The sequence below is a fragment of the Mucilaginibacter sp. P4_A11 genome (genome assembly GCF_056402535.1).
Map to the genome: position 1 here is coordinate 115,343 of NZ_JBFUHE010000007.1, position 115,343 is coordinate 230,685.

General features: G+C 43.5%; 103 protein-coding genes, 2 tRNA genes and 1 pseudogene (2 of these 106 running past the window's edge). 42 read left to right on the plus strand and 64 right to left on the minus strand.

The window, feature by feature from the left end:
- The 6 genes and pseudogenes from AC1DUD_RS15430 to AC1DUD_RS15455 all read right to left on the minus strand — a co-directional run.
- Positions 1 to 570 (minus strand): annotated as a pseudogene (locus AC1DUD_RS15430) (nitrilase family protein) (it extends 393 nt beyond the left edge of the window).
- A 55-nt stretch (positions 571 to 625) separates the two neighbouring features.
- On the minus strand, positions 626 to 1,435 hold the full coding sequence (locus AC1DUD_RS15435; protein WP_477375820.1) for a helix-turn-helix domain-containing protein: 810 nt from the start codon (positions 1,433 to 1,435) through the stop codon (positions 626 to 628).
- Positions 1,436 to 1,818: 383 nt separating this feature from the next.
- Positions 1,819 to 2,649, minus strand: a complete 831-nt coding sequence (locus tag AC1DUD_RS15440) for an N-acetylmuramoyl-L-alanine amidase (protein WP_477375822.1) — start codon at positions 2,647 to 2,649, stop codon at positions 1,819 to 1,821.
- A 202-nt stretch (positions 2,650 to 2,851) separates the two neighbouring features.
- On the minus strand, positions 2,852 to 3,907 hold the full coding sequence (locus AC1DUD_RS15445) for an alpha/beta hydrolase (RefSeq protein WP_477375824.1): 1,056 nt from the start codon (positions 3,905 to 3,907) through the stop codon (positions 2,852 to 2,854).
- Positions 3,908 to 4,076: 169 nt separating this feature from the next.
- A complete protein-coding gene (locus AC1DUD_RS15450) occupies positions 4,077 to 4,925 on the minus strand; it encodes an AraC family transcriptional regulator (RefSeq protein ID WP_477375826.1) in 849 nt (282 codons plus the stop codon).
- A 96-nt stretch (positions 4,926 to 5,021) separates the two neighbouring features.
- Entirely contained in the window at positions 5,022 to 5,177 is a 156-nt protein-coding gene (locus AC1DUD_RS15455) for a lmo0937 family membrane protein (RefSeq protein WP_477375828.1), read from the minus strand.
- Positions 5,178 to 5,344: 167 nt separating this feature from the next.
- Between AC1DUD_RS15455 and AC1DUD_RS15460 the strand changes: the two genes are divergently transcribed.
- Complete coding sequence (locus tag AC1DUD_RS15460; protein ID WP_477375830.1) at positions 5,345 to 6,526, plus strand: hypothetical protein; 1,182 nt, start codon at positions 5,345 to 5,347, stop codon at positions 6,524 to 6,526.
- Between the two features lie 55 nt (positions 6,527 to 6,581).
- On the opposite strand, the gene AC1DUD_RS15465 is transcribed toward AC1DUD_RS15460, so the two are convergent.
- Positions 6,582 to 7,127, minus strand: coding sequence for a YciE/YciF ferroxidase family protein (locus AC1DUD_RS15465; RefSeq protein ID WP_477375832.1), 546 nt, complete (start codon positions 7,125 to 7,127; stop codon positions 6,582 to 6,584).
- Positions 7,128 to 7,495: 368 nt separating this feature from the next.
- Here AC1DUD_RS15465 and AC1DUD_RS15470 point away from each other — a divergent pair, with 368 nt between their 5' ends.
- On the plus strand, positions 7,496 to 8,191 hold the full coding sequence (locus tag AC1DUD_RS15470; protein ID WP_477375834.1) for an SIMPL domain-containing protein: 696 nt from the start codon (positions 7,496 to 7,498) through the stop codon (positions 8,189 to 8,191).
- 116 nt (positions 8,192 to 8,307) lie between these two features.
- Positions 8,308 to 9,156, plus strand: a complete 849-nt coding sequence (ypfJ, locus tag AC1DUD_RS15475; RefSeq protein WP_477375837.1) for a KPN_02809 family neutral zinc metallopeptidase — start codon at positions 8,308 to 8,310, stop codon at positions 9,154 to 9,156.
- 578 nt (positions 9,157 to 9,734) lie between these two features.
- Here ypfJ and AC1DUD_RS15480 read toward each other — a convergent pair.
- The 7 genes from AC1DUD_RS15480 to AC1DUD_RS15510 form a co-directional block, all read right to left on the minus strand.
- Entirely contained in the window at positions 9,735 to 11,486 is a 1,752-nt protein-coding gene (locus AC1DUD_RS15480) for a carboxypeptidase-like regulatory domain-containing protein (protein ID WP_477375839.1), read from the minus strand.
- 163 nt (positions 11,487 to 11,649) lie between these two features.
- On the minus strand, positions 11,650 to 12,642 hold the full coding sequence (locus AC1DUD_RS15485) for a FecR domain-containing protein (RefSeq protein ID WP_477375841.1): 993 nt from the start codon (positions 12,640 to 12,642) through the stop codon (positions 11,650 to 11,652).
- The gene (locus AC1DUD_RS15490) at positions 12,639 to 13,277 is read right to left on the minus strand and encodes an RNA polymerase sigma-70 factor (RefSeq protein WP_477375843.1); all 639 of its coding nucleotides are present in this window, start codon (positions 13,275 to 13,277) and stop codon (positions 12,639 to 12,641) included. Before AC1DUD_RS15490 ends, AC1DUD_RS15485 begins: the two co-directional genes overlap by 4 nt.
- Before the next feature lie 24 nt (positions 13,278 to 13,301).
- Positions 13,302 to 13,985: a DUF6134 family protein gene (locus tag AC1DUD_RS15495; RefSeq protein WP_477375845.1), complete on the minus strand. Its 684-nt coding sequence runs from the start codon at positions 13,983 to 13,985 to the stop codon at positions 13,302 to 13,304.
- Positions 13,986 to 14,567: 582 nt separating this feature from the next.
- The gene (locus tag AC1DUD_RS15500; protein WP_477375847.1) at positions 14,568 to 15,344 is read right to left on the minus strand and encodes an HNH endonuclease; all 777 of its coding nucleotides are present in this window, start codon (positions 15,342 to 15,344) and stop codon (positions 14,568 to 14,570) included.
- Between the two features lie 24 nt (positions 15,345 to 15,368).
- Complete coding sequence (locus tag AC1DUD_RS15505; RefSeq protein ID WP_477375849.1) at positions 15,369 to 16,946, minus strand: hypothetical protein; 1,578 nt, start codon at positions 16,944 to 16,946, stop codon at positions 15,369 to 15,371.
- Between the two features lie 102 nt (positions 16,947 to 17,048).
- On the minus strand, positions 17,049 to 17,432 hold the full coding sequence (locus AC1DUD_RS15510) for a (deoxy)nucleoside triphosphate pyrophosphohydrolase (protein ID WP_477375851.1): 384 nt from the start codon (positions 17,430 to 17,432) through the stop codon (positions 17,049 to 17,051).
- A 105-nt stretch (positions 17,433 to 17,537) separates the two neighbouring features.
- On the opposite strand from AC1DUD_RS15510, the gene AC1DUD_RS15515 reads away from it, so the two are divergent.
- Positions 17,538 to 18,479 carry an NADP-dependent oxidoreductase gene (locus AC1DUD_RS15515; RefSeq protein WP_477375853.1) on the plus strand — a complete coding sequence of 314 codons (942 nt, stop codon included), beginning with the start codon at positions 17,538 to 17,540 and terminating at the stop codon, positions 18,477 to 18,479.
- Between the two features lie 949 nt (positions 18,480 to 19,428).
- Here the strand turns inward: AC1DUD_RS15515 and AC1DUD_RS15520 are convergent.
- A complete protein-coding gene (locus AC1DUD_RS15520) occupies positions 19,429 to 20,967 on the minus strand; it encodes a Do family serine endopeptidase (RefSeq protein WP_477375855.1) in 1,539 nt (512 codons plus the stop codon).
- Between the two features lie 181 nt (positions 20,968 to 21,148).
- On the opposite strand from AC1DUD_RS15520, the gene dapF reads away from it, so the two are divergent.
- On the plus strand, positions 21,149 to 21,934 hold the full coding sequence (dapF, locus tag AC1DUD_RS15525; RefSeq protein WP_477375857.1) for a diaminopimelate epimerase: 786 nt from the start codon (positions 21,149 to 21,151) through the stop codon (positions 21,932 to 21,934).
- A gap of 365 nt (positions 21,935 to 22,299) precedes the next feature.
- Here the strand turns inward: dapF and AC1DUD_RS15530 are convergent, their stop codons facing one another.
- The 3 genes from AC1DUD_RS15530 to AC1DUD_RS15540 form a co-directional block, all read right to left on the minus strand.
- Positions 22,300 to 22,713 carry a hypothetical protein gene (locus tag AC1DUD_RS15530; RefSeq protein WP_477375859.1) on the minus strand — a complete coding sequence of 138 codons (414 nt, stop codon included), beginning with the start codon at positions 22,711 to 22,713 and terminating at the stop codon, positions 22,300 to 22,302.
- A 170-nt stretch (positions 22,714 to 22,883) separates the two neighbouring features.
- A complete protein-coding gene (locus AC1DUD_RS15535; RefSeq protein ID WP_477375861.1) occupies positions 22,884 to 23,768 on the minus strand; it encodes a DUF4349 domain-containing protein in 885 nt (294 codons plus the stop codon).
- 116 nt (positions 23,769 to 23,884) lie between these two features.
- A complete protein-coding gene (locus tag AC1DUD_RS15540; protein WP_477375863.1) occupies positions 23,885 to 24,211 on the minus strand; it encodes a nucleotide pyrophosphohydrolase in 327 nt (108 codons plus the stop codon).
- A 287-nt stretch (positions 24,212 to 24,498) separates the two neighbouring features.
- On the opposite strand from AC1DUD_RS15540, the gene AC1DUD_RS15545 reads away from it, so the two are divergent.
- Positions 24,499 to 24,807 carry a hypothetical protein gene (locus AC1DUD_RS15545; RefSeq protein WP_477375865.1) on the plus strand — a complete coding sequence of 103 codons (309 nt, stop codon included), beginning with the start codon at positions 24,499 to 24,501 and terminating at the stop codon, positions 24,805 to 24,807.
- Positions 24,808 to 24,863: 56 nt separating this feature from the next.
- Here the strand turns inward: AC1DUD_RS15545 and AC1DUD_RS15550 are convergent, their stop codons facing one another.
- Together AC1DUD_RS15550 and AC1DUD_RS15555 are read right to left on the minus strand one after the other, a co-directional pair.
- Positions 24,864 to 27,287 carry a TonB-dependent receptor domain-containing protein gene (locus tag AC1DUD_RS15550; protein ID WP_477375867.1) on the minus strand — a complete coding sequence of 808 codons (2,424 nt, stop codon included), beginning with the start codon at positions 27,285 to 27,287 and terminating at the stop codon, positions 24,864 to 24,866.
- A gap of 114 nt (positions 27,288 to 27,401) precedes the next feature.
- Complete coding sequence (locus AC1DUD_RS15555) at positions 27,402 to 27,575, minus strand: hypothetical protein (protein ID WP_477375869.1); 174 nt, start codon at positions 27,573 to 27,575, stop codon at positions 27,402 to 27,404.
- A 169-nt stretch (positions 27,576 to 27,744) separates the two neighbouring features.
- On the opposite strand from AC1DUD_RS15555, the gene AC1DUD_RS15560 reads away from it, so the two are divergent.
- Entirely contained in the window at positions 27,745 to 28,341 is a 597-nt protein-coding gene (locus tag AC1DUD_RS15560) for a Crp/Fnr family transcriptional regulator (RefSeq protein WP_330862077.1), read from the plus strand.
- 114 nt (positions 28,342 to 28,455) lie between these two features.
- Complete coding sequence (locus tag AC1DUD_RS15565; RefSeq protein WP_477375872.1) at positions 28,456 to 29,043, plus strand: DUF308 domain-containing protein; 588 nt, start codon at positions 28,456 to 28,458, stop codon at positions 29,041 to 29,043.
- A gap of 235 nt (positions 29,044 to 29,278) precedes the next feature.
- Here AC1DUD_RS15565 and AC1DUD_RS15570 read toward each other — a convergent pair whose 3' ends face one another.
- From AC1DUD_RS15570 to flxA, 19 genes are all read right to left on the minus strand, one after another.
- Entirely contained in the window at positions 29,279 to 29,638 is a 360-nt protein-coding gene (locus AC1DUD_RS15570) for an ApeI family dehydratase (RefSeq protein WP_477375874.1), read from the minus strand.
- Positions 29,638 to 30,273: a flexirubin biosynthesis protein LolB2 gene (gene lolB2, locus AC1DUD_RS15575; protein WP_477375876.1), complete on the minus strand. Its 636-nt coding sequence runs from the start codon at positions 30,271 to 30,273 to the stop codon at positions 29,638 to 29,640. Before lolB2 ends, AC1DUD_RS15570 begins: the two co-directional genes overlap by 1 nt.
- Positions 30,236 to 30,859 carry a flexirubin biosynthesis/transport protein LolA2 gene (lolA2, locus tag AC1DUD_RS15580; RefSeq protein WP_477375878.1) on the minus strand — a complete coding sequence of 208 codons (624 nt, stop codon included), beginning with the start codon at positions 30,857 to 30,859 and terminating at the stop codon, positions 30,236 to 30,238. The genes lolB2 and lolA2 overlap by 38 nt, the downstream gene beginning before the upstream one ends.
- A 172-nt stretch (positions 30,860 to 31,031) precedes the next feature.
- A complete protein-coding gene (locus AC1DUD_RS15585; protein WP_477375880.1) occupies positions 31,032 to 31,805 on the minus strand; it encodes a polysaccharide deacetylase family protein in 774 nt (257 codons plus the stop codon).
- On the minus strand, positions 31,799 to 32,848 hold the full coding sequence (locus AC1DUD_RS15590; protein WP_477375882.1) for a beta-ketoacyl synthase chain length factor: 1,050 nt from the start codon (positions 32,846 to 32,848) through the stop codon (positions 31,799 to 31,801). Before AC1DUD_RS15590 ends, AC1DUD_RS15585 begins: the two co-directional genes overlap by 7 nt.
- A gap of 3 nt (positions 32,849 to 32,851) precedes the next feature.
- The gene (locus tag AC1DUD_RS15595; RefSeq protein WP_477375884.1) at positions 32,852 to 34,051 is read right to left on the minus strand and encodes a beta-ketoacyl-[acyl-carrier-protein] synthase family protein; all 1,200 of its coding nucleotides are present in this window, start codon (positions 34,049 to 34,051) and stop codon (positions 32,852 to 32,854) included.
- A gap of 2 nt (positions 34,052 to 34,053) precedes the next feature.
- Positions 34,054 to 34,317 (minus strand): phosphopantetheine-binding protein, encoded by a 264-nt coding sequence (locus tag AC1DUD_RS15600; RefSeq protein WP_477375886.1) that lies wholly within the window; start codon positions 34,315 to 34,317, stop codon positions 34,054 to 34,056.
- Positions 34,310 to 34,933 (minus strand): hypothetical protein, encoded by a 624-nt coding sequence (locus tag AC1DUD_RS15605; protein ID WP_477375888.1) that lies wholly within the window; start codon positions 34,931 to 34,933, stop codon positions 34,310 to 34,312. Before AC1DUD_RS15605 ends, AC1DUD_RS15600 begins: the two co-directional genes overlap by 8 nt.
- A gap of 22 nt (positions 34,934 to 34,955) precedes the next feature.
- Entirely contained in the window at positions 34,956 to 36,206 is a 1,251-nt protein-coding gene (locus AC1DUD_RS15610) for an NAD(P)/FAD-dependent oxidoreductase (protein ID WP_477375890.1), read from the minus strand.
- A gap of 27 nt (positions 36,207 to 36,233) precedes the next feature.
- On the minus strand, positions 36,234 to 36,785 hold the full coding sequence (locus AC1DUD_RS15615) for a hypothetical protein (RefSeq protein ID WP_477375892.1): 552 nt from the start codon (positions 36,783 to 36,785) through the stop codon (positions 36,234 to 36,236).
- A complete protein-coding gene (locus tag AC1DUD_RS15620) occupies positions 36,782 to 37,912 on the minus strand; it encodes a beta-ketoacyl synthase N-terminal-like domain-containing protein (protein WP_477375894.1) in 1,131 nt (376 codons plus the stop codon). The genes AC1DUD_RS15615 and AC1DUD_RS15620 overlap by 4 nt, the downstream gene beginning before the upstream one ends.
- A gap of 12 nt (positions 37,913 to 37,924) precedes the next feature.
- Positions 37,925 to 38,350: an acyl-CoA thioesterase gene (locus tag AC1DUD_RS15625; protein WP_477375896.1), complete on the minus strand. Its 426-nt coding sequence runs from the start codon at positions 38,348 to 38,350 to the stop codon at positions 37,925 to 37,927.
- 12 nt (positions 38,351 to 38,362) lie between these two features.
- Positions 38,363 to 39,007 (minus strand): hypothetical protein, encoded by a 645-nt coding sequence (locus AC1DUD_RS15630; protein ID WP_477375898.1) that lies wholly within the window; start codon positions 39,005 to 39,007, stop codon positions 38,363 to 38,365.
- An 8-nt stretch (positions 39,008 to 39,015) separates the two neighbouring features.
- Positions 39,016 to 39,441, minus strand: a complete 426-nt coding sequence (locus AC1DUD_RS15635; RefSeq protein ID WP_477375900.1) for a hotdog family protein — start codon at positions 39,439 to 39,441, stop codon at positions 39,016 to 39,018.
- Positions 39,442 to 39,444: 3 nt separating this feature from the next.
- Positions 39,445 to 40,323: an LpxL/LpxP family acyltransferase gene (locus tag AC1DUD_RS15640; RefSeq protein ID WP_477375902.1), complete on the minus strand. Its 879-nt coding sequence runs from the start codon at positions 40,321 to 40,323 to the stop codon at positions 39,445 to 39,447.
- Entirely contained in the window at positions 40,323 to 40,580 is a 258-nt protein-coding gene (locus AC1DUD_RS15645) for a phosphopantetheine-binding protein (protein ID WP_121232894.1), read from the minus strand. Before AC1DUD_RS15645 ends, AC1DUD_RS15640 begins: the two co-directional genes overlap by 1 nt.
- Before the next feature lie 10 nt (positions 40,581 to 40,590).
- Positions 40,591 to 41,811: a beta-ketoacyl-[acyl-carrier-protein] synthase family protein gene (locus tag AC1DUD_RS15650; RefSeq protein ID WP_477375905.1), complete on the minus strand. Its 1,221-nt coding sequence runs from the start codon at positions 41,809 to 41,811 to the stop codon at positions 40,591 to 40,593.
- A 375-nt stretch (positions 41,812 to 42,186) separates the two neighbouring features.
- Entirely contained in the window at positions 42,187 to 42,915 is a 729-nt protein-coding gene (gene flxB, locus AC1DUD_RS15655) for a flexirubin biosynthesis SDR family reductase FlxB (protein ID WP_477375907.1), read from the minus strand.
- A gap of 32 nt (positions 42,916 to 42,947) precedes the next feature.
- Entirely contained in the window at positions 42,948 to 44,621 is a 1,674-nt protein-coding gene (gene flxA, locus AC1DUD_RS15660) for a flexirubin biosynthesis tyrosine ammonia-lyase FlxA (RefSeq protein ID WP_477375909.1), read from the minus strand.
- Positions 44,622 to 45,025: 404 nt separating this feature from the next.
- Between flxA and AC1DUD_RS15665 the strand changes: the two genes are divergently transcribed.
- The 8 genes from AC1DUD_RS15665 to AC1DUD_RS15700 are packed head-to-tail and all read left to right on the plus strand — an operon-like array spanning position 45,026 to position 56,812.
- Positions 45,026 to 46,222, plus strand: coding sequence for a DUF2062 domain-containing protein (locus tag AC1DUD_RS15665; RefSeq protein WP_477375911.1), 1,197 nt, complete (start codon positions 45,026 to 45,028; stop codon positions 46,220 to 46,222).
- Between the two features lie 3 nt (positions 46,223 to 46,225).
- Positions 46,226 to 50,080, plus strand: a complete 3,855-nt coding sequence (locus AC1DUD_RS15670) for a 1-acyl-sn-glycerol-3-phosphate acyltransferase (RefSeq protein ID WP_477375913.1) — start codon at positions 46,226 to 46,228, stop codon at positions 50,078 to 50,080.
- On the plus strand, positions 50,081 to 51,595 hold the full coding sequence (locus AC1DUD_RS15675; RefSeq protein WP_477375915.1) for a phytoene desaturase family protein: 1,515 nt from the start codon (positions 50,081 to 50,083) through the stop codon (positions 51,593 to 51,595).
- Complete coding sequence (locus AC1DUD_RS15680; protein ID WP_477375917.1) at positions 51,588 to 53,270, plus strand: C45 family autoproteolytic acyltransferase/hydolase; 1,683 nt, start codon at positions 51,588 to 51,590, stop codon at positions 53,268 to 53,270. Before AC1DUD_RS15675 ends, AC1DUD_RS15680 begins: the two co-directional genes overlap by 8 nt.
- Positions 53,267 to 53,644 (plus strand): holo-ACP synthase, encoded by a 378-nt coding sequence (gene acpS / locus AC1DUD_RS15685; protein WP_477375919.1) that lies wholly within the window; start codon positions 53,267 to 53,269, stop codon positions 53,642 to 53,644. Before AC1DUD_RS15680 ends, acpS begins: the two co-directional genes overlap by 4 nt.
- Complete coding sequence (gene flxY, locus AC1DUD_RS15690; RefSeq protein ID WP_477375921.1) at positions 53,641 to 54,942, plus strand: flexirubin biosynthesis putative acyl-CoA ligase FlxY; 1,302 nt, start codon at positions 53,641 to 53,643, stop codon at positions 54,940 to 54,942. Before acpS ends, flxY begins: the two co-directional genes overlap by 4 nt.
- Positions 54,943 to 54,966: 24 nt before the next feature.
- Positions 54,967 to 56,217, plus strand: coding sequence for a cation:proton antiporter (locus AC1DUD_RS15695; protein WP_477375923.1), 1,251 nt, complete (start codon positions 54,967 to 54,969; stop codon positions 56,215 to 56,217).
- A gap of 13 nt (positions 56,218 to 56,230) precedes the next feature.
- Complete coding sequence (locus AC1DUD_RS15700) at positions 56,231 to 56,812, plus strand: HPP family protein (RefSeq protein WP_477375925.1); 582 nt, start codon at positions 56,231 to 56,233, stop codon at positions 56,810 to 56,812.
- Between the two features lie 301 nt (positions 56,813 to 57,113).
- Here AC1DUD_RS15700 and AC1DUD_RS15705 read toward each other — a convergent pair whose 3' ends face one another.
- Together AC1DUD_RS15705 and AC1DUD_RS15710 are read right to left on the minus strand one after the other, a co-directional pair.
- Positions 57,114 to 57,806, minus strand: a complete 693-nt coding sequence (locus AC1DUD_RS15705) for a Crp/Fnr family transcriptional regulator (protein ID WP_477375927.1) — start codon at positions 57,804 to 57,806, stop codon at positions 57,114 to 57,116.
- 49 nt (positions 57,807 to 57,855) lie between these two features.
- Positions 57,856 to 58,089, minus strand: coding sequence for a hypothetical protein (locus AC1DUD_RS15710; RefSeq protein WP_477375929.1), 234 nt, complete (start codon positions 58,087 to 58,089; stop codon positions 57,856 to 57,858).
- 167 nt (positions 58,090 to 58,256) lie between these two features.
- Between AC1DUD_RS15710 and AC1DUD_RS15715 the strand changes: the two genes are divergently transcribed.
- Complete coding sequence (locus tag AC1DUD_RS15715; RefSeq protein WP_477375931.1) at positions 58,257 to 60,113, plus strand: chloride channel protein; 1,857 nt, start codon at positions 58,257 to 58,259, stop codon at positions 60,111 to 60,113.
- A 247-nt stretch (positions 60,114 to 60,360) separates the two neighbouring features.
- Positions 60,361 to 60,642 carry a DUF4242 domain-containing protein gene (locus tag AC1DUD_RS15720; RefSeq protein ID WP_477375933.1) on the plus strand — a complete coding sequence of 94 codons (282 nt, stop codon included), beginning with the start codon at positions 60,361 to 60,363 and terminating at the stop codon, positions 60,640 to 60,642.
- Positions 60,643 to 60,701: 59 nt separating this feature from the next.
- On the opposite strand, the gene AC1DUD_RS15725 is transcribed toward AC1DUD_RS15720, so the two are convergent.
- The 4 genes from AC1DUD_RS15725 to AC1DUD_RS15740 all read right to left on the minus strand — a co-directional run bounded on the left by AC1DUD_RS15725 (position 60,702) and on the right by AC1DUD_RS15740 (position 67,483).
- Complete coding sequence (locus AC1DUD_RS15725) at positions 60,702 to 61,796, minus strand: phosphatidylinositol-specific phospholipase C1-like protein (protein ID WP_477375935.1); 1,095 nt, start codon at positions 61,794 to 61,796, stop codon at positions 60,702 to 60,704.
- A gap of 75 nt (positions 61,797 to 61,871) precedes the next feature.
- Positions 61,872 to 63,500 carry a RagB/SusD family nutrient uptake outer membrane protein gene (locus tag AC1DUD_RS15730; protein WP_477375937.1) on the minus strand — a complete coding sequence of 543 codons (1,629 nt, stop codon included), beginning with the start codon at positions 63,498 to 63,500 and terminating at the stop codon, positions 61,872 to 61,874.
- A 20-nt stretch (positions 63,501 to 63,520) separates the two neighbouring features.
- The gene (locus tag AC1DUD_RS15735; RefSeq protein WP_477375939.1) at positions 63,521 to 66,514 is read right to left on the minus strand and encodes a SusC/RagA family TonB-linked outer membrane protein; all 2,994 of its coding nucleotides are present in this window, start codon (positions 66,512 to 66,514) and stop codon (positions 63,521 to 63,523) included.
- Between the two features lie 354 nt (positions 66,515 to 66,868).
- On the minus strand, positions 66,869 to 67,483 hold the full coding sequence (locus tag AC1DUD_RS15740; RefSeq protein WP_477375941.1) for a hypothetical protein: 615 nt from the start codon (positions 67,481 to 67,483) through the stop codon (positions 66,869 to 66,871).
- Positions 67,484 to 67,741: 258 nt separating this feature from the next.
- On the opposite strand from AC1DUD_RS15740, the gene AC1DUD_RS15745 reads away from it, so the two are divergent.
- Positions 67,742 to 68,911 (plus strand): MFS transporter, encoded by a 1,170-nt coding sequence (locus AC1DUD_RS15745; RefSeq protein WP_477375943.1) that lies wholly within the window; start codon positions 67,742 to 67,744, stop codon positions 68,909 to 68,911.
- A gap of 56 nt (positions 68,912 to 68,967) precedes the next feature.
- On the opposite strand, the gene AC1DUD_RS15750 is transcribed toward AC1DUD_RS15745, so the two are convergent.
- Together AC1DUD_RS15750 and AC1DUD_RS15755 are read right to left on the minus strand one after the other, a co-directional pair.
- Positions 68,968 to 70,008 carry a DUF4097 family beta strand repeat-containing protein gene (locus AC1DUD_RS15750; protein WP_477375945.1) on the minus strand — a complete coding sequence of 347 codons (1,041 nt, stop codon included), beginning with the start codon at positions 70,006 to 70,008 and terminating at the stop codon, positions 68,968 to 68,970.
- A gap of 154 nt (positions 70,009 to 70,162) precedes the next feature.
- The gene (locus AC1DUD_RS15755; RefSeq protein WP_477375947.1) at positions 70,163 to 70,648 is read right to left on the minus strand and encodes a peptide deformylase; all 486 of its coding nucleotides are present in this window, start codon (positions 70,646 to 70,648) and stop codon (positions 70,163 to 70,165) included.
- 193 nt (positions 70,649 to 70,841) lie between these two features.
- Here AC1DUD_RS15755 and AC1DUD_RS15760 point away from each other — a divergent pair, with 193 nt between their 5' ends.
- The 7 genes from AC1DUD_RS15760 to AC1DUD_RS15790 all read left to right on the plus strand — a co-directional run bounded on the left by AC1DUD_RS15760 (position 70,842) and on the right by AC1DUD_RS15790 (position 75,336).
- Positions 70,842 to 71,414: a Crp/Fnr family transcriptional regulator gene (locus tag AC1DUD_RS15760; RefSeq protein ID WP_477375950.1), complete on the plus strand. Its 573-nt coding sequence runs from the start codon at positions 70,842 to 70,844 to the stop codon at positions 71,412 to 71,414.
- A gap of 109 nt (positions 71,415 to 71,523) precedes the next feature.
- Positions 71,524 to 72,057, plus strand: a complete 534-nt coding sequence (locus tag AC1DUD_RS15765) for a YceI family protein (protein WP_477375952.1) — start codon at positions 71,524 to 71,526, stop codon at positions 72,055 to 72,057.
- Between the two features lie 29 nt (positions 72,058 to 72,086).
- The gene (locus AC1DUD_RS15770) at positions 72,087 to 72,305 is read left to right on the plus strand and encodes a tautomerase family protein (protein WP_121232918.1); all 219 of its coding nucleotides are present in this window, start codon (positions 72,087 to 72,089) and stop codon (positions 72,303 to 72,305) included.
- Between the two features lie 4 nt (positions 72,306 to 72,309).
- A complete protein-coding gene (locus tag AC1DUD_RS15775) occupies positions 72,310 to 73,041 on the plus strand; it encodes an SDR family NAD(P)-dependent oxidoreductase (RefSeq protein WP_477375954.1) in 732 nt (243 codons plus the stop codon).
- Between the two features lie 81 nt (positions 73,042 to 73,122).
- Positions 73,123 to 73,503, plus strand: coding sequence for a nuclear transport factor 2 family protein (locus AC1DUD_RS15780; protein ID WP_477375956.1), 381 nt, complete (start codon positions 73,123 to 73,125; stop codon positions 73,501 to 73,503).
- Between the two features lie 10 nt (positions 73,504 to 73,513).
- Positions 73,514 to 74,590, plus strand: coding sequence for an NAD(P)H-dependent flavin oxidoreductase (locus tag AC1DUD_RS15785; RefSeq protein ID WP_477375958.1), 1,077 nt, complete (start codon positions 73,514 to 73,516; stop codon positions 74,588 to 74,590).
- Entirely contained in the window at positions 74,587 to 75,336 is a 750-nt protein-coding gene (locus AC1DUD_RS15790; RefSeq protein WP_477375960.1) for an MBL fold metallo-hydrolase, read from the plus strand. The genes AC1DUD_RS15785 and AC1DUD_RS15790 overlap by 4 nt, the downstream gene beginning before the upstream one ends.
- A gap of 7 nt (positions 75,337 to 75,343) precedes the next feature.
- Here the strand turns inward: AC1DUD_RS15790 and AC1DUD_RS15795 are convergent, their stop codons facing one another.
- A complete protein-coding gene (locus AC1DUD_RS15795) occupies positions 75,344 to 75,700 on the minus strand; it encodes a cupin domain-containing protein (protein ID WP_477375962.1) in 357 nt (118 codons plus the stop codon).
- A 284-nt stretch (positions 75,701 to 75,984) separates the two neighbouring features.
- Between AC1DUD_RS15795 and AC1DUD_RS15800 the strand changes: the two genes are divergently transcribed.
- Entirely contained in the window at positions 75,985 to 76,569 is a 585-nt protein-coding gene (locus tag AC1DUD_RS15800) for a Crp/Fnr family transcriptional regulator (RefSeq protein WP_477375964.1), read from the plus strand.
- Between the two features lie 89 nt (positions 76,570 to 76,658).
- Entirely contained in the window at positions 76,659 to 77,627 is a 969-nt protein-coding gene (locus tag AC1DUD_RS15805; protein ID WP_477375966.1) for a zinc-binding alcohol dehydrogenase family protein, read from the plus strand.
- 142 nt (positions 77,628 to 77,769) lie between these two features.
- Here the strand turns inward: AC1DUD_RS15805 and ppsA are convergent, their stop codons facing one another.
- From ppsA to AC1DUD_RS15820, 3 genes are all read right to left on the minus strand, one after another.
- Positions 77,770 to 80,415: a phosphoenolpyruvate synthase gene (gene ppsA, locus AC1DUD_RS15810; protein WP_477375968.1), complete on the minus strand. Its 2,646-nt coding sequence runs from the start codon at positions 80,413 to 80,415 to the stop codon at positions 77,770 to 77,772.
- A gap of 434 nt (positions 80,416 to 80,849) precedes the next feature.
- A complete protein-coding gene (locus AC1DUD_RS15815) occupies positions 80,850 to 83,525 on the minus strand; it encodes a carboxypeptidase regulatory-like domain-containing protein (protein ID WP_477375970.1) in 2,676 nt (891 codons plus the stop codon).
- A complete protein-coding gene (locus AC1DUD_RS15820; protein WP_477375972.1) occupies positions 83,522 to 84,448 on the minus strand; it encodes a GLPGLI family protein in 927 nt (308 codons plus the stop codon). The genes AC1DUD_RS15815 and AC1DUD_RS15820 overlap by 4 nt, the downstream gene beginning before the upstream one ends.
- A gap of 233 nt (positions 84,449 to 84,681) precedes the next feature.
- Between AC1DUD_RS15820 and AC1DUD_RS15825 the strand changes: the two genes are divergently transcribed.
- From AC1DUD_RS15825 to AC1DUD_RS15835, 3 genes are all read left to right on the plus strand, one after another.
- Positions 84,682 to 85,830, plus strand: a complete 1,149-nt coding sequence (locus AC1DUD_RS15825) for a sensor histidine kinase (protein ID WP_477375974.1) — start codon at positions 84,682 to 84,684, stop codon at positions 85,828 to 85,830.
- Positions 85,827 to 86,519, plus strand: a complete 693-nt coding sequence (locus tag AC1DUD_RS15830; RefSeq protein ID WP_330862833.1) for a LytR/AlgR family response regulator transcription factor — start codon at positions 85,827 to 85,829, stop codon at positions 86,517 to 86,519. Before AC1DUD_RS15825 ends, AC1DUD_RS15830 begins: the two co-directional genes overlap by 4 nt.
- 152 nt (positions 86,520 to 86,671) lie before the next feature.
- Positions 86,672 to 90,325, plus strand: a complete 3,654-nt coding sequence (locus tag AC1DUD_RS15835) for an ABC transporter permease (RefSeq protein ID WP_477375977.1) — start codon at positions 86,672 to 86,674, stop codon at positions 90,323 to 90,325.
- A gap of 254 nt (positions 90,326 to 90,579) precedes the next feature.
- Here AC1DUD_RS15835 and AC1DUD_RS15840 read toward each other — a convergent pair whose 3' ends face one another.
- Positions 90,580 to 91,845: an alkaline phosphatase family protein gene (locus AC1DUD_RS15840; RefSeq protein ID WP_477375979.1), complete on the minus strand. Its 1,266-nt coding sequence runs from the start codon at positions 91,843 to 91,845 to the stop codon at positions 90,580 to 90,582.
- Positions 91,846 to 92,073: 228 nt separating this feature from the next.
- Between AC1DUD_RS15840 and AC1DUD_RS15845 the strand changes: the two genes are divergently transcribed.
- From AC1DUD_RS15845 to AC1DUD_RS15855, 3 genes are all read left to right on the plus strand, one after another.
- Entirely contained in the window at positions 92,074 to 92,667 is a 594-nt protein-coding gene (locus tag AC1DUD_RS15845; RefSeq protein WP_477375981.1) for a hypothetical protein, read from the plus strand.
- A gap of 159 nt (positions 92,668 to 92,826) precedes the next feature.
- On the plus strand, positions 92,827 to 93,702 hold the full coding sequence (locus AC1DUD_RS15850) for an alpha/beta fold hydrolase (protein WP_477375983.1): 876 nt from the start codon (positions 92,827 to 92,829) through the stop codon (positions 93,700 to 93,702).
- A 196-nt stretch (positions 93,703 to 93,898) separates the two neighbouring features.
- Positions 93,899 to 94,147, plus strand: coding sequence for a hypothetical protein (locus tag AC1DUD_RS15855; protein ID WP_477375985.1), 249 nt, complete (start codon positions 93,899 to 93,901; stop codon positions 94,145 to 94,147).
- 170 nt (positions 94,148 to 94,317) lie between these two features.
- Here the strand turns inward: AC1DUD_RS15855 and AC1DUD_RS15860 are convergent, their stop codons facing one another.
- The 4 genes from AC1DUD_RS15860 to AC1DUD_RS15875 form a co-directional block, all read right to left on the minus strand.
- Positions 94,318 to 95,424 (minus strand): acyltransferase family protein, encoded by a 1,107-nt coding sequence (locus tag AC1DUD_RS15860; RefSeq protein WP_477375987.1) that lies wholly within the window; start codon positions 95,422 to 95,424, stop codon positions 94,318 to 94,320.
- A gap of 99 nt (positions 95,425 to 95,523) precedes the next feature.
- Positions 95,524 to 97,989 (minus strand): glutaminase family protein, encoded by a 2,466-nt coding sequence (locus AC1DUD_RS15865; RefSeq protein WP_477375990.1) that lies wholly within the window; start codon positions 97,987 to 97,989, stop codon positions 95,524 to 95,526.
- 760 nt (positions 97,990 to 98,749) lie between these two features.
- Positions 98,750 to 98,824: transfer RNA gene (locus AC1DUD_RS15870), tRNA-Glu, on the minus strand.
- A gap of 120 nt (positions 98,825 to 98,944) precedes the next feature.
- Positions 98,945 to 99,019, minus strand: a tRNA-Glu gene (locus tag AC1DUD_RS15875).
- 197 nt (positions 99,020 to 99,216) lie between these two features.
- On the opposite strand from AC1DUD_RS15875, the gene AC1DUD_RS15880 reads away from it, so the two are divergent.
- The 6 genes from AC1DUD_RS15880 to AC1DUD_RS15905 are packed head-to-tail and all read left to right on the plus strand — an operon-like array spanning position 99,217 to position 105,598.
- The gene (locus AC1DUD_RS15880; RefSeq protein WP_110584115.1) at positions 99,217 to 99,498 is read left to right on the plus strand and encodes a DUF427 domain-containing protein; all 282 of its coding nucleotides are present in this window, start codon (positions 99,217 to 99,219) and stop codon (positions 99,496 to 99,498) included.
- A gap of 3 nt (positions 99,499 to 99,501) precedes the next feature.
- Positions 99,502 to 100,887 (plus strand): mercuric reductase, encoded by a 1,386-nt coding sequence (locus AC1DUD_RS15885; RefSeq protein ID WP_477375992.1) that lies wholly within the window; start codon positions 99,502 to 99,504, stop codon positions 100,885 to 100,887.
- 11 nt (positions 100,888 to 100,898) lie between these two features.
- Positions 100,899 to 101,861 carry an ABC transporter ATP-binding protein gene (locus tag AC1DUD_RS15890; protein WP_477375994.1) on the plus strand — a complete coding sequence of 321 codons (963 nt, stop codon included), beginning with the start codon at positions 100,899 to 100,901 and terminating at the stop codon, positions 101,859 to 101,861.
- Positions 101,854 to 103,425 carry an ABC transporter permease/substrate-binding protein gene (locus AC1DUD_RS15895; RefSeq protein ID WP_477375996.1) on the plus strand — a complete coding sequence of 524 codons (1,572 nt, stop codon included), beginning with the start codon at positions 101,854 to 101,856 and terminating at the stop codon, positions 103,423 to 103,425. The genes AC1DUD_RS15890 and AC1DUD_RS15895 overlap by 8 nt, the downstream gene beginning before the upstream one ends.
- A gap of 5 nt (positions 103,426 to 103,430) precedes the next feature.
- Complete coding sequence (egtB, locus tag AC1DUD_RS15900) at positions 103,431 to 104,582, plus strand: ergothioneine biosynthesis protein EgtB (RefSeq protein ID WP_477375999.1); 1,152 nt, start codon at positions 103,431 to 103,433, stop codon at positions 104,580 to 104,582.
- Between the two features lie 26 nt (positions 104,583 to 104,608).
- Positions 104,609 to 105,598, plus strand: a complete 990-nt coding sequence (locus tag AC1DUD_RS15905; protein WP_477376001.1) for an L-histidine N(alpha)-methyltransferase — start codon at positions 104,609 to 104,611, stop codon at positions 105,596 to 105,598.
- Between the two features lie 129 nt (positions 105,599 to 105,727).
- On the opposite strand, the gene AC1DUD_RS15910 is transcribed toward AC1DUD_RS15905, so the two are convergent.
- Positions 105,728 to 106,549, minus strand: coding sequence for a phytanoyl-CoA dioxygenase family protein (locus AC1DUD_RS15910; RefSeq protein ID WP_477376003.1), 822 nt, complete (start codon positions 106,547 to 106,549; stop codon positions 105,728 to 105,730).
- Between the two features lie 124 nt (positions 106,550 to 106,673).
- Between AC1DUD_RS15910 and AC1DUD_RS15915 the strand changes: the two genes are divergently transcribed.
- Positions 106,674 to 107,567 (plus strand): AraC family transcriptional regulator, encoded by an 894-nt coding sequence (locus tag AC1DUD_RS15915; RefSeq protein WP_477376005.1) that lies wholly within the window; start codon positions 106,674 to 106,676, stop codon positions 107,565 to 107,567.
- A 70-nt stretch (positions 107,568 to 107,637) separates the two neighbouring features.
- Here the strand turns inward: AC1DUD_RS15915 and AC1DUD_RS15920 are convergent, their stop codons facing one another.
- The 4 genes from AC1DUD_RS15920 to AC1DUD_RS15935 are packed head-to-tail and all read right to left on the minus strand — an operon-like array spanning position 107,638 to position 110,323.
- On the minus strand, positions 107,638 to 108,294 hold the full coding sequence (locus AC1DUD_RS15920; RefSeq protein ID WP_477376007.1) for a response regulator transcription factor: 657 nt from the start codon (positions 108,292 to 108,294) through the stop codon (positions 107,638 to 107,640).
- A gap of 51 nt (positions 108,295 to 108,345) precedes the next feature.
- Positions 108,346 to 109,146, minus strand: coding sequence for a sensor histidine kinase (locus AC1DUD_RS15925; RefSeq protein ID WP_477376009.1), 801 nt, complete (start codon positions 109,144 to 109,146; stop codon positions 108,346 to 108,348).
- Between the two features lie 20 nt (positions 109,147 to 109,166).
- Positions 109,167 to 109,814, minus strand: coding sequence for a hypothetical protein (locus tag AC1DUD_RS15930; protein WP_477376011.1), 648 nt, complete (start codon positions 109,812 to 109,814; stop codon positions 109,167 to 109,169).
- 20 nt (positions 109,815 to 109,834) lie between these two features.
- Positions 109,835 to 110,323 (minus strand): hypothetical protein, encoded by a 489-nt coding sequence (locus AC1DUD_RS15935; RefSeq protein ID WP_477376013.1) that lies wholly within the window; start codon positions 110,321 to 110,323, stop codon positions 109,835 to 109,837.
- A 690-nt stretch (positions 110,324 to 111,013) separates the two neighbouring features.
- Here AC1DUD_RS15935 and AC1DUD_RS15940 point away from each other — a divergent pair.
- The gene (locus AC1DUD_RS15940; protein ID WP_477376015.1) at positions 111,014 to 112,852 is read left to right on the plus strand and encodes a hypothetical protein; all 1,839 of its coding nucleotides are present in this window, start codon (positions 111,014 to 111,016) and stop codon (positions 112,850 to 112,852) included.
- Between the two features lie 60 nt (positions 112,853 to 112,912).
- On the opposite strand, the gene AC1DUD_RS15945 is transcribed toward AC1DUD_RS15940, so the two are convergent.
- The 3 genes from AC1DUD_RS15945 to metH all read right to left on the minus strand — a co-directional run.
- A complete protein-coding gene (locus AC1DUD_RS15945) occupies positions 112,913 to 113,470 on the minus strand; it encodes a hypothetical protein (RefSeq protein WP_477376017.1) in 558 nt (185 codons plus the stop codon).
- A 211-nt stretch (positions 113,471 to 113,681) separates the two neighbouring features.
- A complete protein-coding gene (metF, locus tag AC1DUD_RS15950) occupies positions 113,682 to 114,638 on the minus strand; it encodes a methylenetetrahydrofolate reductase [NAD(P)H] (protein WP_477376019.1) in 957 nt (318 codons plus the stop codon).
- A gap of 190 nt (positions 114,639 to 114,828) precedes the next feature.
- Positions 114,829 to 115,343: the end of a methionine synthase gene (metH, locus tag AC1DUD_RS15955; protein WP_477376021.1), read on the minus strand. It continues 3,190 nt past the right edge of the window; the window shows 515 of its 3,705 coding nt (coding positions 3,191-3,705); the start codon falls outside the window, past its right edge; its stop codon occupies positions 114,829 to 114,831.

Here is a 115,343-nt window from a genome sequence, read left to right on the forward strand (position 1 = left end):
CGGTCGGGTTGATGGTGTACACATGGTAACGTGCGGCATAAAAATTACCTATGCACCAAGTAAGGTAGTTGCGCGCACATTTTCAATTACATTGTTATCATAACAAATAAGGATCCCGCATTTCCATCCGTACAAATCAAATACGGTATAGGCCGTGCCCGGTAAAAGATGCGGATTAATAAAAGGGTGCAATTTCCGGTGTTTGGCTATCAGCCCGGTTTTATCAACGCATACATAAGCTTTAAATAAATTATCGTCTTTGTCCTTTTCAAACAGACCAGCCAGTATGGCAATATCATATCGCCGGGCGTATTCGGTTAATGCGGCGATGCTCGGCCCGGACGGGATCTCTTCGGCCAGGTCAAGCATCTGTGCTTTGTTTAGCGTTCGGGCAAAGGTATAGCCTGTTATGGAACATTCGTGAAATGCTATTGCTTTTGCTCCTTTTGTGGCGGCATCTGCTGCCATTTGTTCAATAACCGATAAATTATAGGCTTTGTCACCGCTTTTATTTTCAAACTGTGCTGTGGCGATTGTTAGGTTTTCCATATGCTGATCATCGTTTTTCATTTCAAAATTATCCCAAGCGTATGGGAAGCTATTGTAAAAAACCGACAATTTTGATTTATGCGAGGGGCATAAAGTTTATAGCCAGCAGCCTATGATTGGCCTTGTATTGCAAGGGGGTAACACCAGTGTGCTTTCGGAAAAAGTTATTAAGATGGGCCTGATCATAATATCCGCATGAATAGCTAAGTATGCCTACATCTTTTACCGAATGCAGCTTTTGAAGTTGTTTAAGATAGTTTTGAAATTTGACCGTATCTATAAACTTTTTAGGGGAGGTGCCTACCTGCTCATTGAACTTGCGCTCCAGTTGCCGTTCTGTTACAGGCAGCACATCCAAAAGGCTTTTGATATTAATGATGCCTTTGCATTTATGAACAATACCTATCGCCTCGTCAACTATGTCGTGCCTGTTGCATGCGGCGGATGCTTTTTTCAATAAAAATTGTTCGGCGATGCCTGCCGCTTCGGAAAGGCTGGCAGCGTTTGCAAGCTGGTCTTCCAAATCACAGGCTTCCTGCCCGAAAAGATCTTTTAGTTGTATGATGGTGTCAATCAGTTCATATGCGGCTATTCCAAACAAGGGCAAAAGTACATTGGGCTGCAAAACAACAACCAACATTGCCAGGTCATCAACAGAACGGATATCATTATAGTGAGTGATCTGCCCGTAAACAAAACTTTTTGGTTGGGAGTAGGCGGCGGTATGGCGCTGGTCATATTGCAGCAATGGTGCTTTTAAGTGAAAAACTATCCCCGGATTGCCATCGGAAAACAGACGGTAATTTAAGGCGATATCGTTTTTATGCTCTATAATTAAATAGTGCTTAACAATAGCCGAGAGCAAAGGGTTGGGTGTTATTTGCATTATAATGCCGGATTTTAGCCTTGGCCTTAAAAATAAATAAAAATCGTGTCATTGAGTAACCACCAGGGAAAGCCCGGAAAAAGCGCGATGACGTGTAAAATATATTTTAGCGGCGTTGTGCGGGGGGGCGTTAGGGATTGCAGTGTAAAGCCCGGAGCGCGTGTAGGGATTGTGGGCAGGAAAGGCGAGGACTTGCAACGGAAAGCCCGGCCGCAGGCAACGCCCATGTTATAAATCGATCAACACATACACTTAATAACCCAAAGCTTACTACCACGTCATTATAAGGGCCGCATGAAAATCGTAGACTATGCACTGCGGCTCTACTTCCGTGCGATTGCCCCACTGCGCGCGCAATGACATTTTATTAAAGAACTCAGCATCTAATACTTCCTATAAACATTGTAAAGTATATTCAGATCCAGCTGCGTCATCACCGGCGTTTCGTCCGTTTGTACAAAGTGACGTTTAAAGGCAACAATAGCTACAGGCAGGTTGCTGATATCATAGCCGATGAGCTTAAGCGCGGTAGCATAATCGAAATTATCGGGCGGAAGCTCAAGCAATTCTTCTCGCCAAAACCCGAAGCCTTTCTGGGCTAACAATTTCCATGGAAACAGCGGTCCCGGATCGGGCTTACGCAATGGTGCTATATCCTGATGCCCAATAAAATTAGCCTGCGGAATGTTATATGTTTTCTTTAATTGTGCCAATAAAGCAAGCAGACTTTTAACCTGTACATCGTTAAATGGCTCGTGGCCGTTATTGTCAATCTCAATACCGATAGAACAGCTGTTCATATCAGTGATGCTGCCCCATTTGCTGATCCCGGCATGCCAGGCCCGGAGGTAATCATTAAGCATATGGTACACCTTGCCATCTTTACTTACAACATAATGCGCGCTCACCTGCGGTTTTACCAGCGTAAATGTAGTTAGGGTTTGCTTAACCGAATCCTGCGCAGTATAGTGAATGATCACATAGTTGGGTTTGCGCAGGTTGAAGTTAACCGTACCCACCCATTCTGAAGGGATAGCCCCGCCGGCGCTGTCAACCAGCATAGCAGGCTGTTCGCGTGTAATTACATCAACTAACGAGTCGGTTTGGGTATGATATACTTTATTGGTTGCAGCGTATGGCGGTTGTATTTTGGGCGAGCATGCGTCCAGCAGGATTGCCGAAGCGGCGAGTAATAAAGTGTATATATTTTTCATGCTGATTTGAACCTTGATTTACGCGATTAAAGGATTTCCTGATAAGTTAAGATAATAAGCCTTGATTTGTTTGATTTAAAAAGACCACCTGCTGATGAAACCAAGTATACAAAAAACCTCGATATACCCTAAACAAAAAATTGCCCGATGCTTTGCAACATCAGGCAATCCCCTAATCAAGAATATCAAGGTTCCGATCCTTTTATTTGCTCAACGCCTTTTTAATTTCGGCAGCGGCGTGTAATAATGCTGATTGGGTTGCCGGTACATCAGCTATTGGGTTAAGTAAACCCCAGTCGTGGATCATGCCGTTGTAGCGGGTAGCGGTTACTTTAACACCGGCTTCGTCCAATTTGCGGGCATAAGCCTCGCCTTCGTCACGTAATACGTCGTTTTCGGCGGTTTCAACTACGGCTGTTGGCAATCCTTTTAACTGATCGGTTGTGGCCTGCAATGGCGAAGCGTAGATCTGCTTACGTTCGTCAGGATTAGTTGTATAGTTATCCCAGAACCATTTCATTGCGTTTTTAGTTAGGAACCTGCCGGTAGCAAACTGGTTGTATGATTCAGTTTCGAAGTTTGCATCGGTTACAGGCCATAACAATACCTGTAATTTAATTTCGGGGCCTTTTTTGTCTTTAGCCATCAGGGAAACTACAGCAGCCATGTTACCACCAACGCTGTTGCCAACTACGGCCAAACGTTTGCCATCTACATTAATTTCGGCACCATGAGCGGCAACCCATTTGGTAGCGCTGTAAGCCTGGTTAATAGCTACTGGGTAATGCGCTTCGGGTGATGGGGTGTAGTTTACAAATACAGCAGCAGCACCCGAGTTAACCACTAAATCGCGAACCAAACGTTTGTGGGTAGGGAAATCACCCAATACCCAACCACCACCATGGAAGAACATGAACACCGGCAATACACCTTTTGCATTGGCCGGTTTAACGATATCCAGTTTTATTTGCTGGCCATCTTCGGTAATGGTTTTCTCAGTAACAGTGATATCGCTGTAATCAAATTTTACTGACTCCTGAGCACCGGTCAGTACCGCACGGGCATCTTTTGGCGAAAGCTGTTCAAGCGGTTTGCCGGTACCTGAATTAAGTACGTTTAAAAATGCTTTTACATGGCTTTCAATATGTGGGTCCTGTGCGGGATCAACAGGTTGTACGGTTTGGGCCGACGCACATGCACCTAAAATTAAGGCTAATATTACTGTTCCGATTTGGGTAGTTATAGATTGAGTTTTCATTTTGTTATGTATTTGATTTACTATCTCTTTTTGTACACAACAAAGGTAGGACGCCAATTAAAGCCACTCAATGCACAGAAGTAGACATGGACAGGACAATTTTCCCCTGAAGAGGAGTAGGCAGTAGGCCGCTTTCAGTTGGCAGTTTAGCGGGGTTGCATTTTACCCTTTATGATACCGGAGGTGCGAGGTATTGTTGCCTGAAGTTTTGTGGTGAAGTTTCGGCCTGTTTACTAAACAGGCGGATAAAGTATGATGGATCTTCATAGCCCAGTTTATACGCTATCTCTTTTACGCTTAATGAAGTGTGAACCAGCAGGCGTTTGGCCTCCAGTATAATGCGGTTTTTAATGATATCGTTGGGTGTGGTGTTGCTATAGCGGGTAATGCGTTTATTGAGTGCTTTGGGGGTAATGTTAAGCATATCGGCATAGTCGGCCACGGTATGCAGTTTGGTATAGTTCCACTCCACCATCTGGCTAAAGCTTCGCGAAAACTCAACCTCCTGGCGGGCTTCTTCGGTAGTAACATGATGCTCTTGCTTCCAGATGCGGGTTGAACGGATAATGATCTGTTTCAATAAAATCCTCAGCATTTCTTCTACACTGCTGTCACTGGCATCTATCTCTGCTTTTATCTCATTAAATGAAACTTTCATTATTGCTGATGCCTGCTCGTCCATCATCACCACCGGGATATCGTAAACATTATGAAAAAGGATCCCATCGCAGGCCACTTCTTTATCATGCATTTCAACGCAATAAAAATCGCGGTTGTAATACAACATGGTGCCGGTGCAATTATCATTGAGTTTATGAAACTGACCGGGATTAATAAAGAAAAGGGCATCCTGCTGCAGCTTGTACTCTTTAAAATCGATAACAGCCCCGCCGCCGGCTTTTACAAATAAGATCTGGATAAATTCGGCATAATCCTTTTTTTGCAATTGGGCGGTGTAGTCATGTTCAAAATCTAAATACCCGAATTTTTTAAAGGAGAATTGCTTGAAGCCAGCCATCGATGAAATATTTTTATATGCAGATAAGGTGCAAAGATATCAACAAAAAATGCCCGGCTTAACAGGGCCGGGCATCAATTTATATTTTCAGCAGTGTTATATAGCCGTAGATCGCCGTATTATGCCCAGCAAGAACGCGATAATGGCTATTACCAGCAAAATGTGGATCAGGCTGCCTACTGATGTGAAAAATACGCCTATTGCCCATCCTATTATAAGGATGACTGCAATCATATACAGGAGTGAGTTCATGATAATTTGTTTTAATTAATGATTTTCATAGATATTAGTATAATAAGAGCAGCGCCGAAAAAGTTTTAAAATTTGTTCCTTTTTAAGGATCATTGCCCTCATTTACAGCTGTATTTTGTAATGATTTATTCCCGGTGTATCTTTAAGCATCTTACCTCATGAAAACAATGAAATATCTTTTACTGCTTATTTGCCTGTTACCGGACAAGCTTGTTATTGGTCAGTCAAAACTGCCTGTGATTAAGGCGACATCGAAAAAAGTAGCCATAAACGATGGTGGATTTTTAGATAAAAATGCCTGGTCGCTCTCACCCAAAACGCGACCGGATGTTTATACAGCCGACAGGACACGGGCAACAAAATGGGTTACTTTTTATACCGATATCGATTCGATAAGGGTAAAGGTTAAACCCGGTACCCGATATAATTTCATTATCCTGCTTAACGGCAAGGATTCGTGCTATACGCAGATAGCAAGTGCTATCCCCCCGATGGGTAAACAGGATGCTGCTAAAAACGATACTATCCCGTTTAACCTTACAGGATACAGCGCTATCGCGGTAAAGGCTGTTATGAACGATACTGATACCTTAAACCTACATTTTGATGTAAGTTCATTCGATTTTCATTTAACGAGGGATGCCATTTTAAAAAGAACAAAGCTGCTGCCTAACCAAGCCGAGGTTTTGGCCGGTACCGCAAAACCTAATTTTAATGAGCTGAACAAGGTTATAAAACTGCAAATGGGCACGGCTGTTTGGCGTAACCAGGAGATACTGCCTACGGGCTTGACCTCGCGCGGGATGGACGGCCGTTTTGGCTGGAACCTGTTTGAAGGCAAGCAGGTAGAGGTTGATTATGATAACAACCGTATTATCATCTACTCCAAAATGCCCAAAGGTTTAAAAGGGTACGAACGGTCGAAGATCGGGTTTATTCATTCTTATGGTTATGCTACCGAGACATTTGAAATAGGCGGTAAAAAATATACCGGAAAATTTTCGATGGACACAGGATCTGATCAGTCCATTATTTTGGATAGCAACTGGGTAGCCAGAAATAATTTCCCGACTGATTTAAAGCTGATCAAATCCTCAACGATAAGTGACCCTACCGGCAAAAAATACCAGATGAAAATAGTAGAGGTCCCCTTGATCAGGCTCAACGGGTTTCCTGTTGCCAACGTGCCAACAATTATTTTAGGCAGCAAAAACCCGGTAGGCTTTGAAATGAACTACTTTGGAAATGGTCTTTTAAAGCGCTTTAACATAATCCTTGATTTCAAGAATGATTACCTTTACCTAAAGCCCAATAAGTTATCGGAAGTTAAATATAAGGCCGATTCATAAAAAACGGCCGCAAGGAGTAAATCCCTACGACCGCTCTTAAAAAACTAATAAACGGTTAGGCTTTTTCTGCTTTAGAAGCCTGGTTGATCCCCGCTTCGGCGATTTGGGTGAGCAGGCTGTCGCATGTTTTTTCTTCCTGTAAGGTTGAATCAAGCAGTTCGGCGGCGTGATCATATCCCAATACGCTGGCCAAAGTGCGAAGCGTACCATAAGATGCAATTTCATAGTGCTCAATTTTTTGAGCTGCCGAAATAATACCGGCATCGCGGGTGATGCTGCCTTTTTCGGTTTCGGATACAATTTCTTCGCCTTCTTTGATCAATCCGGCCATTGCTTCGCATTTTACAGCTACAGCTTTTTGACCTATTGAAGCGAAAGCATCCTCTAAACGGACGATCTGGCGTTCGGTCTCGGCCAGGTGGTTTTCGATGGCCGAACGTAACTCATCGGATGTTGCCGCTTTGGCCATTTTGGGCAATGCTTTCGAAAGATGTTTCTCGGCCCAATAAATGTCCTTTAATTCATCAATAAATAATTCATTCAGGGCCGATTCCTGCACATTGGCAGTTTGTTCGGGTGATTTTACTTTAGTAGTTGCCATTGGTAGATGATTTAATGTTTTTGTGAGATAAATACTGCAAACACAGCGCCAAAATTTACATCTTTTGAAAATTAAATTAATTATTAGGATAATTTGCCGGAGTTTGAACTCCTGTTTATATCTCAGCAGAAAGCGGGGATGCTAATCGCCTACAACTTTGAGTGCTAAAAAGCACACAGCGTGACTCATTTTATGGAATCCAGTTGTCAAATCAAATTTACGGTTCCGACCCGGGACTATTCGCCCCAAACCAACGAGCCCTTTTTTATTTGCAAGCATACCAGTAGCTTAGTAATTAATTGTAGCCTTGCTGTTACATATTAAACTAAACACACGTTACCTTAGTCATACCATCAAATAAAATACATATGAAAAAGCTATTTATCCTTGCCGCACTATTAGCAACTACCATTGGCGCTTTTGCCCAAAACGTTGACCTTAGGCGTAAAATTGAAGTTACCGGCATTGCCGAACAGGAAGTTACTCCTGATATTATAAACGTGACCATATCACTGCAGGAATACATGGACGGCAAGAAACATATCGCCATCAATGACCTGGAAGATCAACTGGAAAAAGCCGTTAAAGATGCCGGCATTCCATCTGTAGATTTTACAGTGAACAATGTATCGGCCTGGAACAATACTTATCAAAAGAAAAAAGCACCTGATTTTTTGGCCAGCAAACAATATGGTCTGCGTGTGCGCGATCTGAACAAGTTTAACCAGATCATGTCGAAAATTGATCCTAAAGGAATTCAATCAACCAATATTGAAAGCTATGACTATTCAAAAATGGCTGATCTGAAACGTGACCTTAAAATAAAAGCTCTGCTTGCTGCCCGCGATAAAGCAACTTACCTGTTAGCTGCCCTTGGTGAAAAATTAGGTGGTGCCATCAACATTACCGAAAGCGATAACAGCAGCTTCCCTCAGCCACGTGTTTACGCAAACACTATGATGTTCAAAGCATCTGCTGATAGCAATGTCGGCGATTCGGATATCAGTTTCAAAACCATTAAGCTGAACTTCCAGATTCAGGCTGTGTTTGAGATAGTGAAGTAATTGTCCCCCGGCCCCCTAAAGGGGGAGCAAAAAAATTTGAAGCCTCTGTTAAAACAAACAGGGGCTTTTTTTATTGTTTTGCTTAGAGGCTCCCCCTTTAGGGGGCCGGGGAGCATATGCAATGGTTTGGCAGGCGCGAAAGCGATAATGTTGATGATGAGCGCGGCGGTGGCGGCGGCAGATTAGCCATAGGTGGCGGTGTGCTGGGACTGATAGCGGCTGCTATTTATTTTTTTACAGGGATTGATCCGTCGGCTGTGCTTAACCAGGTTGCAACCAATCAGCCCCGGCAGGAGCAAACCGCTAATAATGGCCCCGAAGACGCAGGCAAGCATTTTGTACGTGTAGTGTTGGCTGATACGGAAGATATCTGGACAAAGCTTTTTAATGATATGGGCAAAACGTATGAAAAGCCAAGGTTGAGTTTATTTAGGAATTATGTTCAATCGGCTTGTGGAACGGCCAGCTCGGCCAGCGGTCCGTTTTATTGCCCGGGTGATTCGAAGGTTTATATCGATCTTTCATTTTATGATGAACTGAAGAACCGTTTCGGCGCTTCCGGAGATTTTGCCCAGGCTTATGTAATAGCACATGAAGTTGGTCACCATGTGCAAAAGCTATTAGGCGTCTCACAAAAAATGGATCAGGCACGCTCCCGGCTTAGTGAAAGTGAGTACAACAAACTATCGGTAAAGCTGGAACTTCAGGCCGATTTTTATGCCGGTGTTTGGGCACACTATGAACAAAGTATGAAAAAAGTACTCGACAAGGGTGATATTGAAGAAGCCCTGAACGCCGCCAATGCCATCGGCGATGATCGCCTGCAAAAACAAGCCCAGGGCCATGTTGAACCCGATAGTTTCACCCATGGTACCAGCGCGCAGCGGATGTACTGGTTTAAAAAAGGCTACGAAACCGGGGATATTAATCAGGGAGATACTTTTGGTAATGGGGATTTGGATTGATTAGTAGATTGAATCGATGGTTTATTAGTGGGGTTGAGGGAAACGAAAAGCTTTTGCTTAAGACAACTCACATCGTCGCCCTCTTGGCCGGGCGGGGCCAGTTACTTTTGTCTTGACACAAAAGTAACCAAAAAGTCAAGTCAGCAGGGAGGCTTCTTTGCCGCACAGGCCTTGCCCTGCAAAGCGGGCAGAACCACGGGCTGCAATTATTTTGCCCTGCCTTCACTGGCTCCCGCTTCTGCAAAAACTTGCTATGCCCCTGCAGCCGCACATGGCCTCCATTGTTCTGCCCGCTTTCGCCCGAAGCTTACCTGCTGACAAAAAAAGAAACAAGATAAAATTGAGAGGACAAAAAATGGGAGGATTTAATGAAATCAGATCATCTTATAATTCCCAAAACAGAAGCGCGTCGGCCCGACAAAAAAGCGGGCCTGGGAGTATGGCCTGCGGGGGGAAGCATTTTTTTGTCTTGATATTTGGTTACTTTGCATCTAAGGTAAAGTAACTGGCCCCCGCCCGGCCAAGAGGGCGACGATGTGAGTTATAAAACCCAAAGCCTTTTAAAACCGAAAGACGCCTTAAAACAAATTAACCCCAAAACTCCATCCAACCCAACCACTCCAGTTCCTGTTATCATTTATAAAAGAATGGTGCAAATCCCGAACATAAGCATAGCCATCAACAGGTGTACGCTGATCTGAATACAGGAAATTTAAAGATGGCCCTGCGAAAATGGAAAACTTGCGGCTTACTTTATAAGTCAAATCAAGGTTGAACTTATTAAGCTGATTGGTTTTTAACCAGGTACCCTGGTATAGATAGCTTGAACCGATTTCGGTATTAATAGCTAAATATCGGCCTAAACCAAATTCCCGCCCAAAGCCCAATCCAAAAGAATAGAGCTTACTGTTACCATCAACCCGTATACCGCCCTGCCAAACGGTGTACAGTTTACTGTTGCCGTTTTTAAAGGCGAGGTTGATGTTTTGTGTTTCGTTGGTGGAGATGGCCAGTTTATGATAACCGCTGTTAATAATATTCAACAACCCGATGCTGAAGCCTGAAGAAGTATCGGCAATGTTTACCAGTGCCAGTTGTACACCGGTAAGGTGTTTGGCATAATTGAACAATCCTGCAACCTGTAGCCCGCCAAACTTTTGCTGCGCGATGTTCCCGATTCCGCCAAGTTGTAAAGCGTCGGAATTTTTACCGGCGATATTGCCTATCGCACCCAATTGAATCCCCCGGACCGATCCGCGGGTGTGGTTATATAATGCAGATAATTGTAGGCCATTCATGTTTTGCTTTACGCTATTGTGCAGTAGGGCCAGCTGAATGCCCCGCACGTTGCCCAACACGTTATTATACAAACCGCCGAGCTGAATGCCGTTTACCGAACCGCCTACTACGTTAAAGATGCCGGCTATTTGCACGGCGCCTACGTCACCTTTATCTAAATTGAATATAATGCCCATTTCAAATCCGTCGACTCCGGCGTTGTAGCCGCCTACTGCGTTGAGTGAAACCACGTTAACTACCTGTCCGCTGAAATTTCCGTGGGTACTTACGCCCGGTATGGCAGAGGCCTGGAAGGGAGCTTGCGCTATCAAGCCGCCGAGATTGGCTGCCTGGATCTGTTGTTTGGTAGAGAGGAATAACTTGCCGAGCGAAGTATTTTCAACGCCCGAATAATCGTCACTAAGTATATAACCAAGCAGGCTCTTTTTTTTCAGTGTGGTGTCGGTGCTCCTCACAGTAACATCGGCCAGGAAAGTAACGGTGGTATCCTTATAAAACTCTCTGCTGATAGTGAGTGTGATGGGCTGACCCTCGTTACGGAGGGTGATATCAAAATGGCCTTCCTTATCGGTCAGTACCGATTGCAATTGCTCGTGCGAGTATACGCTGGCGTTGGGCAGTTTATGGCCGGTTTGCTCATCGGTTATGGTGCCGCTGATGCTATAGTTGTCGCCTTCGGTTGCGGCCTTATCGGTAACTATGGTAAGCTGAAGGGGAGCATATCTCAGGATAATAAAATTCTTCGATTCGCGGTATTCAAAGCGGTAGCTGAGCATATGGTCGAGCACCTCTTTTATAGTCCAGTTATCGGCATTGATGGTAACCAGGCTGTCGGTTTTTACAATGTTGCTGTTGTATGAAAAGTAGAAGTTGCCTTTTTGCTCGATGGTTTTAAGCACAGTGCCGAGGCGCATTTCGGTAACATGTACCGATATGTTTTTGGAAAGGATGGAATCGGCGCGGGCTGTTAGGGCTGTGAGCAGCAGCAGGCAGATGGTATAGTTTAGGTAACGATGTAGTTTATACAACATAAAATATTCTTCAATATTAATAAACTATGTCATTGCGAGGAGGAACGACGAAGCAACCGCATGCTATACAGGGCGGCTGTGCTTCCGTGCGGTTGCCACGCTATCGCTCGCAATGACATGGTTTTATAGTAATGTCCCGCTTTTTTTTAGTAAGATAGCGTCTCTACTTCAACACAATCCCCTTTTTCCCGCGCTCCACTTTGATTTTAAACGTTTCGGAGATCACCAGCAATACCTGCTCTAACGACTGATCTTTAAACACCGTAGTAATAGGCAGGTTAGCAATAGCTTTATTGCCAATAACAATGTGCGCCCCGTAAACTTCGTTCAGGGAAGTCACCAATTCATATAACGGTGTTTCATCGCAAACCAGTTCATGGGTTATATAATAGTTATATAAGCGTCCTTTGTTGCTTTCCTTGGCAAGCAGTCCGTCTTTTCCGGTGACCAATACTTTTTCGCCGGGGTTAAGGTTTACGTTTTTTGTTTTCTCGCTTACATTAACAATTCCCGTTTCCACAATTACCTGCGTTTTCCCGTCGCGGCTCTTCACATTGAATGACGTGCCAACCACCCTAACCGTTACACCGTTCACCTTAATTATGAAAGGTTTTGTTTTATCGGGCGTAACTTTAAAGAAAGCCTCGCCCAACATGGTAACCGGGCGGATGTTGCCGATAAACTTTTCGGGGTAAATCAGGGTGCTATGACTGTTCAATGTTACTACCGAACCGTCTGGCAGGGTTTGCGCGCGGGTTTGTGCATCACTTTCTATCTTAACAAAAGCAATAGCCTTATTGTCATAATAGTGGCTTATGGTTAACCAGGCCACGGTACAAACTAACAATAGCGATGCCGCGATACCTATCCACCAGCTCGTTTTCATTTTGCGGACCTGCGCTGATGGAGCTACGGCCGGAGCAGTATTGTTTAGCCTTTTTTGCAGACGGAGATAGGCTGCATCCTCATCCACATTTTTAGTAGAAGCTATATGCTGGCTCTCATCCCAGATCAGTTTAAAATTATCATATTCCTGCCTGTTAGCAGGCGAAGCGGCAATCCAGTTTTGTATAGCTTCAGCCTCAGCAGGCGTAGCTTCGCCAACCAGGTATTTCACCAGCAAATCATCATCTATGGGCATACCGGTATAGCTCATACAAACCAATTAATAAATAACAATAAAATTATGGGTAAAAACTCGGCCAGTTTCTGGCGCATTACCCGCAGCGCTTTGCCCATCTGGTTTTCGATAGTTTTGATCGATAGACCCATATGATCGGCAATTTGCTGGTATTTAAGCTGCTCAAACCTGCTTAGCTGAAAAATGATGCGGCACTGCTCGGGCAGTTCGCTCAGGGCTTTTTCAATATGCTTTTGCAGTTCGGCAGTGAGCAGTTTTTTGGAGGCCAGTTCGCTGCTGCTGTTCTGTTCCATTTCATCAGCATAATAAACGCCGAAATTAGCGCGTACCTTCTGGTGCTTTAAATAGTTCAGGCTTTCGTTATGTACGGAGCGGTACAGGTAGGCCTTGATACTGCCATCGGTTTTAAGCTGATCGCGTTTTTCCCAAATGCGGCAAAATACGTTTTGTACTACCTCTTCGGCCATTTCATCATCCTTTAAAAAAGTGTAGGCATAGGCGTGCAGACTTTTAAAGTGATCTTTAAAAAGTCGTTCAAAAGCCTTCTGGCTTCCCTGTTTAATTAAACCAATGGCCGTGCTATCGCTATATTCCACTTTTAGGAGGTAGATGTTAGCGCTAAAGATAGCTTGTTTGGCCGTTAAATTCATAGAGCCCAAATGTTAAAAAATCAATCAGGCCAGCTGGATCTGGATGGTGTACAACGAATGGTGAATATCAACCTTGCTGCACACGCCGTTGGTGTAACTGTAAAAGTTGTAGTTACCATCGGGCAGATCGATACGGTACACATGAGGGCTCACCTGCTTAACCTGTAAAAACTGCTGGAAATTATCAGAGTACACCTGCGCCTGGTCGTCGGGTTCGTGGCAGTACAGCAGCATAAGGTTGGCAGCAATTTGCTTTTGCTCAACTGTTTTACCGCATTTGCCCTCGGCAATAGTTTGATAACCCGAGGCAACGGCTTTAGTTTGGCGGTTACATTTCTCGGAGCCATTAACATTACGGCACACCAGCGAATTTATAAGCTTACCATTGTTAAAAGTGCTCTCCTCCTGGATATCAACCTTAACACTGAAAATGAAGCGCATTTTAACTTCCGAAATCATTTTGAGGTACAGTTCATCGCCCTGGCGTTTTTGGTACAGGTTCATGTGACCAACCACCTTGCCGCTGTGCAACACATTGTATTTAACCGTTTGCTCCTGTGCCAAAGCACCGGCAGCAAAGCACAACAAAGCCAGCACCACGACCACCTTTTTCAGCGGACCGAATATTTTTAATACCGGGAAGGTTTTGTTGCGGAAGTAAGGGAGGATATATTTTTTAAATAACCAAATTATTAATGCGGGTATCATGGGTAATTATTTTAAAGTGATTGAATAAAGCTTTTAACGCGTTTACTTTATTACAACACTCTAAACTTTTACCCCTATGCCTTTGCATTATTTTGTTCGATTAATTAAATACTACTATGTCTATCTGTTATATAGATAACAAACATAGTAAAAAAAATCGGGTGTCCCAATTTTTTGATTCCCCACAAAAAACTGAAAATAGTTGTTGAGGTTTTTTGAATAAAAACAGCAATGTTCCAAAAATTGAGAGTGAAACGCGAAACGGGTTGGAATACCATTTGTGTTGATTGTCAGTGTTTTAACAAATAGACCGAAACGCTATTAAGCTACTGAAAATCAGCTATTAAAACTTTTTGGAGTGGAATTTTACCGTTCCGTTTAATGCTTTTGAAGCGGGTTGAATTTTTGATGTTTTTTGAAGGAAATGATTTTGGGTGAGATTGGAGGATTGGGGAGCTGACAGAATAGCGCCACCATTATTGTGGGATTTAAAAGCTATTTTTTATTAATCAATTTCGTGATAACACGAAATTGATTGGGGCTACGAATCGCTTATATATAAAGTCAAAACCCTCTCGCTATTTATAAGCTCGCGAATATTTCATTATGCAATTTCAAAAACTCCGCTTTGGGATAAAATTTCTTTGGCTCAAGCAGCGGCTGGCCGTCGATATCGATAAAGTTTTGCTTGATGGCAGGGACATCCTGTTGATTATAAAACTTAGGCGAAACTTTGATCTTGAAATCTTCGGTAACGGTTATCATGTGTTTATCAAAGGCTTTATCATGCAGCGCGTTTAGGGCGAAGCCATTTTGAGGGTTTAAGCGATTGCCCTCGTCCTTACTCCATGGTGCTATGTGGCTTGCAACCAATAAGCTTGGAATAGCGATGCCGGTAATACAACATTGATTGTTATAATTTGAAAGTACGGCTCCCCTGAAAATAGACTGATTCAAACGAACCTTAACCGATCTTATAACTTCCCGGCCTTCGCGCTCCTGGTATTCATCAAGGTTAATCGCATATAGCTTCTCTACCGTAGTTTGTTTCTTCTGAGCCAGTAAAACTTCGCCCTCCATGTACTTTTCATCCCAGCGGTGCATGTACTCGTCCCAAACTTCTTTGTCCAGTTTACTGGCATTGCTCATGCCTTTAATACTTCGCTGTTTTAAAACAGGATCTAAACTTGCAAAGTTCACCAACTTCAAAGCTACCGAACCCGGTGTTCTGCCTATTAAACCGGCCAGCTCCTTAATTAACGGGTTGCCTTGATGGATTTGGCCAAACAGCAATTTGGTGTACAGGTTGATGGCTAATGTTAGCTCATCTTTTGTCCAAAGTGTTTGGCCTTGTTTCATGGGGCAAATGTATTTTCAGTTGAATTAATCAATAAGAGTAAACGTTTCACTTTTGACAAGGGCATCAAATAGGAATTCGAAGATATTGGGATTATAAGTCTTATCTTCCTTAGCCGAATTGATGAAATTTAGGCTTGCACCTCTAATTTCGCGGCTACTGTTATAAACTAAACGATAATGTAACAATTTGCCATTTAATTCTATAACTCCATTTTCATTGCCCGATTCTACTCTATCATAGTTGAATATTTTGTCAGGCTCAATAATAAAATGTAGTGATGAGCCAATCAAGTAATTTTCGATGCGTTCTTGAGAAGAATCTGTAATCACAAAATTGGGGTTGTGATTAAATCTTTCCGTTAAGTTTAATAAGTTATGCTTTAGGGATTCCATATTGATAAGCTTTTTCAATAAATGAATAAGTATTAAGAAAGGAAAATCTGAGGCAAAATATTGATGGCTTTGTTTTCCAGCAATTATTTTGTAAGTGGGCAAATCATAGGACTCGAATTGCTCAAGATTCCTTAATGTTATCGCCCCGACTTCAAATAATGCATTTATGAGGTATTCAAAGGCCGAATAGAATACGCTTCGCCCCGGTTGTAATTCATCGCTCCTCTTAGGTGGAAGGATAATTGGCTTGTTTTTAAATATGGTGAGTAATAAGCTTCTTACGTAGATTTTATTATCATAATAAAAAGGTTTCGTTGAATAGAATTTGTCTATATATCCGCTAAAATCAACGCCTTTACCATATCTATGCTCATACATCAATCTTATGTTATTGTAGTCACAAACGAAAACTACTTTGTCGAAGCCAAATTTATTTTCATCATAAATGCTATCATAATGAGCACTAAATATATTAAATAGCCTAAAGACATGTTCGGGATCTAACCTATCAAGGTCATCGATTATCAATACAGTTTGAAGTGTCTTTTCGTCGCCACCCTCGCCAACTTTCACATCAACTTCACTCTCATTGTCCACACCTTTATCTGCTTCTACTTTAGCGATATTTTCAAGCATCGTCGTTATTAATTCCGATATATCGTCATATTCATGAGGAGATCCTTTATGATGTCTTAATTGCTTTATGTACTGCATCAGCATTCTACTATTATCTTTTACCACTTCATCTTTATATGCTGAATATTGTTTAAAAATCTCCAATAATTTGTCTGTTATTTCGCTATACAGTTCTGATTCTGGATTAGTGATTTTTAAGACAGACTTAATTAGAGGATCAATTTTAAAGCCATGTAAAAGAAACATCTGCCCAAGCAACAAATTTGAATAATCATCCTTTTTTAGGTCAATTTTATCTGAATATTTTGATAGTAACTCGTAAATAATGTCATATTTAACTAATTCAAATACGTCTTTGTTATGAGCAATTGAATAATTGACAGGATACAATTTTAATGTTAGATATGATTTTGCAATTTCTTCGTCCTCGAAAAAGTGCTTTAGGAAAGTTGATTTTCCTGCACCAAATCGGGCAGAAAAAAGTATTCTTTTATTTGAATCGTCAACTAAGTGGGTTTTAAAATCCTTTTTTACAGCTTCTTGGTCGATAAAGGTTAATGAGGGTTTAGGCATAATATTAAAATTGGAATTGCAAGATAAAGAAATAGTCAAAAACAGTATTGTTTTCGATTTAATACAGCAATAAAGGAGACAAAAGTAACAGAAGGCTTGTTGCTAATTCTCCAAATAATATTCAGCCACCGGCACATCCGCCTCCGCCCAATCCAAAGCTAACAATTCATCTTTAGCTAGCCACTTGAAATCAAGATGCTCTTTAAGTATAATCTCACCTAAAATAAGCCTACAAACAAAAGGGATCAATTGTATAGTAACACCGGGGTATTGATGCGTGTTGGCAGGCAGGGAAGCTACAATTTCCACCTCTACATTAAGCTCCTCCTTAATTTCACGGATGAGGCAGGCTTCGGCGGTTTCGCCGGGTTCAATTTTACCGCCGGGGAACTCCCATTTTAAAGGCAGGCTCATGGTTGCGCTCCGTTGGGCGGCAAAAACAAGTCCGTCGGCATCAACAATAATAGCGCATGTTACTTTGATCACGTTTCTAAGATAGGGTTTCTGTTTAAAAATCAATATTCCTCATTTATAGCATTTATTTTATTTACAGTGGCATAACTTTGGTATACCAAACGAATACATCAAAATATGAAAGCAATAATTTTAAAAGGCTTTGGCGGGGTTGAAAACCTTGTGCCTGCCGAAATACCTGTACCAACTATAGCTGCCGATGAAGTGCTGGTAAAGCTTAAAGCCATCAGCATAAACCCTGTAGATGCTAAAACCCGTTCGGGAAAAGGTGTTGCCGGGCGCATTAAGGATGAGTCGCCGATTATTTTAGGCTGGGATATTTCGGGTGAGATAACCGAGGTTGGCGCTGATGTCACCAACTTTAAACCCGGCGACGAGGTTTTCGCCATGATAGATTTCCCGAAAACCGGTAAAGCCTATGCTGAATATGTTAAAGCTAAGGCCGATGAGCTTACGCTTAAACCAGCAGGCGTCAGTCACGAGGAGGCTGCCGCCGCTACATTGGCTGCACTTACGCCATGGCAAGCTTTCCATACGTATGAACAGATCAAACCCGGCGACCGTGTATTGATCCATGCTGCATCGGGCGGGGTAGGTCATTATGCCGTACAGATTGCCAAACATTTGGGGGCATACGTTATCGGAACATCTTCTGCCGCTAACCGTGATTTTGTACTGAGCCTCGGTGCTGATGAGCATATCGACTATAAAGCACAAGCCTTTGAAACCGCTACCAGTAATATCGATTTTGTACTTGACACCATAGGCGGCGAATACATTGACCGCTCGCTACAGGTTGTTAAAAAAGGAGGTACTATCGTGAGTATTGTTTCGGGTATGAACGAAACGGTTACCCCTAAAGCTACTGCGCTGGGCATTAACGGTCACAATATCCTGGTAAAACCAAGTGCCGAAAATATGACAACCATTGCGGGTTTGCTGCAAAAAGGGATCATTAAATCTCATGTACCCAAAGTATTTCCGTTTGAGCAAATGGCCGATGCGCATTTGCAATTGGAAAGTGGAAGGACTGTTGGCAAAGTGGTGTTGGCGTTTTAATTATAAAAAATGTCATTGTTGAGCGATAGTGTGGTAACTGTGTGCAGTGCAGAGTAAAGCGCTGCGCTATCGCTTAATAATATTTAGTTGTATTTAACTAACATTGGCCCGCTCAATTGCCGCGGGAGGGCTGTTACTTTTGTCTTGACACAAAAGTAACCAAAAAGTCAAGTCAGCAGATAGGCTTCTTTGCCGCACAAGGTCTTTGCCCTGCAAATCGGGCAGAACCACGGGCTGCAATTATTTTGCCCTGCCTTCACAGGCCTTCGCTTCTGCAAAAACTTGCTATGCCCCATCCTTCGCACAAGGCCACCATTGTTCTGCCCGCTTTCGCCCGAAGCTTACCCGCTGACGGGGAGGGAGGGGGAGAGAAGCAAGACAGTAAGAGCCAGGAAACAAGAATAATAAAAACTATGTCATTGCGAGCGCAGCGTGGCAACCGCGCGGAAGCATGGCCGCCCTGTATAGTATGCGATTGCCACGTCGCCCCTTGGCACATTCCCGGCTGCTCCTCGCAAGGACATGGTTTTTATGATGGTTTAATGAAATCAGATCATCTTGTAATTCGGCAAAACAAAAGCGCGTCGGCCCGACAAAAAAGCGGGCCAGGGAGTATGGCCTGCGGGGTGAAGCATTTTTTTGTCTTGATGTTTGGTTACTTTGCATCTAAGGTAAAGTAACTGGCCCCCGCCCGGCCAAGAGGGCGACGATGTAAGTTAATTACTGCAAGGCATTTAAAATCCCCTCTTGAGAGGGGGCGCGGCGGAAATGTGTGATGGCTGGGGTGTGTTTATGCGATTGACTTATCAAAGCAGAAACACACCCCTCCGCCCCTCTCAAGAGGGGAATCGCACAAGTCCTACGCTTTGGAATAATCAATCCTGATAAAAAACAAAACCCCGACCATTACAGTCGGGGTTTCATATGCAAAATCACTTAAAAAAAATGCTTATTGAGCCGGGAACGCGCTACTGAAGTGCGATCCATCCGGGTAGATACCGGCAATGATAATGTTGCCTTGTATCGGTTTTACAATTGCCTTGTCAATATCATCGATACTGGTAATCGGCAATTTGTTAATGCTGGTGATCACTACACCTTCGGGTATTTCGGCTGCGTCAAACAAGCCGCCTTCACGTACCTGTGTTACCAGGACACCTGCGTTAACGCGCAGTTTTGCTTTTTCGGCAGGGGTTAAAGCGTGGAAGCTTGCTCCTAATTTGTTAAACAACTCTTCGGCCGATTTGGATCTTGCAGCGGTACGGTTTGCCGGTGCTACGGCATCGCCTTTAAGCGTCACCGCGAAATCTTTATCCTTGCCATCGCGCAATACGGTAACGTTGATCTTATCGCCAGGCTGTAAACGGCCTACACGTTCCTGCAGATCAGATGATTCATAAACCGGATTGCCTTCAACCTTAACAATGATATCGCCTTTGCGTAAACCTGCCTGCTCGGCACCACCGCCGGGTACAAGGTCATTCACGTATAAACCGTTAGTGGTTGTTACGTCAAGTTTCTGGGCATTGTCGGGATTAAGTTCGGTGAAAGTAACACCCACAAAGCCACGTTTTACAGTACCAAACTTCTTGATATCGTTCAATACTTTTTTAGCCAGGTTAACCGGGATGGCAAAGCCATAGCCTTCGTATGAGCCGGTGTGTGAAGCGATAGCAGCATTAATACCGATCAGCTCGCCACGGGTGTTAACCAATGCGCCGCCACTGTTACCAGGGTTAATGGCCGCATCTGTTTGAATGAACGACTCGATAGCCTTGTTCAATTTAGGGGCGGACTGGTTACGGGTGCGACCGAACGGGTTTTCGTCCGAATTATCTTCGCTGCCAATGATACCGATGTTACGGCCTTTGGCGCTGATGATACCGGCTGTAACGGTTGAAGTTAAGTTAAAAGGGTTGCCTACGGCTAATACCCATTCTCCAACTTTAGCCTCATCGCTGTTGCCTAATTTTACAATAGGCAGGTTGGTAGCACTAACTTTAATCAGGGCCAAATCTGTACTTGGGTCGGTGCCTATCACTTTGGCGCTGAAAGTACGGTGATCATTAGTGGCAACGGTAATTTTATCGGCCTTTTCAACTACGTGGTTGTTGGTCACGATATAGCCATCAGGCGAAATGATAACACCTGAACCAGATGCCATCTGTGGCCCTTGCGGACGTGATCGCTGACCGAACATATCGCCAAACATCTGCTCCAGCTGATCCTGACCGCCACCGCCACTGGCTTTGCTGCTGTAAGTAGTGCGGATATAAACCACCGCCGGGGTAGCTACAGCTGCTGCCTGGGTAAAATCCAGATCGCCGGTTGATGAAACCGGGGTTGACGGATTACTTGTAAAATATACTTTTTGTTTGTCCTCAAAGCTCATGTTGTCTGAGTACTTATTTTCGATAACCTTGTATACGCCCAAGGCCATCGCCCCTCCAACAAAAGCGGTTAATAATGTTAAACCTATCTTTTTCATTTATTTTTGCCTTTCTTATTATTAAGTTTACAGATCAAATTTAATACCATATAGACGAGATAATCAATGATAAGTTATCCCGTTTTTTGTTAAAATTTGTTAAATGCATAAACATCGGTCATTTTAATTGTTAGCACGGGTTTTGTTAAGGTTAAGAGATTGATATTAAAGGGATAGTATTGTGAAGTTACATTTTTATAAGTACCAGGGCGCAGGAAATGATTTTATTTTGATTGATAACCGTGACAATAGCGTTGATCATCATAATCCTAAGCTGATTTCGGGCCTGTGCGACAGGCGTTTCGGTATCGGGGGCGATGGCCTCATGCTGCTGCAAAACAAAGAAGGGTACGATTTTGAGATGGTTTATTACAATGCCGATGGTCAGCCGAGCAGCATGTGCGGCAATGGTGGTCGCTGTATTGTGGCCTTTGCCAAATTTTTAGGCGTTATTGAATCCGAAACTGAATTTTTGGCTGTAGATGGTCCGCATTATGCCAAAATTTCAGACGAAGGCGATTGGGTGAGTCTGCAAATGATCAACGTAAACGAAGTGAGTACCGATGCCGATGCCTATGTACTAAATACCGGCTCGCCCCACTATGTGAAATTGGTTGACGGGCTTGAGCAGCGCAATGTTTACCAGGAAGGCCACGCCATCCGCAACAATGCCACATATCGTAAAAACGGCATTAATGTAAATTTTGTTGAGCCGATGGAAGAAGGCTACTTCGTACGCACCTTTGAGCGTGGGGTAGAGGATGAAACCTTTGCCTGCGGTACAGGCGTAACAGCCGTTGCATTAGCCATGGCGCGGCATAAGCAACAAACCGGCCATATCACAACCCCTATAAAAGTATTAGGCGGTAACCTCAATATTCGTTTTGATTACGATGGTAAAGCTTTTACAGAGATCTTTTTAGAAGGGCCCGCTGTGAAAGTTTTTGAAGGAGAGGTAGTGATTTAAGAAACGAGTATTATTACTTCCCGTCATTGTGAGTAAGCATCAGGGAAAACCTGAAAAAAACGCGATGACGTATAAAATATATTTCAGCAATGGTGTGCGGGGGCCGCGTTAGTGATAGTAGCGGATACCGGCCTTGTGGCTAATGCCTTGTGCAGTATGAGCGGATAGCACGGCCGCAGGCAACGCCCATATTTTATAAATCGACCGAAAAATGCACTTAACAATCAGTAACTTACAATCACGTCATTATAAGGTACGGAGCAATTCCCGATTGGCAGAACAACTATGTAATTAACCCTGTATAGTTTGCGAATGCTTTGTGCCTCTCAATGACGTGGTGGAGATGTTTTTGCGTTGAGAAACTATTAATGCACCGGTTTCAACAAGCTAAAAAACGTCCCATCCATTATAACACTGCCGATAGCGTCAAAGACGTTTTTCCTGGAGGCTTCCTCCTTCATGTCTTCGGCATAAAAAATATGGTCAACACCTAATGTTTTCAGGAAGGGATCAACTTTAGAATGCCACTTGTTTTTATAACAGCAGATCTTAATGCTTTTATAGGAGGGGTTTGTGCTTAAACGACGGAGAATTTTTTCTATATCATTGACAAGATGATCGTAATCAAGTATAAGCAGGTTGGGTTTAATATCATGTATTGCCGGAAAGATAGCCGCGGTGATTGAAATGTGTTTAAAAACCTTGTTATTGGGCAATACATCAAGGCCAACTACATGAGGAGCAACCAACAGTACAACTTTAGACCGTACACGGATCATGACTAATTAATTAGGGTGTTTAAAATTAGTTGTTAAATTTCTACTTGTCAAGCATTTATTAAATAATTTAATAAGAACTCTACCCTTATTAATAAATCTTCATCTGTTAATTCCTTTTACCATTTAGATTTTTATAATTTCAATACTATATTAACCTTAGCGATAGTTTTTTATGCTTCTGCCGAGGCATTTGCCTTCCTCCGTTTTTTCCAGCGGACGATCAATGGGTAGATAATTAAAGCCGCAAGTATCAATGGCCAAAGGGCTATGATGGAAAAGAACAGGTCCTGCATTACCTCCCATCCGTCAATCAGTGATTTTTTGAACTTATAGCTGAAATTGTCACCCGTGTTTACTTCGCCGCTCTTCCTGGTGTAAAAGCTGATATCCAGCGAACTGTAACTAACCTGGCTGCTTAAATAATTCAACTGGCCCTGCGCCGAATCAATTTCTGTGCGAATAGCGGCAAGCTTATCTTCAATAGCAAGCAGGTCGGTCATTTTTGTGGCTTTAGCAGCCAATTGTAAATAACGCTGTTCCAACTGTTTGTTATCGCTGATCTCGGCGCGAACATCAATAAACTGCGTAGTTACGTCCCTGATGTGAATGATTTTTGAGTCGATATGATCTGTGGAGGAAGTTAGGCTGTTTAAAAATGCATCAAAGTTTTTGGAAGGGATCCTGATCTTGAGGCTATATTCCTTTTGATTGGTTTCACCGCTGTTGGTTTCATTTTCTTCGGCAAGGTAGCCGCCTAATTTTTTGAGCAATGAAACAATGTTTTGCCTGGCCGCTTTTGGATCGCCCGTTTCAAAACGGATATCGCCTTCTTTGATGATTTTTTTGGTGGTATCGGTAATGGAGGGGGGAGGTGCCGGTGCTTTATTAGCAATGCTGGCATCTTCCAGTTGATCGGCTGCTGCTATGCTTTTTTCCTCGGCGGGTGCAGGAGGGACTAACTCAACGTTGGTCAATCTTACTTTTTGTTCCGTTTCATGCTTGCATGATGTAAATACAAGCAAAAAACTTACCGATAGGATAAAATAGGTTTTCATAATAAGGCTGTTTAATTGTTTTAGATTAAACGATGGCTGCCTTATTAAATTGTTTAAAATTTAAAATAAACAGAATTAAATTCTGAAAAAGTGAAATTATTGAAATTTAATTTTAACTATTTCAATTTTTCATTGTTTTTATGCCGCTCTGCATCGCGGATACTTTTCTTATCCATGTTTTTTACCAGCGCTTCGGTGAGGTCGATCCCGGTTTGATTAGCCAGGCAAATGAGAACAAAAAGTACATCAGCCATTTCATCGGCAAGGTTAACTTCCGTATCTGATTTTTTGAACGATTGCTCGCCGTACTGCCTGGCCATAATGCGGGCTACCTCCCCAACCTCTTCCATTAAAATGGCTGTGTTGGTGAGCTCATTAAAATACCTGATGCCCGTTGTTTTTATCCAGTTATCTACAAGCTGCTGTGCCTCGCTGATCTCCATAAAATAGTTTTTGTGTAAGAATTGAATGCGCACGAATTTCACAATTTTTTTTGGATCCGGCCTTTTTTACTAATCTCAGCCGAAAAATTTCTACACAAATGCTTTGCAAGCCCTCCACAATTAATCGAATTACACGAATCTTAAGTTGATTCAAATTCGTGTAGAAATTTTTGATTTATCGTTTGTATTTAAAAGCGATTTCCCCGGGTATTGAAAATAAAATAAAAATACTTTGTAAGGTTTCGCATTCCTATCCGACCAACCGGGAAATAACTAAAAAACGAAACATGAAAATCAGATCAATTATTTCAGGCGTCCTTATCGCCATTTTTACTGTCGCCGGTCTTGCGGCTAACGTACAGGCTAAAACATTAGTTCCTTCGCATAATACTGTTGCGCTTAGCGATACCGGTAAAATGAAAAAGGACAAGATGAGTAAAGACAAAATGAGCCATGATAAAATGGCTTCAGACAAAATGGGGGCTGATAAGATGAGCCACAATAAAATGTCAAAAGACAAGATGAGCTCAGGTAAAATGAGTCACGATAAAATGTCTAAAGGTAAAATGGGCAAGGATACTGCAGGTAAAATGTAACCTTGTTTTGTTTTATGATTGTTTAAAAGGAGCTTCTATGGCTCCTTTTTTTGTTTTTAATGGACCCTCCCTTTTTCATCCTGGTTGCCGGTATCCAGTTTTTCGGCTTTGTTTTGACTGTTGCCGAAGCGGTAGCTGATGCCCAGCAAGGCGTACCGGTTGATCTGGAAGTTGGTGTACTTTTGCTTTATCCCGTTAACGGTAGTAGTAACTGCCGAAGCGCTGCTCCTGAAAACATCGTTCATCACAAATGAAACATCTATCTTCTTTTTAAGTATAGACGCTTTAAGACCGAGATCGAGTTTATAGTAGGCATCACTGCGGCCAATATGATCTATCTCCGGAAACTGGTACCAGAAATTTACCGCGCCTGAAAAACTTTTATCGGCATTAAAGTAAATGTTATTGTTGGTTGCGATATAAGCGCCGAAACCGCTGATGTTTTTTACCGCGCTTATGGCCGATTTGGCATCGGTATGGTAAAAGGTGAACTGGTTGTTATTGTCAAGCCAGCTTAGTAATTGCATCGAGTAATTTTCAGAAATGCCAGCCCGGTAGGTTTTGATAAAATTGAGCGGCGTGGTATAAACCAGGTTGGTATCCGGCCGGGCAATGGTAACGTTGTTAAACCCACTGTTGGTGACATTCAAAAATATGGCCGAAGTAAGCCTGTTTTTGTAAGTATGCGAAAGCTCAAAATTGGTATTGTATTCGGGCTGAAGATAGGGGTTACCCTCGCCATAACTGTAGGCTGTGAACAGGCTTTTGAAAGGGTTAAGGTTCCAGAAAGTTGGCCGGTTCACCCGCCTGCCAAAATTTAGCGAGAGACTGTGGTCAACACCGGCCTGGTAACTAACCGTTGCGGATGGAAACAGTCTGGTATAATTGTTAATAGTAGTTTGATTAAGTGTGTGCGAAAAGCCTTTGGTTTCGGTGCGTTCCACCCTTAATCCTGCCTGATATTTCCATTTGCCGTCCTCTCGGTTGATGCTGCCGTAAACCGATTGGGTGTTTTCGGTATAAGTAAACTCATTGCTCAGGTTCGGATCATATTTTAACGAATCATTGGCGGCTCTTTTAAAATAAAATGCGTTACTATAGTTGTTGATAAAACTCAGTTTTCCGCCAAAAGCAAAACGGGCGTATTTGGTTGGCAACAAGGCATCGGCTTTAAAAGTGTAAATGTTGATATTCTGTTTATTGGTATCATGATAACGGTTCCGGCTTGCAGCGTTCAATGAGCCATCTGCGAGGTAGGTATTGCTCTCAAAGTCCGACCTGTCGGTACGGTAATAATTAAAATAATCAGCATTGAGTACCAGTTTAGCGCCTGCCGTATCCAGGCCGATGGTGCTGTGCAGGTTAACGGCGTTGCTGATGGCTACCGGGTGGTAGGTAGCATAGGTTCTTAACGTTGAATCAATAGTGCCGGTAGCATTGTTGATGATCGGGTTATTCACATGGTCTGATCCATCGTAGGTGTTTTTGCCGCCCTGGTAGTTTATCCCGGCAGTTACTTTGGGGCTGAACCTGTAATCGGCACCAGCAATGAAGTTTAAGTTGTGGTAACGATAATTGCCGGTATCCGTTTGCAGCCAGGTTTGCTTGGGATAATAGATATCGGTTTCAAAGCCTTCCAGTTCATGGTCGTGATCTACGTTTACACTGGCGTAGGCTGATAGCTTGGCGGTATTATAGTTGAGATCGCCGCTTGCATTCAGCCACCAATAGTTGCTGGTTCCGTAAACCGAGGCCGGGTTGTGCAGCCATTGCTTATCATTAATTTGTACACTGCCGGAGTAGCCCTGCTTTTTGCTATGTTTTAAGGTAATGTTGATGAGCCCGGCATTCCCTTCTGCATCATATGCTGCACCCGGATTTTTAATGAGCTCGATACTGGCCACCTGGCTTGCCGAAAGCGACCGCAGGTAACGAAGCAGATCGGTGCCGGCCAGTTGAACCAATCTTTCATTTACCATCACTTTAACGCTGCCCTTGCCAACGATGCTCAAGTCATTATCGCCAACTTTTACACCCGGCACCCGGCCAATCACAGTAAGCGCGTCTGCACCGGCCGATGTTGCACTGGTTGAAACGTTATAAACCAGTTTATCGCTTTTGTTTTCAACAGTGGCCTTGCTGGCGGTTACGGTTACCTCATTCAGTTGTGTGGTATTATCGGTTAGTGTAATGGATAAACTGGTATCACGTTGAAAGTTTAGCTTAAGTTCAGTTTTTTGATAACCGGTGTAAATAATGGTTAAGCTGTAATTGCCTTTGTCAACATCAGTAAAACTAAATATGCCGAGCGAGTCGGTTTGTACCACCCTGGTTTGTTCGGAGTTTTGCTGTTGAAGATTAACAACCGCCAGCACCGCGGGACTTTTGGAATTGTCGGTTATTTTACCGGTAATTCTTACCTGTGCAAACAGGCTGGTGTAAACTAAACTAAAAAATAAAAAGCTGTAAATATATTTCAAACCGGGAGCAGGGTTGGGTTTATAGTGCCGTAAATTAAATAAAAAACCGCCGTAAATTGTTTAGCGGCGGTTCTATTTTATTTACTGTTGTTATCCCGGAAGTTGGGTTAGTGTTTAAATATCACTTTTTACATGTTCCAATGCTCCGTTTTCGGTAACGTGATATTCGGAACGCAGACGAGCGTCCGGGTTGATATTATTTCGCTTCTTTTTGCTTTTTCGCGGACCGGATACTGCCAGTATAATGGCAGTCAGGAAGAGGGTTATCTCTATCAAACTCACTAACATGGGGAGATGTTTTTATGTTCTTCATGATGTTGATTGATTTGGTGATTGTTCTTTATTTAATTTAGTTTGATTGTAAAATAAGAAAATAAAATGTCATGTTATTAACCCAGGTGAAAATTGCTGTGGTTTTTTGTGCCGATATTTGGAATAATTACGCTTTGTTAACAGTATGGAATCAAAACAGGAAGTATTGAACGAGCTGCTTGGCAAATTTGCCGACCTGTCGGGCAATGATATCAACATCAGTATGCCTTACTGGCGAACCCGTAAAATTGTGAAAGGCGATTTCTTTAACATGCAAAACATTGTATGTACTGATCTGGCGCTGATCAACAAGGGATTGTTCAGGATCTACTACGTGCATCCCGAAACGCAGGAAGAAAAGAATATCTACTTTTTTTCGGAACGTCAATTCCTGGTATCGTTCCGGAGCTTTATAAACCAGTACCCTTGTGCCTATTTTATCCAGGCGATGGAAGATGCCGAGATCATCTCCATTAACTACAACGATCTCCAGTACCTTTATACCACACCAACCGGCTGGCAACGTTTCGGTCGCCTCATTGCCGAACTGTTTTTCAACCACTCGCAGGCCCGTGCCGAAGAGTTCCAGTTCAATACCGCCGAAGAGCGTTATTTAAAGATGGTAGCCCAGCATCCCAACATCGTTAACCGCATTCCTGCCTATCATATTTCATCCTACCTGGGCATCAAAAACCCATCGCTTACCCGTATCAAGAAGCGTTTATCACAACCAAAGCCTTAAAAACGAAACTCAGCTGACAAATGACCCTTCCGGTTTTCACCTAAGTGAAAATTGCTGCCGCGTTTTGTGCTCACCTTTGCTTCATCAAACAAAACGAAATAAAAATTGAAAGTCATGTCAGCAAATAAAACATTGATCATTGAAACATCAGCTGCGGTAAAAACAGCCCGCGAGCTGAGCAAACTATATTTCATAAGGGTAGCATTTTCTGTTACCTGGGTAATATTGGTATCCCTGTTAGCCAAAAATTCATTGGGTGTGGCGACAGTGCTGCTTGTGATCTATCCGCTATGGGATGTTGTGGGTACTTTTCTGGATATCCGTGCCAACCAGGGTAATGGTACATCGGTAACGCCACAATATACCAATGCAGCTATCAGTATTATTACCACTATTGCCGTAGCTATTGCCATTAACAAAGGCGTACCTGCTGCTTTAATTGTATTTGGTGCATGGGCATTATTAACCGGCTTAATCCAGCTTGTGCTTGGTTTGAAAAGGCGCAAAGAATTTGGCGGCCAATGGCCAATGATCTTAAGCGGCGGTCAGTCCATGATTGCAGGTGTGTCATTTATAGCCATGGCCCATTCGCCTAATATGGGGATAGTGAATTTGGCGGGATATTCGGCCTTTGGCGCTTTTTATTATTTACTGGCTGCTATCAGGCTGGGTAAAAGCACAAAGCAGACTTTACAGGTTTAAAATATTGATAGGGATTTAGTGTGATTGATGAGCCTTTGGTTGGTAAACCAAGGGCTTTTTTGTTTATAATCCGTTGTCATTTCGATAGAGCAAGGGCAGGCCTTAGCGTTGGGGCGAAAGAGAAATCTTATTCGCCTTGAAAATCCTAAACGTAAAGCCGTAAAGCAGGAGGTATAAGATTTCTCACTCCTTCCTCGTTTCGAAATGACAGTTTTTTATGATATTTAGCCTTTTACTAATCAAACACGCCCTTAAACTTCAAAAACACAATCCCTTCATTCACCAACTGTGCATCGACCTTAATCATCCCATCAATAACATTAACCTTTATCTCCAACCCAACCTGCCCGTGTTGGTTAGGATCCATAAACGATAAAAACTTAATATTATCCGCCTTAATTAACTGTAGTTTTTTGCCGAGATGATCTTCAAGAACCTCCTTAATTATCTGCATCATACAAACCCCGGGCACAACCGGATTGCCCGGAAAATGCCCTTTGAAAATATCATGTGCGGGATTAAGGGTGATGGTGGTTTTAAGTAAGGCATCATTAACCACAGGCGGAGTGAAACTAAAAAAAGTATCCTTGAGCATTATCGTTTGAGGCGTTTAAGGCCGATGTTAAATTTAAAGTTTTTATGACTAATGCCGACGGTATCGGGGATACCATCATGGATCTCGCCCATAATGGCCTGTACCACTGGTTTACGATCCGACGAGCGCTCCATGCGGATCAACTCCGTTCCCGCTTTATTGGTGATATAATAGTTTGCGCCCTTTTCCTGCGGAAAAACGTAGTACAGGTAGTTATCATCTTTGCGCATATAACCGGTTGAAGGATTTTGTTTGCGCATCATCACCAGTTCAAAATCTTTTTGCAGGGTAATGATTACCGGGCGCTTATCCATTTGTTTAATGATGTAATATACCTTGAAGCCGCCATCGGGCTTAAACTCAAAATCAAAGAATTTAAAACCCATCTCGTTGCTGAACACCATGCGTACGCTTTTATCGGGCAGGGTTTTAATAAGCAGCAGGCCGCTTAAATGATGACCGCCAATTACGTCCACCTCGGTTTTGTAAAGTACATTGGTAAAATCAGGTGCAAATTTTTTGATACTGCGCAAGTCGCCCTCTGCCGGTTTCAGATTTTTATAAATCGACGAGCAGCTTGCCAGGATCAGCAGGCAGTTACTTAATAGCAAAAAGCGCATCCGGGATATTGGCATTGATCTCTTTATTGGTGAAATGCAAGGTTGTGCTGTCGCCCGAGCCTTCCAGCATTTCGATGGTGTTTACGGAATAGTCTTTTTTATCCACAGTAATTTCAATGGTTTTGAAAAACTCACTCAGCTGTTTGTTAACTGGCGAGAGCGAAACCAAATAGGTGCCCTTGTTCTCATAAACGGCGGACTTGAAATCGCCGCTGTTAAGGGCTGTTCCCTGAATACAGTCCACCACAATTTTGTTGATCTGCTTGAACACTTTGTTGGATCGGGTAGATACCTTGTTTTCCTTTTGGCCGTCCTTGATGTATACATTATCCTTGTTCAGGATCATGAGATAGCTGAATGGTTGGGTATATTCCATTCGCAACATATTGGTTTTCCGGTACCAGAATTTTCCTTTGGAGGTGATCTTTTCCGACAGCATGCTCAGGCTTTTTTCCTGGGTGAAATCACTTTTAATACTGTTGGTTTTTTCGGCAACTTCAGCAAACTGCTGTTTAAATTTAGTGAGATCGGTTAGTTGGGTATAGCCGGCGTGTTGGGCTTGGGCGGTAATGGTGAGACAAAGGAAAGCAACGAAAATCATTGCCAATTTAAAAAGCAGAGGCTTGTGCGATTCCCCTCTTGAGAGGGGTGGAGGGGTGTGTTTCTGCACCTCGTTAATAAACAACGGAGAAACACACCCCTGCCAACGCTCTTTGCCTTCGCGCCCCCTCTCAAGAGGGGAGTTTAAAGCTTCATTTTCTTCTGAAATCAATCTACGCATAAGCCTGTAAATTTAGCATTTTATCCAGTCGCACTATTTCATATCCCTGCGCTTTGGCCTGTTCAATAAACAGGGGCAAAACAGAAATTGTTGAGGCTCCTGTATCATGAAACAGGAAAATAGCGCCGGGGTTTAACCGACTGGTTATCTTATTTAATAGTTTTTGACGGTCGTTAGTAACCGTATCCATTGAGCGTACGCTCCAGCCTATAGGTATCATCCTGCTTTTAACGATGGCTTTTTTGAGATTGGGATTGATCACTCCATAAGGCGGCCTGAATAACAACGGGCTTAAATTGATGGTCTGCCGGATGAGTTGATTGGCCTGAAGCAGATCATCCAGCATTTTGGCAGATGAAAACAGATCGAACCAAAAATGATGCGAAAAACTGTGGTTGCCGATAAAGTGCCCCTGCTCGTGGATCTGTTTCAAGATGGTTGCATTCCCGGCAACCCTGTTCCCGATGCAAAAGAACGCTGCCGGAACGTTATGTTGTTTTAGAATATCAAGGATCTTTGGTGTGGCAGCAGCGTCCGGCCCATCATCAAAAGTAATGGCGATGACTTTTTTGCTGGTTTTTAACGAGCACATCACCCGCATAAAAAAATTGGAGCCGATAGAATAGCACCCATAAAATAATATCAGCGAGTAAATAAATACCAGCACCAGGTAACTCCACCATGACACCCCCTCTGTGATGTGCTGCCAGGCTATTAACCCCAGCAGGCCAACAAAAAGGATATTGGTGTTCCTGAAGTTTAACATGCCGAAAGCAGGATTAACGAGTGATGAATATTTTGGTAATGATTATAGATCAAAACCTTTTTTACAGGGATTTCTGCGCCGGTTAAAGCGGACGGAAGATTGCCGTTTTTGAGGCAATTGGCGGCCAACCATAGAGCAAATGCTGATGAAGTTGGATACTCGCCGCAGAGGGCTTTGTAATTGATGGCACGTACATCGGCAAAATCATATTGCTGCAGATGCTCATAAATGGTGTCGTTTTTTGTATCTCCATTTTTACCTGTAAGTATCAAATCGATATCATCAATACAAATGCTTTGAGCAGATAGAAAATTGTTGATGTGCTGCTGTATTTCGGCTGTATTGCGTGGTTTATAAAAGCCGGTTGCCCCATCAATTTTAGCCCAGGCGTTGTCTGATGGCTGGTTGCTTAACAAGAAAAACGCAGCGCCTTCTCCTGCCATTGTCCCCTTGCCGGGTACAGTAAGCAGATCAAAGTTCGAGATTGGGTGCCTGCGGTATAGCCCCATTCGCTTTAAAATGGTATGACTGTTAGCCGTGATTTCATCAATCCCTCCAACCAGTACATTGACCGCTTCGCCTTCGTATAAAAGCATCATGGCATCAAGCAGGGCGTTTTCGAGCGATGCGCCGCCATTTACAAATGTGTTATTGTAGTTATGGCATTGCAGCAGCAGCGCTATCTGCGCGCTGATGGTATTATGGGTTGATTGAATGAAAGCCGTAGGTGCAAGCGCGTCCTCATTTTGCTGCACCATTTTGCTGAGGAAAGTATTGGTATCCTCCAAACAGCCATAAGCAGTGCCGGTGATGATAGCATCGGGTACTGGTATGCCGGCTTGCTGCAAACAATCCATCCCCGAAGCAACGGCCATTTTAATAATGCGGCTCATGCGGCGAATGAGTTTGGGATCGATCAGGGTTTTATAATCCGGTTCGATACAGGTGAGCTTGTCACCGGTATACTCGGCCAGTTCCGTTAGGAACGACTCGTTACCGAATGTATTTTGCGGTGATATATTACTTGCTGCCCTGATGTACATCGCCTATAATTTTGAAAATATTAATGATGAACAATTACCCCCGAACCCAAACGAGTTGGAGAGCACATGTTTTAACCCCGGCTGTTTTGAAAAATGGGTTTCCGGAGTAAAGGAAAGCCCGTCCATAGGCGTTTCAAACCGGAGATTAGGGTATATTAAGCCTCGTTGTACCGCCAGCGCAGAAAACACCGCTTCAATGCCGCCGCTTGCCCCGAGCGTGTGTCCGGTAAAGGCTTTGGTTGAACTCATTTTAGGAGAATGTCCTGCGAATAGTGTGCCGATAGCAGCCCCTTCTGAACTATCATTGTTTTGTGTGCCTGTGCCATGCAGATTGATATACCCGATATCTGAAGGCTGTAAATCGCCTTTCTTCAACGCGCCCTCCATAGCCAGTAATGAGCCTGTACCCTCGGGCGATGAAGCCGTTTGGTGATAGGCATCATTTGCATTATGATAACCGCTCAGGGTACAATACATTTCTTTTTTGATCGATAAGGCTATCCGCTCAGATATCAGTACCACATAACCAGCGCCCTCGCCAAGGTTTAAGCCCCGGCGGTTGGCATCAAATGGCTGGCAGGGTTGTTTGTCCAGGATCATGAGGGTATTAAAACCGTTCAATGTAAAACGGGTAAGAGCATCGGTGCCGCCGGCTATGACTACATCAAGCATATTATTTTTGATGAGCCTTGCTCCATACATGATAGCGTTGGCCGATGATGAACAGGCTGTGCTGATGGTGCCGACATAATTGAGAATGCCCAGCTGATCGGCAACTAAATTGGTGACAGCGCCGCATTCGTGATTAATCACACTGCGTAATCTGCATTTGGTATTATCGCTTAAAAACTCGCTGAAAAAATCTTCGGTTTTATCCATGCCACCAACGGTATTGGCCGAAATAAGGCCGCTTCTTAAGCCGGTAAAATTGTTGATCCCGGCGTCAGTCAAAGCTTCTCTGGCGGCAATTGAACTCAGCATGGCTGTGCGGCTAATACCTGTGTTAAAGCCGGATAAACCGGCCAGTTCATCATTGCTCAGCTTAACCTCGCCAACCGGAAATTCATCGCGGTGTTCAGTGTCGAGATATTTGATGGCCGCAATGCCTGTTTCAGCTTGCTCAAGTGATAGCAGGTTTTGGGCCGTAGTATTACCTATGGCCGAAATTACCCCTACACCGGCTATGAAAACGGGCTGGCCCATTGCTAAGCGTTCGGAGTTTTACTGCTTTCAATAAACTCGGCAACGGTACGTACCGAACGGAAGATTTTTGGGCCATCTTCGGCATTGGAAAGTTTTACTTTATATTTTTGCTGTAACAGCACGATCAGTTCAAGCGCGTCTATCGAGTCAAGCCCCAGGCCATCGCCAAAAAGTGCCTGATCATCGCCTATATCCTCCGGCTTCACATCCTGTAAGTTCAACTGCTCAATGATCTGCTCTTTCAGATCGGCCATTAATTTATCCATTTAGTGTACTGTAAACTTTATTAATATTTTCTGTGGAAAAAGGCATGGAGCCTTCTTTTTTTTCTTTCTCAACCAAAAACAAAACCGCCTTATATTCATCGCCAAGCAGCTCAACCCAACCGCAAATGCAAGCCTGTAATTGCTGGGTATCCAGCAAATTTGAAACGTAGCGGGCTATAAAATCCGCATTAAACTGCTCAAAAATAAAAAAAGCATTCTCGCCTTTAAAATGGTGACGGATGCAAATCTCGCCGATAACAATATTGGGCAGCGTGTAAACAAACAACGCAGGGCTTGCTATTTCCTGTACCGAATCATAATACCGTTTATCGGCATCCAGGCTGGAACTTGCGTTTGATAATACCACGCCGATGTCGGTCGGGCGATATTTAGCCGCATCAAAATCTTTCAGCAAAACCTCGGCAGCAAGCCAGCCCAATTTGGCCAGGTTATCCATTTTATAAAACTTAGGATATTTTGCCCCGATGAGTTGATAAGCAGATAGCAGGAAGCCAGGAACATCAGTGCATTCTGCCTCAAACAGCAGCGTACCATTATAGCGTACAGCATTGCTGCTGATGGTACAATGGGATGATATGTAATGCTGGTTCTTCAATTTATATAATTTCGTCAGGCGTTTAGCTTTTATCGGCTGCCACCATGTCTCTTAAGGTGATGGTGCGGGCCAGTTTGTGCAATGCTTTTTCGTGATTTTTTACGTAAGGGTTATCCAGGTCCCAGACGTAACCGGCCAATACCGAACAGATCTGGCTCTTGGTGCGTGGATCCTGGTTATCAGCAAAAAAGATGGTATCCAGAACACCCTCATACCATGCGGTGACGTATGAGCGAAAAGTGTTTACACCCTGCATCATGTGCTGCATGTATTCCTTATCCCAATCTACCGCCTCGCCGTTAAGCGTGCGGATCACGAGATGGGCGGCTGTTTGGCTCGATACCGTAGCCAGTGTTACGCCTGATGAAAATATAGGGTCTAAAAACTCGGTCACGTTGCCGGTAAGCACAAAGCCATCGCCATGAAATTTACTGGTGGTGGCCGACCATGATTCCAGTACCCTCGGCGCAAATTTAAATTCTACATCTGCAAATCGTTCGCTGAAATAAGGCTGCGATGCGATGAGCCGGCGCAGAATTTCTTCATCGGTTCCTTCATATTGTTTAAAAAACTCGGGATTACCTACAAACCCCAGCGAGGTAATGCCATTGGCGAAAGGGATGATCCAGATCCAAACGCCGGGCTGATGTACTACAATGGTAATGCGGTTTGGCTCATCGGCCATGGAACGTTTTTTATCAACAGCGTGTACAAACAGAGCCTTACGTGGTACCTGGGTAGATGGCCTGTCGAGGTTAAATAACTTGGGGATCACCCGGCCGTAACCGCTGCCATCAATAATGAACCGGGCCGCTATTTGTGTTTGGTTGCCGTTTTTATCTTCAACGGTAGTTACCGAATCCGTACCGTTGAAAACAATGTTGGTAACCGTGGTTTCGTAGTGAACAGGCACACCTATTTGTTCAACAGTATCGGCAAGTGTTTTATCAAAATCGGCACGGGGTACCTGCCAGGTCCAGTTCCAACCGGGGGTAAATTGGTCAGCAAACTGGTAGTCGCAGATCTTGCCATCTTTCACAAACTTGGCGCCCGCTTTTTCCTGGAAGCCTTGCGCTTTAACAGCATCTACAAAACCGGCTTCGGTCAATGCTTCCATGCAACGGGGCAACAGGCTCTCGCCAATTACAAAGCGAGGGAAAAGTTGTTTCTCTACAATTTTTACCTTAAAACCTGCCTGGTGTACAATGGAAGCGGCAACCGTTCCCGCCGGACCGGCACCTATTACCAATACATCTACCTGTTCTGTATTCATATTATCAAATATCCTGTTGTGATTTGGTTAAATTGATTTGCGTTTTTTAATTATCTCTACGCATTCAAGGCCTATTTTATTGTTAATATCTTTTGGTACAGGAAGGAGCATCGAATCGGGGTACATTTTTTTCAACCTGCCTATCATGCAATCACATAATTTTTCTCCAAAGCCGGGTGCCATGCTTTGAAATATAGTAACATAACTATCTCGAAAGGTTTTTTCTAATGCAGGACTCCATTTTCTGTAATAAGGTACTAATTTCGTGGTATTACCTTCGTTTCCTTCTTTTATGGCGTACTCACTGCCCAGCCTTGTACTTAAATTGTGCAAACTATCTTTTGATATAGAGTTTAACCCGTTGGGTATTTCCTCTTTGAATCGCCTGGTTAAAAATGTAACAAATTTAGCCCGCTTTATCGAATCAGGTATTGTTGGTTTTAACGTGGAATTGAGATTGTTATAAAGCTCTTGTTCATTTTTTTTTGTCCATGAATTAGGATGGGCCACGGGCTTTTGTTTCTGTTCGCATGCCCATAACAATGAACAAAAAACAAATGAGATCAGTGCTTTTTTCATTGTTGTGATTTGGTTAAGATTATGGCCGCATTGCATCCCCCAAAGCCAGAGGCTATTTTGAGACAACTATTCAGCGATTTTGAAATCAGTTGGCTGCAAACATTTACCGGGTTGGCATCTCCTTGTTTGTTGAAGCCTTTTGTCGGGATAATAATGTTTTGCTTTAGCGATTGTGCCGCTATAATGGCTTCGATCAAGCCTGATGCACCTAATGTATGCCCATAAAAGCCTTTCAGGCTGTTTACCGGAATATTCTGCAAACCCGCCAGCGTTATAGCTTTTGCCTCCATATCATCATTGTAAATAGTAGCTGTGCCATGGGCAGATATAAAGTCGATATCCCCGGCTTGCAGCCCCGCACTTGTCATGGCCTTATTAATGGCAAAGTAAAGCTCCTCGCCGGTGCGTGATGGGCCTGAAATATGATTAGCGTCATTACTCACTGCGCCTGAAGCTAATTCAATAGCTTCTCCAGTTGGTTTTTCTGCCGATAAAATAACTGTAGCTGCACCTTCGCCTAAATTAATACCGTCGCGGCCAGCATCGAAAGGCTTGCATAAACCCGGACTAACAGCCTGGAAAGATTTAAATCCCGACAATACAAATTTTGAAATAACATCGGCCCCGGCAATAACCGCATGATCGTACTGGCCTGACTGGATCAACCGCATCCCGGTGATCATGGCCGCCAAGCCTGAAATACAGGCGTGTGAAATAACTATTGGTTCATTTACAAAGCCGAAATGTTGAGCTATCTTCTTTGCTGATGAATGAAGGGCTATGCGCTGGTCTAACTCTGACTCCGGTTGCTCAGTTTCCAATAGGCTGATATTCCCTTTTGTGGTTGATAGGATGAGAACAGTTTTTTTATCAGAAATATCGATTCCGGTTTCAAGCAACGTTTCGGTTAATGAAGCGATTAGTAAGTGCTCAAACTTCGTCCAATGCTCATCTGATTGAAAATAAATCTTATCAAACAATGACGCAAAAAATGGTTCGGCAGAAAAAGCCGGGTTTACATGTTGCTTCACGCCCGATACGTTATTAACCAACTGCTCAAAATTTTGAGCAGTTGTAGCGCCGAGCGGCGAGCAAATGTTATCGGCAACAAGGTAAACCTTCTTCATCCCAATGCGCTGTTATATCAAACCTTGTTTTTGTTTCCACTCCAGGAAAAAATCCGGGTTGGTGAGTTGAAGTTCAAAATTATCCCGGTGCACAAATACCTGCATCGATGAACCTTTTACCACCAGCTCGCCGGTTTGGGCATTGAGCAGGCGGTAAGTGAAATTAATCTTGGCCGATTCGGTAGGGGTGTAGGTGGTTTCGATGATCACCTTGTCCTCGTACCGCAAAAAACGTTTATAATCGCAGTTTACGTTAACTATGGGCACAATAAAGCCGGCGTTGTAAACATCCATATAACCCAGGCCGTATTGTTTGCCGAAAGCCTCACGGCCATCCTCAAAATAGCGGATATAATTTCCATGCCAAACCACGCCCAGCATATCCACATCGCTGAATTTAACCTCTATTTCAATAGTATTTGTTAACGATTGCTGCAAAACGCTGTTAGCTTAGTATTTTTTGAAAAGATCGAAATCCGAGCCGAAATCGTCCAGGATTACAGGCCATGGGTGTGCCCAGTAATTTCTAAAACCAAATCCACGGCTGTTGCCGGTGCGGAAAACGGTATATAAAACGGTTTTCTTATCCATATCAACAAAAGTTACCCAGGCACCGCCCTGCGCACGTCCTTTATCCATGCCTTCAACAATGAGCAGCATACCGATGCCTTTGTTGCCTAAAAAATCATAGTTTTTAATCAGCGCATCGATGTCTTTTTCGGTCAGTGTTTTAAAATGACCTGGGTTGGTATCGAAAAAGTTTTTAGTAAGCGCACTGTTAACTTTCTCGGTAACATTCATTGCAAAATGGACTGTATCGCGGTGTACCGCCCTCGCCGGGTTATATTTTTTAGGTTCCTTTAAAAAGAAGTTTTCCCATAATGGAATGTATTTGCCAACAAACTCAGCATTGATCAGTTCTTTCTTGTAAGCCTCTTCCGAACCGATGAATTTCATCTGCGAAAAATCCATACCTAACCAGGTAATAGGTGTTTTTTTATCAAAAATTTCGGCTTTGGTTTGGGCTGATGCCGGTTTTAAAAACAAGCCTGATAATGCTATCAGTAAACTCAGTTTAATTGCGGTTTTTTTCATGGTTGATATTATTGTTGGGGTTGAATAAATATTTTCATTTCGCATTGAGCTATTGTGCTGCCCTTGCAGGTTACTTTTCCTTTGATGATGGTTACATCAAAAATTCGGTTTTCAATTTTTACTTCGGTTTCTATGGTGTCGCCTACTCTTGGCAGCGCAAACACTTCCAGGTTTTTTACAGCGCCGATAAAGCCCGGTTGCATGGGTTTGCCCAATTGTTGAGCTATATAACCTGCTCTTGCGGCGGCTGTTTGGGCAATGTTTTCAACCAGGCCTGCTTCAGTTAATACGTCATCGTTTACCAAAACATTTTCGGCCTGTACCAGTAAGGTAGTGTGCGTAGCATCATCATTTGATGATACCAGCGTATCAACCATTACAAAGGGCCACCTTTGCGGTATCAACGTTAAAATATCCTGTGTTGGTAAGGTCATTGTTTATTGCCAAAAATTATAATAGTTATACCACTGTTCGGGGTACGTTTTTACCTTGTTTTCAAAGCTGATAATAAAATCATTTATCATTTGCTGCATCCCTTCGCCTTTGGCCAAGCCCGAATAATCTTTTACCGGGCTGGAAAAAAAGTGGTAATGCAGCGCGCTTTCCTTAAGGGCGTAAACAAATGTTACCGGCACTTTAAACTTTTCGGCCATTACAAACGGGCCCGCCGGGAATTTTGCGTCCTCACCTAAAAACTCCCTTGTTATTGTTTTATTGCCTTCAATAAACCTGTCGGCATGCATGCAAACCAGCTCATTGTTCTGGAAAGCGGCGTTTATTTTAAATATGTGCGACAGGTCGTTTTTAATCACGATGATGTTGATCTTCCTTTCGCCAGTAACCGAATCCATGTACTGTTTGATCTGCTTATCCTCTCCATCAAACATCACAATGTTAATGCGGGTGTTGATATGATCAAGCAGTTCGCCCGCTATTTCCCAGCTGCCGATATGTGAGCTGAGCAGTAAACCGCCCTGGTTCATGGCAGCAATCTGTCGCAGGTTATCGATCCCATCAAAATTAAAGGTGAATTTATTGGGGATGCCCGACATGATCACCACTTTATCAATAATGCTTTGCCCAAACAGGTAATAGTTTCGGTAAAGCTTCAGGATGGACTTTGCTTTACTTAATCCAAGCCTTTTATGGAAATAATAGTAAGTGCCTTTGGATGTTTGCCACGAAAACAGGAAATAATACAGCGCTACAAACCTCAGCATAAAGTAGGCAGGCTTAACGCCTCCAACCTTTAAAACACTAACAAAAATGCGGTAGCCAAGGGGATTTCCTTTTGATTTTCCCTGCCAGGCGGGCATTATGCAAGCTCTTTAGGTTGTACGCGTGACAGTACGTAATCGTAAAAATCCTGGAAGGTAACGATACCCGTAAAATCCTCGGGTTTTACCTTGAAGGCGAAATTGCTTTCAATCACTACTACGAGGTCTATATAATCAAGGCTGTCCAGGTCAAGTGTTTCTTTAAGGTTTGCAGTAGGTACCATCTTATCTGCATCTACCTCAAATTCTTCGGCCAGGAAGCTGTTAATTCTTTCAATAATCTCTTCAATTTGCATAATGGCTGGTTTAAATATATTTTTTAATAATCAGGGACGAGTTAGTACCGCCAAACCCAAATGAGTTTGACAGGAATACATCTATATTTTTTTCGACGGTTTCGGTAGCGATATTGAGCTTCGCCGAATCCTCATCGGGGTTTTCAAAGTTGATGTTGGGAGCCACGAACGAGTTTTGCATCATGAGCATGGAATACACAATTTCGCTTGCACCTGCCATCCAGCATTCGTGCCCGGTCATGGATTTGGTTGAGCTCACCAAAGGTTTGCTGTTGCCGAATACTTCATCAATAGCTTTAGCCTCGCTGGCATCGCCGGCGGGGGTGGAGGTTGCATGAGCGTTGATATAATCAATTTCAGATGCCTGAATCCCGGCATCTTTCAAGGCCATGGTTAATGAACGAACAGGACCGTCAACAGTTGGGTTGGAGATATGTGCCCCGTTTGATGAAAAGCCGTAGCCAACAACCTCGCCCAAAATAGTAGCGCCTCTTTTTAATGCCGATTCCAGACTTTCCAGGATTACGGTAGCTGCCCCACCGCTTGGAACCAGTCCGTCGCGGTCGCGATCAAACGGTTTAGATGCTTTTGCCGGGTCGGCTTCTTTTACTGAAAAGGCCGAAAGTGCATCAAAACTGCCCATGGAGTAATGACTTAGTTCCTGTGCACCGCCGCAAATAATACAATCCTGCAAACCGCTTTTAATAAGGTGGTACCCCATCCCAATTGCATGAGAGCCGCTGGCACAAGCTGCGCTAATGGTAAAATTAACCCCGCGAAGCTTGAATATAGTGGCCAAATTCATGGTAACGGTTGAATTCATGGTTTGGAACACTGCACCCGAACCAATAAGCATGGTATCTTTCTTTTCGCGGATCACATCGGTAGTTTCAATCACGGCCTTGGCTGTACTATCGTTGCCATATAAAATGCCCACATCTGTTTTGGCAATGTAATCGGCATCGATACCCGCTTGCTGTAATGCTTCGGAGGTGGCGATATAAGCATATTCGCCTTGCTCGGGCAGCATGATGCGGGCACGGCGATCAAGCGTACCTTTCAGGTTAGGTTTTTCAACAGCCCCGGTTAGACCTGAACGGTAGCCAAAATCTTTACGGATGGCATCATATATAATGCCCGACCTGCCGGCGTAAAGAGAATCTTTAACCTCGTCGAGATTTTTCCCAATACACGAATAGATACCCATCCCTGTTATCACAACCCTATTCATATCTGAGCAAAAACTGATAGTACATAGTCAACAAAATGCAATAAAAATACAAAAAAATAAAACTTAATATGTTTTTGTATGTGTGTCGCTTCTTTAATGTTTTAAATATGGCTATTAAAATACCTGTATCGTAATAGCTTATAATTAAGTTTATATTAAGAGTTAATTACCCTTGTGTTTGTTACTGTTTCCAATTTTTCTTGCGCTCGTTTGTAACGAGCACAAGGGTTATAAAATCATGTCATTGCGAGGAGGAACGACGAAGCAATCGCATACTATACAGGGCGGATATGCTTCTGTGCGGTTGCCACGCTTCGCTCGCAATGACATAGTTTTGTCTGTTTTTCCAAGGCCTCCTGGCGGTATTTTTATTTTTTACGAATAAAGCCCGCCATTAATCGAAAGCACCTCTGCCGTAATATAAGCCGCCTCCGGTGATGCTAAAAAGCCTACAGCATGTGCCACTTCCTCGGGAGTGCCAAACCTTTTCAGCGGCACCATGGCTTTCAGTTCTTTTTCATCAAGGCCTGCGGTCATGTCGGTAGCTATAAAACCCGGGGCTACTGCATTAACCGTTATCCCGCGCCTGCCAACTTCCTGGGCCAATGCTTTAGTTGCACCAATAACGCCCGCCTTGGCAGCCGAGTAATTTACCTGCCCAGGCAATCCTTTAAGACCAGATAGCGAAACCACGTTTACTATGCGACCGTATTTTTTAACCAGCATGCTGTTCAACACCAAACGGGTAACATAAAAGAAACCGTTGAGACTGGTGTTCAGTACGCCATCCCATTGCTGATCTGTCATCCACATCATCAGGCCATCATCTTTAATGCCGGCGTTGTTTATTAAAACTTCAATGTACTTTTCGGTATTGGTTTCTATCCAGCCTCCTAATTTTTGCTGGATGTCATTTTTGTCGGCCACATCAAATTGCAACAGTTCGCCATCGCCGCCATTGGCTTTGATCCGGGCGAGGGTGTTGTTGGCTTCATCGATGTTACCTTTATAATTAACCAGTACATAATAACCCATAGCGGCCATTTTGTAGCAAATGGCCCTGCCAATTCCTCTTGAGCCGCCGGTTACTAATGCACATTTCATATGATGTTTTTGGTGTTAAAAGGTTTAATAATTCAGGAAATAAGTTCGGCCGTTTCAAAATAAGCTTTCACTTGCTGCAGGTCCTGGTATTTGGGTTTATCCTCAATGAATTTAGGGAATATAGCTCTTAAGTCTGTATAAACTTTGTTGGTTTGGGTAGAGAGCCTGTTGGCACAATCAAGGTAATCGACAGCCTGCAGCAGGGTCATGGCCTGGATGGCCAGCACCTCGAAACTATTGTCGATCACTTTTTTGGTTAACAATGCCGCGTTACATCCCATGCTTACAATGTCCTGGTTATCATTATTGTTCGGGATGCTGTGTACGTACATTGGGTACGAAAGGGTTTGATTTTCAGCAACAGTTGAAGTGGCTGTAAATTGCATGCCCTGCATCCCGAAATTGAAACCCAGCACACCGAGATTCAGAAACGGTGGGAATTTTTGGTTGAGTTTATCATTCAACAGGTAATTCAGCTGTCTTTCTGAAAGCATAGACAGCCGGGTCATGGCTATTTTTAGCTTATCCATTTCCAGCGAAACATAATCGCCATGAAAATTACCACCATGAAAGATGTTATGATTTTCATGGTCGATAACCGGGTTATCGTTAACCGAATTGAGCTCGTCAACAACTACTTGTTCGGCCTGGGCAATGGTATCATAGATGGGGCCGAGGATCTGCGTAACACAACGGAGCGAGTAATATTCCTGCACCTTGTCTTCAAATATTTCCTGATCAAGGTTTTCGGGATTATATAAATGTTCCGAGCGGCTCCGCACCATTTGGCTATCCTTCAGGATCTCGCGGAGTTGTTCGGCAATAGCATTCTGGCCTTTGTGATGTTTTACTTTGTTAAGCTCAAATGAATAATGATCATCAAAAGCCTCAACCACCTCATTGATCATTGCTGAAAGCATGACCGACCAGCCCAGCAGCTTTTTAGCCCGGATGATATTCAGCAAACCGATCCCAGTCATGGCCGAAGTACCGTTGATGATAGCCAAACCTTCACGGATATGGATTTGGAGTGGTTTGATATCCAGTTGCTTAAAAAGCGCAGCTGTAGGTTGTACTTCGTTGTTATAGATCACTTCGCCTTCGCCAATTAAAACCAGGGCAAGGTGGGCTAACTGCACGAGGTCGCCGCTGGCGCCTACGCCGCCGTGTTCAAATATGCAAGGGGTAACGTTTTTGTTAATGAGTTCGGCAAGGAGGTTTGCAAGCTCGGGATGTACACCCGAATAAGCCTGCATAAAGCTGTTTAGGCGGGCAAGCATCAGCGCTTTAACGAGTTTGGGCTGCATTAAATTACCTCCGCCTGATGCATGGCTGCGGATCAGGTTGTACTGTAACTGCAATCGATTTTCATCACTCACCTTATATTGCGCCATAGGGCCGAAGCCTGTGTTGATGCCGTAAATGAGTTTATTGGATGAAAAGCCACCAAGAAAATTAAAATTGGTTTGCACCTTTTGCAGCGCCTGTTCATCAGGAACAACGGAGCTGTTTTTAAAAATCACCTGGTAAAAATCATCCAGCGAAAGAGCCTTTCCTCCAACCTGTAGCATGGGCACAGTAGTTTTATTTAATAAGGTTTGATTATTCTTTTCCACAAAATCAGGGCGAAAATAAGGTAAATGTTCGGATTTAGGAATGGGTATTAAACGGTTTGTGGATGACCAGTATTGTGCCACAGTATACATTGCTTTAGTAGGTTGTTTTCTCGCAAAGGCGCTAAGACGCAAAGTTTTTCTTAGCGCCTCTGCGTCTTTGCGTGCTTATTCAGTCTTCGATGTTTATACTATACTGTTGTTTACCACCGTTCTTAGCGCCCTCCTCTGGCACAAGGTGCAGGGCGGACTTGTGACTCGGCAAGCCCAAGTTATCCAATGCTTGTTACCATCCCACAAAACTTGAGCTAAACGAAATGAGGCATTCTCCGCCACCGCTTGCCTAACAGTGATTCTGTTTTATTTGGTTATATCAGATGCAAAAATTTAACGTTTAATTTATTCTGAAACAATAACTTTGTAAAGCGATAAACGTAAACCCTAAAACCTCTTAATAAAAACCTGGACTGAAGCCGGTACGTGCGATTGAATGATATATGACGGATAACTTACAAATGATACAGGCAAAGTTTAAACAATTACAGGTATGCGTTATTATACCCACTTATAATAACAAGGGCACGCTGGCCGCTGTTATAAACGATGTGCTGGTCTACACAAACCAGGTTATTGTGGTAAACGATGGCTCTACGGATGATACGCAGTCCATTATCCAGTCATTCCCGCAAATTCAATCTGTAAATTATACCCAAAATGTAGGTAAGGGCTGGGCTTTACGCAAGGCTTTTGATTACGCTCACGAACTGGGCTATCAATACGCTATCACCATAGACTCAGACGGGCAGCATTTTGCCAGCGACCTGCCCACTTTTATCGAAAAACTGGAACAGGAGCCAGACTCGCTCATCATCGGTTCGCGCAATATGGAGCAATCATCCGTGCCGGGTAAAAGCAGTTTCGGGCATAAGTTTTCCAATTTTTGGTTTTGGGTTGAGACCGGAATCAAATGTCCCGATACACAATCAGGCTACCGTTTGTATCCCATTCACCTGCTCAAAAACACCAAATTCATCACCCGTAAATACGAGTTTGAAATAGAGGTGATCGTTCGTGCTGCATGGAAAGGTATTAAGATTGATTGGGTGCCGGTTACTGTTTACTATGCGCCAAAAGAAACCCGCATCTCACATTTTCGTCCTTTTCAGGATTTTTCACGCATCAGCGTATTGAACACTATATTGGTGATCATCGCTTTTGCTTACATCAAGCCCCGCGATTTTTTCAGGATGCTTTTTGATAAAAAAAAAGCAAAGCAGATGATGAAGAACCTGTTCTTTAATCCTGAGCATTCGCCGCAGCTCAAAGCTAAATCTGTTGCATTCGGGGTTTTTATGGGGATTGTGCCTATCTGGGGTTTCCAGCTTTTGGTGGCTATTTCGCTGGCTTTCCTATTCAGGCTTAATAAGGCTATCGTGGTTACGGCAGCGCATATCAGCGTTGCGCCCATGATCCCGGTTATCATTTTCCTAAGCTATAAAACCGGCAGCTTATGGATGGGCAGCAGGAATGTGGATATCCCTTTGGATAAAATTTCGCTCCAATCTATCGGTGAACATTTGGAACAATATCTTTATGGCAGCATTTCGCTGGCAATTTTTGCAGGTATTATAGCAGGATTGCTCACTTTTGCGTTATTGAAGCTGTTTAAGCGGAGGCCCGTCCCCGCGCTGTAATTCATGGAAAAAATCCTGGTAGGCATCTATAATTATTTCAATGCCCGCAAGCCGCTGTTTTATACCGTGTTTGCGTTAAGCTTTGTGCTTGTTGGTTTTTTTGCTTCGCGGATCAGGTTTGAGGAGGATATCTCCAAAGTGCTGCCGAAGGATAAGAAGATCGAAAAACTCAATTACATTTTCCAGAACTCCAAGTTTGTTGATAAGCTGGTAGTGATGGTTTCGCTAAAAGATTCCATACAGCAGGAGCCGGATAACCTGATCTCCTTTGCCGATACTTTTACCGGAACAATTCAGCAAAAACTCCCCGCGTACATCAGTAAGATCAATGCTAAAGTTGATGACGGCCTGGTGATGGAGCTGTTTGGCACAATTAATAAAAGCCTGCCCATTTACCTGAATGAGCATGATTACCTGGATATTGATACCCTCATTCGTCCGGACAAGATAAAAGAAACGCTTGCCCGCGATTTGCGTACGCTTACCTCGCCTGCCGGACTTGCTTTAAAAGGCATGATCAGCAGCGACCCGGTGGGCATCTCCTATCTCGGCCTGAAAAAACTGCAGCAGCTGCAATACGACGAGAATTTTGAACTGTACGACAGCTATGTGATGACCAAAGATCACAAAAACCTGCTGCTGTTCATTACACCCAAATACTCGCCCAATAATACCGGGGAGAACGCGGTACTGCTTAAAGGACTGGACAATACCATCGACAGTTTGCAAAACAAAAGCTTTACAACTATCAATTGCAGTTACTTCGGTACAACTGCCGTTTCGGTAGGCAACGCGCTGCAATTACGGCGCGACTCGATGTTTACACAGGGCATTACCGTAGTTTTCCTGATCGTTTTCCTGGGTTTTTATTTCAAAAAGAAACGTGCCCCGGTAGTGATATTGGTGCCGGTGCTGTTTGGGGCGCTGTTTTCATTGGCTGTTATCTATTTTGTAAAGGGGAGTATCTCGATTATTGCATTAGGTACAGGCTCGGTGGTGCTGGGGATTGCAGTTAATTATTCGCTGCATGTGTTTAACCACTACCGCCATACGCGCAGTATTGAACAGGTGATCCGCGATCTGGCTATGCCGTTAACTATTGGCAGTTTTACTACTATCGGCGGGTTTTTCTGTCTGGAGTTTGTGGAGTCGGAAATGCTGAAGGACCTTGGACTGTTTGCCGCCTTTAGTTTGATAGGGGCTTCGTTTTGTTCGCTGGTTTTCCTGCCGCATTTCATCGCCTCAAAAAAAGAGCAGGACGAGCATATTGCCAAACTATCATGGATCGATAAAATAGCAGCCTACAACCCCGAGTATAATAAGTTTATTATTTCGGCCATTGTGGTGCTTACCATTGTGTTTAGCTATACCGCCCGCAGCGTGAGCTTTGAAACGGATATGAGCCGCATGAACTTCATGACCGATAAGCTCAAGGCCTCGGAAGCTAAACTGAACGCTATTAACAAATATGCCCTGCAATCGGTTTATCTTTTGGCCGAAGGTAAAACACTGGATGACGCCCTCCGTACCAACGAAAAACTATCGGCACAGATAGAATTGCTGAAAGAGCAAAACGTCGTAAAAAAATACTCAGGCGTATCATCGCTCATTATATCCGACTCTTTACAAAAAGCCCGCATAGCCCGCTGGAATATTTATTGGACACCTGCTAAGAAGCAGGAGTTAATGGCCATGCTTATTAAAGAAGGTACAGCGCTGGGTTTTAAACCGGCCGCTTTTGATCATTTCCGTGACCTTATCAACAAAGATTTTAAAGTGGTTGGGCAGGATGAAATGGCGGGCATCCGCAAAAATTTGCTTGACGATTATATTACCGAACAGCCGGGCCGCGCCGGGGTGATCACGCTGGTGAAGATATCACCTCAGGATAAAAGCAAGATCTATAACCTGTTTGAAAATACGCCCAATGTTACCGTTGTTGATAAGCAATACCTCACCAACCGCTTTGTAGGCATAATCAACAATGATTTTACCAGTATCGCCATCATGTCGTCGTTACTGGTATTTACGGTGCTGCTGCTTACTTACGGGCGTATTGAACTTACGCTGGTTTCTTTTATCCCGATGTTTATATCCTGGATCTGGATCCTGGGATTGATGGGGCTGCTGGGCATCCAGTTCAATATCGTGAACATCATTATCTCGGCACTAATATTTGGTTTGGGCGATGACTACAGTCTGTTTATTATGGATGGGCTGCTGCAGGAATATAAAACCGGCAAAAAGAATTTATCATCATACAAATCATCCATCTTTCTTTCGGCCATTACAACCGTTGTGGGTTTGGGCGTGCTCATCTTTGCCAAACACCCTGCTTTACGGTCGATAGCGTTGATCTCTATCATTGGTATTGTTTGCGTAGTGGTGATGGCGCAGATATTGATCCCCTTTTTGTTCAATATCCTCATCAAAAACAGGGTGCAGAAAAAACGTTTCCCCTGGACATTGAGCGGCTTTGTGATCTCGGTTTTTGCATTCACTTACTTTGTAAGCGGCTGTTTGTTGTCATCCCTGATCGGTTTGCTACTGATCAAGCTTAATCCTTTTAAAGGCGAAAGAAGCAAATATGTTTATCATGCTATCCTGGCACGCTTTTGCTGGTCGATGATGTACATTATGCCCAACCTGCGTAAACGTGTGGTGAATAAAGATACCTTTGAAAAGCCCGCTGTGGTGATCAGCAACCATCAGTCATTCCTTGATATTTTGGTATTGATCATGCAGCATCCTAAATTGATCCTGTTTACCAATCACTGGGTATGGAACTCGCCGGTGTTTGGGGCGGTGGTACGCATGGCAGGTTATTTCCCGGTAGCCGAGGGAGTGGAGCAGAACATTGATGAACTGGCCGAAAAGGTGAAGCAGGGTTATTCCATGGTGATCTTTCCCGAAGGCAGCCGCTCGCCCGATGGTAAAATGAAACGTTTTCATAAAGGCGCGTTCTTTTTAGCCGAGCAACTGGGGATGGATATCCTGCCCATCATATTGCACGGCACCGGCTACAACATGACCAAAGGCGATTTCCTGCTGAAGAACGGAACTATCACCATCAAATACCTGCCGAGAATCACGGCTAATGATACCTCGTTTGGCAGAGGTTATGCTGAAAAGACCAAAAACATCAGCCGGTATTTTAAAGAAGAATACCAAAAGCTAAGCGCCGAAATTGAGCAGCCTGCGTATTACAAAGAGCAGCTGTTTTATAACTACCTGTACAAAGGCCCGGTGCTGGAATGGTATATGCGCATTAAAATAAGGCTTGAAAAAAATTACCAGGTATTTCATGAACTGCTGCCTAAACAAGGTAAAATGCTTGACCTGGGTTGTGGCTATGGCTTTATGCCCTATATGCTGCATTTTGCTGCACCGGGGCGCGAGTTTACCGGGGTTGATTATGATGAGGAAAAGATAGAGGTAGCTGCCAACTGTTTCAGCAAAACAGCTGATATCAATTTTGTTTATGCTGATGCCCTTGCTTTTGAAATGCAGCGATACGATGCCATTATCATGGCCGATATGCTCCATTATTTACAGCCTGCTGAACAAAAGCAATTGATAGAGCAATGTATTGCCAATTTAAATCCAGGTGGTGCGCTCATCATCAGGGATGGTAATAAGGATATGCAGGAAAGGCACAAGGGTACCGAGCTTACCGAAACGTTTTCAACCAAATTGCTCGGCTTTAATAAAACGGGGGCAAATGGTCTCTCTTTTCTTTCGGGGCAAATGCTGAGGGATATAGCGGCTGCGCATAAGCTTTCAGTCACCGAAATTGACAATACGAAGTACACCTCAAATGTTATTTTTGTGATCAAAAAGGAAGGGCAGGTGCTTTAAATGGACGACAGGTTTGATGTATTGATCATTGGCAGTGGTATGGGGGGCTTAGTTTGTGCCGATATGCTTGGCAGAGAAGGTTACCGGGTTTGTGTTGTTGAAAAAAATAAACAGCTTGGCGGCTCGCTGCAAACCTATGTGCGCGACAGGGTGATCTTTGACTCTGGTGTACATTACCTTGGCGGACTTGATGAAGGGCAGAACCTGTACCAGATTTTTAAGTATATCGATATCATCGGCAAACTTAAACTGCAAAAGCAGGATCCTGATGCCTTTGATAAGATCATGATAGATAATGACCCGGTGGAATATCCGCAGGCGCAGGGTTATGAAAATTTCATCAAACAGTTACTGGTTTATTTTCCGGAAGAGGAGCCTGCTTTACGCGCTTACTGTGCTAAGCTGAAAGAGGTTTGCGATAAGTTTCCGTTGTATAACCTGCGTTCGTCGGATGATTTTTATGAAAAGGCCGATGTATTGGAAGTGGATACCGAAGCGTTCCTGGCATCCATCACCAATAATAAAAAGCTGCAACAGGTTTTGGCCGGCAATAACTCACTATACGCAGGGCAGGCCGATAAAACACCGCTGTATGTGCATGCGCTGATCCTCAATAGTTATATTGAAAGCTCATGGAAATGTGTTGACGGCGGCTCGCAGATTGCCAAACTCATAGCCCGCAATATCCGCGACAGGGGAGGCGTTATCATCCGGAACAAAGCCGTAAAAAAACTGGTGGAGCAGGAGGGGAAAATAGCATATGTTGAACTACAGCATGGTGAAAAACTGTATGCCGATCATTTTATTTCCAACATTCACCCGGTAAAAACATTGGAAATGACGGATTCGTCGGTGATTAAAAACGTGTACCGTAACCGCTTAAGAAGCCTGGAAAATTCGGTGTCGTCGTTCACCATCAATATTGTATTTAAAAAAGAATCATTTAAATATTTCAGCCATAACGTTTACAGTTTTAAAGACGGGCAGGTATGGCACATGGCCGATTACACGGAGCAAAACTGGCCGCTGGGTTATGCCGTGTTCATGACGCCATCGTCAAAAAATACGGAATATGCTGATGGCATGACCATCCTGGCTTATATGCGTTATGAAGAGGTAAAGCCCTGGGAAGATACGTTCAATACTGTGTCTGACGAGGCTTACCGGGGAGAAACCTACGAGCAATTTAAAAAGCGCAAGGCGGAAGTATTACTGGATGATGTGGAGCTGAAGTTTCCGGGTTTGCGGGAGCAGATCTATTCCTATTATACCGCTACACCGCTCTCATACCGCGATTATATTGGTAATGATGATGGCTCGCTTTACGGTATTGCCAAAGATTATAAACATCCGCTTAAAACGTTTATATCGCCGCGTACCAAATTGCCTAATTTGTACTTCACGGGTCAAAACCTTAATTTACATGGCATTTTGGGTGCTGCCATGAGCGGGATAGTAACCTGTTGCGCCTTGCTGGGCAATGATGAATTGATAGATAAAATAAGAAATGCGTAACAGGAAATTCAGTTGGAGAAAGTTCGGGAAAAGATTACTGTACACAGGTATTGTGTTTGTAGGATTGCTGCTGATCGGCTTTATTTACCTGTATTGCGTAGCTATAGATTATCCACCCAAGCCTGCTGATTTAAGTAGTTTGCAATTGCAGCGCAAACAACCTTCGCCGGGCTTTTATACTATCGATAACAACTGGTTCAGGAAAAGTAAGAGTGGTTTATTTGAAATGTATGTGGAGGGCAAGCCTTTTGAACGCGGGGTGATTAACGGTAAGCTGAGTAAAGAATTGGTGGTTAACCAGGAGGTTTATTTTACCGACCAGATCAACAAGATCATCCCTTCAAAATCATATCTGTCGTTTCTGAAATATTTCATAGCCTGGTTTAACCGCGACCTCGCTAAAAATGTAAGTGAAGAATATAAAGAGGAGATCTACGGTATCTCTAGATCGGCGTCGGATAAATACCAATTCATTGGCTCCAATTATCAGCGGATCCTGAATTACCATGCGGCACATGATATCGGTCACGCTTTGCAGAGCATGGCGTTGGTGGGCTGTACCTCGTTTGGTACCTGGAACGATCGCTCGGCCGATGGTACCATGATCGTTGGCCGCAACTTTGATTTTTATGTGGGCGATAATTTTGCACGTGATAAAATGGTGGCATTCTTCAATCCCAGTGAAGGGCATAAATTCATGACCATAACCTGGGGCGGTTTTGTGGGCGCGGTATCGGGCATGAACGAAAAAGGCCTGAGCGTTACCATCAATGCCGATAAAACCAATATTCCATCAGGTTCGGCTACGCCGGTATCCTTAGTGGCCCGCGAGATCCTGCAGTATGCGCAAAATATCAACGAAGCCATCGCGATAGCTAAAAAACGGAAAATGTTTGTGTCCGAATCGTTTTTAATAGCCTCGGCTGAGGATAATAAAGCCGTAGTGATCGAAAAAACGCCGGATACGCTGGATGTGTATGACCCGCACCAAAACTTTATTGTTTGCGCTAACCATTTTCAAAGCAAGGGGCTGGCACATTCAAAAGAAAATCTGGTGCAGCTCAGCAACAGCGCATCGCCATATCGCTACCAGCGTTTAATGGAACTGCTGAGTGCCGAAGGAAAAAACACCGTACAAAAAACGGTCGATATTCTACGCGATCGCCAGGGCCTGCATGGCGAAGATATTGGTATGGGCAACGAAAAGGCGCTTAACCAATTGATAGCCCACCACTCGGTGGTGTTTGAGCCGCAAAAGCTGCTGGTTTGGGTTTCTACCTCGCCCTGGCAGTTGGGTGAGTTTGTAGCTTACGATTTGAAAAAGATCTTCGCGATGAAAGGCATGCAAACCGATCATGAAATTATTGATACGGCGCTTACTATTAAGCCCGATACATTTTTGAACACGCAGGCTTATCATGATTTCATAACTTACCGAACGTTAAAGCAAAAAGCTTTTGACGGCGGCGAGATCAATCCTGATAGTGTAGTAGCCAGCAACCCGCAGTTTTACCACGCCTATGTTATTGCCGGCGATTATTCGTTTAAACATAACGATTATAAAAAAGCCCTCGGTTACTATAAAGCGGCTTTAACCAAAGTGATAGCCACGGTAAATGAGGAAAACTATATCAAAAAACAGGTTGAAAAGTGTACTAAAAAGCTAAACTCATGACAGTTGCAGGTGTAGGGATTGATATGATAGAGGTAGAGCGCGTGCAAAGCAGCATTGCCAAAGAACAGGGCTTCCGTGAGTTGGTTTTTTCGGCAAAGGAGATAGCCTATTGCGAAAGCAAAACCAACAAGTATCAACACTATGCTGCCCGCTTTGCCGCCAAGGAAGCTTTTTTTAAGGCACTGGGCACCGGCTGGCTAAAGGATACTGCCTTTAACGAGATTGAGGTTACTAATGATGAAAGCGGCAGACCCATTTTGGAACCTATCGGCGAAAGCGCGGCGGTGATCAATCGTAACGGTCCGTTAAAAACCTCCGTATCATTAACCCATTTAAAAACAATGGCATCTGCCGTGGTAATTATTGAAAAGTGATCACACATCCACCTAAACCATTAGCATTTCAACCCAAACAGGAAGTTGTAAAGTTCCAGGAGCAAAAACTGCAGGAACTGCTGGCCTATCTCAGTACAAATTCACCATTTTATAAAGACCTGTTCGCGACAAACCATATCGATATCAACCAGATCAAAACACTCGATGACCTGCGGCTGATCCCGACTACCACCAAAGAAGACCTGCAAAAACGCAACGATGATTTTTTATGCGTAGAGCGCGGGAAGATCATTGAATATAGCTCAACCTCGGGCACATTGGGCAGCCCGGTAACCATTGCCCTTACCGAGGGCGACCTGGAGCGGCTGGCCTTTAACGAATACAATTCCTTTACTTGTGCCGATGGCTCAGCAGTCGACCTTTACCAGTTGATGCTTACGCTCGACAGGCAGTTTATGGCTGGGATGGCTTATTATTCGGGCATCCGGAAAATTGGTGCGGGTATTATCCGTTTAGGACCCGGCGTGCCATCGCTGCAATGGGAAACTATTTTAAGGCTGAAACCGACGGCCATTGTAGCCGTGCCATCGTTCATTTTAAAGCTCATTCAGTTTGCCCAGGAGCACAATATCGATATCAATGCATCGTCGGTAAAAAAGGCTGTTTGTATTGGTGAGAATATCCGTAACACCGATTTCAGCCTGAATATCCTCGGTCAAAAGATAACCGAAGCCTGGGATATTAAACTCTATTCAACCTATGCCTCTACCGAAATGCAAACCGCCTTTACCGAATGCGGTGAGGGCAGGGGCGGTCATCATCAACCCGAGCTGTTGATAGTAGAAGTACTGGACGAACATAACAACCCGGTTGCTCCCGGAGAATCAGGTGAGGTTACCATTACCACACTCGGTGTTGAAGGGATGCCGCTGCTGAGGTATAAAACCGGAGATATCTGCCATTATTTTGATGAGCCCTGCGCTTGCGGACGAACCAGTATCAGGCTGTCATCCATAGTAGGCCGTAAAAAGCAGATGATCAAGTTTAAGGGCACTACACTTTATCCCCCGGCATTGTTTGATTTGCTGAATGGTATGGAGGAGATCAAAGATTTTGTGGCCGAAGTTTACCCGAACGAGATAGGGATGGATGAAGTGCTGCTGCACCTGCTGCCTATAAATTACACAGATGAGTGCGACCGGAAGATCCGCGCTAATTTGCAAGCTCGCTTAAGGGTGAGCCCGCATATTACCTATCTTAAAGCGGATGAAATGCAGAAATTACAATTCCCTGAAGCTGTACGCAAACCGGTTAAATTTATCGACAGGAGAAAGTAATTTATTATGTGCTAAATTTGCAGTATGCATAATGCCGATATCCTGGGCCGGTTAACGCAGCAGCTTGAACTGCCGTTTAGTAACCCGGTGCTTGTTTTCTCGCTGATATTATTGATCATTTTACTTGCTCCCATCATTATGGGCAAGTTCAGGTTTCCGGGGATAGTGGGTTTTATTTTAGCAGGGATAGCTATTGGTCCGCATGGGTTAAACCTGCTCAAGAAAAATTCGGCAATCGACCTGTTCTCAACCATAGGCTTGTTGTATATCATGTTCATTGCAGGGGTTGAACTCGACCTGAACGAGTTTAAGCAAAAGAAACACCGCAGCCTGGTATTTGGCTTCCTTACTTTTTGCATCCCGATACTCATAGGCTTCCCGATCTGTTATTACCTGCTAAATTATCCGCTCATCACATCTGCACTAACGGCAAGCATGTTTGCTACCCATACGCTGGTTGCTTATCCTATTGTGAGCCGTTACGGCATCTCCAAAAACGAGGCTGTAGCCATTAGTGTAGGCGGCACCATATTGACCGATACAGCCGTGTTGATATTGCTACCAGTAATAATGGGTGCCAAAAACGGAGGACTGGGTTTCAGCTTCTGGCTGCAATTGGTGATCTCGTTATCAATATTTGCCTTTATCATGTTTGTGCTGATCCCGCCTTTGGCGCGCTGGTTCTTTAACCGCTATCGCGACAGCAAAACATTACCTTATGTGTTTGTACTTTTCATCGTATTCCTGTCGGCCTTTCTTTCGCAGCTGGCCGGGGTTGAGCCTATCATTGGTGCCTTTGTGGCCGGGCTTGCACTGAATAAGGCGGTACAGCAATCATCAACTTTAATGAACAGGATCGATTTTGTGGGCAATGCTATATTTATCCCCTTTTTCCTGATCAGCGTAGGCATGCTGGTTGATCTGCGGGTGCTGGCCCGCGGGCCTCAGGCCACCATTGTAGCGGTTAGCCTTACACTTGGCGCCTTGTTGGGTAAATGGCTGGCAGCATTATCTACCCAAAAAATATTTAAATATTCGTCAACGCAGCGTACTTTGATCTTCGGATTAAGCAGCGCACATGCAGCGGCTACGCTGGCTATCATTTTGGTTGGTTTTAAAGCCCAGATCATCGACGATAATATTTTGAACGGAACCATTATCCTAATATTGGTTACCTGCGTAGTTGCCTCGTTCGCCACCGAGCAGGCAGGTAAAAAACTAATTAAGCATAACCAGAAACAAGAAACTTTAACAGAAGAGGAAGCAGTAGGCTAAGGCCGGGGATGATATGAGAAGAAGGATACACAGGCATATAAGGACAGCAAAATACATCGTTTACAAAGAAACCCTTGTCGATTTCAGGGAGCATTTCTGGACATTTATCAGCTCATTTTCGGGTATAGCACTTATCGGATTGTTGAACAGCAGGTATTTTACCGCAGCAGACAACCTTTTCCTGATCGGCTCGTTCGGTGCTTCATCGGTGTTGATCTATGGGGTAATTAATAGTCCGCTGGCACAACCGCGCAACTTGATAGGCGGGCATGTGATTTGCGCGCTGGTTGGGGTCACTGTTCACAAGCTGGTTCCTCATGAAATATGGCTGGCTGCGGCTTTGTCGGTATCTATATCGATAGTATTAATGCAGATAACCAAAACCCTGCACCCGCCGGGTGGCGCAACAGCATTGATAGCCAATATCGGGTCTGAAAAAATTAAGACACTTGGCTATATGTATGTATTTAGCCCGGTATTTTCAGGGGCCATGATCCTGTTGTTAATAGCTGTTTTGTTTAACAACATGACCAAACACAGGAGCTATCCTAATAATAAAAAATGGCTGCATGTTTGGCGCAGGTATAAGCGGTAGGTTGTTTGCTAAATAAAATGCTCTAACAATGACGCTGTTCGAAGTCTCTGACTTCGAATTAGCTATGGATGTAGTTTGTAACTACATGAATCACGGTAGTCTGAAGACTACAGGCATAATCATCCGAAGTCAGAGACTTCGGATAGCTGTATTTGGGGGAAATACAAAAAATATGTCATTGCGAGCGCAGCGTGGCAATCGCACGCAAGCATGGCCGCCCTGTATAGCATGCGATTGCTTCGTCGTTCCTCCTCGCAATGACATTTTTTGTATTCCCAATATATCGCTGTTGTTCTTTCTATTACTGCTCTTCTTCAGTAAACTTTAACAACACGGCTTCATTCTTTATGCGGATGCTTTTGCCGGATATTTCGATGATCTGCTCATCGATAAAATCATTAAGCGTACGGAACAGCGATTCATAAGCAGCACCTGTAAATGAGGCCAGGTCCTGCCGGGTGAGTTCGATATTGATAAAGCCCTCTTCGCTTAACCCGAATTTATTTTTGAGCGAAATAAAGGCTTGGGCTACGCGTCCTTTAACCGGCATGTGCGCCAGGTTACGCATTCGTTTTTCTGACTCCTGCAATTCGTTAGCAAAAAAACGCATCAGTTTGATCACAAAATTATTGTTAACCTGCAGGGTACTTTCAAAAAAGGGCATTTCGATATAACAAATTATACCCGCCTCAATGGCCGTGGCCGAAACCGGGTAAAACTCGGTACTGCCTAAGCCAAGGTGACCAACAATATCACCTTCGCGGGCAAAGCGGAGGATGAGCTCTTTTTCCTTGTCCCACTTTTTATGAACTTTTACAGTGCCCGAATAAACAAAGTAAATGCCTGTAACGGGATCGCCCTCTTTAAAGATCTGCTGCCCCTTTTTTACAGCAATATTTTGCCTGGCGGCGCTAATGGCCGGGATCCAGTCGGGCAGGCAGTGTGTACATAAAAAGCAAGTTCCCAAATCGCATTTATCTTTGTTTTTCGCCATTTATTGATTTATATCTAATCGGTCGCTTTTATTAAAACGTGCTAATTTATTAAAAGCGCCGGCCTTTTGGCTGTTTCCATGTGGCCATATTAAAAATAACCCCAAGACTTAACAGTACCGAACCGCCAAAAACCGGCCATGGGAACGAGCGGACGCCGTTAATGTAGATGGTCCATGGGTGAGAATCAAAAGGGTTAACGGTATTCAGGTTCCTGAATAACAGTAATCCTGCAAAGATGCTTGCAGCACCTAAAACAGAAAGAATGATACTGGCGATTTTCATAATTATTGTTTATGCAATGTTTTTTGTTAAAAATTAGGCAAAGGTTGAATAATTATATTGCATGTGCAATATAAAAATGAAAATAAAATTTATAAATGGGGCTTGAAGTATTACCTTTGCAATAAAATAAGACAGTCCCCTGGAAATAAAGCGGGACTAATTGCAACATGGAAACAAAACAGAACGCCATCCCGGTTTCGCCCTCATTAAATGATCTTTACAATTTTAAATCTGGCTTAAAAGGCACCAGGCAAATGAAAACAAGACTGATATTTATATCTGCGCTTTGTATTCTCATTGCATGCCTGATCAGCGTAATTGCCAAGGGACTTGTTTATCTTATAAACATTGTTACCAATATTTCATTTTACGGGATGCTGGATGCCGGCTTTCATAGTCCGGCCAACAACCATTTAGGTTTATGGGTAATTGTTATACCGGCTATAGGCGGGATTATAGTAGGCTTCATGGCCCTGTATGGTTCAAAGGCCATCAGGGGGCATGGTATACCCGAGGCCATGGAGCAGATCCTGGTAAATAAAAGTAAGATAAAGCCAATTATAACCTTTTTGAAGCCGGTGTCATCGGCTATAGCAATAGGTACAGGTGGCCCGTTTGGTGCCGAAGGACCTATTATTGCAACCGGTGGTGCGTTGGGTTCAACCTTTGGTCAATTGTTCAAAATTTCGCCGCATGAACGTAAAATTATTTTGGCAGCGGGCGCAACGGCTGGTATGTCGGCCATATTTGGTACGCCCATAGCTGCAGTGTTTTTGGCTATAGAATTGCTGCTATTTGAGTTTTCGCCCAGGGCTATATTACCAGTGGCATTGGCTTGTATTACAGGGGCGGCGGGGCACCATTTATTGTTTGAAGCAGGGCCGGTATTTCCGATGCCTGATGTAGACACACCTTCAAATACTGCCCTGGCTATTTATAGTATCATTGGTTTAGTCATTGGCTTTTTATCATTGGGACTTACCAAAATAGTGTATTTTATTGAAGATAGCTTTGAGAAGCTGCCTATTCATTGGATGTGGTGGCCTGCATTAGGGGGACTTGCAGTGGGCCTTATTGGTTATTTTGCACCGCACACGCTGGGCGTAGGTTATGATAATATCATCAGTATCCTTTCGGGCACATTGTCATTGATGTTGATTGTACGTTTGTGCTTTTTCAAATTCCTTTCATGGGCTATAGCACTGGGCAGTGGTACTTCGGGCGGTACGCTGGCTCCTTTGTTAACCATTGGTGGTGCGGCAGGTGCAGCATTTGGTGCACTGGTACATCTTATATTTCCTGATGCAGGCGTAAGTATTCCGATGGCTGCACTTATTGGTATGGCTGCTATGTTTGCCGGTGCTTCAAGGGCTTATTTAACCAGTATCACCTTTGCGCTGGAGGCTACTATGCAATCGCATGCATTACTGCCCCTGCTTGGTGCCTGTACAGCATCGTACCTGGTGTCATTCTTCCTGATGGAGAATACCATCATGACCGAAAAAATCGCCCGCAGGGGGGTATATACTCCTGATTCATACGAACCCGATCTGCTGCAGGTATTGACCGTGGCTGATGTTAGTAATGAAGTTGGTGAAACTTTAAAAAGCAATAGCACCATTGCCGAAGTAAGGGCTTGGCTTATCGAAAATAGCATCACCCAAAGCTTTTTTATCGTAACCAATAATGATGGCACATATGCAGGTACGGTTGGCCTGACCGATATTTATAACCATAGTATCGCTGCTGAGTTCAATATCGGTAGTATAACCCGGGCAAGCAAGCAAGCAGTAAAAAGTAATGATCCGCTGAAACGTGTTATGGAGATCATGGCTGAAGAATCGGTAGAGGTATTGCCTGTTATTGACGCTGGAAATGCCATCGCCGGAAAAATCTCCTATAAAGAGATCTTAAATACCTATTACCGGCATATTGAGGAAAACAGGCAGGTGAACACCCAGATCTCCCTTAAACGGAGAAGGCTTAAAATGGCTGCACGTGGCCGAAGCAAGGCTAAATCTTAAAATGCCATTGTTTGAATATAAAGAAACCCTGCATGACGTAACATCAGGCGGGGTTTCTGTTTTCTGGGCATCTGCACAATGAAAATTAAAATACGGACGCTGGGTTATTGTTTATTTATTGTATAGCTTTGATTCATAAAGTGTTGCGGTTTGTGTGGTGGCGTTTTTGTTTCTTATTTCTGCCCAATTAAGCTATTTGATTTAACACTGTTGTTGAAAGTAATACTTAACCATTAAATCATATTTTATGAAAAAATTTGTAATTGAAAGGGAACTGCCCGGTGCCGGTAACCTTTCGCCTGAAGAATTACAGGCTATTTCACAGGCATCATGCTCGGTTGTGAATGAATTAGGTAAGCCATATCATTGGATCCAGTCGTTTGTTACTGCCGATAAGATCTACTGTATCCATATTGCCGAAAGTGAAGAAGTTGTACGCGAACATGCTTTGAAAGGAGGTTTCCCGGTAACCAGCATTGCCGAGGTTAAAGCGATCATTGATCCGACGACAAGTACAGTATCGGTATAAAGCAAAACAGGCCCGGATTTAAACCCCGGGCCTGTTTTGTTCATGTATAGATATGCAGTTTACTTACCTACCGAAGCCGAACCGGCTGTTTTAAACAGCGGATCTTCTTTAAAATAATTACCTCCTGTAAAACTGATCACATAATCAGATTTAAAGTGGGTGCTTTTTTTATAATAATCTGTACTGATGATCTGTGCGCCTGATTTTTGTGCTGCTGTAAATGAGCTCATATCATTTGCACGGGCCTCTTCTGTATCCGAATCGGCACGGGTACGGATGATGTAACCTTTCTTAACCAGCTTCTGAATAGCTGCCAGGTCTTTTTTAGCATCGTTCATGATGTGGATGGCTGCTTCAGGTGTGCCGGGTTGAGCGTCGGCAAATAATACACGGCCTTTTAATGACGGGTGACCTGCGATGTAGGCAGCCATTTTTTCGCCTTTTTCATCAAGGATGAAAACAAACTTGCCTTTGGCGGCTTTCAAAGTTGGCCAGTTGTTGTGCAATACCGCAGCTTCAAGGGTTTTGTAGGTGCCACGTACATCATCAGGTGTAATTAAATATTGTTTACCAAGATTGTCCAATATCGCCTTATCAAGGTCGGCAAAAGTTTTAGCTGTGAATTTTTCGGGAACGGTAAAGCCTGGTTTTTTTGACGGCTCATCCTTTGCGTTCATGGTAATGTAAATGGGATTATGATCAGGATGTGCATCGCTCCATTTTTTAAGCTCCTGCAGGCAAAGCTTAAAGGTTGCACAGTTGCTGCGGTAATCAATATCTTCAATATGGAAAACCTTAAAACCTGGTTCTTTCATTACGCCCTGTGTATCAAAAGCCGGTTGTCCCGGTACCCAATCCAACCCTTTCGGATGAGCATATTTGCCGCCTTTGGTATCGGCATAAACATCTATTTCCAAAGCGTTGAGGCCTAAGTTAAGCTGATCGCTAAGGCTGATGTGCTCGTAATCGATCTTGCTCATGCCAACAGAATCTCGCTTTTGCAAAAAACGGAATAGCTTGGGATCAATGGCCTGTTTGTAGCTGTTATGTGATCCGATGACCTGGAAATGGTTAATGGTTTGATTGTCGGTATCGTTTTTAAATGTTGATACGGTGAGAACAATCCCGGCAAGTAATCCGCCTATAAGTTTCATTGTTTAATTGGTTTTATTGTTTAACAAACAAAAGCGCAAAAGATTGTTCTTTTGCGCTTTATAAAAATAGTTTTATTAATAGCCTGGGTTTTGTTTCAGGTTAGGGTTGGTTTTTAATTCGGTTGATGGAATAGGGTATAACCTGCGGGTTGGATCGGTGTTCATTTTGAGGTCATCCGTTTTACCCCCCATTACTGGTAGTGGATATTCCTTCTCGAATAAACCGTAACGGATCAGGTCATTACGACGCCATGCTTCCCATGAAAGCTCACGTGCACGCTCATCCAGTAAGCCATCTAAATCAATAGAAGTAGCAGCCTGTGCGTGGGCGCGGGTACGCAGTTTGTTTACCAGGGTAAGCGGGGTTTGTGCATCGCCATTTATAGTAGTTGGAGCTGCTCCGCGTAATATAGCTTCGGCTTTCATCAGGTAAATATCAGCCAAACGGAACACCGGCACATCATTGCTGTTTAAACGGGTAGCCTGGATAATGTTAACATCAGGGTAGTATTTAATGGAACGCACGCCTTCAGATTGCGCATTAAGCACATCGTTGCCCAAATCCATTGGTTTTAGTCCTGTTAGGGTTAACGTAGGAATGAGGTTAATTTGTGTGTTCGGCGGAACTCCTGCAGTTCCCGCAGGATAGTAAACAGGTTGATTGGTAAAGCCACCATTACCATCAGGATAATATTGCGGACCGGCCAGCCATGTTTTGGTACGGTCGTCGCCCGGAATGTTAAAGCGGTTATAAAACTCGGGCGTAGTGCTCATGGCAATACTCAAGCCCACGTTAAAGCCGTATGCGTTAACCAGGTAGTAAAAGAAACCGAAACGGGTAAACTGGTTGCCCGGTATTTGCTGGTCATAAGGAATGGCAAATATAGTTTCATTAATTGCCGGGCCGTTGGTTGGCAAAAATATGTCCCTGTATTTAGCATCCAGGAAGTAGTTGGTGTTGGCCTGTACGCTATCGCACATGGTAACAGTTTCCTGGTAGCGATTAGTACCTGTGTATACACCCGAGTTAAGGTACATTTTTGCAAGGAGGGCAAACACCATGCCTTTAGTTGGACGGCCGTATTGTGATACGTTTGTTGGTCCGTTATTGCTTTTAGCCGGCAATAACGGTAAAACGGCTTTAAGTTCGCTTTCAATAAAATCGTACACTTTAGCACGTGGCTGATTGGAAGGTTGTACAGTTACCGGGAAATCGGTAATGATAGGCACGTTGCCATACAAATCCATCATGAAATAAAGGTACAGGGCGCGCATTGCTCTAACTTCGGCAGTAGAGGCTGCTTTTTTTGCTGCTGTTGACGAAGAAGCGTTGATAACAGTAATAATACGGTTACAGGTATTGATACCGCCGAAACCCCATTGCCATACGCCTATCACGTTTGGATGGTCAAAAGTCCAGCTGTGGTAGTGTAACTGGCGGTACTGGCCACCGTCGTCAAAGTTACCGTCGCGGGCAGGTAGGATAGCCTCATCTGTTGACATATCCTGCATACGCCAGTAAGGAACCGCGTAGCTTGATGACAGGTTTGAATAAATGGTACCCAGTAATGCAGTATAATCGGCATCGGTAACCGGGAAGTTTGATTTTACGTATTGTGATTCAACAGGTACATCTAATTTTGTACATGAATATGTGCCAATCATGGTAGCGAAAGCGGCACACGCTAAAAATATCTTTTTCATCTTTTGTCTTTCTGGGTTTATTAGAATTGTGCAGTCATACCTAAGCTGAACGTGCGTGTTTTAGGATAAAAATCGCGGTTGTCGATACCCGGGGTTAAGCCGCCGATGTTAACTTCGGGATCAACACCACGGTATTTGGTGATGATGAAAATATTGTTGCCCGAAGCGTAGAAACGTAAGCTCTTGATAGCCTGGATATGCGGTTTAATGGTGTAACCAAAAGTAGCGTTATCCAAACGCAGGTATGACCCACTTTCAAGGAAACGATCAGAGATCAGGTAGGCGTTGACATCCTTAAATGATTCGCCTAAAGTAAACCTTGGGATGTTCTGCAATTTTGAGTCGGCAGGGTTATTCAGTGAAGCAAGGGTAGCGTTCAGGATCTTGTTGCCATAAACACCACGTACCAGGAAGTTTAAATCGAAACCTTTATAGAAGAAACTGTTGCTCCAGCCGTATATCAATTTAGGCTGCGCGTCATATTTAATAAACTGATCGCTGGTAAGCGGCTGGGTAGCGATGGTTGAACCATCGGCTTTTTCATAGGTACTTACACCATTGCCGTTCTTACCCAAGTAGTGCCACAGATCAAAAGTACCGATAGCATAGCCCGGCTGAATGATCTGGCTGTAGTTACCAGATTGGCCTTTACCGCCTAACTGTGCAGTTTGAATAAAGTTAAGACCGAACTGGCTGTTTGATAAGCTTTGAACAACGTTTTTGTTATGTGATACGTTGAATGAAGTACGCCATGTAAATGCCTGTGATTTTACAGGTACAGCGTTCAACACAACCTCGATACCGCTGTTTTTAATTTTACCTACGTTAGCAGTGTAAAACGGATAGAAGTATAAGGTGGTTGATACAGGGTAGGTGTATATCAGATCGGATGTTTTCTTGATATAATAATCTACCGAACCGGTTAAGCGGTTGTTGAACAAACCAAAATCCAAGCCGATGTTGGTAGTAGCAGTGCTTTCCCATTTCAAATCCGGGTTATCATTACGAACAGGGCCAATAGGGTTAACAACGTTACCATTGCTTAAAAATTTGCCACCGCCCGGAGGCACACCGTAAATTAAACGGGCAGTAAAGGCATCAAAACCTAAGCTGTTACCAGATACACCATAACCGGCCCTTAATTTCAAGTCGCTGATTACAGGTATCGATTTAATGAAATCTTCGTTAATAAGCTTCCATCCTGCCGAAACAGCCGGGAAGTAACCATGACGCTGGTTAATACCAAATGCCGATGAACCATCTTCCCTTAATGAAGCCTGTAACAGGTATTTATCAGAAAACTCGTACTGGCCACGTGCGTAGAACGATACAAACCTCAGCGTTGAAATATAGGCTGGGTTAAATGCTATTTGCGCAAGCTGTGTAGGGTTTGATAATGCAAGGTAGTTGTAAGTTAAGGCATCGTTTGAGAAGTTTTGTGTTTGTACACCAAAACCATCATTGTTACGATCCTGCTGATAAGAGTAACCGCCCAATAATTTCAATGAGTGCTTTCCGAAAACACGATCATAGTTAAAATAAGCTTCAACAACGTTGCTGGTATTAGTGTATGCACTACGTACAGCTACACCGTTTTGGTTAACATAGATACCCGACTGACTTGTAGAGTATGTGTTTACGTTGTTCTGCTCTTTTTGGGTTGATCCTGATATGGTGAACTTTAAACCTTTCAAAATGTCGAGTGATGCAAAACCATTGATCAGGGTTTTGTTGTTCTCTGTTTTGGTAAAGTTGTTATTGATCAACGATAATGGGTTTAAAGGGCCACTGCCTGTACGGCTGTAGTTTTCTTTATAAGTACCGTCAGCGTTATAAGGGCTAACTGTTGGCAGGTAGAATAAGATACCTGATAACACCTGGCTTTGAAAGATATCGTTGTTTTTAGTAGCACTGTTGGTAAGCGTGATACCCAATTTTAAACGATCGTTAAAAAAACGCTGGTTGATATAACCTTTGTAAATAGTACGCTCAAGGCTGGTGTTTTTCAAAATACCATTGTTTTTCATGTAGTTTACACTTGCACCATACTCTGAGTTAGTACCTGCGCCACCGTATGAAAGGTTATGGTTTTGAGAATAACCAGTCCTTTCGGCCAGTTTTTGCCAATTGGTATTTGAGCCGTCGTCATCTGCCACACTTAGTTTAGGTACGCCGTTGTCGGTTAAATATTTGCGCAACTCGTCGCCGGTAAGTACGTCTATGTTTTTTGATACGTTTTCAACAGCACCGTAGGCGCTGTAAGTTAAACGGGTTTGGCCGGCTTTAGCCCTGCGCGTAGTAACAATGATTACACCGTTGGCAGCACGTGAACCGTAAATAGCGGTTGAAGATGCATCTTTTAATACGTCGATACTTTCGATATCGGCAGGAGCTAACAGGTCGATAGAAGCTCCGGGAACACCGTCAATTACATAAAATGGCTGTTGAGCCGCACCTTCACGTAATGTAGATGGACCCCTTAAAATGGTGGCCGGTTGTTTGTTAGGGTCGCCGCTTTTGGTGATGTTTAAACCGGCAACCTTACCTTGTAACAACTCGGCAGGGGTGGTTAACACACCCTGGTTAAAATCTTCGGCTTTAATCGAAGTGATTGCGCCCGTTACGTCTTTGCGGCTTGCGGTACCGTAACCAATTACTACAACGTCTTTAAGTTGTTTGGTATCAGTTACCATGGTAACGTTAACTACTTTTTTGTCGCCAACAATAACTTCTTTCGGCAATGAGCCTAAAAAGGTGAATTTGATCACGTCGTCGGAACCGTTAACAACAACCTGGTAAATACCGTTAGCTGAGGTTGAAGTAGCTTTGCCTGTGCTTTTAACCGTTACCACAACGCCTGGTAACGGTAGGTTGGTTTCGTCGGTAACGGTACCTTTAATAGTACGTTGCTGCGCGAAAGCCACTGATGAGGCCGCCAGCATCAGCATAAAAAGACAAATCGTTTTACCCGATCTTTGCCATAGCCAAAAAATAGATCTGTAATGTTTTTCCATAATTTTAATCAATGATAAACCTCTTTTAATAGTTGCCCAAATTGAGAATAGGAGGGCGATAAATTGGTGCAAAGCAACGGTTGTTTTATTATCAGGAAATAAATATAGGGTTAACTTATCTATTAATTAAAAAACGTATATTATTTTATAGTTCTTTATAATTTATTGTTTATTAGATGGTTGCTGGTGTTTCACAACATAGTTACATTACCCTGGAGTTAAGCTTTGATAAAATAATACCCTTAACCCTGATTGGGCTTTTTGTAATGGTGTGGCTTATACACTTATTTTACAGAGAGCAGCGGGTAGGTACACGGTGAAGGGTTTGATGAATTAAGCGGGAACGTAAAATGTTTATCTGTACGCCAGCGATATCATAGTGTAATGTTTATTAGTTTGGATAGTGAACGTAAACTCACTGTTTTGAAAGATCGTGCTGCCTGGTTTAGTATAAACTATGTTTCTGAAGTCGTGGTTTTCAAGATAGTCCTGAAATAAATGCTCATGCAGTACAGGGCACATGTATAGGACTTGTTCCATTCTGATAGCGATGGCTATTTTCCGTTTTTTGTTTTCCCACCTGTCTTTGTCCTGGTTAAAGACCCAGCCTCGGTTGATCTTGTTAAGTTCGGTAGTATAAACGCCGGGACCCCCTTTAATCAGCAGGATCATATCAGCGGCCGTTATTTCTCTTTCCGCTGTCTTTACCTTGTTTTGATGCCAGAAATATAAGCCCGTCAATATCATAGCAACAATCAATAAAGCGGGCCATAAGTAATTTCGACGTTTATCCGGTTCGGTAAACTCAGGGTATTCGTCAGGAAACAGTTCGTGTTTAATTATGGCAAGGGTCCGTTTAGCATCGACGCGGGCAACACCCTGAGCAACCAGTAAAGCCTCGATTTCATGATCGGTATTGCCATCGGCAATCATCCATTTTATCTGATCTGTAATTTGCTGCTTTTCCATTTAGACGAGGTATAGGTTTATTTTGAAAATCAAGATACGTATTTTTTATAAAGACAAAGCCATGCGGAAGTAAAAGCATCAGGGCAATCATTTTTGACCACATGCAAATTGAAAAGCAATAGATGAAGAATTTTCACACTGAATTTTACGTATTAATCGAATTATTTCCCTGAAAAAAGCAGCCATCCTTGTTCAAAAGGCATAGTTTATAATTATTATTGCGCGTTTTTAATTTCAGTTCATCGTTTGGCAAAACCAATGAAACGGATCCTTCCTGTAATTGTACTCTCTCAGTTTTTTTGTACTTCGTTGTGGTTTGCGGGTAATGCCGTTATGGGCGATATTGCTAAACAACTGCAACTTGAACCATCATATCTGGCTTACTTAACGAGCGCAGTTCAGCTGGGCTTTATAACTGGTACCCTGGTTTTTGCCATCCTTAGTATTGCTGATAGGTTTTCGCCGGTAAGGGTATTTTTTACCTGCGCGCTTATTGCCGCTGTTATCAACGCGTTGGCATGTTTACCGGGGATAGATGCTACTGTAATATTGGTACTTAGATATACTACAGGGTTTTTCCTGGCAGGGATTTATCCTGTGGGGATGAAGATAGCCTCCGATCATTATCCGCAGGGATTAGGAAAGGCCCTGGGCTTTTTAGTTGGGGCCTTGGTTTTAGGAACATCGTTCCCGCACCTGCTTAAAAGCCTGATGACCGCGTTGCCCTGGCGCTATGTGATATTGTCAACCTCGATGCTGGCTGCATTGGGTGGATGCGCTATGGTATTGCTTGTGCCCGATGGCCCGGGAAGGAAGCCCGGACAAGCGTTGAACCCGGCTGCATTTTTACAAAGTTTCGGCAACAGGCAATTCAGGGTGGCGGCCTTTGGTTATTTCGGGCACATGTGGGAGCTTTATACTTTTTGGGCTTTTGTGCCGGTAATGTTAAGTGCCTACAACGTCCGGTTTTCAACTGCTTTAAATGTTCCGTTGTTGTCTTTTCTGATTATTGGGATAGGGGCACTGGCTTGCGCGGGCAGCGGTATTATTTCGAAATATTGGGGCATAAAAAATGTGGCCACTATTGCCCTGTCAATTTCGTGTGCCTGCTGTTTGGTATCGCCATTGTTTTTGTTTGCCGGTTCGGCATGGGTAATGACAGGGTTTTTGTTGGTATGGAGTATAGTTGTTATTGCCGATTCGCCATTGTTTTCAACATTGGTTGCACAGAATGCCGATCAGCGATCAAAGGGCACGGCGCTTACTATTGTAAACTGTATAGGCTTTGCTATCACCATTATAAGCATCCAGTTGATCACCGCTTTACGCACAACCGAAAATGCAAGATATATTTATATGATACTGGCGATCGGGCCGGTTTTAGGATTGGTGGCGTTAGTAAGGGGAGGAGGCGTTGACAGTGAATAGCAATAAAAAAAGCTCCGGTTTGTAAACCGAAGCTTTTTTATCGTAGAAGAATAGTTTTACCTGAATTTAATATTAACACTACCGCCCGATGCCTCGGCTTTAACCGGAATGCCGCCGCCGTTGTATTTACCGTTAACACGTTCTTTTTCCCATTGTCCGTTAAATTTGGCAGCAGATGATGGTGATACCCCTTCGCCCCGCAGATCGAGGTCATAGCCCTGGTTTTGAGGAAGTTCGATATCAACATTACCCGCGCTTGATTGTAGTTTAAGGTATTTACCAACTTTTAGCATTTGCGCATACAGACCGCCACCGCTTGTTTCTGCGCTAACGCTGCCTGCTATACGTTTAAGATCAATGCTGCCTCCTGATGTGCTGGTGATCAGTTCGCCGCTGATATTATTGCCATTAACGCCGCCACCGCTGGTTTCGGCATTGATAGTACCTTTAAGGTTTTCTAAAGTGATACCGCCGCCGCTGGTTTCAAGCCTGATCTTGCCGTTACAGTTTTTAGCTTCGATGCCGCCGCCGCTTGTTTCAAGCGAAATATCCTCACCCGAATTGGAAACGTGGATCCCGCCGCCCGAGGTATTACCGCGGATAGTACCATAAAGCCTGTCGATCTGTAAGCCACCACCGCTGGTGCTGAATTTTTCGTTACCTTTTAAATTATCCAAACCAATACCGCCGCCGCTGGTTTCCAGGTCGGTTGAGCATTGCTGAGGCACATAAATGCGGAACGAGATGCTCAGCGAGCTTCTCCAGTTAAAAAAGCTTTGGCGTTTGCTTTTGGCAATTGCTTTAACTTCATGACCGCTAACCGAAATATCAAGAGTGTAATCCTTATCGAGGCGTTTTTTGATCTCTTCTTTTGAAAGATCGTTGCCGTTATTGCCTTTAATATAAACTTCAACACGCGGCGCCTGCCCCGGTTGCCCGCTAACTACAATACCGCCGGCCGATGTACGTACTACCGCACTGGTAATGGCATCATTAGCTAACGACCGGGTGAGGTATAATGAACGGCTGTCGCCATCCTGCGCTGCCGCCACAGCAGTTTGCCCGGCAAGCAGAAGGAGTAAAATATAACTTTTCATAAAAGGGGTTTTAATGTGATACAGCTATGACCCTCCTTTACCCCTATACGTTACAGGTGTTTTAATATTTATTATTTATGCTGAATGCTAAACGCAGAAAGCTCAAGGCTAAATTGATTATCAGTTACAGAATCCCTCTAATTTAGGAGATTTATTAAGGCCTCCATTTAAACGACATGCTGTCAATAGCACGCATGGTACATAAAATGCCATTTAAATGGTCATGCTCATGCTGCATCAGTTCGGATAAGGCATCGGTCATTACCCATTGCTGTTGCTGCCAGTTTTCATCAAGATAATTTACCGTGATGGTTTTATGCCTTTTAACTTTTACCAGCAGGTTCGGAAAGCTCATGCAATCGTCCCAAAGTTCAAAAAGGTCTTCGCTGGCATCCTGTATTTCGGGGTTAATAAAAACTACGGGCTTATCAATATTCATATAAACAAGGCGTTTCATAATACCCAGCTGAGGGGCAGCTATAGCCCGGCCGAAGTTGTATTTCTGCCTGATTTCCTGCATTACATGATGCATATCCTCAATCCAGCCGCTAACCAGCGGCAACTCGCTTGGTAATACCGGGGGGCAAACCTCGTAAAGGCGCTCATCGCCCAGCAGCAAAATATCGATCAGTTTTTTCATGTAATAGTAAAAGTAAATTTTTTGTGCCTGTGCTAACACTAATGGTTAATAATTGAGTTAATTTTACAGTAACCAATTATGCCTGTTATTTTCTGAAAAGGCGAAACTAAAATAAGGGGAAACCGTATAAACGAGAAAGTTTAAGCGTTGATTTCCTTATCGAAATAAAGTTTTTTGTAGTTATTTTAATATCATGCAGCCAAAAGAAATTTTAAAAGAACACGTAGCCAAAACCATCTCACTGACGGATGATCAGTTTGATTATTTCTTTTCGCATTTTACTTACAAAAAGTTCAAAAAAGGACAAACTATAATAGGCGAAGGCGATAAAGTAGACTGTGAGTATTTTGTGCTTTCGGGCTATCTGAAATCGTTTTTTATTAATGATGACATGAAAATGTTCATACTGCAGTTTGCCATGCCTACCTGGTGGGCTTCAGATTACAACGCACTTTACAGCGGTGACCGTGCTACAGTTAACGTTGATTGCATTACAGATGCCGAAGTACTTTGCCTCACCAGCCAGGATCGTGAAAAACTTTGCAATGAAATTCACGAGGGCGAGCATTTCTTTCGCTGGCGTACCAACAAAGGCTATGTGGCCACTCAAAAAAGACTCTTATCCTTCATGAATAATGACGCCAAGCATCGTTATGAAGAGTTGCTGGCGCAGTACCCAACATTGTATAATATAGTTCCAAAACAGTTAATAGCCTCATATTTAGGTGTTTCAAGGGAAACGCTAAGCCGTTTATACCATTCCTGAGATGTGATGTAAGTCACATAAATAAAGCGGTGTTTCGATTGTGATGTACATCACACAGTTTCCGGGCGGTTAGTATGCAACTTTGTATTGTCATTAAAGACATAACAAAATGGAAACTCAAAAATTTGAAATCATCAGCGCAAAAAGTAATATCGACTGGATTGGCCGTAAAGTTACTGGCGCACATAACGGTACCATCGCTGTAAAAGAAGGTTCTTTAACTTTTGCAGATGGACAGTTAACCGGCGGTCAATTTGATATTGACACAACTTCTATTAAAATACTTGACGTAACTGATCCGGCTACCAATGCCCAGTTTGCAGGTCACCTCGCTTCCGACGACTTCTTTAATTCAGAAAATTATCCCGAAGCTCAATTCGTAACTACATCGGTAAACAAAGGAAGCAATGACACTTATCGTATCAATGGCGACCTTACTATAAAAGGGATCACCCATCCGGTAGGTTTTGACGCACAGGTTAGCACTGCTGCCGATACTGTAAGCGCAATAGGTAAAATTGTGGTCGACCGTACCAAATATGGTATGAGGTTTCGCTCAGGTAATTTCTTTAAAGATCTTGGCGATACGCTGATCTACAATGATTTTGATCTGGATGTAAATATCACTGCAAAAGCTGTTTAATTAACAGCTTTTGCTTAAAAGCCAAAGCCATGCCATACATAAAAATTGAACTGACCCGCGAAGGTGTTACCCGCGAGCAGAAACAAACCCTGATAAAGGGTGTAACCGATTTAATTACCAGTACCCTGAATAAAGATCCTCATTTAACCCATGTAGTGATCAGTGAAGTTGAGTTGGACGATTGGGGATATGCAGGCGAACAGGTATCAGTATTAAGAGAAAAAGGCATCACTGCCGATAAAAAGTAAAACAATGAAAAAGCAAACAGTAATCGTTACCGGAGCATCATCAGGTATCGGTAAAGAAATAGCCCGTCATTTTTTAGAAATGGGCGATAATGTAGTAATCAATTCAACAACTGCCGATAAATTGGAAGCCGTTTACCAGGAGCTTGGTGCCGGTGAAAGCCTGGCCATGGTTGCAGGCAGTGTAAGCGATAAGGAAACCGGTAAAAAACTGGCCCAAACCGCTATTGAAAAATTTGGCAGCGTGGATGTGTTGATCAACAACGCCGGGATCTTTGAAACAAAGCCATTCCTTGAGGTTGACGAAGCATACCTTGACCGTTTTTTAGATACCAACCTAAAAGGCACTTATTTTACCACCCAGGCCGTAATCCCTCAAATGATTAAACAGCACGATGGTGTAGTGATCAATATAGGCACACCTTTGGTTAACCATGCGCTTAGCGGGGTTCCTATTACAGCGCAGATGGCTTCAAAAGGAGCAGTACATGCACTCACCATACAATTGGCCGGCGAGTTTGGTAAAGATAACATCAGGGTAAACACCATTGCACCTGGTACTATCCGCACCCCAATGCACGGCGACAATGCCGATCAAACTGCAGGTTTACACTTGCTAAACCGTGTTGGCGAAGTTGAGGACATAGCACAAATGGCTTACTCCGTTGCAAAAAGCAATTTTATTACCGGTGCCATTATCAATGTTGACGGTGGTACTGCTGCAGGCCGCAACCTTTAATTAAAAATTTTCCTTCTTATAATTAATAGCATTAATGCCCTGCCGGCGGGCGGGGCATTAGTGTTTAAAATCAGAAACAAAATGGAAACTAACAAACAAGATGAAGCTGCCATTGAACAGGCACTTGATAATTACTACTTCAAAGGTATTTATGAAGGTAATTTGGATTTATTGAACCAGGTGATGAACCCTGGGACCTTGCTCTTCGGCGATGTAAAAGGGCAACCTTATGCAAAAACGCTGGACATTTATCTTAATGGTGTCAAAAACAGGGTAAGTCCTAAGGATTCGGGCAAACCATTTGAGGGTAATGTTATTTTTGTTAAAACGGTGAACTCAATTGCTGTTGCCGAAGTAACAGTGAAGATGTACGACTTTAATTACTACGAGTTTTTATCGTTCCATAAAATTGATGGTAGATGGCTCATTGTAAATAAAATGCTCAGCGATACAAGCAAATAATACTAAAACCATGTGGTATAACACAAAAGCATCGGAAATACTGGGTATTGATTATCCCATTTTACAGGGACCATTTGGAGGCAATTTATCGTCGGTTGAATTGGTGGCTGCGGTATCAAACGCTGGTGGGCTGGGCGGTTACGGGGCTTACACCCTCAGCGGCCAGGAAATTGTAGCGGTAGATAAGCAGATCAAAGCGGCAACCAACAAACCTTATAATATTAATTTGTGGGTTTCGGAAACCGACGCACCGGGTGGTGCAGCTACGGACGAGCAGTTTGAGCACACCGCGCAATTGTTTAAACCTTATTTTGATGAAGCAGGGATTCCCTTGCCGCCAAAACCCGCGCCATTTAAATTGAGATTTGAAAACCAATTACAGGCCATCCTTGACCTGCGTCCGAAGGTATTCAGCTTTATGTTTGGTACATTGCCCGCCGATGTGTTGGAACAATGCCGCAGATTAGGCATGGTTACTGTTGGTGCAGCTACTACATTGGATGAAGCCATTGCCTTAGAGGAAAGCGGGGTAGATATGATCATTGCATCGGGTTTTGAAGCCGGTGGCCACAGGCCGTCGTTCCTTGCCCCGGCAGAGGCATCAACTACCGGCACTTTTGTGCTGCTGCAGTTGATAAAAGATAAGGTTAAGGTTCCGGTTATTGCAGCCGGGGGCATTGCCAACGGCAGGGGAGTTGCCGCAGCTTTAACGCTGGGTGCAGATGCCGCTCAGATTGGTACCGCTTTTTTAGCCTGTGACGAATCGGGCGCATTACCTATCCATCGGCAAATGTTGTTTTCGGATGCGGCAAAATATACTACCTTGTCACGTGCGTTTACGGGCAGGCTTGGCAGGGGTATTACCAGCCGGATTGCTAAAGACCTGGTTGGGAAAGAAGCCGGTTTTTTACCTTTTCCCTTGCAAACAACTTTTATGTCGCCATTAAGAAAAGCTGCGCTTGAGCAGCAAAAGTGGGATATGATTTTGTTTTGGGGTGGGCAAATAGCGCCGATATTAAAACATACCAGGGCTGCTGAGTTGATGCAGTCGATAATTGAAGACACTACAAAAATTATGAACCCATGAAAAACGAAGTTAATATAACCTACCTTGGCGGGCCAACCATCATACTGGAAATTGGCGGCTTAAGACTCATGACTGACCCGACGCTTGACCCGGCAGGAGAACAATTCATGATCAATGACAAGCCCGCTTACCACAAAACTGAAGGGCCGGCTACTAAAGAGATCGGTAAAATTGATGTGGTATTGCTAAGTCACGACCAGCACGGAGATAATCTTGACCATGCAGGCCGTGAATTGCTTAAACAGGTTGATAAAACATTAACGACAAAAATTGGTGCAGAAAGATTAGGCGGTAATGCCTATGGCCTGGCACCGTGGGAAAGCGTCACCTTAAATGATGAAGTAGTTATAACCGGTACACCGGCAAGGCATGGCCCTGCTGGCAGCGAAAAACTTACCGGCGATGTAACAGGCTTTATAGTAACAGCAGCCGGGATCCAGATTTATATTACTGGTGATACCGTGTTTTATGATGGTGTGAAAGAGGTTGCAGAAAGATTTAAGCCTCAATATGTGTTCATATTTGCCGGGGCGGCTAAACCACGCGGCCCGTTTAATGTAACCATGGGTACTAACGATGCTATCGATACGGCCTTTGCCTTTCCTGATGCTACAATTATTCCGGTGCACTTTGAGGGCTGGTCGCATTATACCGAAACCGGGGAGATGTTGCAACAATCGTTTAACGCGCTTGGGATCGGCACACAGCTTAAGATCCTTGCGCCGGGTGTAAAAAGAACATTGTAAGGAGCTGTTAATTTGGTTTAACAGGTTCAAGTCCGTGAGTTTTCATAATAGCCAGCACTTTTTGCATGTCTGGCGGGCCGCCTGCATTAATTACTGTGGCAATTTCACGGAAATAGGCCGGCCCGATAGATGCCGGTGAAAGTGTACATAGCACCCTGACAGTTTTATCGTGCAGGTTGTTAAAGCCATGTATGGTACCTCTTTTTATAAAACAATGATCGCCGGGTTGTAACTCCCGTGTTTCTGTGCCGATCAATTGCGTAAGCGTCCCTTCCAGTATATAAAGTGTTTCATCTACTTCAACATGAAAGTGAGGCGCTGGCACTTTTGCTCCGGGCGGAACTACAAGCTCAAACTGAACCAATGAGCCGTCGGTATCATCGCCATCAAGTAAAAAATTGATCTCAAGACTGCCGAAACTAATGCGTTCTTTAAAGTGAGGAAACGTGTGTGGTTGGGTTTACGGTTGGTTTGTAATAAAACTATGCAATTTGTGATACAAATGCAAGTCGCCGTAAATGGTTAATAATTCGGCTGCATGCCCTATATGATTAAAAATGAGATATAACGGACTGAATTTATGGCTGAGTTGGACAAATAGTTCTCAATTTGTTTAAATTCGAACTCAGCGCAGATAAATAAGCGGCCGTGTCGATAGAAAAACTGAAGCAACATTTTGATAATTACTTTCCGCTCAACACCCAGGAGCGTGAAGCATTGAATGCGCTTTTTACCGAAAGAAATATTAAGCGAAGGCAGTTTGTATTACAACAGGGCGATGTTTGCAGGCACTTTACATTTGTTGTGTCCGGCTGTTTGAAAATGTATGCCGTTGATGCAAATGGCAAAGAACATAATATAGAATTTATTGCCGAAAACGATTGGGCTACTGACCTAAGCAGCTTTTATTCGGAAAAGCCGGGTAAGCTTTATATCGAAGCTGTTGAACCCGCCACGTTGTTGCAGATCAAACATGATGACGTCATTTACCTATACACCCATTTTCCCAAATTCGACCATAATTTTAGGGTAATAATCGAACAAAAATATATCGAGCTGCAAAACAGGGTACTGCAAAATATCAGTTCTTCGGCTGAAGAACGTTACGAGTATTTTCTGAAACAATATCCTAATCTGTCAAACCGGCTTCCTAATACCCAGATCGCTTCTTATCTCGGCATTACACCTGAATTTCTCAGCAGCATCCGCAAAACCCGCACGCACAAAGGATAAGTCTTAAACTATCTTAAGGGTATTTCTTAAGATACTTTATAGGTAGCTTCGTTGGATGTCCCCGACATTTGCTGTCGTAAATAAAAAACATGAAAGCAGCAGTTATAAAAACGGCCGGCGGGCCCGAAAATATTGTAATTGAAGAAAGACCGGTCCCAACACCAGCGGAAGGCTGGGTTTTAGTAAAAGTGAAAGCTTTTGGCCTTAACCGTTCAGAGTTGATGACCCGTAAGGGGTTATCACCCAATGTTAGGTTTCCTCGGGTATTGGGTATTGAGTGTGTTGGTGAAGTGGAAAACGACCCTTCCGGTGAATTTAAACGTGGACAAAAAGTTGCCGCCTTTATGGGAGGTATGGGCAGGGAGTTTGATGGCAGTTACGCCGAATATGCGCTGTTGCCAAGATCATTGCTGGGTTCGTTTGAAAGTAACCTCTCCTGGGAAAGATTAGGCGCCATGCCCGAAATGTTTCAAACTGTTTATGGCTCTCTTCATCTTTCTTTAAAAATTAAACAGGGTGAATCTATCCTGATCCGGGGCGGTACATCATCTATTGGTATGCTGGCAATCCAGCTGGCTAAAATCAACGGGCTCACCGTGATTGCAACGACGAGAAACCCGGACAGAAAAGAAATGTTGTTAAGCAATGGCGCGGATCATGTTGTAATTGAAGATGGTTATATCACGCCAAAAATAAAAGCTATCATTCCAAACGGTGTAAATAAAGTATTGGAACTGGTTGGAGCTTCTACCCTGAAAGATTCGTTGGCATGCGCTGCTCCCGGTGGTGTCGTTTGCATGACGGGGATGTTAGCAGAGCAATGGGCCTTCCAGGATTTTGCACCTATGGAATACATACCAGCAACTGTTAACCTGACTGTGTATGATAGTGGGCAGTTCAGGGTTGATCAGCAAAGCTTTCAACAATTCATAAATGAAGTAGAAGCAGGAAAAGTTAAATTCAGCATCGGCCGGATATTCAACCTGGATGACATAGCTGCTGCCCACCGTTTAATGGACAGCAATAATGCCGGTGGTAAAATTGTTGTATTGACCTGATCAAGTTGTTGATAGGACATACTTATCCATGACAAGTTGTAGGATCCAGACTTACGAAGTTTTAAAAACCTCGTAAGTGTTCTCCGCTTTCTCATTTCACTTTCAGAGTTCGCCGGATTTAAACACTCAGCATAACAAAGATCTACAGAATTTCCACATACCCATCTGTTCCATTCACCCGAATTCGCTGCCCGTCTTTGATCAGTTGGGTAGCATGCTCCACGCCAACAACTGCCGGTAAGCCATATTCACGTGCTATAACTGCGCCATGAGTCATTAGTCCGCCTACTTCGGTGATCAGGCCTTTTACGGATATAAACAATGGTGTCCAGCTGGGGTCGGTAAATGAGGTCACTAATATACCTCCTTCGTTCAGGTCGGCATCTTCCATATTTAAGATCACACGTGCCCTTCCCTCTATGACTCCGGCAGAAACAGGGAGGCCTACTATAGCACCGGCCGGGAGGTTTTCCCGTTTATATCTACCTGCGATAATTTCACCATCGGATGTGATAACACGCGGCGGGTTTAGTTTTTCATATAATTTGTGCTCTTCTTTTCGCTCGCTAATGATTCGGTGATCCAGTTTTCCGGTGTGTACTACTTTGCGCAGCTCATCAAAATAGAGATAATAGATCTCTTCTTTTTCATTGATAACGCCCGCCTGTACAAGCTTTTCGGCTTCGCGGAGTAAAGCTTGCTTATAAACAAAACTGCGGCTAACTATGCCATATTTGGGGTATTCGCGATATCCGGCAAAATTCCGGATCAGGCTGATCTTTTGTTTGGTTTCTTCGGCTTTTTGTTCGCCATCCGGCAATTGTCTTAACTTGCGCAGCAATTCCTTTTCTTTTTTTAAAGCTTCCTGTAGCCCCCGTTCAAATTTTCGGGCACTTTCACCGGGCTCAAAGTTTTTGATATTATTGAGGATCATAGGAACCAGTACAATAGGCTTTTCGCTCCAGCGAGCTTTCGTAATGTCTATCTCGCCGGCACAGCGCATGCCGTATTTGTTAAGGTAGGCATTGATTGCATTCCTGGTTTCCTTACCACCATTCAACTTTGCCAGTTTATACAAAAAGTTATCATTTTTTGTATGTTGTAAATACTCAATTACTTCCGGGTATGGGCGGATCACGTCTGCAACATCCAAAAGTTCCATGCCCATTTGGGATGTGATGTTGTTTGGTACAGATTGGGCAAGCGCGTCTGCAGGATTTTTTTCTCCTAACCATTCCTGCATTTTTTCATTGATCCATGATGAAGCGTTCATAGCCGCCATTATCACAGCCATGCTTTGCGGGGTAAATAAGTTTTTTCTCAAATTCTGCTGGTCTTCCAGGATAAAATCAAATAGCTCAGTCCCTGATTTGGTTTGGATAATTTGTTTTAATGTTTCTACAGATGTCTGGCTCCGTTCAATCAGGTCAGCAGCAATTTTTGGATCGTTTTCGATTGGTGCCGGCGAAGCCCAGGGCGGCAAAGTTTTATTGCTTTTAGCGGGATCTTGTTCTTCGGTTGGTGACAGCCTGATAAAATCCTCCCGCTCAATAATGGTTGTGAGCGCATCTTTGATAAGCGGATCATGTTGCGACATACTATTTAGCAAAGCTTCCCTGCCGGCAGAAGAGGTCAGGCTATCCATAACGTCAACAAATAACCTTCCGCCAGCTTTAAACATGGGTCGGGCAGCGGTTAACTGCCATAAGGATAACCCCAATGGTTTAATGGCATCAGTCATCATTTGCTGATGACCGACAGAGATATAAACATGATTTTCCTGGTCGTTGGTTTCAGGAACGGGATATAAAGTGGTAATGGGCCTGCTCTGAACAATGTAAAACGTATCATCAGCCAAACACCATTCAATATCCTGGGGGCTGCCGAAATGGTTTTCTATCTTTCTGCCAATGTGCTCAAGCTGTAAGATCTGTTCATCTGTGAGCACCTGGTTGCTCTGTTGCTCCGGCTCAATTTCCTGTTCCTGCGTGCCGCCATCTTTTAGAGCATGAATAGCCAGTTTTTTGGTGGAGATCTTTTTATCGATGACCCTGCCGTTAAATACTTTATAGTTATCGGCATTCACCAGGCCGGAAACCATGGCCTCCCCAATTCCGAAGCCTGCATCGATGGATAAGACTTTCCTGTTGGATGTAACAGGATCGGCAGTAAACAAAATTCCTGCCGCATGCGGAAATACCATTTTTTGAACAACTACCGAGAGGTAAACTTTGTGGTGATCGAAACCGTTTTGAAGGCGATAGATCACCGCCCTGTCGGTAAACAACGAAGCCCAGCATTTGCTGATATGCTTCAGGATAGCATCTTTCCCGATAATGTTCAGATAGGTATCCTGCTGGCCTGCAAAGGATGCTGTAGGCAGGTCTTCAGCCGTAGCACTTGACCGTACAGCGAAGGCCTCTTGCTGGTCAAATTGTGCAAGATGATCTGCAATGTCATCTGCTATATCATTAGAAATAGACAGGTTTTCGATGACGCTCCGGATTTTTGCACATGCTTCGCCGATGTTTTTCCGATCTTCTGCCTTAAGTGTTGTTAATTCATTCAGCAGGTTGTTAAGCTCCGGGTTATTTCCGGTTATTTTTTTATAAGCTTCGGTGGTTACACAAAAGCCCTCCGGCACCTGGATACCTTTGATCCCGGATAGCTCGCCGAGATTTGCACCCTTGCCGCCTGCAAGCATAAGCGTTGACCTGTCGAGATCCTGAAAACCGAGTACATAAGTATGTGCTTCTATTGGTGTGTTGGGCTTGTTTTTCGTAGTCATATTGGTGGCTTTTTTGAGATTTACAACCAAAAATATAAGGTAAAAAGGATCAAAATGCTGTTTACCAAGTATATTTTTTTGAGCGCAATAATGACAGAAACAAGGCGTTGTCCTTACAAACAGCGGGGGCGGGGAGAGGGATTTATTGCAGGTGTTTGGTGTCTGTTTTACTGACTTTTAACGTCCCATCAGGATCTCTCGCAGAGGATCCTGATGTATACACCATGCTGATTCGGTTGTTCTGAATGTTCGGTTAGATGTTTAGCATGCGGTGAACCTCAGGGTCTTCTGCGAGAGACCCTGAGGGAACATGAATTTGTTTTTTATAGGTATTAATGAGCTCCCTCCGGTCGGTTGTCTTCATACCTCGCAATAACGCCTTTTTACAATAGCATTTTTATAAAATTGCCTCTAAACATCTTCTTGACCATCACTCAAATATGAAACTGCACCTTGAGCAGTATAATCCTTCCCGGCAGGGTATACGAACTTGCTGTTAATGTATTGGCTGATAGGTAAAGCGTATTGTAAGTTTTTACATTCAGGAAGTTGATGGCGCTCAGATCCAGGTCTATTTTCCATTTTTCTATCCTGAACTTTATATCTGCATCGGCAAAAAAGTACTTCAGGTCGGGGTTGCCTTGCTGGCGGGTGAAGTAATGTTCGCCCGATAGTTTGAATTGTAAATAAGTTGTTGGATCATAATTGAACGATGCCTGCTGAAGCAACTGGTTTATATGATAAGCCGATGCCTCTGCTACCGAATGACTGTGTATTTGGGTAAAGGTTGCCTTATAACTAAAGTTTACCTGCTCGTTCACTTTGGTATTGGTGCCTGCATTGAGCGTTTGGGAAATAGTACTGAAAGGCAGCAGTACATTGTTCTGGATCTGCACCGATTTATTGCTTTGCCATTGGAGCCCGCCGCTAAAAGTGGTTTTTAATGCAAAGGAATATTTGCTGACGGTGCCGTTCACCGTCCACGAATCGGTACTGTTTGGGTATGGCAGCACCACGCGTTGCCGCAGGCTATTGGTTATCACATCCGAAGCAATATTATTGGAAGTGATATGGTTATAAAGAACGTTCAGACTGGCAAAAAATAGTGTTAGTGCCTTCCGGTAATTGAACCCAAGGGCGGCCAGTTGGTTTTGCCTTTCGGTAAGGCTGGTATTGTTGGCATAAAGTGTTCGGTAATCTTTAAGGATATAGCCCTGGTACATATCTTCTATAGTGCCAGTCTCGTTGCGGTAACTGTAAAGAAAGGTAAGGTAGTTCTCGAGCCCGGTTTGGTATTTTACTCTCATCTGCGGGTTGAAATACAACCTTGTCAAGCTTTTTTTCAAGGAATACAAACTGTCCGAATAGTCGATCCGCTGTAGGCTTAGCGGCAAGGTCAGGTTCACTTTGAGGATGCTGCCCGGCAGATCGTAAGCAGCTTCGGCATACAGTTTTTTCCTTATCCAGTTTAAGTGGTTGACGGAGCTGTCCGATTCGAGGTTGACATTGTTATCAGCCTGCACAACGTTCAGGTCAGATGTTAACGTTTGTGATTGAACGCTGAACCCCGTTTTGAAACTCTGGGTGATGAGGGTTGATGGTATTTTGAAAGAGAGATAGTTATTGGTGAACCAGGTTGGCACATTTACATTTTGTACCAATTGAGCATAGGGGATACCGTTATTAAATATGGCATTGTTGTAATCCGGTTCTATTGTTCTGCTCTCCGGTTCGGCTGAGTGACTGATGTAAGAATAGGCCTGGATAATATTGTTCGATCTTAACGATTTGATCAGGTTAAATTCGTTGGAAAAACTTAACGCATTATCCTTGAATACCTGGTTCACCATGGTGCCATTGGTATTCAGGCTGGAGTAATTGGTCGACCGGTTATTATCCATCAACAGTACGTCATTCAGGTAATATTTATCCTGATTAACGTTTAGCGTAAATTGGGTGTGCAATATATCCGGGCGGAAGCGGTTACGCTGCGTTTCGATATAGCGTACCGTATCGCCGGGTAAAAAAATGGTGGTGTTTTGGCTATAGTCTTGCCGACGGGTGTCGCGCAGATAATAGGCATTGATCTTCATCTGTACGTTCTTTTTAAAGTTGACCAGGTTGTTGAGGTTGAGGATGCCCGAGCGGTTGAATAAATAGCGGTCGCGCGATAAGGCCGGATCGTTCACGGAGCCCAATGACAGCATAGTGGCCGGCACATCGTTATCCACTCGCTGCATATAATCAGCAAAATTGTGAGATACCAGGTCTTCCTGTAAATCATTACCCGTGTTATTGCCTTTGAGATAATTAATAGCCTTGTACTTATCCTTAAACATCATGGCGTTCAAATCCACATCATAATTGCCTGGCAAACCCGCGCCAATACTCTCCTGCCCAACCATCTGTAATTTAGCCCCTTTTTTGAAGCTGAGGTTGAGGGCCACATCATCGCTCATCACTTTATTTTGGAGTACCTTAACAGGCTGATGGTTTTCGATCACCTGCACCTGGTCGACCACGCCCTGCGGAATAGTGCTGGTAGCGATATTATATTTATCATCCAGCAGGTTATCACCACCGATGTACAGGTTGGAGATCGGTTTATTGTTATAGCTGATCCTCCCATCGGAGGTAACGGTTATACCCGGCAGCTTCTTAATCACATCGCCGATCACCCTGTCCTGTACGCTGCTGAAATCCGATACTTTATAACTCAATGTATCGCCATTGGTCCGCAGTACCGGCCTGCTGCTTTTGATCACTACCGCCTGTAACTGGTTGATGGAAACCGATAAAATAAAATCGACAGGGGCCTGTAAATCGGTAATGCTTTTGCTTTGGTTTTTATAGCCAATACAACGTACCTCTATCATCAGGCCGCTCACCGGCGTGTTGGCCGGGAGCGGCAAAGTATAAGTGCCCTTGATATCTGCAACCGTATAGCTAACGATGCCATTGGTGGCAGTGTTTTTCAGGTTAATGCTGACGTAAGGCACGGCTTTGCCGGTGCTGTCCTTTACGGTACCCTTGATGCTTTGACCAAAGCACAGGGCCGAAAACAGCAAGGCTATAGCCAGCAGCCAGGCAGATTTTATAAACCGGCTCATTTCTTTTCTGGTAATTCTATCGGGTTGTTGATCACAGGCGGCGGACCTATCCTGATATCAATTTTCGGGGCCGGCCGGCCCTGGCTCGCGGCTTGTGCAGCAGCCATCGACTGGGCAAAAGCGTTAGGGTCTTTCCGCATAGCTTCCTGCAGTTTGGCAAACTCCTTTTCGTTAGTTTTGATGGCATTGGTGGGTACCTGGATGATATTGGGATCGCCGGCCTGATCGTCCATACCTATCATGACGGTCATTCGTCCCTGGTTATCCGGGGCCGGGCCGGCTACCTGATCTTCCTTTTTTGTAGAGAAGACCGCCTTTTCAACCCCGTCGAATTTAAAATCAACTTCTTTTTTGGTATCGTAAGCCTCCACAATCACTCCCGGCAAGCCATTGAGTTTCCAGGGGCCAATATGTAGCGGCAAATCAGGACTGAACCATGCTGTATAATCCCTTCCCTTGAAATGAGCTGTTGCTTTCTGGCAATGCAAACCGCCAAACGTTGCTGTATCGCCGCTTATTTTCCAGTCGATAGCGGGTAAGGCATCTGTTATGAGATAACTATTGAACAGCAGTGGTTCTTTTCGCGCCAATTTTTTCCCGTTCGGGAACTGGTAATATTCTGTTCCCGAGCCCGACGATCTCCGCTGGATATTCACCCGCCCATCGGCCGAGTTAGCCATCTGTTCCTGCACCTGTTTTTTGAACAGCGCATCCTGTAACCGCTTATCATAACTTTTGTAAGCACCGGCGGTTTTACCTACAATCAAAACCATGTTTTCGGTGTAAGGGTGCTCGCGATTGGTAGTATCCCTGATATGGGAAAACTTGTAGTGTACCAGTAATTGCGCGGTATCGGGGTTTTGCGCCCGGGCAATTACAGTGCATGATAAAAGGGCTGCACACAATAAAAATTGCTTTTTCATAATTTCGGATATTTTTAAGCAATAGTACTTTGCGCTTTAAACCCGCCGAAAACTTTGTTACGAACACCGCATTCGTTTCGGTATAAAACGGATATTTGTTATTTGAGCTTCCGCCAAAAACAAATCGACGACAGTCTTAAGCCCGGATTTCAAAAAAAGCCCTTTTACCTGCCAAATCATTATATTAACATCAATTATTTATGAATGAACCGGGCTTAATATACCTTTGACAAATGCGCCGTATCAAAGCCAAACATATCATTGAGATACTGATCCACCTGGCATTTTGGATAGGGGTGTATTATACCCTGACCTCGTTGACAGGCTCAAACGTACGGGTACGGATAACTCAAAACGGGAGGGTAATGGAAAAGAGCCAGATCGATACCATTTTCCCTTATTCCCGTATTACACTCGCTTTTCTGGCCCTGCTTTTTTACGGCAACATATTCTGGATCTTTAAAAGAGTGCTCCGTTATAAAAACTTAGTTGCGGGCATAGCTATGGCGGCAGGGTGGTTTATACTGGTTTTCATGGCCAATTATATTTTCGTTGTTTCTAAATTAAGCAATAACCTTCCTGCCGTGCCTCCGCTTCCTGGTTTCGCTACAAGCGGGGGTGGTAATATTCATCTTATAGATGGCCGTAATGTAATTTTCGCGATGGGGAACTGGATGCATATGCAGCTCACCATGCTGCTCATCTTTTTAACCGCAGCGGGGCTTTCGGTAGCTTATTTCTTTTTGAAAGAGTGGGCGCGAAATGAGCTGGTGCGTAATCAATTGGAAGCATATCAATTGAGTACCGAGATCAAGTTCCTTAAATCGCAGATCAATCCACATTTCCTGTTTAATACACTTAATAACCTGTTTTCGATGGCCCAGGAAAAGGGGAATGATGAACTTGCCGACGGGATCTCCAAGCTCTCGGGCATGATGCGGTATATGATCTATGACAGTAATGCCAATGGCGTACCGCTTAACAAAGAGATAGCATACCTGGAAGACTGTATCACGCTGAATAAACTACGTTATGCGGATGATGAGGTAAAAGTGATATTTGAATACCCTGCACAAACCGGAAATGCAGCCATCGCCCCGATGTTGTTTATCCCTTTTGTCGAAAATGCCTTTAAGCACGGCGTTTCTATCGGCCAAACATCTGAAATCGACATAGCCATTGTAATTTCAGATCGCAGGTTGATCTTTACCTGCATCAACCCGAAATACGGCGCTATCAAAAAAATGGAGGACGAGAAAAGCGGCATCGGGCTCGAAAACGTAAAGCGGCGGCTTGACCTGTTATACCCGGGCAAGCATAACCTGCAGATAAGTGAAGATGAAGGGAAATATATTGTTAAACTTGAAATTGACCTGGAATGATAAGCTGTATTGCCATTGATGATGAGCCGAAGGCGCTTGAAGTGATAGAGCGCTATTGCCACAAAACCAGCCTGGTCGACCTGAAAGCCACTTTCCGCGAACCGGTGAAGGCAATTGAGTTCCTGAACCGTGAAAAGGTTGACCTTATTTTCCTGGATATTAATATGCCCGAGATCAGCGGGATGCAGCTGGTGCAAACCCTGTCGCCAAGGCCGATGATCATTTTTACCACGGCCTATAGCCATTACGCTGTGGAAAGCTATGACCTGAACGCCCTTGATTATTTACTGAAACCCATCACTTTCGAGCGCTTTCTTGCGGCGATAAATAAAGCTACAGGTGTACAGCCTTCAAAAAATGGCGTAAGCAAAGAAGATGATCCTATTGTTTTCATTAAAAGCGGACCGCAAACTTACCCGGTTAAAGTGAGTGAGATCCTGTACCTGGAAAAAGATGGTAATTACATTACTGTTCACCTGAAAGACAGGAAGATCCTGATCCGCGAAAATATGGGAGATATTTTTGACCTCGTGCCGGCGGCGGATTTTTTACGTGTGCACAAATCATACGTGGTGGCCATTAAGCATATTACCATGATAGAAATACATCAGCTGGTTATTAACGGCGAAAAGATCCCGATAGGCAGCACTTACCGGGATCTTTTGCGCAACAGACTGGGGTTGAAATGATATGGCCGGTTTTTCATCCTGCCGCGCGGGTTCATCTAAAACCGAACAGCTAAATGTTCGGTTTTGTTACAATGTCTATATGGATGGGTGGGTAATGTTTTATATATCAGTAAGTTGCAAACTTGGAACGAGGATTGAACCATGTAAACTAATTGAAAACCTACACATTTCATATTAGCTTATACGCCCCGGTATTTTTAGGAGCTATTTTCCTCGGGATGGGCTTTGCCGTGCTTTTGTGGTTCGCCAAAAAAACAAACAGGCCGGCAAACCGGTTTTTGGCTATGGCATTAGGCATTGTCGCTTTGTGGTTGGTCTGGATATTGGCCATTGATATCCGGCTGGAAACTTACATTCCCTATTGGAGCCGGCTGCCGATGCGGTTTTCGCTTGCGTTTGGCCCTCTGATTTTCTTTTATGTACTTAAACTGACCCTTCCTCAATATAAATTTCGGATTAAGAACTTGCTGCATTTCGTTCCGGTATTGCTTGAATTGGGCATCCAGTTATTGGAGGTAAAAGAAAGTATCAGAACGGGTGCAACAACCTATGAAACGCTGATGTTTCGGCAGTTAAACCCGGTATTGCATTTGCTGGCTTTCATTTCCACCATCACCTACCTGTATTTGTCTCACCGGCTGATAGAAAACTTTTATCAGGGTATTAAATTTAATCAGGGCGACCGGTATAGGTATGAGATGAGGTGGCTACATCATTTGTTAGCTGGTTTCGGCCTGTTATGGCTATTCTGGGTGTTGTTTACAGCTGCAGATTATTTTTATTATCACCATGAGTTGGGGGTTGATGCCTATTATCCATTGTATCTTCTTTCAATGATCCTCGCTATCCGGATGGCAGCCATCGCCTTTTTAAGGCCGCAAACCAGCTTGCCGGCAGTTGCACCAGCGGTTTTAAAAACGGCCCCTCCACAGGAGTTAAAGGATAAAGGTAGTTGGCTGAAGAAAACTTTGAAAGCTAACCTGTATTACCTGGATCCGGAGCTTAATTTGCGCTCATTGGCTGAAAAACTCACTCTGCATCCTAATGAATTATCCAGGATCATTAATACAGTACTTAAAAAAAGCTTTAATGATTTCATTAACGAATATCGCGTAGTGGAGGTAAGCCGAAAAATGCAGGACCCCGCTTATGACCACATAACCCTGCTTGGCATAGCATTTGAATCAGGGTTTAATTCGAAAACCACGTTTAACCGTACTTTTAAACAAATAACCGGTAAAAGCCCGGTAGCATATAAATCTGAACTGAAAAAAGAGCGACCATATTATAACTTGGAGCGTCACATCCATTTTGCGACAGTAATTTCGAACAAGGAAGCGGCTCCAAAGTGGGCCGTTGAGAAATCAAATCGCAAATTTATGTTCAAGAATTACTTCAAAATTGCCTGGCGCAACCTGATGCGCAATAAAAGCTATGCCGGTATCAATGTTACCGGCCTGGCAATAGGTATTGCAGCCTGCCTGCTCATATTCCTGGTTATCCAGTTTGAAACGAGTTTCGATAACTACCATGCTCATAAAGACCGCATCTACCGTATCGTGACGGTAAACAGTGGCCCGGATGGAACACATGCCGGTGCCGGAACGCCATTACCATTAGTTGAAGGAATGAAGCTTGATTTTCCGCAAATAAAGCAGTTGGCCAATATCATGAAGAACGATGGTTCGCATTATGCTGTGGTAGATGGACGCGGTGGCGCAGCGAAAAAGTTTAAAGAAGATCTGGCATACTATGCCGATCCCGGATTTTTCCGGATTTTTAATTTTAAATGGTTGGCAGGAGATAAAAATACCGCCTTAGCAGAGCCCAATACTATTGTGCTGTCTCGTGATGAAGCTGATAAATTTTTTGGCGATTGGCACACGGCGATGGGGAAAATTGTACGGTACGAAAATAAACGCGATCTGAAAGTGACTGGCATCCTGGAGAATACCCCGGCCAATACTGATTTCCCCATGAAACTGGCTGTCTCCTGGGTTACCCTTATCGGAAAAGGAGGCGATCTTAGTAACAACGCGCAGGATTGGATAAGTACTTTCGGCGATAGGAATTGCTATATGATTTTACCCCCGGAGATGAGCGAAAGGCAGCTTAATATTGAGCTTGCAGCATTCGCGAAAAAGCATGTACCGGCGCCTTACAATAAGAATGAGATCTTCCAATTGCAGCCATTGAAAGATATGCATTATAACACCGATGTAGGTGTGTACAGCGGGCACCCGTTCAGTAAACAATTGATCAATGTTATCAGTTTGATCGGTTTATTTCTACTAATCATTGCCTGTGTTAATTTTATTAATCTGGCTACAGCGCAGGCTGTAAACCGTTCAAAAGAGGTAGGCATACGGAAGGTTTTAGGCAGCAACCGGTACCAACTGGTGCTGCAATTCATTAGCGAAACTTTGATCATTACTTTATTTGCTGTCATACTGGCTTCAATAATCTCGCTTGTGGCCTTGCCAATGTTGAATAACCTGCTTGAGATCCAGCTGAGCGGGGCTTTTCTGGCAGATCCTATGGTGATCTTATTTTTAGCAAGTGTGGTTATCGGGGTTACTTTTTTGGCAGGATTTTACCCGGCACTTGTGTTATCAGGATTTAACCCGATGGAGGCATTGAGAAACAAGATCAACGCCGGACGCGCAAGCGGGATCTCGTTGCGCAGGGTGTTGGTGGTAACTCAGTTTTGCATAGCCCAGTTCCTGGTGATCGGGACGCTGGTATTGATTTACCAGATGAATTATTTTAGAAACAAGTCGCTTGGGTTTAATAAAGATGCTGTAATTACTGTTCCTTTCCCGGGAGACAGCATCAGCAGAATAAGAGCAGGTGCATTGAAAGACCAGCTTTTACAGCAACCGGGTATTAAAGATGTAAGTATCAGTTTGTACAGTCCATCTGACAACGGCGGTTGGTTTAGCGACTTTAAATTTAATAAAGCACCCAAACAGGTTGACTTTGCTGCTTGCCTGAAATGGGCCGATGTTGACTATTTTAAATTATACGATATTCAATTTGTAGCCGGCGGGCCATATAAAAAATCAGATACCGTAGCAGGTTACGTGGTCAATGAAGCTTTGATCCATAAACTGGGCATAACTGATCCCAAACAAGCCATAGGCAAATACATTATGTTATGGGACGATAAGAAATTGAATGCACAAATTACAGGTGTAGTGAAGGATTTCAATATCTCCTCGCTGCGTAACGCTATCCCTCCTGTATTGATGGGGACATGGAAGGCACAGTATTCAAAGCTGAATATCAAAGTCCGACCCCAGAATTTGCACCAGACTCTCGCAAATGTTGACGTTTTGTGGAACAAAACTTTTCCGGAGGGGGTATTTGAATATCAATTTCTTGACAAAAAGATAGCTAATTTTTATAGAAATGAGGATGAATTGTCCACGCTTTTTAAAATATTTGCCGGTATAGCTATATTCATTTCGTGCCTTGGCTTGTATGGCCTTGTATCGTTTATGGCCTTGCAGCGCACTAAAGAAGTTGGGATACGTAAAACGTTGGGAGCCTCTGTTGGGCATATTATATACCTGTTTTCTAAAGAATTTACGGTGCTTATTGTTATTGCATTTGTTATATCGGCTCCGATAGGCTACTACTTCATGTATAAATGGCTGCAGAATTTTACTTACAGGATCACTATCGGCCCGGATATATTTATCGTGGCGATATTGACATCAGTTGCCATAGCCTGGACAAGCGTAGGTTACAAGGCCGTAAAAGCGGCATTGGCTAATCCTGTAAGGAGTTTGAGGAGCGAATAGTAGCCGGCATCAACCCTGAGATAGGGGCTATTTCCAATAAATGTGGAGGCGGGTACCTATAATCAAAAAAAGATTTGCTTGCGTCTTACTCGCCCTTGACATCAAATAATTTATTAACTCTTCAGTTTATGGTTGTTGCTATTGTTGTGCCATTTTTATGAAGATACAAATATAAAAGCCGCTTTACAAAAGTAGAGCGGCTTCGCAGACTATAGGGAAACCTTAATTTTTAGATAATTTGAGTGTTTGACAGATCAATTATGCCTGATTAAAACTTTTGTTGCCAGTTGCTTAGTGCCGTCAATTTTTTCGGTGTATTTGAGGCCCAGCAGCTCGGTTACCAGCGGGTAAATATCCACATTGGGAAATGGCCCTATTTGGAGATGTTGCTTAAAGGCAGGCCCCCAGGCAAAAAATATGGCGTGAACATCTTTTACCACCGCCGGGTCATATCCATGTTGACCGATATCGAGTTTCCGGTTATAGATGTTGAACAATTTAGGCCAATGCGGCAGTAATATGATGTCGCCTATGCGGTTATACTTATCGTCGCTTGTTGAGCGGTGTAAATGTGCCGGCATATTGTCGCGGAGGTAAACATCGTAATCGCCACCTTCTTTTTTCAGTGCCTGGTAGGTTTTTTGTATGTCGGCCGGATCTTTGGCAATCAGTTCAACAACCATTCTATCGCCGGAGATAATAAACTTAGAGGTATCCAGTGCCGAGGGAGTGGGCAGTGGGTGTTGAGTGTCCGGCTGGCCCATGCCATGGTCAGATACGAAGATAAAATTAACTTTAAGCTTCGTTTTTTTAACAGCTTTAACCAATTCGTAAACGGTAGAATCAACGTTATGTACAGCATCAATCACCTGCTGCGAATTAGGGCCAAAGTCGTGCCCTGCATCGTCAACGGGTGGCAGATAAAAAGTAATGAGGTGCGGTCGTTTATCGGCGGGTAATTTCAGCCAGTTCACTACATCCTGGATGCGGTTATGGATCGAGATATTTTCGTTATGCGGATAATAATAGGTAGAATAAATGCCCCTGATAGGTGTGTTGGAACCCACCCAGTAAAAATTGGCGGCAAGCATTTGTTGCTGTTCGGCCAATACCCAAAGTGGTGTGCCGCCATACCAAACGGGGTTTTGAGTTTCCACCTTTTTGCCAGAGTCATAGTATCGCTTCAGCTTGCGATCATAAAAAATGTTTTGCACGATACCGTTGTGCGCAGGATATAAACCTGTTGCCATAGCATAATGGTTTGGGTAAGTAGAAGAAGGAAGTACGGGGATCATTGAAGATGATCTGACACCTTCCTGAGCGAAGGCCAGCAAATGCTCCGCTTTATATTTGTCGGCATAATCATACCGAAAGCCATCGGCCGAGATCAGGATCACATAAGGCTTTTGCTGTTGGGCGGCGCTGTTTTTTCTGCCAGGTACAATACGCTGCGTGGTATCCTGGGCAAAGCTCAATGCTGTGCAGGCAATAAAAAATGAGAATAAGGTTAGTTTTTTCATGAGTTGTAATGTGCAATTGGCTAAAGCTAATGGCATTACGTTAGGTGAGTGTTAGTGTTTGGTGAAATTTGTGTTGGGGGCTAACTATCTTGTTAACCGGGTTGGAATACATTTTAATCTTGACGAAAGTCTTGTTTACATACTTAAATATCTCCGCCGGGCTAAATCTTCTATTGCTTTTTTCTATTTTATTATTACTTTTAAATAGCTGATTTCCATTTTAATACCATGAGAAGATCCCTACTTACATTATCCGGGCTTTTTGCGATTATTTGCGTTGCCTCATGTCGTAAAAATGATAAAATTGCTCTTTCAACGCCAGTTGTTGATTCCCCGAAAAAGCCAGTTGTTGTCGCGCCGCAAATAACATTGGTAGGCCGGTGGGATTTAAGTGCAGAAAAATATGTGAAATACCGGGATGGTGCAGAAATATTGAATACCTCGGGCGTTGCCGCTGCTTATAATTTAGCTTACGTGATTTTTAATAGTGACAGCACCTATACATGTTTAGCTATGGACTGGTACCCGGCACTGTCAACCTATGGAGTTATGAAAGATGAAGTTGCCGGGACTTATCATACTGCCGATAGCACTTTATCCGTATCCACCTACCTGGCAGGTTTAAATACAATTTATTATGGTGGCTCTCCGGATGCGCCTCCGGCTCTAACGCCCGTTTCGGACAAAATGGTGTTGCGGGAGTTTACAGACTCCACCGTAACTGTTCATCACGAATATGTATTTAATTGTAGCGATCCTTCTGCCGGCCCGGTTGGTAATTATAAATACATCTGGGAGTTGTATTATAGGAAACATAGTTAGTAGCCGGTTGCGGATACATGGTTATAGTGCACACTGAATAATAACGACCATATCTTGTCGCGATACACCCCTCAGATTGTCGTTTTTACACATGCCAGAATTTTGATATGCGTTCGATCTTTGTATTGTCAATCAAATCAAACAATTAAATAATGTGTTATGAAAAGAGCATTTAAAGGATCTAATGTCCTGCAGTTTGTATTAACGATTTTTATACTTTCTTTTACCGTATTTCAGTCTATGGGACAGCAGATTAAACCTACAGCCAGCGGATACGCGCCTGTTAACGGCATTAAAGTTTATTACGAAGTATATGGCGAGGGCAGGCCCCTGATTTTACTTCATGGCGCGTTTATGACCATTGAGATGAACTGGGGGCAATTAATACCTGAATTGTCAAAAACAAGAAAGGTAATTGCTCTTGAATTGCAGGGACATGGGCACACTCCGTTTTCAGACAGGAAATTAGACATGGCTACCCTGGCAAATGATGTGGAAGGGGTGATGAACTTTTTGAAAGTTGATAGTGCCGATGTTGCAGGATATAGCATGGGGGGTTCCATAGCTTACCAGTTTGCAGTGAAAAGCCCTAAACGGGTAAGAAAACTGGTGATCATTTCTTCCACCTACAAAACAAGTGGCTGGCTGGCCGTTGTAAATAATGGGTTTAAAGGGTTTAAGCCTGAATTTTTTGACAACACCCCTTTAAAAACGGGATATGATGCAGTTGCACCCGACAAAACAAAGTGGAGAAAATTCGTTGAACAGATGATCGTTTTTGCCGGGGAGCCCTTTGACGTGGGTGACGCCAATATCGCGAAAATTACTTCGCCGGTATTACTTATATCAGGCGACAATGATGGCCTGGATAAAGTGGAGCTGATGAAAACGTACCAACTATTGGGAGGCGGTGTTGCTGCCGATCTGGGCGCAATGCCCAAATCGCAATTGGCCATAGTTCCTTCGCAAAGTCATGTAGGTGTGATGATGCAGACGAACACGATATTGGGATATTTGAATGGGTTTTTAAAATAAACATAGTTATGCTGTAACAGCGCTGTGTTTTATATTGCAGATTAGCCTATGGCCGGTGTTGTCACCGCGCCATTTTTGGTTGTTGATGGTGCTGTTTATTGCCAGTCGAAGTTTTTTTATTTCGTAAACTTGTAGTCCCAATAGTAGCCTGCAAGCACTACAGCCCACAACTTAACCATCGAAAGATATCACATCAATGAAACAAAAAGAATTAGCAGAATTAACAAACGAAGAATTGGTACAAGAAGCAAAAAAAATCAAATCCACCAATATCTTAGATGCAGCGATTTTTGGTTTTTTGATTGGAGTTGCTGTTTATAGTGCTGTTAGAAATGGTTTTGGCTTATTAACTTTTCTTCCCCTGATCTATATACCCATAGCGGCTAAAAATAAGATCAGGAATAAAGAGGTAGAAAAACAGGTAAAAGAGCGGGACTTGAAATAGGGGATGACTCTCGATAGTATGCCCATACCGCTTTGTCTTGTCTGGCGCGAGTGCAGCGTAAAGGCCAGGGTGTGGGCGAACTCGTGACAAATTAAAAAATTCACGAGTTCGCTGCCCTGCATCCCAACGCCGGTGGAAAAGTGTTGAGTACTCCCGGTTGACTTTTCTTTTTAGCCAAGTTTTTTTCGGAGCAATTTACGAACAGGCTCATCGTACCATTTCAGGGTGATATACGCCAGGATAATTGCACCGATCAAAATAGCTAATGCGTAAGGCCAGGCTTGTACAATGGTTACGCCTTTGTGATTGCTGATCCACGCAACATAAAAATAAACCAGCGGATAATGCACCAGGTAAAGGGGATAGGAGATATCGCCGAGAAATTTGCAGATCCTGTTCTCCGTTTGGGTATTGACCTCACCGCCGGCGCCAAGGTAAACGATAAGCGGGAAAACGATAATGATGCAAACAGACTCGTAGATCCCGTTCATCCAAAGATGGTTGGCACCGCCGATGCGCGGCATATATAGTACAATAGCCACTAAAAGGCTACACCACAAAAAGGCATTTTTAATTTGTGTTGGCTTTGCTACACGTGAAAGTAACAGGCCGGCAAAGAAAGGGTATATGGTGCGGGTAATGCCCACACGCACCTGTTCCACATTCAGCGTCCAGCCACCGCTAACATCTCCATTGGTGATAGCCAGGTGAGCAAGTGCTACAGCTGCAATGCAAACTAATACTGCGAGTGTAGTTTTTGAAAATTTCCTTATCCAAACCGCATAAAGAATGTTGGCGATGTATTCAAAGAATAACGACCACCCTACGCTGTTCATGGGGTGCATCTCTTGCCAACCACGTATATCAAGCGATAAGGGCACGGGCAGGATGGTATAACCGATCAGCATCACCAGCAGCATCTTCCATACGGGGACGGTATGGATGAGTGGCCATATCGTAGAATCCGTAAAATAGAAGCCGATAGCACCGAGAGTCATCCCTAAGATCACCATTGGCTGAAGACGCTCGATACGCCGTTTAAAGAAAGTGCCGATCGTCATTTTATGCCAGCGGTCGTCATAAGCATAGCCGATAACAAAACCCGACAGCAGGAAAAAGAAATCTACCGCCAGGTATCCATGATTAACGATGATATCCAGGTGTCCGGTACCCAGTGGTTCGGTTAGATGAAAGGTAACTACAATGATGGCTGCCACTCCGCGTAAACCATCCAGTATCGGGTAATGCGGCTTGGTAGTCAGTTTATTATTGTTCATTATATTAAGATAGGAGAATCAGGCTTTTATGTAATATGAGCCGTGCAGCTCCCACACTCAAAGTGGAAACAGTACGGCTCATAATTACATGTTCAGAAATTATTTTGCGTTCAATTTATCAGCCAGTATTTTCATATAAAAACCACCTATTACACTCCTTGCTTTGAAGTTTTCCCTGATTCCTGTTTTGGAATCGTAAAAGTCATTCAAGGGCACGCGTGATGGGGTTTCCAGGGCGTGTACGTAAAGCGGGTTGATCAGTGCCTCGAACTGATCTTTTTGGGGAGCAAAAGTTGCTGTCCAGGCTATCCAGTCATTTTTAGTGTATGATTTACGGCTATCCAGCGGAATCCCGAACTTGTTTATTTTAGTAAGATAGTACCGGGTTTCGGTATCATACACTTTTTGCGGGAATAAATTTAAATTCAACACCTTATCCCAAACCAGGTTATATTTCTGGCTCCAGGTATCTTTGTTATCAAAAGTGAGTGCGTAATGATCACCGGCATCGGCCATTTTTATCCACTCAGGCACCATGCCTTCGGCTATGGCCCGGTATTTTTTAGCGGTTTCCGTTTCACCTAATGTTTCAGCCATTTGCGCGTAACAAGCTATCGCTACGATGGCTTTTACCGATAAATTGGCGTTGCGGGCCAGGTGACCGGCAAAGTCATCAGTACACAACTGGGATTTTGGATCCAAACCTTCTTTGGCAAGGTAATCAACCCAGGTGGTGAGCGTTTGCCAGTGTTTTTTTGCATAGCCGGCATTGCCTTCGGCTTTAGCAATAGCGGCGCAAAGGATGATCATATTACCGGATTCCTCCACCGGCATAGGCTCACCATAGGTTTGCCCGTTGGCTTTTGGATAAGTGCCCAAATCATGCGCAGCCCATGGGTGCGGATATTTGCCGGATTCACTGAAGTAGAAAATGCCGTTCAACATCCCCTGCATCAATTCAGGGTTGTAAAGCAGGTAAAGCGGCGCTGATGGATAAGTTACGTCTACCGTATTGATGAAGCCACCGCTATTGTTTTCTTTAGATAACCATAAGGTTTCACCTGCAGGGCTTTTAACCAGCGTATGAGCCGCAATGCTTTGACGATAGGCTAATACACACAAGTATGCATATTCTTTTCCTCCCGAACGTAAGGCATCCGCATAAACCGCCTTATCGAAAGCGTTGCATTTTTGTATAACAGACGAATAATCATTAAGCGCATTTGTCAGTTCATTTTCAATGGTAGCTTTGCCCGAGTTATTCCACCAGGGCCTCAAATCAGTATTGAAATATTGTACGGAAAGCCGTTCGTCATAACCTAATTCAATAAAGCGCTCAACAGCGTTTTTACCAACTGTTCCGAAAGGAATGACCGTATTTAGTGAAAGTGAATGACCCTTTGATGCAGTTGATAAAATAGTTCCCTTTTTGAATGCATCAGCAGCGTCGATGCCTTTGGTAATAAATTGAACCGCTCCGGAAGTCTTTGGCGCAGCTACATAAAAATACCCCCAGTCAATACGCATATCGTCGGCCCCTTTTTGAAGAACAGGCTGCTCAAGAGTGCCGGTTTTTAAAACGGAAAGTTTCGCAGTAGCATATTTTTGTGCGCTAACCTCCTGTGAAGGCTGATAGACCGCGATGTCAGATGATGCGCCGAGGAAAACTTTTACGGCGTGGTTTTTTCCGTCATTTGCGTTCACTTTATAAGTAACGTAAGAAACCGGACGAGATAACAACTTCAGGTCACTCAACAGCAATGGTGAAGTGAATGTCAGTTGAAGGTTCACTTTGCCGGCGGCGAAATTGTAAACAGTTTGCGTTGCATTTACTTCGACATTTTTTTGTTCGGCCAGTAAGATTTGGGCGGCATTGTCTTTTAATTTATCTGCAAGGCCAAAATCCAAAAAGCGACCACCTGCCGTATTAGCCAGGTGAATAGCTATCACATTCTGACCCGCTTTAAGGGCACTTTTATTGATCGGGAAATATTGGAAACTGCTTGTCCAGCCTTTCTTCCCGTAAACACTAATTCCGTTGAGGAAAACCTCAACGTTGTCATCATGGTTAAGTTTTAGTAAAAGCTCATTAATGCCGGCAATAGCACTCAAATTAAACGTCCGCCTTACCCAAATGTCATCCGATTTCCACAACGTTTTTACGCTCTTCTCATCGTCACCAATCGGCGCCTGTCCGGGTTTCCAGCCGGCGGTATTGTATTTTAGCGAAGTCCAGTCGCCCGCTGGCTTATTTTCCGTGTAATTAACGTTATAAGATGCTTCGTCAGAAGCGCTCAATAAGGTTTTGTAGCTGGTTTGCTCTTTTCCAAGGAAACGATAGATCTTTCCATCTACATTGATCAGCCCGAGTAGTGAATGATCTGCACCTGTCCAATGCGTTGTGGTAGATTTGTTTAATTGATCTGTATTTGACCAGATGCTAAAGTAGGTATTGTGGGTGATCAGCGGATAGGCGGGCGCTTTTCTTTCCTGTGCATGCACAGTCCCGGTTAGACATGCATAGGCCAGCAAGACCAATGACTTAAGTGGGTTAGATTGGTTCATGGATATAATTGATGTTTTATTCAAATCGTAAAAGTAAGTAAAAGCATTGCCGGGATATCTTCATATTGTATCAAAGTCCACGCATATCGTCTCATTTTCGCACGCGTGCGCATATAAAGGCGATTACACGGTATTCGTTTCAACGTTTGAGAGGAGTGATAGTATTTACTTATGGTAAAAAGAAATTTAATGGCTTCGGTGTACTACGAAAAGTTAGCCGGCTGCGGTACGCCGTGCCACGTGTCTCTTTAAGCGGCGGCTCCCAATAAAAGCGCGTTACTTTCGTAAAATGGCTTCGTACGCTTTTAAGGAATATTTCTTAATCGATATAAGCTCATAGCTTAATAAAAAGGTTAGCCTTTCAACTTATTTAGATATGAAAAAAAAAGACCGGCTAAACGAATTTTACCCCAAACCAAAACAGAATTTTCTGATACAGAAGGATGTTTTAAGATAGGTAGCTCAGATAATCGCTAAATAAATACTTAATTCAAATGAAAAAGCGAGTTTCTCTAAAAAAATCGAGCAAAGCCCGAATAGATTGAAGGTGCTTAAAAGAAGAAACGCTAAACCTCGAAAGCAAAAAAATAGCACTTTTAAAGGAATGGAATAGCTGTGGGGAATTGAATACTGCTGTGGCTATAACTGCCTGACAATAAGGATATTAAGATATTTATTTTTCGCTTAATTTCATTTATAAGAAGCTTAAAAGTAAAGCAACTCGCTAATAATGAAGATATTAGCGAGTTGCTTTTATTGATGGTAGCCCGTAGGGGAATCGAACCCCTGTTTGAAGAATGAAAATCTCCTGTCCTAACCCCTAGACGAACGGGCCATTTTTATTTTGTTTCCCATGGCTGGGATCGTATTGTTGCTTAACCGGGTGATTGTTAATGGACCGAACGGTTAAGATATTAAAAAAACCCCAGATCTTTCGACTTGAGGTTTTGTGTCTTGGTAGCCCGTAGGGGAATCGAACCCCTGTTTGAAGAATGAAAATCTCCTGTCCTAACCCCTAGACGAACGGGCCTTGTTTTATTTTGTTTCCCTTGATTTGGGATTGCAAAGATAGAGTTTAAGTGATAAAATTAAAATAATTTTCAAAAAAAAATTAAATGGCTTGTAAAAATGGCTGGCTATCAATTAAATAAAATAAAATTACGCCTGCGGGCTTGCAATCTTTGCTGGGTTAAGGCTATCTTTATTCCATAAATCAATCATCTTTTTATGAAAGCTATCTGGAATAACCAGGTCATTGCCGAAAGCAATGACACTATTGTTGTTGAAAATAATCATTATTTCCCTAAAGAAAGTGTTAAGGCCGAGTATCTTAAACCATCTGACGTACATACTACCTGCCCGTGGAAGGGGCTGGCATCATACTATTCGCTTGAAGTTGATGGTAAGGAAAACCAGGATGCTGCCTGGTATTATCCCGAGCCAAAAGAGGCTGCGACAAACATTACTAACTATGTAGCGTTTTGGAAGGGAGTGAAAATTACTGAATAAACTATGAAAACTTACGATGCCATTGTTATAGGTGCCGGGCAGGCCGGCGGTCCCTTAGCCAAAAGATTGGCTAAAGCCGGGAAAAAGACTGTCTTGATTGAGAAACGGTTTTATGGCGGCACCTGCGTTAATGATGGCTGCACGCCCACTAAAACCATGGTTGCTTCGGCAAAGGCGGCTTACATGGCAGGTAAAAGCCATGAGTTGGGCGTGCCCGTAAAAAAGTTTTCGGTTGATCTGGCTGCTATTAAAAAACGTAAGGACGATATTGTATTACGCTCACGCAATGGCGGATTGAAAGCTGCCGAAAAAACGCAAAACCTTGACGTAGTATTTGGAGAGGCTGTGTTCACCGGAGAGAAAACTATCGAGGTTAGGCTCAACAGCGGTAAAAAGCAAAGCTTTTCGGCTGATCTTGTCTTTTTAAACCCGGGTGCTTCGCCTTTGGTACCCGAAATAGAGGGGTTGAATGAGATCCAGTATTTTAACTCAACCACCATCCTTGACCTCGATAAAGTGCCGGAACATTTGCTGGTACTTGGCGGAAATTATATCGGCCTGGAATTTGGGCAGATGTTCAGACGCTTTGGCAGCAAGGTTACTATCCTGGAAAAATCGGAACGGATAGTATCACATGAGGACGAGGATATTTCGGTAGAGATGCAAAAGATCCTCGAGATGGAATCCATCATAATTCACAATAACACGCAGGCCATTAAGTTTAAACAAAAAACGGGTGGCAAAATAACGGTAACCATATCCCAAAAAGGGGAGGAGCGGAAAATTAAATGCACCCATGTGCTGGTAGCCATTGGCCGTAAACCGCAAACGGAAGCATTGAACCTGCCGGTTGCCGGGATCGAAACAGATGAGCATGGCAATATCAAAGTGAACGATAAAATGGAAACCAGCGCCGCCGGCATCTATGCGCTTGGCGATGCCAAGGGCGGGCCTGCTTTTACGCATATTTCCTATAACGATTATACTATTGTTTATCGTAATCTTTTTGAAAAAACGGATTATAACATCAAAGACCGCCCGGTACCTTACTGTATGTTTACCGACCCACAACTGGGCCGGATTGGCATTGATGAAACCGAGGCCAAAAAACAGGGGATCAAATATAAAGTGGCCAAACTGCCAATGGCACATGTGGCGCGTGCCATTGAAACCGGCGACACACGGGGCTTTATGAAAGCTATTGTTGATCCGGATACAAAAAAGATCTTAGGCGCTACCGTACTTGGCCCGGAAGGCGGCGAGATCATGACCGTGCTGCAAATGGCTATGGAAGGCGGCATTACTTATGATAGGATCCGCTATTGCGTTTTTGCCCATCCGTTATATTCCGAATCGCTGAACAACCTGTTCATGACCCTTGGTGATTAAATCTGGCGCGCATGATAAAAGTTGACAAGGTAAGCAAACATTTTGGCGGGGTTAAAGCGGTTGATGGTGTATCATTTGAGGTAGAGGATCAGGAAAACCTTATCCTGTTAGGCACCAGTGGCTGCGGTAAAACCACTACGCTAAAAATGATCAACCGGCTTATTGAGCCAACAAGCGGCAGCATTTACATAGATGATAAAAACATATTGGAACAGCAGCCTGAATCCCTGCGCCGCGGAATTGGCTATGTGCTGCAAAATAATGGCCTGTTTCCGCATTATACCGTTGCTCAAAATATTGCTGTTGTGCCCAATCTGCTGAAACGGGATAAGCAGAAAACCGAAAAGCGTACCGCCGAGCTAATGGAAAAACTCCACCTCGATGCCTCCTATTTAAATGTTTACCCGAACGAATTGAGCGGCGGCCAGCAGCAGCGCATTGGCCTGGCCAGGGCATTGGTATCCGATCCGCCGGTGTTATTGATGGATGAGCCTTTCGGGGCGCTGGATAATGTTACCCGCTCAAAAATTCATGCCGAATTTAAAGCACTTGATGAGCTTAAGCGCAAAACCATCATCATGGTAACCCATGATGTGCAGGAAGCTTTTGAACTGGGCGATAGGATCTGCCTGATGGATCAAGGCAAAATTGTCCAATCGGGCACACCTGCTCAGTTACTTTTTAATCCGGTTAATGATTTTGTAAAAGACTTTCTGAAACACCAGCGCCTGCAACTGGAGTTTAAAGCCATTAAGTTGGCCGACCTTTGGGAGCTGCTACCCGAGCTGCATAAAGAGGCAAATGCATCGTCATTTACTGTCGGCACTAACCTGTGGGAGGCATTGGAGAGTTTTAAATTTAATGATGGCGAAACTGTCAATATCAGCAGAGATCAAAACCAGGTTAAAACTGTAAGCTTTGAGCAGTTGATGACGGCCTTTTATCAATATAAAAACCATCAGGCCCATGAATGAGCAGCAGCAAACTTTATTTCAGTTTATGCAGCAGCAGGCCGGCAAATTGCAGGAACAAACCTTGCAGCATATTGGGCTTACCTTTATTTCGCTGTGTATTGCTGTGTTGATTGGCTTGCCGTTGGGGATCCTTATCGTTCGTAAAAAACAACTGGCGGGTGCGGTTTTAGGGATTGCAGGTGTATTGCAAACTATCCCCAGTATTGCATTGCTTGGGTTTATGATCCCTGTTTTGGGGATTGGCCCTAAACCTGCTATTGTTGCCCTGTTGTTATATGCCCTGTTACCTATTATCCGTAATACATACACCGGTATTTTAGGGGTTGATGCGGCAGTTAAGGAAGCGGCTGTTGCCATGGGCATGAGTAAATGGCAGATCTTGTTTAAGGTAGAATTACCCCTGGCTATGCCGGTGATTTTTGCAGGCATCCGTACTGCTACCGTGATTAACGTTGGGGTTGCAACGCTGGCTTCGCTGATTGCGGCGGGTGGTTTGGGTGAGTTTATTTTTGGTGGAATCTCACTTAATAATACCAACATGATCCTGGCCGGGGCAATTCCTTCAGCGCTGTTGGCGATTATTTTCGATCTGTTGCTGTCAATAGTGCAAAAGATCAGCTTTAAAAAACTGAAAAAGTTTTTGTATGTATTTCCAGCATTGCTGATACTGTTGTGCCTGTTCTATATTATCCCGGCAAAATCAAAAGGAAAGCTAACAGCTGGGTTTACGCCCGAATTTATGGGAAGGCAGGATGGCGACCTTGGTCTTAGGAGCAAGTATGGCTTAAAGATTCATACTATCGTGATCAGCGATGCTGTGATGTATAAGGCCGCGTTTGAAAAGCAGCTCGACGTGATCAGCGGTTACTCAACCGATGGCAGGCTAAAAGCATACGATTTGGTTGTGCTGGATGACGACAAACATATTTTCCCGCCGTATTACGCCGCTCCCATTATACGCGACGATGCGCTTCAAAAATTTCCTGACCTCGAGCAGACACTAAATTTGCTTGCCGGTAAAATAAATGATTCAGTAATGACTGTTTTAAATTACCGTACCGACTATCTTCACCAAAGCCCCGAAAGGGTTGCTAAGGATTTTTTGGTTGCCAATAAGTTGTGGCGACCGGAGCGTGGCGGAAGCGATGGCATGGTGCGGATAGGTTCGAAGATTTTTGGCGAGCAATATATCCTGGCTAATATGTACAGCATGCTGATAAAAGGTTATACAGATCACGATGTGTCAACCAAAACAGGCCTTGGCGGCACTAAAATTTGTTTTGATGCGCTAACCAATAACCAGATAGATTTTTACCCCGAATACACGGGTACTGGTTTGCTGGCTATATTACAGGCATCGCTTAAAACAGTTAATGAAGTAACAATAAACAGGGATAGCACCTACAATTACGTACAGCGGCAGTTTGAAATTAAGTATCAAATTAAATGGCTTAAACCCATTGGCTTTAATAATGCTTACGCTTTAATGATGAGGCAGCAGCAGGCAAAGCAATTGGGCATTAAAACAATTTCAAACTTAAAGCAGTTTTTGGATAAGAAGTAATATCAATGGATTTAATAGCCAGGTACAAAGAAGTACGGCAGCGTACAGAAAAAATTTGCTCGTATTTGCAAACGGAAGACTACGTGGTACAGCCCGTGGTGGATGTTAGTCCGCCTAAATGGCATATCGGACATGTTACCTGGTTTTTTGAAACTTTTATCCTGAAACCCTATTTTATGGGCTACCAGGAATATAATCCCGATTACAACTACGTTTTTAACAGTTACTACGAAACTGTTGGCACACGCGTGATCCGTACCGACAGGGGCAATCTGAGCAGGCCTACGGTTATTGAAATTTACAGCTACCGCAAGTATGTTGATGAGGCCATGGAAGGCTTTTTATGTGGTGATATAAATGACGATGTTAAAGAATTGCTTATCCTTGGCTTTAACCACGAAGAGCAGCACCAGGAGCTTTTAATGACGGATATTAAATTCATATTAGGCCACAATCCGCTGTTCCCAGCCTATAATAAAAACTACGCCGCTCCGCATATTGACGAAGGGGTAGATGATGCTTTTATTAACATGGATGAAGGCATTTATGAAATAGGCTTTACCGGTGATGGCTTTTGTTTTGATAATGAGCTTAACCGCCATAAAGTGTACCTGAACGCTTACGGGGTAAGCCCTAAGCTGGTTACCAACGCCGGATACCTTGAGTTTATTAATAGCGGTGGTTATCATGATTTCAGGCATTGGCATGCTGAAGGTTGGGATTGGGTGAAAACCAATAAGGTTGAAGCGCCGCTGTATTGGCATTTAATAGATAATGAATGGCATAACTACACCTATCATGGCTTGGAGCTATTGCATTTAAAAGAGCCGGTTACTCACATCAGCTATTTTGAAGCCTATGCTTACGCCTCATGGAAGGGTTTAAGGCTACCAACTGAATTTGAATGGGAGGCTGCTGCATCAAAATTTAATTGGGGCCGCTGTTGGGAGTGGACAGAAAGCTCATACCTGCCTTATCCGGGTTTTGCCAAAGCGCCGGGTGCTATTGGCGAATATAATGGTAAATTTATGGTTAACCAGAAAGTGCTGCGCGGCGCGTCAGAAGTTACGCCTCCGGGTCATAGTCGTGCAACTTATCGCAATTTTTTTCAAACAAATTTACGCTGGCAGTTTACTGGCATAAGACTTGCGAAGTAAATTGACACAAAAACACCACCATCTCTATGAACCAAGCCTTTACATCAACAGCCGTAAATTGTGACATAAGTGCCGAAAACAGGCAGTTTTATGCCGACGTTATTGCAGGGTTGCAATCGGAACCAAAGCACCTGAACTCAAAATATTTTTATGATGCCAATGGCGACAAGCTATTCCAGGAGCTCATGAACTGCCCTGAATATTATCCAACCAATTGCGAACTGGAGATTTTTTCGGAGAAAACCGCCGAGATCTGCGATGCATTGATTGCCGATGGCGATGCCTTTGACCTGATTGAGCTTGGTGCCGGTGATGCCACTAAATCAAGCTATCTGCTTAAATACCTGTTAGATAAAAATGCCGATTTTACCTATCTGCCCATAGATATCTCAGACAACGTAATATCATATCTTAACATAACCCTGCCGGTAACCTTGCCGGGTATAAAAATTACCGGGCTTAACGGCGAATATTTTGAGATGTTGAATAAAGCGGCAGCTATTTCACCGAGACGTAAAGTGGTGCTGTTTTTAGGTTCAAACATTGGCAATATGCCGCTTGATGCAGCCATTGAGTTTTGCCGTGAGCTAAGAAACAACCTGTCGGAGGGTGATATGGTATTGATTGGCATGGACCTGAAAAAAGATCCGAGGGTTATTCTTGCAGCTTATAATGATAAAGATGGTATTACCCGTGAGTTTAACCTCAACCTGCTTCGCCGCATTAACCGCGAGTTGCATGCCGATTTTGATGTAAGCAAATTTGAACATTATCCAACCTACGATCCAGAAACCGGCGCCTGCAAAAGCTACCTCATCAGTTTGCAGGATCAGCAGGTAACTATCGGCAACGAAAAAATAGATTTCAAAAAAGATGAATACATCTATATGGAGATCTCCCAAAAGTTTACCCTGATGCAAACCGATCAGATTGCCATAAACACAGGCTTTCAGCCGGTAGGGCAATTTTTCGATACAAAAAAATGGTTTATTGATGCGGTCTGGGTGGCAGCATAAACAAACCATGATTTTTCTTAGCGCGTCATTGCGAGGTACGAAGCAATCTCCGATTAGCAGAGCGGCTATGCAAATTCACCCTGTATAGTTGGGGATTGCTTCGTACCCCGCAATGACGGTAAAAAAAAACTACAGCACCTTCGGGTTCAATTCCGAATCTATCAGTCCGCCGATAGGTTTACCCATCAGCCATTTATGGTGATCATTTTTTTGCCATTCATTTTTGTAGGGGGTGATGCGGGCGCCATCGGCCACGTAAATTATGGTCATCACCTCACGCATCTTATTTGAGTTATTGCCCGGTGCGTTATGGATGGTAAAACCCCTGTGCCAGGTAGCATCGCCGGCTTTCATGGTTTTGGCGCGGGTTATCTCAAATCCCTTCTCTTTAACATAATCATCAAAAGCCGATTCCGATTCGTCAGAAATTTCGGTGTTAAATACGGCGCCGTTAACATATGAGCCTGAGGCAAAGGTTAGCATTCCCATATTTACATCAATATCAATCAACGGCATCCAAAGGGTTACGGTGTTATTGGTATCGATGGGCCAGTAGTACTGGTCCTGGTGCCATGGTGTAGGGCCGCCGCCGGGTTCTTTAAACAGGGCCTGATCATGATAAATGCGTACGTTTTCAACCCCCATCAGATCGGCGGCAATTTTTGCCAGGCGTTTGGCCATTACAAAAGTTTTAACATCTTCATCAACCTGCCACAGGTTCATGATCTGTAAAAACGCCTTGCCGTAGGTGTCCCGTTCCTCCAGTTTGCGCTTTTCGGTGTTGTACCTGTCGGCCGCGCCAACAATTACGGGGCGATAAGCAGCAATTTCATCTTTTGTAAGCACTTCGTGTACAAGGGTATGGCCTTTTTCACGAAATTCATTAATATTGTGGTTGGATAGTTTTATAAAATTATCAAGTACCGGTAAATGAGCGATCTGTGTATTCATAGTTTTTAGGTTTATATTTCAAAGTAAGGTTAACTTTAGTTGAAAAAAAATGAAATGAATGGTACATTTATGGGTGATTTTATCCGTAATTTGAATCGGGGTTTTATTTACGTTAAAATATGCAATGATAAAAGCGTCGTACGAAGTTCTTCAGCCTACAAATACGCAGTCATTTCTTATCCGGAAATTTGACAAGCTGGCATTTGATGCCCCTTATCATTTCCACGAGGAATATGAATTGACGTGTATTATCAGCGGTTCCGGCAAGCGCTATGTTGGCAGCCATATGGAGGATTTTGCGTCCGGCGATTTGGTTTTGCTTGGTCCTAACCTGCCGCATTGCTGGAAACTGGAGCCCAATGAAACAGTGCTTCGCGAAGCAAGCGCCGTAGTTATACAGTTTAATGATGCTTTTTTAGGCGAAGAGTTTTTCAATAAATTTGAGCTTCAGCTCATCAAAAAACTTTTTCAGCAAAGCGGATGCGGCGTTTCGTTTTATGGTGAAACCTGCGCGGAGGTTAAAAAGTTGTTACTTGGCCTGGTTGAAGAAAAAAGTAATTTCAGGATGCTGATCGGTTTGCTGGAGATCTTACACCGCATGGCTTCGTCAGAAGAGTATACCCTGCTCGATCAGCACCGCATTATAGGCGAGCGCTCCAATACTGAGCGCGAACGGATTAACCCTGTATTTGCCTACCTGGTTGATAACTTCAGGAAACACGTATCATTAGATAAAGCGGCCAGTATTGCTAATATGACCCCGAATGCTTTTTGCAAATACTTTAAAAAAGTTACCCGCAAAACATTCATGGAAACTATAATTGAATACCGGCTTAATTATGCCATTCAGCAACTGGTGCAAACGGATAAGCCTATTTCAGAGATCTCGTATGAGAGTGGTTTTGGCGATGTATCGCATTTTTATAAAATGTTTAAAGCCAAAATGAACCTGAGTCCGCTTAACTACCGCAAAAGGTTTATGCGTAACCTGGCTGGTGATAAAAAGCTATCGGCGTAATTATTAAGTACTAAGTCGAAAGTCTTGCTCCTCTTTTTTAGACTTAGAGCTTGTGACTCACAACTATAGACTAAGTGACATTGATAATGCCTCGTTTAATGGCATAAATAACCAACCCCACTAAATTTTTCGATCCGGTTTTTTCAAATAGTCTTGCGCGGTAGCCTTCAACAGTGCGCACGCTCAGGAAAATTTTATCTGCTATCTCCTGGTTGGAGCATTCCTGGCAAACCAGTTTAAGCACTTCAATTTCGCGCTCGTTAAGGTCGGTTCTGTTATTAGGGATATTATCGGCCTGGTCATTGCCTACCAGTTGTTTGATGAGGGTTATGGACAGATGTTCATTAAAATAAAAGCCTTTGTTGTAAACGGTGGATACGGCTTCGATGATCTCTTCCGGTTCGGCGTTTTTAAGTAGGTAGCCCGATGCGCCGGCCTTCATCATGTCTACAATATATTTGTCTTCATTAAACATGGATAACGCCAGGATCTTAATATCCTTAAAATGCTGATGAACATGAGTGGCGGTTTGGATGCCATCCATCTCGGGCATTTTAATATCCATTAATATAACATCAGGGGTTTTGTCGGTTAATAAGCCTATCAGCTCTTTTCCGTTTGAAGCTTCGAGTACCAGCTCAAAATCCCCGCAATCTTCAAGGGTAGCTTTTAAACCATTTCTGAAAATTTTATGGTCGTCTACTATACCTAATTTAATTGGGCCCATTGGTTGCTTTCAAAATTCAAATAATTAATAAATATAGGCTATTGATTTTAACTATGCTACTTTTAATTTAATGATTGTGATTGCCCCGCTAAGCGGTTTGCTGTATGTATTTATTTCACCGTTAATGAGTTGCACGCGACTTTGTAAATTTTTAAGTCCGAAGCCCTGCTTAACATCGCCCATATTAAAACCCTTGCCGTTATCTTTAAATTCCATAACAAGGTAGCCGGAATCTAAGGCTATATTGAGGTTAATAATGGTGGCTTCCGAGTGTTTTATAGCATTGCCGAAAAGTTCCTGGGCTATGCGGTACATGGCCAGTTCAATATCATTGGGGAAGCGTTTATCAGCAAAGTTTTTAGAGAACTTAACTTTAATGTGAGTATTGTTTTCAACCTTGGTACACAATGCTTCAACCGCAACGAGCAAACCATAATCGGTAAGTATGGGGGGCAGTACATTTTGTATAATATTCCTGATCTCCTGGATACATTCATCGGCCAGTTTGCGGGTATCCATTAGCAAGGGCTGTGTTACCTCATTCACGCAGTTTTTATCCAGCCGGTGCAGGTTAAGTTTAATAGCCGAAAGCACCTGGCCAACACTGTCATGCAGGTCTTCGGCCAGGCGCCTGCGCTCACTTTCCTGGGTTTCAAAAACGGCATTCATCAAATCTGTTTGGCGGGCATCGTGCAGTGCACGCAAATCCGCCTGGTTTTTTAACATTCTCCGCTGGTATATGATCACGAAGAAGAATAAAAAAATAATCAATACAACAACCACTAGTGTCCCGATGATCAGAATTGGAACCAGTCCGTTTTGGGTTATTTCTAAAATAGGGCTGTCGTACATAGTTATAGTGCAAACCTTTATCAGTCCGTTTTCTGTGGTTTGCAAAGCAAGGCTACGGCGTATATTAAGTTAGTAATAATATTTGTTATGCTAAATATAACGTAATAATCTGCTTTATCCTTATCTGGTATCCTGCTAAAAAGCATAAATAAAAAAATATTCACTGCTGAATAAAATAGCACACCTGAGTTAAACCAAAATAAACCCTGTTTTTCAATATGAATAAAGGTTTGAGGATTTAAAAGCTGATAGAAATATATAAGCGATAGTATTATTAGCAAAAGGCTCGAAGTTGTATTTGACACAGATGGGTAATCAAACAAATTCTTTGCATTATATAATACTATCGCCATTGTTATAGCGGCGAGTAGTATAACTATCTTTTTTAAAAAAGGCTTTAAGAACAGCTTATAGTACATCAGGCTAAAAAATCCTATTGTTATAATAACATATACGTGAAGTAATGGATTCGTATTTAATGGGTGCCCTGTGTGTGGCTTGAACTGATATGACAACCACATTGACCAGTCGAATAATCCTGATATCAATAAAAACAAGGCTAATAACTTCATTAAGCTATCTAAATGCTTGTAGTTATGCGCTGCTGCCGCTAACGGGAATAGACCGGAGATGACCGATATATTCATTAATAAAACGCTTACAAGCATGTGGTTAGAGTAGTTTAATATTAGTCTTGAGTCAAAATGTTTTGTGGGCAACCAGCAGTACCTGGACATGGCACAGCCTGTTCGCCAACAACATTTTGTTTTTCGGCTTTCATCAGTTTGAAAGTTTGAGCACCTGCCGGAGGAGTTGTCTCGGCCACTTTATTACTATCAGGAAGCTGATCCTGGCCATCGGCTGTTACGCCCGTGATTATAAAATGCTGCTGCCCGCCAACATTGGCAATAACAGATAACAGGAAATTACTTACAGAAACCCAGAATTTTTGCCAGTCATTAAGTTTTTGATCATTTGCATAATAAATACGAATACCCAAGCAGCCATTCTGGCTCAGTATGGTATTTAATATTTCTTGTCCAAAAAACTGTGATATAATATCTTTCGGATTGCGATGCCTGTGATTCTTTGTCCATTGTGCGGCTAAATCAAGTTCAATTGGTGCGCCTTCCTGGCCTGTGATGGGTGATGATGGTCTTTTTTCTTGTGTTTCCATAAAAAATAATAGCGTGTAGGGATTTAGTTTGTATAAAACTAATACTAATAAGCATCTGTTTCAATGATATTCCCGGTCATATAAGTTGCAATAGGTTTTTGATTGTGTTTTATATGGCTGATTATTAGTTGATTGTAAATTACTTGCGTTTTATTACCCGCGTATTATGCGTATTTTTACGTATCAAAAACTGTAATCTTACGTGGCTTAAAACAGGTGTCTTTTTGTGAGTTTTCTGTATAAAACATACTGTTTTAAATAGCAGAAGTTTTTATATTAAATTATAAATATTATTTATTAAATTGCTTTAAGTAGTATTAATATTACTATTCCTGGTTTTGCGGAATGTTAAGATGAGTTAGTTAAACATTAAACAAGATCACACAGTCCTTTACTGAACCATTAATAAACCAAAATTTATGAGCCTGCGCCTTTCCCTCTAATCAGGAAGGCGCTTTTTTTATACAGTAATCCCGCCTAAACGTAATTCTACGTTTGGTTCATGTTGATGATACGTTTTTATATCGCGTACCACTACAGGCTATAATAGCGTAGTGGCAACGTTGATTGCGTACCGGTTTTGCCCAAACTTTGATCCAGCAAATGAGCTGTGCATCAGCCTGCTTGCGGTGGAGTATGCTGAAAATCCAGTTTAAAGAGTAAGCCGGTACAAATACTAATCAAAAACTTATGAACTACATTATTAAAGGGAACCTTCGCGGTTTATTATGTTCGGACTGCGAACTGCCTGTTGCGGGCACATCGGTAAAAGTTTATCGCCCCGCTGATCAGCAAAACGAAACCCGGCTTGCCGTGGCCGATCCCAAACAAACCTTTCACCAGGTGAACGATGAAGAACTGAAAGCAAAAGAAAGACTGTTTATTACCCAGGCCGACGTGCAGGAGAACGGCGATTTTACCATTGAAATTGACGGTGGCAAATCCGGTTACGAGGGCGGCAGTATTGATGTGGACTGGTATTGCGGCAACGTGCCTTTCAAAATCCCGCTGCCTAAAAAAGGCCCGGCATTGCAGTTTCATATTACTACGCTGCAACTCCTGTATAAAAGCACCAAGGAAAATGCCCAATACGCAAGATTTGATTATAAAATAGATTCCAAATGGTTTTGCCGGATCCTTACCCTGTTGGATATCTGGGTAGTTTGCGGTTATGTAAACGATTGTGAAACCCAAAAGCCAATACCCGGCGTTAAGGTTTTTGCCTATGATGTCGACCTACTGCAAGACGACTATTTGGGCAACGCCTATACCGATAATAACGGTAAATTCACTATTGTATATCCCGGCGACAATTTCAGGAAAACCTTATTACCATGGCTTAATGTTGAATGGCCTGCCGGTCCTGATTATTATTTCAGGGTTGAAAGCTCATCTGGCACAGTATTGCTTGCCGAAGACCGTACCCGCGGTCGCCAGAACGACAGGCACAATGCTAACAACTGCTTCTGCGTAAAACTCTGCATTAAAGGCGGCGGCATCATTACCAGCGATACGCCATGGTTTACTTCTGTAGGGAACTTCAGTATTACATCTGATATTGACGGCAGCGGTAAAACTCTCATCAGCAAATTTGGAGCGGGTGGCACCGGTTATGGTTTCTTTGGCTCGGTGAAGCTGGGAGGCTATGCCACCAAGAAAGTGCCAACGGCGCCGGCCAGTCCGCTTTATTACCGCTTTTTATTCTCGACCGATAATGTGAACTTCAGCCCGGTAACTACTGCCCAGATGGAGGCAACAGCCTTAAAAGTTGCCACCCGGCAGATCACCTGGAACGGTACCACCGGTTTCCAGAATGTAGTGATCGATATTAATCAACCTGCTTCGGTACCCGATAGTATCCCGGCTGATAATTATCCTAATCCAATCCCCGATCATGTGCTGCATCCTGATGCCAATGGTTGGGTACGCGTTGATCAGCCCGCGCTTGATAACGGCTTTTATGGTTCCCTGTTTTATTTAAATACCGCTACTATTATTGGTGGAGGTGACGCCAGTGCCGGGTTAACCCCTGGTTTAGCTGTGCCTGTAGCCGATCAAAAAAACGGCCGAATGTTATATATCCAATTTCAAACTACCGATGATCCGGCTAATCCAGGCTCTCCAAACCTTAACACACAATCGCTTATCGGCAAGATCTATGTAAACAACTGGAACGAAGTAAACCTGTTGATGCTGGAAGAACTTTTTGCCGGCGGAGGCAGCGGTTGTACCCCGGTAAGCGGAACTGCGCACGCCGATTACACTGTCGATCATGAGCTGATTGCGAGCTGGTCGCTGGGCGTATGGTCAAACGCTACCGGCACAATAAGCGGCTTACCAAGCGGAACAACTCCGCGCGGCGACGCTAAAAAGTTTAACCTGGCCGCACCGGCCCCATTTGTTTTAACTCCTCCTTTTAGCGCATGGCCCTCATGCGCATATAGCCTAACCCTGACTACCTATCGCAAATTAACCACCGGCGAAAGTAACGACTGGGCAAAAACGAACCAGGTTATCTTTTGCAAGTAACCTGCATGTGAATGGGGATGAGGGTGCCGTTGCATGTCGGCGCCCTCTTTATTTAAACCGTTAAAATAATCGCAGAATGTACGAAGCCTCATACAGGATAAATAGGATCACCAAAGCTGCATGAAACTTCTGGTTCTCTACCTTAATGGCTATCATGCATAATATGAAGTGACTGATGTTACGGATAGGGTACTCGATATTGTAATGGTGTACATAGGTAGGGCCTTTTATTTCTGTATCGACAATATCGAGCAGATAACTGGCACCTAAAATGCCAAAGATCCATTTACGACGGGAGTAGAAATAATCTTTATAGCCTTGATAATCCTTCAGATCGTCGGGGTATAGCAGAGCGCAAACGCTGTAATAAGTTACAATGTAGATGATGATAAAAAAGTACTCGGCAAAAAGCCAGTGCTTAATTTCGTGCAGGCTGATTTCCCACCACCAAAAGTGCAGTAGCAATATAAACACGTAAAGCGTCCACAGGTTATGCACCCAGTAAGGTTTATCACGGCCGGGATGTTGGATCTGTTTGGCCGCGCCTTTAAGCAGGTGGGTAATACTAAGGCCTAATGTAATGCTGATAACAGCCTTGATGTGACTAAAGGTATCCATAGGCAGGTTTATTACTAAAATAAAAGTAGTATTTTATTTTAGTAATAAGTGCTACTATAAATGTCTGTTGGTCAATTACTCCCTCATTGCGAGGTACGAAGCAATCCCCAAGATACAGAGTAGTTATGCAAATTCGCCCTGTGCAGTCGGGGATTGCTTCGTATCTCGCAATGACGATTTGAGAGGGTTTTGCACAGTTTTGGTGTGCACCCTAAAATATCGCCTCAGCAATCCGCTTAGTTGGCCCGGCGTTGCTCATGGTATAAAAATGCAGTACAGGAGCGCCAAAGGCAATCAGCTCCTTGCACTGGTTGATCATCCATTCAATGCCCACCTCTTTCACCGCTTTTTCGTTTTCGCAAGCATGGATAGCATCGCTCAAATCTTCCGGAATATCGATGTGGAAGGTTTTTGACAGCGTAACCAGTTGTTTTGATGAGGTGATCGGTTTTAATCCCGGAATAATAGGCACATTGATGCCATTGGCACGACAGGCCTTCACAAACTCTTTATATCTGTCAATATCAAAAAACATCTGGGTTACAATGAACTGTGCACCCATCTCTACCTTTTGTTTCAGATATTTGAAATCTGTTTTTAGGTTAGGTGCTTCAAAGTGTTTTTCGGGATAACCGGCCACACCAATGCAGAAGTTTGTTTTTGCGGAGTTGCCATGATCTTCATGCAGGTAAACCCCGTTGTTCATATTGACCACCTGCTCTAACAGATCGGTAGCAAAGCAGTGACCGTTTGGCGTAGGTACAAATGATGAATCACCGATGCGGGCATCGCCGCGTAATACCAGCACGTTTTCAATACCTAAAAACTCCAGCTCAATAAGCGCGTTCTCGGTTTCATCTTTTGTAAAGCCACCGCAAAGCAAATGCGGAACGGTATCCACCTTATACTTGTTCATGATAGCCGCGCAAATAGCGATGGTGCCCGGGCGCTTGCGATAAGCCAGTTTCTCCAGTAAGCCGTTAGGGTGCTGTTTATAAATGAAATCTTCGCGAAGCGAGGTAACATCAATAAACGGAGGTTTAAACTCCATCAGCGGATCAATGGCATTATAAATGCCCTGGATACTCTGTCCCTTTAAAGGAGGGATCAATTCAAAAGAAAAAAGTGTTTTGCCGTTGGCGTTTGCTATGTGTTCAGGTATTTTCATTGGCCGTTTTAGGTACGTATCTTATCTTGTATCCGTCATTGCGAGGTACGAAGCAATCCCCGATTGGCAGGTTCGCCCTGTACTGTTTGGGATTATTAATAATTATAATTTGATTTTTATAGGTATTAATGAGCTCCCTACGGTCGGTTGTCTTCGTGCCTCGCGATGACATGGTTTATATCATTTTAGTTTAATAATTAATATTCGGCCCCAGCCATCTCTCCACATCTTCCAATGGCATTTGTTTCCTCACGGCATAATCCTCAACCTGATCCTTGCTGATCTTCCCTAAACCGAAATACCTTGCCTGCGGATGTGCGAAGTAGAAACCACTTACCGATGCGGCCGGCATCATGGCCAGGCTTTCGGTAAGGTGCATGTGTGCGTTATCTTCTGCTTTCAGCAACTCAAATAACGTGGTTTTTTCGGTATGATCCGGACAGGCGGGATAACCTGGTGCCGGACGAATGCCCTGGTATTCTTCCTTGATCAGGTCAACATTGCTTAGCTGTTCGCCTTTGGCATAACCCCAGTGTTCTTTACGTACCAGTTCGTGCATTTTTTCAGCGAAGGCTTCGGCAAGGCGGTCGGCAAGGGCTTTAGCCATGATGCTGTTATAATCATCATGATCAGCCTCAAACTCGGCTACCAGTTCATCGCAACCTAAACCTGTGGTTACGGCAAAACCTCCAAAGTAATCAGGTA

Excerpts from the sequence above, each read along its gene's own strand:
- AC1DUD_RS15865 (WP_477375990.1), bottom strand. The coding sequence starts at position 97,989 with ATGAACCAATCTAACCCACTTAAGTCATTGGTCTTGCTGGCCTATGCA.
- acpS (WP_477375919.1), top strand. The coding sequence starts at position 53,267 with ATGACAGTTGCAGGTGTAGGGATTGATATGATAGAGGTAGAGCGCGTG.
- AC1DUD_RS15630 (WP_477375898.1), bottom strand. The coding sequence starts at position 39,007 with ATGAAAAAAACCGCAATTAAACTGAGTTTACTGATAGCATTATCAGGC.
- AC1DUD_RS15715 (WP_477375931.1), top strand. The coding sequence starts at position 58,257 with ATGGAAACAAAACAGAACGCCATCCCGGTTTCGCCCTCATTAAATGAT.
- AC1DUD_RS15860 (WP_477375987.1), bottom strand. The coding sequence starts at position 95,424 with ATGAACAATAATAAACTGACTACCAAGCCGCATTACCCGATACTGGAT.
- flxA (WP_477375909.1), bottom strand. The coding sequence starts at position 44,621 with ATGTATACTGTGGCACAATACTGGTCATCCACAAACCGTTTAATACCC.
- AC1DUD_RS15825 (WP_477375974.1), top strand. The coding sequence starts at position 84,682 with ATGCGCCGTATCAAAGCCAAACATATCATTGAGATACTGATCCACCTG.
- AC1DUD_RS15710 (WP_477375929.1), bottom strand. The coding sequence starts at position 58,089 with ATGAAAATCGCCAGTATCATTCTTTCTGTTTTAGGTGCTGCAAGCATC.
- AC1DUD_RS15615 (WP_477375892.1), bottom strand. The coding sequence starts at position 36,785 with ATGAAAAAAGCACTGATCTCATTTGTTTTTTGTTCATTGTTATGGGCA.
- AC1DUD_RS15555 (WP_477375869.1), bottom strand. The coding sequence starts at position 27,575 with ATGTTAGTGAGTTTGATAGAGATAACCCTCTTCCTGACTGCCATTATA.
- AC1DUD_RS15490 (WP_477375843.1), bottom strand. The coding sequence starts at position 13,277 with ATGAATTTAACGGCCAAACAAGCTATCTTTAGCGCTAACATCTACCTC.
- AC1DUD_RS15435 (WP_477375820.1), bottom strand. The coding sequence starts at position 1,435 with ATGCAAATAACACCCAACCCTTTGCTCTCGGCTATTGTTAAGCACTAT.
- AC1DUD_RS15925 (WP_477376009.1), bottom strand. The coding sequence starts at position 109,146 with ATGTACGACAGCCCTATTTTAGAAATAACCCAAAACGGACTGGTTCCA.
- metF (WP_477376019.1), bottom strand. The coding sequence starts at position 114,638 with ATGAAAATACCTGAACACATAGCAAACGCCAACGGCAAAACACTTTTT.
- AC1DUD_RS15695 (WP_477375923.1), top strand. The coding sequence starts at position 54,967 with ATGCATAATGCCGATATCCTGGGCCGGTTAACGCAGCAGCTTGAACTG.
- AC1DUD_RS15765 (WP_477375952.1), top strand. The coding sequence starts at position 71,524 with ATGGAAACTCAAAAATTTGAAATCATCAGCGCAAAAAGTAATATCGAC.
- AC1DUD_RS15540 (WP_477375863.1), bottom strand. The coding sequence starts at position 24,211 with ATGGAGATCAGCGAGGCACAGCAGCTTGTAGATAACTGGATAAAAACA.
- AC1DUD_RS15530 (WP_477375859.1), bottom strand. The coding sequence starts at position 22,713 with ATGATCCGTGTACGGTCTAAAGTTGTACTGTTGGTTGCTCCTCATGTA.
- AC1DUD_RS15565 (WP_477375872.1), top strand. The coding sequence starts at position 28,456 with ATGTCAGCAAATAAAACATTGATCATTGAAACATCAGCTGCGGTAAAA.
- AC1DUD_RS15620 (WP_477375894.1), bottom strand. The coding sequence starts at position 37,912 with ATGAAGAAGGTTTACCTTGTTGCCGATAACATTTGCTCGCCGCTCGGC.
- AC1DUD_RS15495 (WP_477375845.1), bottom strand. The coding sequence starts at position 13,985 with ATGATACCCGCATTAATAATTTGGTTATTTAAAAAATATATCCTCCCT.
- AC1DUD_RS15645 (WP_121232894.1), bottom strand. The coding sequence starts at position 40,580 with ATGCAAATTGAAGAGATTATTGAAAGAATTAACAGCTTCCTGGCCGAA.
- AC1DUD_RS15850 (WP_477375983.1), top strand. The coding sequence starts at position 92,827 with ATGAAAAGAGCATTTAAAGGATCTAATGTCCTGCAGTTTGTATTAACG.
- AC1DUD_RS15470 (WP_477375834.1), top strand. The coding sequence starts at position 7,496 with ATGAAAAAGCTATTTATCCTTGCCGCACTATTAGCAACTACCATTGGC.
- AC1DUD_RS15945 (WP_477376017.1), bottom strand. The coding sequence starts at position 113,470 with ATGGATACCTTTAGTCACATCAAGGCTGTTATCAGCATTACATTAGGC.
- AC1DUD_RS15665 (WP_477375911.1), top strand. The coding sequence starts at position 45,026 with ATGACGGATAACTTACAAATGATACAGGCAAAGTTTAAACAATTACAG.
- flxB (WP_477375907.1), bottom strand. The coding sequence starts at position 42,915 with ATGAAATGTGCATTAGTAACCGGCGGCTCAAGAGGAATTGGCAGGGCC.
- AC1DUD_RS15730 (WP_477375937.1), bottom strand. The coding sequence starts at position 63,500 with ATGAAAAAGATATTTTTAGCGTGTGCCGCTTTCGCTACCATGATTGGC.
- AC1DUD_RS15935 (WP_477376013.1), bottom strand. The coding sequence starts at position 110,323 with ATGGAAACACAAGAAAAAAGACCATCATCACCCATCACAGGCCAGGAA.
- AC1DUD_RS15500 (WP_477375847.1), bottom strand. The coding sequence starts at position 15,344 with ATGAAACAAGGCCAAACACTTTGGACAAAAGATGAGCTAACATTAGCC.
- AC1DUD_RS15785 (WP_477375958.1), top strand. The coding sequence starts at position 73,514 with ATGTGGTATAACACAAAAGCATCGGAAATACTGGGTATTGATTATCCC.
- AC1DUD_RS15450 (WP_477375826.1), bottom strand. The coding sequence starts at position 4,925 with ATGGCTGGCTTCAAGCAATTCTCCTTTAAAAAATTCGGGTATTTAGAT.
- AC1DUD_RS15670 (WP_477375913.1), top strand. The coding sequence starts at position 46,226 with ATGGAAAAAATCCTGGTAGGCATCTATAATTATTTCAATGCCCGCAAG.
- AC1DUD_RS15640 (WP_477375902.1), bottom strand. The coding sequence starts at position 40,323 with ATGCCCGCCTGGCAGGGAAAATCAAAAGGAAATCCCCTTGGCTACCGC.
- AC1DUD_RS15535 (WP_477375861.1), bottom strand. The coding sequence starts at position 23,768 with ATGAAAACCTATTTTATCCTATCGGTAAGTTTTTTGCTTGTATTTACA.
- AC1DUD_RS15485 (WP_477375841.1), bottom strand. The coding sequence starts at position 12,642 with ATGAGCTATACCGGTATGCCCATAGATGATGATTTGCTGGTGAAATAC.
- AC1DUD_RS15515 (WP_477375853.1), top strand. The coding sequence starts at position 17,538 with ATGAAAGCAATAATTTTAAAAGGCTTTGGCGGGGTTGAAAACCTTGTG.
- AC1DUD_RS15890 (WP_477375994.1), top strand. The coding sequence starts at position 100,899 with ATGATAAAAGTTGACAAGGTAAGCAAACATTTTGGCGGGGTTAAAGCG.
- AC1DUD_RS15910 (WP_477376003.1), bottom strand. The coding sequence starts at position 106,549 with ATGAATACACAGATCGCTCATTTACCGGTACTTGATAATTTTATAAAA.
- AC1DUD_RS15805 (WP_477375966.1), top strand. The coding sequence starts at position 76,659 with ATGAAAGCAGCAGTTATAAAAACGGCCGGCGGGCCCGAAAATATTGTA.
- AC1DUD_RS15585 (WP_477375880.1), bottom strand. The coding sequence starts at position 31,805 with ATGTTAAACTTCAGGAACACCAATATCCTTTTTGTTGGCCTGCTGGGG.
- AC1DUD_RS15650 (WP_477375905.1), bottom strand. The coding sequence starts at position 41,811 with ATGAATAGGGTTGTGATAACAGGGATGGGTATCTATTCGTGTATTGGG.
- AC1DUD_RS15705 (WP_477375927.1), bottom strand. The coding sequence starts at position 57,806 with ATGGCGAAAAACAAAGATAAATGCGATTTGGGAACTTGCTTTTTATGT.
- AC1DUD_RS15755 (WP_477375947.1), bottom strand. The coding sequence starts at position 70,648 with ATGAAAAAACTGATCGATATTTTGCTGCTGGGCGATGAGCGCCTTTAC.
- AC1DUD_RS15570 (WP_477375874.1), bottom strand. The coding sequence starts at position 29,638 with ATGCTCAAGGATACTTTTTTTAGTTTCACTCCGCCTGTGGTTAATGAT.
- AC1DUD_RS15780 (WP_477375956.1), top strand. The coding sequence starts at position 73,123 with ATGGAAACTAACAAACAAGATGAAGCTGCCATTGAACAGGCACTTGAT.
- AC1DUD_RS15820 (WP_477375972.1), bottom strand. The coding sequence starts at position 84,448 with ATGAAAAAGCAATTTTTATTGTGTGCAGCCCTTTTATCATGCACTGTA.
- AC1DUD_RS15440 (WP_477375822.1), bottom strand. The coding sequence starts at position 2,649 with ATGAAAAATATATACACTTTATTACTCGCCGCTTCGGCAATCCTGCTG.
- AC1DUD_RS15745 (WP_477375943.1), top strand. The coding sequence starts at position 67,742 with ATGAAACGGATCCTTCCTGTAATTGTACTCTCTCAGTTTTTTTGTACT.
- AC1DUD_RS15720 (WP_477375933.1), top strand. The coding sequence starts at position 60,361 with ATGAAAAAATTTGTAATTGAAAGGGAACTGCCCGGTGCCGGTAACCTT.
- AC1DUD_RS15790 (WP_477375960.1), top strand. The coding sequence starts at position 74,587 with ATGAAAAACGAAGTTAATATAACCTACCTTGGCGGGCCAACCATCATA.
- lolB2 (WP_477375876.1), bottom strand. The coding sequence starts at position 30,273 with ATGCCAATATCCCGGATGCGCTTTTTGCTATTAAGTAACTGCCTGCTG.
- AC1DUD_RS15600 (WP_477375886.1), bottom strand. The coding sequence starts at position 34,317 with ATGGATAAATTAATGGCCGATCTGAAAGAGCAGATCATTGAGCAGTTG.
- AC1DUD_RS15845 (WP_477375981.1), top strand. The coding sequence starts at position 92,074 with ATGAGAAGATCCCTACTTACATTATCCGGGCTTTTTGCGATTATTTGC.
- AC1DUD_RS15480 (WP_477375839.1), bottom strand. The coding sequence starts at position 11,486 with ATGTTGTATAAACTACATCGTTACCTAAACTATACCATCTGCCTGCTG.
- ypfJ (WP_477375837.1), top strand. The coding sequence starts at position 8,308 with ATGCAATGGTTTGGCAGGCGCGAAAGCGATAATGTTGATGATGAGCGC.
- AC1DUD_RS15675 (WP_477375915.1), top strand. The coding sequence starts at position 50,081 with ATGGACGACAGGTTTGATGTATTGATCATTGGCAGTGGTATGGGGGGC.
- ppsA (WP_477375968.1), bottom strand. The coding sequence starts at position 80,415 with ATGACTACGAAAAACAAGCCCAACACACCAATAGAAGCACATACTTAT.
- AC1DUD_RS15445 (WP_477375824.1), bottom strand. The coding sequence starts at position 3,907 with ATGAAAACTCAATCTATAACTACCCAAATCGGAACAGTAATATTAGCC.
- AC1DUD_RS15680 (WP_477375917.1), top strand. The coding sequence starts at position 51,588 with ATGCGTAACAGGAAATTCAGTTGGAGAAAGTTCGGGAAAAGATTACTG.
- AC1DUD_RS15700 (WP_477375925.1), top strand. The coding sequence starts at position 56,231 with ATGAGAAGAAGGATACACAGGCATATAAGGACAGCAAAATACATCGTT.
- AC1DUD_RS15465 (WP_477375832.1), bottom strand. The coding sequence starts at position 7,127 with ATGGCAACTACTAAAGTAAAATCACCCGAACAAACTGCCAATGTGCAG.
- AC1DUD_RS15830 (WP_330862833.1), top strand. The coding sequence starts at position 85,827 with ATGATAAGCTGTATTGCCATTGATGATGAGCCGAAGGCGCTTGAAGTG.
- AC1DUD_RS15940 (WP_477376015.1), top strand. The coding sequence starts at position 111,014 with ATGAACTACATTATTAAAGGGAACCTTCGCGGTTTATTATGTTCGGAC.
- lolA2 (WP_477375878.1), bottom strand. The coding sequence starts at position 30,859 with ATGATTTTCGTTGCTTTCCTTTGTCTCACCATTACCGCCCAAGCCCAA.
- AC1DUD_RS15725 (WP_477375935.1), bottom strand. The coding sequence starts at position 61,796 with ATGAAACTTATAGGCGGATTACTTGCCGGGATTGTTCTCACCGTATCA.
- AC1DUD_RS15930 (WP_477376011.1), bottom strand. The coding sequence starts at position 109,814 with ATGCTTGTAAGCGTTTTATTAATGAATATATCGGTCATCTCCGGTCTA.
- egtB (WP_477375999.1), top strand. The coding sequence starts at position 103,431 with ATGGATTTAATAGCCAGGTACAAAGAAGTACGGCAGCGTACAGAAAAA.
- AC1DUD_RS15735 (WP_477375939.1), bottom strand. The coding sequence starts at position 66,514 with ATGGAAAAACATTACAGATCTATTTTTTGGCTATGGCAAAGATCGGGT.
- AC1DUD_RS15840 (WP_477375979.1), bottom strand. The coding sequence starts at position 91,845 with ATGAAAAAACTAACCTTATTCTCATTTTTTATTGCCTGCACAGCATTG.
- AC1DUD_RS15885 (WP_477375992.1), top strand. The coding sequence starts at position 99,502 with ATGAAAACTTACGATGCCATTGTTATAGGTGCCGGGCAGGCCGGCGGT.
- AC1DUD_RS15545 (WP_477375865.1), top strand. The coding sequence starts at position 24,499 with ATGAAAATCAGATCAATTATTTCAGGCGTCCTTATCGCCATTTTTACT.
- AC1DUD_RS15460 (WP_477375830.1), top strand. The coding sequence starts at position 5,345 with ATGAAATATCTTTTACTGCTTATTTGCCTGTTACCGGACAAGCTTGTT.
- AC1DUD_RS15590 (WP_477375882.1), bottom strand. The coding sequence starts at position 32,848 with ATGTACATCAGGGCAGCAAGTAATATATCACCGCAAAATACATTCGGT.
- AC1DUD_RS15855 (WP_477375985.1), top strand. The coding sequence starts at position 93,899 with ATGAAACAAAAAGAATTAGCAGAATTAACAAACGAAGAATTGGTACAA.
- AC1DUD_RS15920 (WP_477376007.1), bottom strand. The coding sequence starts at position 108,294 with ATGGGCCCAATTAAATTAGGTATAGTAGACGACCATAAAATTTTCAGA.
- AC1DUD_RS15455 (WP_477375828.1), bottom strand. The coding sequence starts at position 5,177 with ATGAACTCACTCCTGTATATGATTGCAGTCATCCTTATAATAGGATGG.
- AC1DUD_RS15775 (WP_477375954.1), top strand. The coding sequence starts at position 72,310 with ATGAAAAAGCAAACAGTAATCGTTACCGGAGCATCATCAGGTATCGGT.
- AC1DUD_RS15635 (WP_477375900.1), bottom strand. The coding sequence starts at position 39,441 with ATGACCTTACCAACACAGGATATTTTAACGTTGATACCGCAAAGGTGG.
- AC1DUD_RS15595 (WP_477375884.1), bottom strand. The coding sequence starts at position 34,051 with ATGGGCCAGCCCGTTTTCATAGCCGGTGTAGGGGTAATTTCGGCCATA.
- AC1DUD_RS15770 (WP_121232918.1), top strand. The coding sequence starts at position 72,087 with ATGCCATACATAAAAATTGAACTGACCCGCGAAGGTGTTACCCGCGAG.
- AC1DUD_RS15740 (WP_477375941.1), bottom strand. The coding sequence starts at position 67,483 with ATGGAAAAGCAGCAAATTACAGATCAGATAAAATGGATGATTGCCGAT.
- AC1DUD_RS15520 (WP_477375855.1), bottom strand. The coding sequence starts at position 20,967 with ATGAAAAAGATAGGTTTAACATTATTAACCGCTTTTGTTGGAGGGGCG.
- AC1DUD_RS15505 (WP_477375849.1), bottom strand. The coding sequence starts at position 16,946 with ATGCCTAAACCCTCATTAACCTTTATCGACCAAGAAGCTGTAAAAAAG.
- AC1DUD_RS15760 (WP_477375950.1), top strand. The coding sequence starts at position 70,842 with ATGCAGCCAAAAGAAATTTTAAAAGAACACGTAGCCAAAACCATCTCA.
- AC1DUD_RS15750 (WP_477375945.1), bottom strand. The coding sequence starts at position 70,008 with ATGAAAAGTTATATTTTACTCCTTCTGCTTGCCGGGCAAACTGCTGTG.
- AC1DUD_RS15915 (WP_477376005.1), top strand. The coding sequence starts at position 106,674 with ATGATAAAAGCGTCGTACGAAGTTCTTCAGCCTACAAATACGCAGTCA.
- AC1DUD_RS15905 (WP_477376001.1), top strand. The coding sequence starts at position 104,609 with ATGAACCAAGCCTTTACATCAACAGCCGTAAATTGTGACATAAGTGCC.
- AC1DUD_RS15815 (WP_477375970.1), bottom strand. The coding sequence starts at position 83,525 with ATGAGCCGGTTTATAAAATCTGCCTGGCTGCTGGCTATAGCCTTGCTG.
- AC1DUD_RS15560 (WP_330862077.1), top strand. The coding sequence starts at position 27,745 with ATGGAATCAAAACAGGAAGTATTGAACGAGCTGCTTGGCAAATTTGCC.
- AC1DUD_RS15610 (WP_477375890.1), bottom strand. The coding sequence starts at position 36,206 with ATGAATACAGAACAGGTAGATGTATTGGTAATAGGTGCCGGTCCGGCG.
- AC1DUD_RS15895 (WP_477375996.1), top strand. The coding sequence starts at position 101,854 with ATGAATGAGCAGCAGCAAACTTTATTTCAGTTTATGCAGCAGCAGGCC.
- AC1DUD_RS15880 (WP_110584115.1), top strand. The coding sequence starts at position 99,217 with ATGAAAGCTATCTGGAATAACCAGGTCATTGCCGAAAGCAATGACACT.